We start from the raw sequence: 115,343 nt of genomic DNA, 5'->3' as shown, positions 1-115,343 counted from the left end.
CTGGGCCCGCGCCGTGGTGGACATCCCGGTGCCGACCACGGCGGACCTCAACGCCGTCAACGAACTGCTGCACGCGGTGTGCGTGAACGCCATGAAGAACCCGCAGATGAGCGATCTGCTGCTGGACCAGCCGCAGCTGATGGGGGTGGAGACCCTCGAGCTGGACACCGTCAACCTGCGGATGGTGGCCCGCACCCTGCCCGGTAAGCAGTTCGAGGTCGGCCGGCAGCTGCGGCTGATGGTGATCGCGGCGCTGGCCCGGGCCGGCATCGTCTCCAAGGCCGAGTCCACCTCGCTTGCGGCCAACTCCGAGGTCCGCGAATGAGGCTGATCTCGCGGCGGCCCAGCGACGCCGAGAAGCGCTGGCCCGCGTATGTGCTGGGCGGCCGGATGCGCGCGTCGACCCTCGTGCTGATCGTCGCGTTCTTCCTCACCGCCTGGCTGTACGACACCTACAAACCGCCGCCGCCGGAGCCTGCCCCGGCCACCCAGACGGTGCCGCCCGGCTTCGTGCCCGACCCCGAGTACACCTGGGTGCCGCGCACCCAGGTGCAGGAATGGACGCGCACGACGACGCCGACCACCACCACGCCGACGACGACCACCACTGTGGCGCCGCCGACGACCACCACGCCGACGACCCCGACGGAACCGACCGACACGCCGGTGCCCGGACAGGAGACCCCGGTCCCCGCGGAGGTGACTCCGCCCACCACGACGGTCATCGATCCGGACGGCCCGAACGGGTTGCTTCCACCGATCACGCTGCCGGTACTGCCCGGGGCGGCGCCCGCGCCGGCACCCCAGACGCCCGCGACACCGCCACCGCCTGCACGCAGCGCGTACTGACACGCGTCTACACTGGCGTGCCGTGATGATCACCCTCGACAAAGTGAGCAAGCAGTACAAATCCTCTGCTCGTCCGGCGCTGGATGACGTCTCACTCAAAATCGACAAGGGTGAGTTCGTCTTCCTGATCGGCCCCTCGGGTTCGGGCAAGTCGACGTTCATGCGTCTGCTGCTGGGCGCCGAGCACCCCTCCAAGGGCGATGTGCGGGTCTCGAAGTTCCACGTCAACAAGCTGTCCGGCCGGCACATCCCGCAGTTGCGCCAGGTCATCGGCTGCGTGTTCCAGGACTTCCGGCTGCTGCAGCAGAAGACCGTGTTCGAGAACGTCGCGTTCGCGCTGGAAGTGATCGGTAAGCGCGGTGACGTGATCAACCGGGTGGTGCCCGACGTGCTGGAGATGGTCGGCCTGTCCGGCAAGGCCAGCCGGCTGCCCAACGAGCTCTCCGGTGGCGAGCAGCAGCGGGTGGCGATCGCGCGGGCGTTCGTGAACCGGCCGCTGGTGCTGCTGGCCGACGAGCCCACCGGCAACCTGGACCCCGAGACCAGCAAGGACATCATGGATCTGCTCGAGCGGATCAACCGCACCGGAACCACGGTTCTGATGGCGACGCACGACCACCACATCGTGGACTCCATGCGTCAGCGCGTCATCGAACTCGAACTGGGCCGGCTCATCCGCGACGAGCAGCGCGGCGTCTACGGAATGGATCGCTAGTGCGTTTTGGCTTCCTGATCAACGAGGTCGTCACCGGACTTCGTCGCAACGTCACGATGACGGTGGCGATGATCCTGACGACCGCCATCTCCATCGGCCTGTTCGGCGGTGGTCTGCTGGTGATGCGCGTGGCCGACCAGTCCCGCGACATCTACCTGGACCGGGTTGAGAGCCAGGTCTTCCTCACCAACGACGTGTCGGTCAACGACCCGAACTGCGACGCGGACCCGTGCAAGGCGCTGCGCGCGCTGATCGACTCGCGCGACGACGTGAAGTCGGTGCGTTTCGTCGACAAGGACGCGGCTTATGAGGATGCGGTCAAGAAGATGCCCGCGTTCAGGGACGTCGCGAGCAAGGACGCGTTCCCGGCGTCATTCATCGTGAAGCTGGAGAATCCGGAGCAGCACCAGGATTTCGACGCCGCCATGCTGGGGCAGCCCGGTGTCTACGACGTGCTGAATCAGAAGGATCTGATCGACCGGCTGTTCGCGCTGCTCGACGGCATGTCGAACGCGGCGTTCGCGGTGGCGCTGGTGCAGGCGATCGGCGCGGTGTTGTTGATTGCCAACATGGTTCAGGTGGCGGCTTACACGCGGCGCACCGAGATCGGCATCATGCGGCTGGTCGGCGCGACCCGCTGGTACACCCAGCTGCCGTTCCTGGTGGAGGCGATGCTGGCCGCGTTCATCGGCGTGGTGCTGGCGCTGATCGGTCTGCTCTCGGTGCGCAGCCTGTTCCTGGAGAAGGCGCTGAGCCAGTTCACCCAGGCTAATTTGATTGCGCCGCTGGACTTCGCCGATATCCTCTACATCGCGCCGATCCTGCTGTTCGTGGGTGTGGCGATGGCCGGTGTCACGGCCTATGTGACGCTGCGCCTCTACGTACGAAGATGATGATGGCTACCAAGAGCAAGAAACCCGACAAGGCTGCCGAAAAGGCGAACAACCATGTGGTGGCGACCAACCGAAAGGCGCGCCACAACTACGCGATCCTGGACACCTATGAGGCCGGGATCGTGCTGGTTGGCACCGAGGTGAAGAGTCTGCGCGAAGGGCAGGCCTCCCTGGTCGACGCGTTCGCCACCGTCGACGACGGCGAGATCTGGCTGCGGAACCTGCACATCGCCGAGTACCACCACGGCACCTGGACCAACCACGCGCCGCGGCGCAACCGCAAACTGCTGTTGCACCGCAGCCAGATCGACAACCTGGTCGGCAAGATCCGCGACGGCAACCTCACCCTGGTGCCGCTGTCGCTGTACTTCAGCGACGGCAAGGTGAAGGTCGAGCTGGCGCTGGCCCGCGGTAAAGAGGCCCGCGACAAGCGCCAGGACCTGGCCAAGCGCGACGCCGACCGGGAGATCACCCGCGAACTTGGCCGGCGCGCCAAGGGCATGCGCTGATAGGCGTTCTGCTCGCGTTGGTTTCGGCCGCGGGCTATGGCGTCAGCGACTTTGTCGGCGGCATCGCGTCCCGCCGCGTCGCCGCGCTGCGGGTGGTGCTGGTGTCCTACCCGGTGGCGTTGGTGCTGCTGACCGCGCTGTCATTCGTTGTGGGCGGACAGATTTCGAGTCCCGCGGTGCTGTGGGGTGTGCTGTGCGGCATCAGCCAGGCATTCGGGGTGTGGTGGTTCTACGCTGCGCTCGGCGCCGGGCCCATCTCGGTGGTGTCACCGTTGACCGCGATCCTGGTGGCCGGAGTACCCGTCGGGGTCGGGATGGTGCTGGGGGAGCGGCCGGGTGCGCTGGCCCTGCTGGGCATCGCGGTGGCGTTGGTCGCTGTCGTGCTGGTGTCCCGCGGGGTGGCCGACCAGGACTCCTCGCCGCACCGGTTCACCAAGACGGTGGCCTGGCTGACGGTCGGGTCGGGTCTGGCGTTCGGCCTGAACTTCGTGCTGATCGACCAGGCGCCGGTGGACGCCGGCCTGTGGCCGCTGGTGTTCGCCCGGGCGTCGGCCACGGTGCTGGTGGTGCTGATCGCGCTGGCCGGCGGGCAATTACGCGCGCCGAGCGGGGTGCCGCTCAAGCTGGCACTGGCGGCCGGGGTGCTGGACACCGTCGCCAACGTGGCCATGCTGCTGGCGTTGCAGGCCTCGCTGCTGTCGCTGGCAGGGGTGCTGATTTCGCTGTATCCGGCGTCGACGGTCGCGTTGGCGCTGCTGGTGCTCAAGGAGAAGGTGACTCGTTGGCAGGTGGTGGGCATGGTGGCCGCCGCAGTCGCGGTCGCCATGATCGCCGCCGGATAGTTTTCTGAGTTTCGTCATGCGGGTATATGGCGTATTGACCCCTCGGTAACATCACGACCCATCGATCGATGACGCGAAGGGAGGCGTGTGTCGTTCAAGGGCCACCGGCGTCGCCTCTGGTTGTTGCTGCTCGTGGCGCTGTTGTTCGTCAACGCAATATCGCCCTGGCCCCACGAGATCTCGCGTTACATCGCCTTGACCGTCGGGTTGGGCACCGCGTTCGGATGGGGGCTGTGCGGCCTGATCGTCGCGCGCCGGGTGACCGGCTGGTCGCGGCGGTGGCGGCTGCTGATGTCGACCGGCCTGCTTTCCCTGTCCGTCGGTGAGGCGTTGTGGTGGGCGCACGGTTTCCGTGAACCGGTGCCGACGATCAGTCTGGTCGCCTACCTGCTGTGCCCGCTGTTCGCGTTGGTCGCCATCGCGGGGCTGGTCCGGGCCGGCGGCGGGCTGACCGGATCGGACGAGAGCTCGGCGCGGCCCACCCCGGCGACGACCGTCATCGACGGTGTAGTGGCCTGCCTGTCCTTCCTGATCCTGGTGGCGATGGGCGGTTTCGGCGCCGGATCGAGTGTTTCGCTGCCGCGGTCGGACAACGTGACCGTCGAGGTCCTCTTCGCGCTGGCCGAACTGCTGGTCGTGTTGTCGACGGTGCTGGTCGCCATGGCGTATCAGCCCGGCCGGCTGTACCGGACGAATCTGTTGCTGCTGTGTAGCGGTTTCCTGCTGACGATCACGTCCGACCGGGCCATCGCCTACTTCGACTCGGCGGGAGCGGCCGGCGCCACCCGTTGGGGTGGCATCGGATTCACCGTCGGACTGACGCTCATCGGCATGGCCATGCTGGAATTGCCGCACGATCAACGGCCCTCGAAACGCTCCGACGGATTCGACTGGGTGCAGCTGATCTTGCCCTACATCTCCTTCCTCGGCGTGGCGGTGCTGTACGCGTATCACTTCGGCCGCGGCGCGACGATGCACGCGGTCATCCTGTGGGTGACGGTGGTGATGGTGCTGCTGGTGGCGGTCCGTCAGGTGGTCGCCATCCGCGCGCAGTACCTGCTGACCGAGCGGCTGCTGACGACGCAGCGGCGGCTGGCGCACCAGGTGCACCACGACTCGTTGACCGGGCTGCCCAACCGGGTGCTGTTCGCCCGGCGCCTCGACGAGGCCATGCGGACCGGACGGTTCGTGCTCATCTTCGTCGACCTCGACGATTTCAAGGAGGTCAACGACCGGTACGGGCACGCCGCGGGGGACACGCTGCTGCGCGCGGTCGGGGAGCGGCTGGGCCGGTGCGTGGGCGAGGCCGACACGCTGGCCCGGATCGGTGGCGACGAGTTCGCGATCCTGATGGACGGCACGGTCGACGAACCCGAGGCGGTCGCCGAGCGGCTGCGGGTCGCGCTGCGGGAACCGTTCGCGGTCAACGGATCGTCGGTGCGGGTGCGGGCCAGCATGGGTCTGGTCCGGCCGGGTGAGGACGGTGTCCCGCAGTCCTCCGACGATCTGCTGCGCCAGGCCGATGTGTCGATGTACGCCGGGAAACGGCTCGGCAAGGACACCGCCGTCGTGTACCGGCCGTCCTCGGGCGTCAGCGTCGACTTCCCGACCGCGCTGCGCCGGGCCCGCGGCGCCGCACCGCCCGGATTCCAGCTGGTGTACCAGCCCATCGTGCGGCTCCCGCACCAGACGCCGGTGGCCGTCGAGGCGCTGGCGCGGTGGACGACCGCCGACGGGATCGCGATCTCGCCGGAGACGTTCGTCTCGGTCGCCGAGGCCGCCGGGATGGGTGCCGACCTCGACGCGCTGGTGCTCGACATGGCCTGCCGGGAGGTGTCCGGGGCCGGCATCGACCTCGACATCCACGTGAACGTCGGGGCGGCGCGGCTGGGAAATCCCACCTTCGAGCGGCGCATCATGCGGACACTGGAGCGCTACGGCATCGAACCGGATCGGCTGGTGCTGGAGATCACCGAGACCGTCCCGATCGTCGACCTCACCGACGCCGCCGACCAGATCGCCCGGCTCAACGCCCTGGGAATCAAGGTCGCCCTGGACGACTTCGGCGCCGGCTACAACTCGCTGACCTATCTGCACGTGCTGCCGGTGCAGATCGTCAAGCTGGATCGCAGCCTGGTCGCCGGCGCCGCGCGGGCCCGGGATGTGGCGCTGTACCGGTCGGTGATCCGGCTCTGTGACGCGCTCGGGTTGGCGGTGGTCGCCGAGGGTATCGAAATGGCCGCGCAGGCCGACACCGTCTACGACGCGGGCTGTGATCTGGCCCAGGGGCACCTGTTCGCCAAGCCGGTGCCGATCGGCGCGGTCCTGCCCAGCGTGCCGAGTGGCCCGTCCTGACGTTATTCGGTTGCCGGTGTCGGACCACCCGGTAGACTGGCTTTCTCGCCGAACGTCGGCGGGGGTGCGAGGGGCTGAACGGTTTCGACTTCGCGCATCGAATCAAGGGAAGCGTGCCGGTGCAGGCAAGAGACCACCGTAAGCGTCGTTGCAACCAATTAAGCGCCGATACCAATCAGCGCGACTACGCCCTCGCTGCCTAAGTAGCGACTGCGTGTCTGTCAGACCGGGAGCGCCCTCGGCCCGGATCCTGGCATCAGCTAGAGGGACCCACCCACGGGTTCGGTCGCGGGACCCGTGGGGACATCAAACAGCGACTGGGATCGTCATCTCGGCTTGTTCGCGTGACCGGGAGATCCGAGTAGAGGCATAGCGAACTGCGCACGGAGAAGTCTTGAGGGAATGCCGTAGGACCCGGGTTCAATTCCCGGCAGCTCCACCTCAGGAAAGGCCGCAGGTCAGCAGACCTGCGGCCTTTCCTTTTGGGCCGGTCGTCCCGCGAGTGTCGGCTTGTGGTCGAACGTGTCGTCCGTTCTCGACCACAGGCCGACGCTCGATGCGAGGCTCTGGGTTCGGCGTCGGTCAACGGCCTCGCCGGTGGAGTGCCAACGCTTCCACCGCAGTCGCGGCACGTTCGGCCGCGCTGGCGAGTTCCCGTAACTGGCCGGCGTCCATGTAGAGGCCCGCGACCGATTCGGTAGGCCCGCCGGCTCCGTCCGGGTACGGGGTGTCCCCGTTCAGGTCCACGTAGGCGTGCCCGTCGACATCGACGGTGATTCGAGCGCTTGGCGTCACACCGTCTTCAGCACGCCGGGGATCGTCGGGGTGCTCGGACCCCCAGATCAAATGATCCACGACATTCAATACACGTGCGTCCTGTGCCATTTCGTTTCCTTTCGATTTTCTTTCACTGCGTTTGTATCCCGGGCCATGGCCGGCCTGGTGGGGCAGAACCGTACATAGTCGATACAGGGTCGTCAACACATCAAACGTGTTGTGGCTCAACCACTTAACGCGAGTTAAGGGTTAAGGGCGTCAAGTCTTAGCTCTCGGTTGACGCTAAGGTCGGATTAAGCTCGCTTAAGCCCGGAATTAAGGCTCTTAGCCCCTTAAGGGTTAAGGCCTTAGCGCATTTAAGCGGCTTAGCTTGCTTAGCTTTGAGTGATTAAGCCACTGCATTAGGGCTTAATAACCGGCTGATCGACATTTGTAATCTGCGTCACATCGGTCGCCGAAGGGCGTCCAGGGCGACGCGGCCGATGTTTAGCGCCCGCCGCGGCGAGGGCACATCCCACCTGAGTGTGGCGCAGGGCACACCTGGGTGGACGGAGCGCGGGCATGACCAGTCAGAACCCCACCACGGCGACCGACGTCGACAAGGCGCTGCTCGGCAGCGCCACCTATCGCAGCCTCGGCGAGCAGAAACTGTCGGCCAAGGAGGAGCGTTTCGAGAAGGGCCGCCGCACCATCGGACTGTTCCTGGCGCCGGTGCTCACGATTGTCTTCCTGCTGCTGCCACTCGACATCCCGCGCGAGCAGCAGGTGCTGGCCGCCGTGCTGCTCGGGGTGATCGCGCTATGGATCAGCGAGGCGGTGCCGATCCCGATCGGCGGCCTGCTCGGGGTGGCGGTGGCGGTGTTCCTCGGCGTCGCCCCGGTCGACGACGTGCTCGGCCCGTTCGGGTCGTCGACGGTGTTCACCTTCATCGGGGCGTTCATCCTCGCCCAGGCAATGCTCAAACACGGTGTCGCGCGGCGGTTCGCGTTCCGCATCCTGGCCCTGCCCCGCGCCGGACGTTCCACCACCGGGGTGATCATCGCGTTCGGCGTGATCACCTGCGTGCTGTCGGCCTTCGTATCCAACACCGCCACGGTGGCCATGCTGCTACCGACCGCGCTCGGCATCCTCGGCGTCATCGCGAAACTGCTGCAGCAGCGCGGCGACGTCGAACCCGACTTCGATCCGCTGCGGCTGCGCGTCGGCACCGCACTCATGCTCATGCTCGCCTACGCCGCCAGCGTCGGCGGACTGCTCACCCCGGTGGGCAGCCCGCCCAACCTGATCGGGCGCGGGCTCATCGAGGAGGCGACCGGGGAACGGATCAGCTTCGGCCAATGGGTGGTGCTCGCGCTGCCGATCTGCGTCGCGATGTTCATCGCGCTCGCCTTCATCCTGTTGCGGCTCAACAAACCCGAGATCAACCGGATCGACGGCATCGCCGACTATGTGGCCCGAGAGCGGGAAAAGCTCGGCGGGTTGTCGCGGGCGGAGAAGAACACCCTCATCGCGTTCGGGGTGACGGTCTCCCTGTGGATCCTGCCGGGCGTGCTGGCGCTGCTGTTCGGCAACGAATCCGACATCTACACCGCCGTCAGCGACCGCCTCGACGAGGGCATGGTGGCGGTGTTCGGCGCGGCACTGCTGTACCTGCTGCCCACCGACTGGGAGAAACGCGAATTCACGCTGCGCTGGCGCGACGCCGCCGACATCGACTGGGGCACCATCGTTCTGTTCGGCACCGGCATCATCTTCGGTTCGCTGATCGCCGACACCGGGCTGGCCGAGACCATCGGCAGCTCGGTGAACAACGCCCTCGGGTTGGGCAGCGCGGTCGCCATCACCATCTTCGCGGTGCTGCTGGCGATCATCGTGTCGGAGACGACGAGCAACACCGCGTCCGCGGCGGTGGTGGTGCCGATCATCATCCCGGTGGCCGTGGCCGCCGGGGTGAATCCCTTCGTGCCGGCGCTGGCCGCCACCTTCGCGGCCTCGTTCGGCTTCATGCTGCCGGTGTCCACCCCGCAGAACGCGATCGTGTACGGCTCCGGCGTCGTGAAGATCACCTCGATGATCAAGTCCGGCATATCGTTTGACGTCATCGGCGCGCTGCTCATCATCCTGCTGCTACCGCTGATGGTCAGCGTGCTGGGGCTGGGCGCATGACCGGGGCGCGGATCGCGGTCATCGCCGGGGATGGTATAGGCCCGGAGGTCGTCGACTCGGCGCGGGCGGTGCTCGACGCGGTCACCGCGCGGCACGGAATCGAATTGTCCTACACCGACTTCGACTGGTCGTGTCAGCGCTACCAGCAGACCGGGGCGATGATGCCCGAGGACGGTATCGACACCCTGCGCGGGTTCGACGCGATCTTCCTCGGCGCGGTCGGCTGGCCGGGAGTGCCCGATCACGTGTCCCTGTGGGGACTGCTCATCCCGATCCGGCGGGCCTTCCGGCAATACGTCAACCTGCGGCCGATCAAGGTGTTCGACGGGGTGCAGAGCCCGTTACGCACTGCGGATGAGGTGGATTTCGTGGTGGTCCGGGAGAACGTCGAGGGTGAGTACAGCGAGATCGGCGGCCGGATGAACCGAGGATTCCCCGACGAGATGGCGGTGCAGGAGTCGGTGTTCACCCGTGTCGGGGTCAGCAGGATCGCCGACTACGCACTGGAACTCGCGCGCACCCGGCGCGGTTACGTCACCTCGGCCACCAAGTCCAACGGCATCGTGCACACGCTGCCGTTCTGGGACGAGGTGGTCGCCGAGCGGGCCGCGGCCTACCCGGATGTGAAGGTGGATAGCGAGCACATCGACGCGCTGGCCGCGAAGTTCGTGCTGCAGCCGCAACGCTTCGACGTGGTGGTGGGGTCGAACCTGTTCGGCGACATCCTGTCCGACCTCGCCGCCGCGGTGGCCGGGTCGATCGGGATCGCCCCGTCGGCGAACCTGGATCCGACCCGGGAGTTCCCGTCGATGTTCGAGCCGGTGCACGGGTCGGCCCCCGACATCGCCGGCCAAGGTGTCGCCAACCCGGTGGGAGCGGTGTGGTCGGCGGCGATGATGCTCGATCACCTCGGGTTCCCCGAGGCGGCCGCCGACGTGCTGGCCGCGATGGAGGCGACCCTGGCGCGGCCGCAGACCCGCACCGGGGACCTCGGCGGGACGGCGACCACCGCCGAGGTCACCGCGGCGCTGGTCGCGAAGCTGGGCTAAGGCACCGGCGCGCTTTGTAGCTATGTAGGGGATCACGAAAAGGCGGTGATGCCGCATGACATTCCGCCAGTATTGGGGTCTGACCGAGTGACCCAATGCAGAGAAGAGAACTGTGAGCGTTGAGGAGTTCTACAACAGAGACGACGACTACGTCGATTGGGTCCGCTCAAACCAGTCCGGGTTCGTGGTCAATGTCCACCGAAGTCGGAGCGGCACCGCCAAACTTCACAACGCTGCGTGCCACACGATTGTCAGAAGGCCACCTCTTACTGACCCATATATAAAGATCTGCGCCCGAGCCTCGGTAGATCTGGAGCGGTGGGTCGTGGAAGAACCTCTTGACATCGGTCTCTCACCCTGTGGAACGTGTCAGCCGCCTAGTCTTGGCGTTCGCAACAACCGTGGATTACAGAGCAATTCACAGTCGCTGGTCACGATCGGTGGAGTTCGATCGGGTCCAGGAGTATCTGACGCCTGGGAGATAGAAGGCCCGCGAGATGGACAGCGCAGGATTCGGTTGTGGAGCGATCGCTACATCCCATTTCAGAATCTGACCGAATCCATGCTGGTTGCCCGCAGGACGCTTCACTCATCGTTGCGCTCGCTGGATGCGACGGACGATCAAATCCTTCACGCCAGCTATGCCGGCTATAAGCCCGACAACATGGATGTCGAGAATCTGTTGCTCTACAACATCGACCAAACCATAGGCGGCTGTTTCAAGCCAAGTACGCGGCATGGCGTGCGCTTCGAGCTAGCCAGCTCTTTGCGAGGGACCGCCCCATCGGGACGACGGTATCCGTGTTCGTATAAGTACGAGCTGACGAGTCGGGACGGCTGGTTCGACCATTGGCAGCCCACTCGTGGCTTGGCTAGCTTCAGTGACGTCGACCTCGGCGGGTTCCCATCCGCCAAACGCCTGGAACAGGTCTGGCTTGCGATTCACGGCGCGGAAGCCGAGCGTGCCGAAAAACCGATCGCCGGCGCGGAACGGTATGCCGTACTTCTCACGATCGGCCAACCGTCATCAAAAATGACGTGCGCCCATCCCGGACTTGTAAAAGGCCTGATAGACGGAACCGTCGCCGCATTCCAGAGCCATCCGTCCAACAGTCCCCTCGACGAGGTTGCTGACCGCCTAGCCCGCATAACCGGTCGACCGGCGAACCGACTGATGCAACTCTTGCAAGACGACAGCCTCGCTGTCTTGGGTACGCAACCACTCATTCACTTGTTCGGTCGTGCTGGCGTGCAATGGAGTCCGGCCGATCACCTACTTACGGCCGGCCAAGTGCTTTGCCGGCCAGTGTCGGGGACCAATTGGACTCTCTCAGGAGAAATCCACGCCGTCGAGCCGGTGCCCTAGATCGTGTAACCAAGTCTCGTCATCACGAGCACACCTGGCCTGCAACTGCTGTCGAACGTCGGCTTGTGGTCGAACTCTTCTCCGGAAATCGACCACAAGCCCACATTCGGCGCCTCAGCCGTTGTCCTCGGCCGGAGCCTCGGGGGTCACGGTCTCGGTTTCGGTCTGCGTCTCGGTGACCGTGCTGACGCTGGTGCTGACCGACGGCGTCGTCTCGGTGGTCGTCGTGGTCGTGGTCGACGGTGTCGTGGTGGTGGTCGTCGTCGGCTCGGTCGTCGTGGTGGTCTCCGGGGGAGCGGTCACCGTCTCGGTGGGCACCGGCGCCGGGGCCACCGCGCTGGTGGTCGCCGTCTCCGAGGTCGTGGTGGTGGTCGTCGTGGTGCTGGTCGAGGGCGACGAGTCGCCGCTGAGCGCGGCGATGATGCCGTAGATCGCGGCCGCCAGCACCAGCGCCGCAATCGCCCCGATCGCCACCAGACCGGCGGGTTTGCGGTACCAGGGCTGCGGCGGCTCCGGCGGTTCGCCGCCGCCGTAGGGGTCGCCCGCGGGATACGGCTGGGTGTAGTCGCTGTAGTTCGCCGCGTACTGGGTGGGGTCGTCGTCGGAGTAGTAGCCCGGTTCTTCGGGAGGTCCGTTTCTCGCCATAGTGCTTCGACGGTACGACGTCGCGGCGCCGATGTGCGGTAACCCGGCGGGGCTTCAGCTTTTTTCGGGGCGTGACTTTTCGCGCTGCGCCTTGGCACGCCGTTTGCCCTCGTGCATGGCGGCCACCCGGGCGACCGGGATGGTGTGACCCTGGGCGATCAGATCGGCCGGCAGCCGCTGCGGCGCGGGCATCGACTCGGCCCACGGGTCACGCTCACCGAGGCGGTCCAGCGCGGTGTGCACGGTGAAGTCGGACGGGTGCACCTCGCGCAGTTCCTCCCAGGCCAGCGGGAACGACACCGGGGTGCCAGGCCGCAACCGCGGGCTGTAAACAGCAGCCACCGTCGCCCCACCGGAGCGGGTGGCGTCGACGAACACCTTGCCGGCCCGGTCCTCGACGATGAAAGCCGTTGTCGCGATGGCCGGGTCGAGCGCCTCGGCGCGGGCGGCCAGCGCCCGGGTCGCCGCGGCCACGTCGTCCCCGGGTGCGCTGTCGTCGATCGGGACGAAGATGTGCAGCCCGCGCGAACCGCTGGTCTTCACCGCCCCGGCCAGCCCGCAGTCCGACAACGCCTGGTGCACCATTTGCGCGACGGCGACCACCGCGCCGAAATCATCGGCGTCGGGCGGGTCGAGGTCCAGGATCAGGTGGGTGGGCCGGTAGATGTTGTCGGCCAAACCCAGCGCCGGGTGGTACTCGACGGCGCGCTGATTGGCCAGCCACAGCAGGGTGCGCCGGTCGTTGCACAGCGCGTAGCGGATCTCGCGGTGCGAGGCCTCGGCCCAGATCGGCACCGTCTGCACCCAGTCCGGGGTGTACTTGGGCACGTTCTTCTGCATGAACGGTGCCCGCCCGCGCAGCACCCGCAGCACCGTCAGCGGGCGGCCGGCCAGGCCGGGCAGGATCCGGTCGGCGACGGCGTCCAGGTAATCCACCAGATCGCGCTTGGAGGCCCCGGCCTCGGGCGTGAGCGGCTGATCCAGGTTCGTCAGGTCGACACCGGAGCGATGCTCGTCCGCGGGCATGAGACCACCATAGGATCGGGCCATGACCGTTGTCCTCGCGCTGCGGTGCGCGAATGGGATCGTGTTGGGCTCGGACTCCCAGATCACCGATCCCGGCCGAGGGCTGACCTATCCGGCGCAGAAGCTGCACCCGCTCGGCGGTGCCGCCGCCTGGGGCGGCAGCGGGTCACGGGCGGTGCTCTACGACGTCGAGAAGATCTTCACCGAAGAGGCCGACGCGATCATCGAGGCCAAGGACGTCGGGCACGCCATCCAGGCCCGGGTCCGGCCCGTCCTGGAATACCACTACGAGAACTTCATCCCCAGCGTGCCGGGGCAGGAGAAGGCCGGCACCCCGGCCACCTACATCCTGGCCGCGGGTTACGTGGGGGACCAGCCGTTCATCATCGATCTCGACCCGAACGCGCTGCTCGGGCACCACGAGGAGACGGGTTTCCAGGCGGTCGGCAGCGGGGCGCCGATGGCCCAGCAGGCCCACGCCCTGCTCACGCATTTCCAGATGCCCGAACGCGATGTCGACTACGGCCTGGTGGCGGCGCTGCGGGTGCTCGACGCGCTGGACGCCTCGTCGTCGAGCGTCGGCGGGCCGATGGATCTGTGCCGGATCACCCCCGAGGACGGTGCTCAGCACCTGACCCCCAAACAGGTCGATGGGGTGCGCAAGGACGTGGCCCGGTGGGTGAAGCTGGAGCAGAGCGCGCTCGACGGCCTCTTCGCCTGAGCCTGTGAGGTTACTGTCAATCCGGCAGACCCATTGCTGATGGTTAAACGGGCTACGTAAGTTACGCCGGATAACGACTCTGTCATCCGAATGGGCCCCACATGACCGTCACCGCCGGCCGATCCAAGATCGGGCAGTTCATCCGGGTGTTCGCCGTACCCATCGTGCTCGGCTGGTTGGTGCTCACCGTGGCCACCAATGTGCTCGTGCCGTCCCTGGAGAAGGTCGGCGAGGAGCACACCGTCGGGATGAGCGCCCAGAACGCTCCCTCGATGATCGCGATGAAGCGCATCGGCGCCAACTTCGCCGAGTTCGACTCGGACTCCAACGCCATGGTGGTGCTGGAGAGTGATCAGCCCCTGGGCGCGGAAGCCCATCACTACTACGACGGGCTGATCGACAAGTTCGAGGCCGACCCCGCGCACATCCAGCACGTCGCCGACTTCTGGGGTGACACCCTGACGGCCGCGGGTGCGCAGAGCGCCGACGGAAAGTCGGCCTATGTCCAGCTGTATCTGCACGGCAACCAGGGCGAGACGCTGGCCAACGAGTCGGTACAGGCCGTCCGCGACATCGTCGCGTCCACGCCGCCGCCGGCCGGTCTGCAGGTGTTCGTCACCGGTGGGGCGCCGCTGATCTCCGATCAGCACCACGCCGGGGACAAGAGCATCGCCCGGGTCACCCTGATCACCCTCGGCGTCATCCTGGCGATGCTGCTGATCGTGTACCGCTCGATCGGCACCACGATCCTGATTCTGTTGATGGTCTTCGTCGAACTCGGCGCCGCCCGCGGCGTGGTGGCGTTTCTGGCCAACGCGGGGATCATCGGGCTCTCCACGTTCGCGGTGAACCTGTTGACGCTGATGATCATCGCGGCCGGCACCGATTACGCCATCTTCGCGGTCGGCCGCTACCAGGAGGCGCGCGGTGCCGGCGAGGACCGGGAACGCGCGTACTACAGCATGTTCGGCGGCACCGCCCACGTGGTGTTGGGTTCGGGGTTGACGATTGCCGGCGCCATGTTGTGCCTGTCGGTCACCCGGCTGCCGTACTTCCAGACGATGGGTGTGCCGTGCGCGATCGGCACCCTGGTGGCGGTGCTGGCAGCGCTGACACTGGGCCCGGCGGTCATCACGATCGGCAGCCGGTTCGGCCGCTTCGAACCCAAACGGGCCATCCGCTCGCAGGGTTGGCGACGCATCGGGGTGACCGTGGTGCGCTGGCCTGGCCCGGTGTTGGTGGCCAGCCTCGCGCTGGCCGTCGTCGGACTGATCACGCTGCCCGGTTACATGACCAACTACGACTCCCGGCGCTATCTGCCGGAGGACTTGTCGGCCAACGTCGGATACGCCGCCGCAGAACGGCATTTCAGCGCGGCCCGGATGAACCCCGAACTGCTGATGGTGGAAAGCGACCGCGATCTGCGTAACCCGGCCGACTTCCTGGTGATCAACAAGATCGCCAAGGCCATCCTCGCGGTGCCCGGGGTGGCGCGGGTGCAGACCATCACCCGACCCAACGGAAAACCGATCGAGCACACCACGATTCCGTTCATGCTCAGCCAGCAGGGCGCCACCCAGACGATGAACGAGAAGTACCGCCAGGACCAGTTCGCCGACATGCTGCGCCAGGCCGACGATATGCAGACCAACATCGAGACCATGGAGTCGATGTCCTCGATCACCGAGCAGATGGCGGCCACCACCCACCAGATGGTGCTCAAGACCAACGATATGACCCTCGACATCGTCGAATTGCGGGACCACATCGCCGATTTCGACGACTTCCTGCGGCCGATCCGCAACTATTTCTACTGGGAACCACACTGTTATGACATCCCGGTCTGCTGGACCATGCGGTCGATCTTCGACACCCTCGACGGCATCGACACGATGACCACCGATGTGCAGAAGCTGGTACCGGATCTGCAGCACCTGGACACGCTGATGCCGCAGATGGTCGCACTGATGCCGGAGAACATTCGCGTCATGCGCAACATGCGCGAGTCGATGCTGACCATGTATCAGACCCAGAAGGGCATGCAGGACCAGGGCTCGGCGATGCAGGAGAACTCGACGGCCATGGGGGAGGCCTTCGACGACTCCCGCAACGACGACTCGTTCTACCTGCCGCCGGAGGCGTTCGAGAACGAGGACTTCAAGCGGGGTATGGAGAACTTCATCTCCCCGGACGGAAAGTCGGTGCGGTTCATCATCAGTCACGAGGGGGACCCGGCCACTCCGGACGGCATCGCGCACGTCGACCCGATCCGCACGGCGGCCAAGGAGGCCATCAAGGGCACCCCGCTGGAGGGATCGAAGATCTTCCTGGCCGGCACCGCCGCGACCTACAAGGACATGCACGACGGCGCCCAGTGGGATCTGATCATCGCCGGGATCGCCGCCGCCTCACTGATTTTCGTCATCATGCTGCTCATCACCCGCAGCCTCGTCGCGGCCGCGGTGATCGTCGGCACCGTGCTGCTCTCGCTGGGTGCCTCGTTCGGCATGTCGGTGTTGCTGTGGCAGCACCTGCTCGGGCTGGAGCTGCACTGGATGGTGCTGCCGATGTCGGTGATCCTGCTGCTGGCGGTCGGCTCGGACTACAACCTGCTGCTGGTGTCGCGGTTCAAGGAGGAACTGCCCGGCGGCCTGAAAACCGGCATCATCCGGGCCATGGCCGGCACCGGTTCGGTGGTCACCTCGGCCGGTCTGGTGTTCGCATTCACCATGGCGTCGTTCGCGTTCAGTGATCTGAAGGTGATGGCCCAGGTGGGCACCACCATCGCGCTGGGCCTGCTGTTCGACACCCTGGTGGTGCGGTCGTTCATGACGCCGGCGATCGCCGCGCTGCTGGGCAAATGGTTCTGGTGGCCGCAGATCGTGCGGACCGAGGCGTCTCGGCGGCGGTTGGCGGCGCTGGCCCGGTAGCGGACGGCATCTGCCGAAACCGGCGATTTGGCGGGCAGGACAATTATGCTCGGAGTTTGTGCCTGAAACCTCGTACGCTCCGTGCGGCGAGCTGAGCCTGGCCTACCAGCTGTTCGGTGACGGGCCGATCGACCTTGTCTTCGTCGGGCCGATGGTCAGCCATGTCGAGCTGTTCTGGACCCTGCCCGAGTTCAAGGCCTTCTTCGACCAACTGGCCACCTTCTGCCGGATCGCCCTGTTCGACAAGGCCGGTGTCGGATTGTCGGATCCGGTACCGCAGGTGCGCACCCTCGATGACCGGGTCACCGAGATCGAGGCCGTGCTGGACGCCGCCGGCTTCGGGCGGGCAGTGATCTTCGGGATGAGCGAGGGCGGAGCGCAGTCGGTCTACTTCGCGGCGAAGCGGCCCCAGCGGACACGGGCGTTGATCGCCTACGGTGCCTTCGCCTACCTGTCCGGCGGCGGGTGGGACGAGGTGCTCGGTGATCCGGCCGTGTTGCGGGCGCGGGTGTGCGACGAACTGGGTGAGCAGTACGCACCGTCACTCGAGCAGGTGGCCGATCTGCAGGAGTTCGCCCGGGCCGCCCGGACGACCTGGGGCAGCGGCGAGGCCGCCAAGGCGTTGTTCCCCTCGGTGCGCTCACAACGTCAGCTCGCCATGTTCGAGCGGATGTCGGCCAGCCCCGGAATGGCGCGCGCCACAATCGAATCGAACCTCTACATCGACATCCGGTCGGTGCTGCCGACGCTGGCGGTGCCGACGATGATCATGCACGCGCGTGGGGACGCGATGCCGGTGCAGTGCGGCCGGTTTCTGGCCGACCACATTCCCGGCGCGCGGTACCTCGAGGTCGGTGGGGTGGACCATGCGCCGTGGTTCACCGAACCCGCCACCATCCTGACCGGGATCGAGGAGTTCCTGACCGGTGGGCACGCCGTGCCGTCGCAGTCGCACCGTGCCCTGCGCACCGTGCTGTTCACCGACATCGTCTCCTCGACCCAACACGCTGCCTCCGCCGGCGATGAACGGTGGCGGGCGGTGATGATGCGGTTCGGGGAGATCAACGCCGATCTGGTGCGGCGGTTCGGCGGCGCGGTGGTCAAGAGCACCGGCGACGGTCATCTGGCCACCTTCGACGGGCCCACCCAGGCCATCCGCTGCGCCGAGGCGCTGCACACCGACGCCGAGACGCTGGGCTTCGAGATCCGGGCGGGCATCCACACCGGGGAGTGCGAGCTGCTCGACGACGACATCGCCGGGATCGCGGTGCACATCGCCGCGCGGATCCTCGGGCAGGCCGGGGCCGGCGAGATCCTGGTCTCGCGCACCGTCCGCGACCTGGTGGTCGGCTCGGGCACGAGCTTTCAGGACCGCGGCATCGTCACGTTGCGTGGGGTGCCCGGCAGTTGGCAGCTGCTTGCGGTCGACCGGCACGGGGATCAGGCGGGATCGGCGGAGGCCCGGCTGGCTTCGACACCGACGCCGGGTCCGCGGGCCGCGATGCACCGGACCGACCGGGCCGTGGGGGTGGTGGCCCGGCGCACCCCGTGGGTGTTGCGTGGGGTGGCGCGGCTGTCCCCGGCGACGGGGCGGCCCCCGAGATCGGCGTAGTCGCTGCGGTCAGTGGGCGGCCGCGGCACGGACGTGTTTGGCGACCGTCGCGTCCATGGTTTCGCGCAGCGCCGGGATCTCGACGAGCAGCCGGTCGAGATCGTCGCGGGCAATGTGCAGCACCTCGGCCTTGCCGGTGGTCGTCACCGTCGCATTGCGCAGGATCCCGCGGCGCAGCGCGGATTCGCCGATCACCTCGCCCGGCCCGACCACGGCCACCCGGTCGCGGCCGATGTACACCGCGACCTCCCCGCTGAGCAGGATGTAGCAGGAGTGCGAGGGGGTCTGCTCCAGGATCAGCGGCCACGGCCCGGAGGTGGAGGTGCGGTGCGCGGCGCGGACGAGTCGGCGCAGGTCGGCGTCGGAGAACTTGGCAAAGCTCGCGAATTCCCGCAGCCGGGCGGCGTCGACCTCGAGTTCCTGCTCGCGGGCCAGATCCGCAGCTCGGGTGTTCCTGTGCTTGTTCATGTCGGATCCCTTCCTCTGTGTGCACATCGAGGGTGGCTGACGGTCGGGGAGCCGGACCGAGTAGCCCGCTACCTGTTCTGTGCTGCCGGTTCGCTGAAGTCGGTTTGAGCAACACCGTTGCGGGGCATTGTGGGCGGATGACCGAGCCACCGGCCGGCGCCCCGGCCGCGGACGATTTCGCCCCGGAAGAGATCGCCCTGCGCCCCCGCAATGTCCAATTCGACTGGTCAAACGTCCCGCTGCAGTGGATCCCGGGCGATCCCTATGCCTCGCACGGGGTGACCGCGCTGAATTTGTTCCTGCCGGTCGCCGAACGATGGTTCAGCAAATTGCTCTCGGATTCTTTGGAATTCGTGCGCGATGAACATCTGCGCGAGGAGATCGTCGGATTCATCGGCCAGGAGGCGGTGCACGCCCGCACCCACGACCAGGTGTTGGCGCAGTACCTGCGCAGGCACGGGATCGACCCGGATCCGTTCACGACCCAACTGGAATGGGTGGTCGGCCAGTACGACCAACGTGTTGCGCGGGCGAGTGCGGATGACCGCCGCAAAGTCATCGCCTCCGGGACGCACGCGCTCAGCGCGGCCGAGCACTACACCGGGGTGCTGGGGCACTGGGCGCTCAACAACCGCTGGGACGAACTCGGCGCGGACCCGACGCTGACCGACCTGTACCGCTGGCACGGCGCCGAGGAGGTCGAGCACCGGCACGTCTCTTTCAACGTGGCGAAGTACTTCGGGATGGACTACTTCGCGCAGGCCGCGGCCGGGATGATGGTCACCGTGGTGTTCTTCGCGTTGATGCTGCGGGGCACCAAGTATCTGGTCAACCATGATCCGGCGCTTCCGAGAACGGGGTATCTGCGGCTGCTGTGGAAACTGCGACGCTCCGGGAAGACCGGCGGGTTGCCGTCGATGGCGTACTACGTCCGGTCCGGGCTGACGCTGCTGCGCCGCGATTACGATCCGGCCGACGAGGGCAGCACCGCGCAGGCGGTCGCCTACCTGGCCAGTTCGCCGGCGGCGCGCGCCAGCCATGGGTGAGCGGTGGTCGCGGCTGGTCCGGCCGTATGTCGGTGAGCCCCCGCCGGGGTTGTACGGACGGTCCTCTGATGCGCTCTTCCGTGCGGTCGGGACGGTGGTGCCGCATTTTCTGTCGGTGGTGATGCGCCTGGGTGGGGACGCGGAGCTGCCCGACCTGCCGCGGGTGCGCAACCGTCGGGAGATGGTGGTCGAGGAACGCCGGGTGGTGGCCCGCGATCCCGACGTCGTGGCGCTCACCCTGGTCGCCGCCGACGGTGCGGAACTGCGGCGCTGGCATCCCGGCGCGCACATCGACGTGCACCTACCGTCGGGCCGGACCCGGCAGTACTCGCTGTGCGGTGACCCGGACCGCCTCGATCAGTACCGGATCGCGGTGCGCCAGATCCCGGGCCACGGCGGGGCCTCGATCGAGGTGCACGACTTGACGGTGGGGCAGCGGGTGCAGGTCAGCGATCCGCGCAACGCGTTCATGATGCCGCTGCCCGGGTCCGGGTCGCGCTCGGAGCGGCTGCGGTTCATCGCCGGCGGTATCGGGATCACGCCGATCCTGCCGATGGTGCGGCTGGCGGACCGGGTGGGGATGGACTGGTCGCTGCGCTACACCGGCCGGCACCGCGACAGCTTGCCGTTCCTGGAGGAGCTGGAGGGCTTCGGTGACCGGGTGCGGGTGCTGACGGACGATGTGTCCGGATTGCCCACCGTGGCAGATCTTCTCGACGATGTGACGCCGTGGACGGCGGTGTATGCGTGCGGGCCCCCGCCGATGATGGACCTGGTGCGGGGCGGGGCCCCGCAGCGCTGCGAACTGCACATCGAACGGTTCTCCCCGGTGCCGGTGGTGGACGGGCGCCCGTTCGAGATGGTGTTGTCCTCCTCGGGTGACGTTGTCGCGGTCGGGGCCGGGCAGAGTGCGTTGGCGGCGCTGCGCGAGGCGCGTCCGGACGTGAGTTTCTCATGCCAGCAAGGGTTTTGCGGGACGTGCGTGCAGCGGGTGGTGTCCGGGAAGGTGGACCACCGCGACCACACGCTGACCGGTGAGCAGCGCGACCTCGGGCAGATGCTGGTGTGCGTGTCGCGGTCGGCGAACGGTCCGTTGGTGCTCGACCTCTAGCCGCTCTCGGTGAGGATGGTCCAGAGCCGGGTGATGCGGTCGCCGGCGATCAGTGCGACGTCGAAACCCGATGCGACAGCGATGTTGTCGGGGGTGTGCACCTCCCATGCGAGGAACCCGAGATCGCCGGTCTGGCGGACCGGGCCGGCCTTGACGAAGTGCAGGCCCTGCAGCGCGCCGTTCTGCAGGGCGGCGGCCTTGGTGTCGAGTGCTTCGTGACCGACGCTGACGCCGTCCTCGTCGGTCCACTCCACGTCGGAGGCGTAGGTCTTCGCGATGGCCGCGGCGCGGCGGCCCGGGTCGCGTTCGTCGAACACGGCCAGCAGGTTGGCTTCCATCAGGCGGGTGATGACGTCGCTCATGGGATTTGAGTATGCGGGACCGCGGGGTGGTGTGCTCGGTGTTGTGCAGGTCTCGCCAGGTCTATCACGTCGCGCACTGACAGGTCCCGGCGCTGCGCGCGGCCAGGAGCAACAGCAGCCGGTGCCGGGCCTCGGGATCCTCTGGGGCGTCGTAGACCTCGTCGCAGGCCCGCCTGATAAGGCGATGCCAGTCCAGCGGTTGCTCTACCTCGGCGCGGTTGTTCGTAGCCGCGGTCAGCAGCCGCTGCAAGCGGTCACATGCGGCTCCGTCGTCTGGGTCTCTGTGCACGGCATCGCATGCGGCCTGGATCTGTTGGCGCAGCATCGATTCCATGTATTCACCCCAAACGGCCATCAGTACCCCCTCACCGGTAGGCCAGGCGGTCTCGGACAGGGCCGCTCGAAGATAGTCCAGAGCTCGTCACTCCGACGAGCCAAACCATACACGCATATTGCAATACATCGCGCGCATATTGCAACTTTGAACACTTGTATGGGAATGGGTATTCGAATAGAGTCGCCGTGGTGACAGACACGGTGTTCCTCCGTCCGGCGACTCCCGTCGAGCCGACCAGTCGAGAGCGCATCGTTGACGCCGCAATCAAATCTTTTGCCCGGCAAGGCGTTTCCAACACGCCGTTGCGCGCGGTGGCCGAGGCTGCCGGGGTGAGCGTCGGGCTGGTGCAGCATTACTTCGGCAACAAGGCCGGCCTGACCGCCGCGGTCGACGAGTATGTGCTGCAGGTCTTCGGTGAAGTGCTCGAATCCGAGCCGCTCCCGGAGCCGCCGGCGGACCACTCGGTGGAGCTGCGCGGGCGGTTCGCCCGGCTCTTCCACACCTATCCCGAGGTCACCGATTACGTCGCCCATGCATTGAGTGAGGGTGACGAGATCGGAGCCGTCATCTTCGACGGGCTGTTGCGGATCAGCACCGAGCAGGGTGAGAAGTACGCCGAGCACGGGCTGGTCCGCGCCGACCTCGATCTGCTGTGGGGGACGATCAACCCGCTGATCCTGCGGGTCGGGGCCGCCATGCTCCGCAGCCACATCGAACGGCACATCCCCGGACCGTTCTACTCCGCCGACGAGCTGCAGCGGTGGGACTCCGCGGTCACCTCGCTCATCCGGCGAGGGCAGTTCACCGCGGAAGCCGCCGACACCTAGCGGTGGGGCCCGCCCGCGCTCGAGGGGTGCGTCGGGTGGGCCTGACCGGGTCGGTCGGCGGTGTAGCTGAGAACACACTCAGCGGAGCAGACAAGGCGCGCCGGCGCGGGAGTTGAGGTTCGGCGGGGTGTTCACGCTGGTCCTCGCCGAGGCTGTCGGTGGGGCCGTCGCACGCAGCAACGTCCTCGGCGCCGCCGGGTTGGGCGGCGCGCGGTCCTCGATTACCGATCGGTAGCCCGAGGCCATAAGCTGCGACCCGAATGTTCGCGGTGGCCCGGTTCGCCGCTCTCAACCGGACCCACCCGAGGAACACCCTGATGGCGATCGCCGATGTCCCCAGCTACCTGCATCTGACCGACGCGGACGTCGAAGAGATCGCCTATGAGCTGGACGTGATCCGCCGCGACATCGAGGACTCGCTCGGGGCCAAGGACGCGGCCTACATCCGGCGGGTGATCCATTTCCAGCGGGCCCTCGACGTCGCCGCGCGCCTGACGATCGCCTGCAGCAAGTCGCGCACCGGTTGGCTGGTGGGCACCTTGTCGCTGGCGTATGCGAAGTCCATCGAGAACATGGAACTCGGGCACAACATCTCCCACGGCCAATGGGACTGGATGAACGATCCGGAGATCCACTCCAACACCTGGGAGTGGGACATGGTCGGGGATTCGGCGCAGTGGCGCTACTCCCACAACTACCGGCATCACGTGTACAGCAACGTGCTCGGCATGGACGAGGACATCGGCTACCGGCTGCATCGGGTGACCACCGATCAGAAGTGGCGCCCGGTGCACCTGGCGACTCCGCTGCGAAACCTGGTGCTAGCGGCCATGTTCGAGTGGGGCATCGCGCTGCACGGCCTGCACTCGGAGAAGCTGCGCGGCGAGCCGGCCGTGTTGGCGGGGGAGAAGCGCAAGTTCCGCGCCAAGATCGGCCGGCAGCTGGCCAAGGATTACCTGTTCGTGCCGGCGCTGAGCCTGCGCCGGTGGCGGCGGACATTCGCGGCCAACTTCACGGCGAACGTGATCCGCAACCTGTGGGTGTACGTCAACATCATCTGCGGGCACATCCCCGACGGCGCCGAGACGTTCGACCCGGCGGTGGTCAAGGACGAGACCAAGGGCGAGTGGTACCTGCGCCAGATGCTCGGCACCGCGAACTTCAACGCGAGCCGGCCGCTGGCGATCTCGGGTGGGCACCTGTGCTACCAGATCGAGCACCACCTGTTCCCGGACCTGCCGAGCAACCGGCTGCCCGAGGTGAGCGTGCGGGTGCGGGAGCTGTGCGAGAAGTACGACCTGCCGTACAACACGGCTTCGCTTGGCCGCCAGTACTTCCGGACGCAACGGACCATTCATGGGTTGGCGTTCCCGGACTGGGTGGTGCGGTTGGCGCGGCGGGGCCGCGGGTAGAGCTTGGCGCTGCGGGTGCGGAAAGTGACTATGTCGCCGCCCACCCCGCAGCGACAGTCGAGCGACACGCGACGACCGGTTCGACAGCATCGATGCAGCCGGTGGCGGACCATGGGGGTGCCGTGGACGGAAGCGCGCCAGATTCAAGCCGCCGGTGACTCCGAACGCGCGTGGGCGTTTGACCACGCACAGCAGCTGGCCACCGACCGATACGCCCACGGCGCAGTGCTGGTGCAGTTGTCGCTCGCCGAGGACGATTTCGATGCGGCGTGGGAGGCTGCCGACCGTTACGGACCTGGCTGGGCGTGGCAGGAGTTGGCCCAGCGGGGCGCCGCGTCACGGCCCGTTGCCGCCGCCGACCTGTACCGTCCGCAGCTCGAAACCGACCTGAGGTATCCCAATTCCAAGGTGTATCCCGACATCGCGGCGACGCTGGCGAGGATGGCCGAGCTCTACGAGCAAGGCGGCGGGAGTGCGGATTTCGCGTCGTTCATGGCACAGGTCCGGCAGGCGCTGATGAAGGCCCTTGATGCCCAGAAGCTCTAAGCGCTTGTCGGTACCGGATGCGATGCTGTGCGGCTACTTCGAACAAGGAGATTGTCATGAAGAAGGTCGTACTGGCGGCGGTGCTGGTGGGTTCGGCGATCGCGGTGAGCCCGCCGGCCTCCGCGGAGCCGTCGTGGACGATGCCGAATCTGATCGGGATGGATCTACAGGGTGCCCAGGACGCAATTCAGTCCGTCAGTAGGGGTGCGGTTTGGTTCAGCAGCTCCACTGATTTGTCCGGGCAGGGGCGGGCGCAGATCAGTGACCGCAACTGGCAGGTGTGCAGCTCGACGCCGGCACCGGGTGCTTCGTTCGCCGCGGACACGGCCATCGACTTCGGGGTGGTGCGGATCGATTCGGAAGAGTGTCCGTGAGCGACGTCTTCGGACGATCCTGCGCGCATTTTGCGAGGTCAGGGTACTTTAGCTGCATGTCGTGATCGGGGGTGCGGGCGATGAGCAACGCGTGGAGCCAGACGGGTGGGCAGTCCGGAGGTGTGTTGTGCCCGCAGGGGCATGCGAACTCGCCGAGCTACCGGTTCTGCAGTGTGTGTGGGTCGCCGATCGGTGTGGTGCCGTTCCCGTCGGACGAGGACTCGGCGGGTTCCGAGCCGCCGACCAAACGGCGACTCGGGTTGATCCTCGGGAGTGTTGCCGCGGTTGTTGTGGTGGCCGCGGGCGCGACCACCGCGGTGCTGCTCTATCGGTCGTCGAGTGAAAACTCTGCCGAGGACTCCGCGGCCGGAGGGTTCGGAACCGGCACGCCCGCGGCGGTGGCCGCGCAGCCCGCCTGTACTGCACCTCCGATTCTGGAAACGGAGTCGTTCGACCTCAGGGACGAGGGCCTCGTGGTCGGGGCTGCGTTGTTCTCTGGTTGCCCGGGTGGCGACGTTGAGGCGGGAGAGGCGGTCCGGGTGACGGTCGCCGACGGGGAACGCGATATCGCGGCCGGGGAGTTCGACTTCTCCGCGTCCCCGGTTGAGATGAAGGCGGGTGTGCCGGAGCATCGCACGCTGGTGTTCCCGAAGGGCATGTACTGGCGGACACCCGACATGGTCAGCGGCAAGCCGACGCTCGTCGCGCATCGAGGCGAAACGCGTACGGCGACGCCGGTCGCGTCGACGTCTACTACCGACGAACTGGTGGCGGTCGGGCCTGCGGAGCCGGAACACGGCAGCGTGGACGGGGTCGCCAAGGCGGTGCTCAACGAGCTGCGGGATGCCGACTACCCAGTGGTGCTCGACGGCGGAGCCAATCGTTGGGTGCCGCAGGTCAGTTCGAAGCGCGCCGGGTTGGTTGCCGATGGCCGAACGCTCAGCAATGCCGACGTGCTGCGTGACCACCTCGATTTCCGGCAGCGATTCGATCAGGCTCGACTCGTGTACTCGGGCCAGTGGTCGACGTTCAACGACAGCGACTGGTGGGTGACGGTGGTCGGTCCGTCCTGGGTCTATCCCGAGGGTGCGAACGGATGGTGTGATCGCCAGGGCTTCGGCGTGGACGACTGCTTCGCGAAGTTCCTCAGCAACCTGTTCGGGCCGGAACGTACGACTGTGTACAGGAAGTGAGTAGGCGCAACCATGGGATTCTGTGTGTTCTGCGGTGCGGCACTGACCGACTACTCGCATTGTGGCTCGTGTGGAGCGGTGAAGGTCGGCGACACCTGGCATGAGTCGGCGGCGCCGGTGGTCGGCGCTACCGGGGATAGCGGCTGGCGTCCCGATCCGACAGGACGCCATGAGGGCCGGTACTTCGTGAGTGGCCAGGCGACGGATCTGGCGCGCGATGGCGACGTCGAAGTGCTCGATCCGGTGGGCAAGGTGCAGATGGAAGGTGCCGTTGCTCAGTCAGGTTCGTCGAGCCCGAAGGCCAAGCGACGTCACCGCAGGAGGAAGTGGGCGGCGGTGTCGGCGGCCGTGCTCGTTGTGGCTGTCGTCGGTGCGGGCATCGGGACGTACCTGTACGTCAATCGCGAGCAGGTCGATCCTGAAGTGGAGTACCTGAAGGCGCTGCAGCAGTCCGGATATGCGGGCGAGTTCAACTCCGACGCCAATGCGGTGGCGCGTGGTAGGCAGGTATGCCGGCAGTTGAGCGAGGGCGCCCCGCAGGAAGGTATGCCCGCCGACGAGGTTGCGGTGCAGTACTTCTGCCCGGAGTTCGCTGAGGGGTTTCACGTCCTGGAGACCGCGACGATCACCGGAACGTTCACCCTCAACGACGACTCACCGAGCGCGTACTCCCCGTCGATCGAGGTCGACGGATCCAGTTGTGAAGGGGCAGGCGGGTACAGCGATGTGAATCCGGGGACACCGGTGACCGTCAAGAACGGCAAGGGGGAGATCCTCACCACGACGTACCTGGAAGAGGGCAGGGGCGGTCGGTACATGTGCACGTTCGGGATCACGTTCGAGGTCACCGAGGGGCAGGACCGCTATGTGGTCAACGTGGGGCGTCGCGGTGAACTCAGCTTCTCGTTCGCCGAGCTGAAGGCGAACGGGGTGTCGTTGGTGTTGGGTGGAAGTTGAACGCTTGCGCCGGGTCGCTGTGGATAACTTTGCGCGGGCGCGCGCTGTGCGGCGGTAGTTGTCGGACCCCGGACATAGCTTCCGGCTCATGAACGAAGGACGGAAGCGGCGTAAGGCCAAGCAGGCCCGCCGAGACGCGCGACGGCGGGCTACGCGCCCGGTCACGGAACCCAGCAGGGTTGATTTCGTGAGACAAGCCCTTGATGCAGATCATCCACTCGACATGCTGCTCTTGGTGGGGCTGATGATCGAAGTGTTGCTGCCACACGAATTCTCGTACGCGGAGAGGTTAAATCGGGAGCGCCTCGATCCCGATCCACGCATCGATGACGCCGCCGCTGTGCCGGGGCCCGAGTACACCGCCGTGCTCACGTTGGTCGCCGAGATGGCGGTCGTTGATGAGCACGTCCGACAGCGGTGCCGAGACGCGGTCGCGGAGCGCACTGATGTGCTGCCGCGATGGATCTCCGATCTACCGAAATTGACGGTCGGTCGTGCTGTCCGATTGAGGGATACGTTCGGTGATCTGGATCAGGTCCTGTTCGAGGTGCGGTTGGCTGACGGCCGTCAGATCACGTGCGGTGTGATGATCGACCATCTGGAGTTCTCGACCGTCAAGGATGTCGGGGTCTGGGACAGGCCGCTCGATGCAGTACTTGTTCTCATCGACTCCATGGAACTTGCATTCCACCCCATGGAGATCACGACAGCTGATGCGCGCGCCTGGATCGAGCAGGCATGGGGCAGGGGGCTTGCTCGGCGCCTCGGAGACGAGCGTGCTGGTTTCCTGGCGGTGCTGAAGTGGTTGACGGACCGTCTTCCGGAGGGTGGGCAGCCGCACCAGCGCGGCGGCTCGGATCAGAGCGCAGCGGAGGTCGTGGCGGCTTTCTTCGCCTCTCCCGAGGGAAAACGATTCGACCGTGCCGAGTTCGGTGACGTGTTGGAGGATCTGATCGGTATGGGTAGCGGAGATGCGCTGCGCTGGAGCGGATTCCGGATCATCTACGCGATCGGGGACTTGCCTGACGGCAGGGCCGAACCGTTGGAGACGTTGTTGCGTCTCCCTGCCCTGCTGCGTGCCTATGTCCCGTTTGCACACGAACGCAGCGGGATTGGAGCTGAGCTGACAGCTCAAACCCTGGCAATGATCGATGAGGTGCAGCAAAGTGTGGAGGACCGGTTTCGCAGCGGGTTGCAGCAGTATTGGGACACCGCGGGGTAGGAGCACCAAGCGTAATCTTTTCCCGCGACCGCTTCAGTCAGTTCGACCGGAACCCGGTCGGCCCCGCGTGGCGGCCGTACTGTTCGCGATCAGCCAGGCGTCGCGGGCTGAGGAGATAAGCGCCGAGGTAGGCGATCAAGAAGATGCCCAGTGTGAAGGCCGATGCGAGAAAGAACTGAACGCGCTGGCCTGATGCGATTCCGACTCCGAGGAGTGCGTCACGGTGTCCGAAGGAAGACCCGGAAACGACGATCCCGAGGGTGGCAGCGATGGCGAACCACGGGCTGCCCTCACCGACGAAGTACGCGATGATCCCGATCGCCAAGACGGTCATCGCAGCCAGGAGGCGCCACCATGATCTACTCGCGGTGACCCCGGCGCCGTAGGGCTGCGGTGACCTACTGTAGAAGGAGATCCTGCGTCCTTTGATGCTCAGGAACGGCGTGTAGGTCGACGCAATGAACGCGGCAACGATGCCGGCAAAGACCAGTGCACCGACCGCTGATTTCCAGCCCTGCGGCTGCGCGACGAAATATGCCGAGACAGCGGTTACCGCGGAACCCGTCCAGTAGACGATTCGACCCGCGCGGACGTTCTTGCGGGGTGCGAGAGCCATCGCGGCCAGTCCTGCAACCGCTGAGACGAAAGCAATGTTGTCGATCATTTTCCGGTGATCCAGTCGTAGACGAATTGCGTTCCGTGTCGGTGGTCGGTGGTCGGTGGTCGGAGGTCGGTCGGTGGTCGGGGTTTGGGCTTGACGCGCTGCAACTTGCTGGCGGTGGGCCACACTTCTGATCAGCGGTAGGGCAGGTGGTAGAGGAGCACGTAGGTCGTCGCTTCCTCTGATTTGGGAACCAGGATGGTGACCTGACGGCCGCTGCTGTGCTTTTCGCACGATTGGTAGTTGGCCGGGTCTACCGTTACCTTCGCGCTTTCGAGCATGTCCTTGATTGGGTAGCCGGTCAGAACCGGAGGCACATTACGGAGGCTCGCACCGACGCTTCCGCATGTCTGGGCAATCACTTCGTCGCGCGGGGCGACGAAGCTGATCACCGTGGACGCCCGAAAGTCTTGCAGCGGTGGGTGGGCCACGTGCAGCTCTTGGAGGTCACCGGGAAGGCGGACATCCAGGTGGCCCTTGAAGTAGTCGAGGGCTGAGCGAGCGTCGTCGGCTAGACTCATGACCGCTGACGGGCTGGTGCTTGTTGAGGTCTGCGAGGTGGGAGCGGTGGGTCGCTCCGAACAGCCGACGGCGAGGCCTGCGACACATACCAAGGCTGCCACGGCCGCTGTTCCACCGGACACTCTCGGCGGCCGCCATTTGGCGCGCGGCCATGGTGGAGAGATCGATTGATCGGGTATCAGTAACCGCAAGGTTTTCCTCAACCCGGAACCCACCGGTCTCTTGCCCAAGATCAGCATCCGGATGCGGTAGCTGTGCGAGAAGTACGACCTGCCCGACAACACGGCTTCCCTTGGCCGGCAGTACTTCCGACGCGCAACGGATGATTCATGGGGTTGGCGTTCCCGGACCGAGTGGTGAGGGGTAGGCGCGGAGGGCGCGGGGCACGTCAGGCGGCCTTTTTGCCGTACTCGAAGTAGGCCATCTCAACGGCGTCGGCCCTGACATTGTTCGCAGCGGCGATCCGATTCGCGTGGTCGATCCAGCGCTCATATGTTTGGGCGCTCCAAGGACCGGTGCGCCCGATGTCCCACCCGTCGATCTTGTTTAAGGCGACGGCGACAAACTGATCGAGAATCAGCGCCCGTCCCGGGGCGCCGTTGACCGAATCTGCGGCGTAGAGAAACTTGGTATAGAACGAAGGACCGAGGTGCTTCAAATTACCTGGGTAGCCGCGCATTACAGCTTGGTAGGCATCAATAGTTTCGCCGCGTTGAAGGCTGTCCTTTGCGAGACGCAAGGACTCATCAATACGGGCAGTGTCGTTGTCGCGAAACGTCCGTGCGCGGCGGCCGACGAGGAAGGCTGAACTCCCGGTGCCCCATACGTATCCTGCGAGCAGTGCCTGAGGAAGGCCGATTTCAGGTGCTGCAAGCAGATCGGCGCGGGTGATGTGGTGGTACCCGCGTTCGGAGGCCGGTAGCTGAGTCAGGAAGTCGCCCCACCCAATCGGTACACGCGACGTCCACCAGATCGGCCGAAACCTAAAGCCATGGTCGAGGACAGTGGCTTCGTCCGGGAAGTCTAAGGTCTGCATTTGCAGGACTGTACGACCTAGAGCCGACAACAATTGTGTGCGCGGCCGCGATGTCATCCGAACGACCGACATTTACGGTGGTCGCGGGGCCGGAAAGCGACTATGTCGCGGTCCGCCTCGGAGCGACAACTGAAGCTACCGACCTCGATGTCGGGCGATCTCGATGAACGAGACGGCGGTCAAGCATCTTTAGCGTGGTTCAACCATCGCTGACGACTTGTCGGTGTCAGATGCCCCGTGATGCGTCGGCCTGGTCCGGGATGTCGGTGGCTCGCGATATCCTGAAGTCAGTTTCCAGACTGGCCCGCCGGGTTCTCCGGTGTGTGGCGATATCGGCATTCATCGATGAAGCGCTGCCTCTGCGGAGGCAGCTGAAGGGAGCACCGATGGCGAGGTTCGACGAGCCCGGCTACGACGTGATCGGCGATGTGCACGGCTGCGCCGACGAGCTCGAAGCTCTGCTGGGGCACATGGGTTACGAGGTGTGCGGTGGGGCGTACCGGCATCCGCGTCGTAAGGCGATCTTCGTCGGTGACCTGATCGACCGCGGGCCAGGCCAGCTCCGAGTGTTGCAGACCGTCAAAGCGATGGTCGATGCCGGCAGTGCGCGAATGGTGTTGGGCAATCACGAGTTCAACGCGATGGCGTACGCCACCGAATGGCCGGGCGGGTCGGGAAAGTTCCTGCGCGCCAACGGAGATCCCGACGATCCGTGGTCGGCCAAGAACGAGCACCAGCACGCGGAGTTCCTGCGGCAGGTGACCGGGGCTGCGCGTGCGGAGTACCTGGCCTGGTTCTGGACCCAGCCGCTGTGGCTGGACCTCGGAGACATCCGGGTCGTGCATGCCTGCTGGCACGAGGAATCGCTCGCCGTGCTGCAGAGCGCGCTCGGTGGTGCGTGCCTAACGGGTATCGCGGATCTGGTGCGGGCCTCGACCGAACGGGACCCGGTGTACGAAGCGGTGGAAACGTTGCTCAAGGGGCCGGAGATCAGCCTGGTCGATCATGGGCAGCAGCCCTATCTCGACAAGGATGGCCACTCCCGGGACAACGCCCGGATGCGGTGGTGGAACGACGCCGACACCACCCTGGCCGGCGTGGCCGAGATGAGCAGCACTTTCACCACCGCCGATGGTGCGACCTATCCGCCGCTGCCGGCCATCGAGGTGACCGGTGTGCACCGGTCCTACGTGTACGACGCGACAGTGCCGGTGTTCTACGGCCACTACTGGCGCCACGGCGAGCCGGAGCATCTGCACGACTGGACGGACTACACCGCCTGCGTGGACTTCAGCGCGGTCAAGGGCGGGGCGCTGACGGCGTACCGGTGGTCGGGGGAGAGCCGGATCGATCCCGAACATTACGTCCGGGTCGAGTAGGCGCTACCCCGCAGTCGGTCGTCGCACACCCAAGCCCGCTCGTGCACGGCTTGAAAGTCGCGGATGACGCGGCGAAGGTCGCCGGTCAGCTTGGTTGCCCGTCGTGATGTGGCCCGGGCGCGGACTGTTTGTTCGTCATCTTCCCCAACCCGCCTTGCAGGGTCCTGTTCCCGTGGAAACTGGTGCAACCCTGCTCGATCGTTGTAGGAGACAATGGACATCGACATATGCATTCGGGGAAGGTGGATGATGCTGGTCGATCCTGCGGTCCTGAGAACCTTGGCCAGTCAGACCGATACCGCGAGTTCGACGATTTCGTCTGCAGACGTCGGTACCAAGACAACATCGGCGGCAGATGGCCTTCCAGGTTCCACTACACAGTGGGCCGCAGGAACCGTCGGTGAACACTTTTCGCAGATGGCCACCAAGCTGGCCGATAACGTCACCAAGATGGGACAGGCCGTCCGCGGCGCAGGGGATGCTTTCGAGGTGACAGATGACGCACTCGCCGGCGACTTCGACGGATTGTTCTGACCAATGCTGCCTGCCCGCTCCACGTTGTTGGGTTGGAATCCGGACTCATTGAGCACGTCGGCAGCTGCGATCAAGTCGGCTGCAGAATCTGTTTCGGGTGCAGTGACTGGAATCAATCATGCGTGCCAGGAGCTGCCTGCGACGAAGTCCTGGGAGGGTCGGTCCCATGACGCGGCCGCGGTGATGTTCACTCGTGCAGAGCGCGATGCCCTTAAATTTTCTGGGTACGCCGACGCGGTCGCGGTGGCGCTCAGCGGTGGCGCGGAGTCGATCGGTAGTGCACGTCGAACGCTGCTGGCGAAGGCTGATGAGGTCGATGCCGGACCGCTGAATGTGACTGATCAGTGGGTGGTACTCGTCGATCCGGCATTCATGTCAGAGGAGGAGATGGCGAAGCTGCAAGCGCTGGCGCTAGAGGAACAGGGGACTATCAACCGCATGCTCGTCGCCGTCGGCGACGCTGACGATGCGACGGCAAACGCGGTGGTGGCGGCGGGTCACCAGTTCGGGTACATCGAGCCGGGGCCGGCGACTGATCTCGGTGGCTTGCTGCTGCCGGCGGCGCAGCGTCCTGCTGATCAGGTGCCTGATCCGACGACGCCGATGGGTGTGGTGGGCCAGGAGGCGATCCGATCTGCCGATGAGCAGCTCAAGGTCCGGGAGGTGATCGAATCGACCAACAAATACGGCGAGGAGACACTGACGGTCATCAAGCAGGATGGCAGCAAAGCCGTTACCACGCGGATGGACCCTTTCGACTGGCCGAGCAAACAGAACTTCTACCAGGTCCAGGAGTTCGACAAGAACGGAGAGCTGGTGGCGACGACGAGCTCCTGGCACAGCGCGGATTCCGGCACCGACTACACGTCGATCACCTATGCAAATCAATCGAACCTCTCGATGTCCAGGGATGCCTCCGGGCACAGGAGTGCCACCTTCACCCCGCCGGCGGGGCAACCGAGTGCCGTGCCTGTCGCATTGATCGATGACATCTCGACGAGTACCACGGCTGGAATGTCAGGCCTGGAGAAGCACATCGCGCACGGTAACTCGCTGCCGATGGTTGCTGCGGAATCAGTCGAGAACATCGGTAAGACGATGAAGTACGGTGGTCCCGCGCTCACTGCGGCAACCACAGTGTTCGACTATGTGATGGCGGAATCGGACAAAGACCGGTGTATCGCACTGGTCGCGGGTGCGGCCGGTGGTGGCGGTGGTTGGGCTTTGGCAGAAGGCGGTGCTGCGTTGGGTCTCGCGACGGGTCCGTTCGCGCCAGCTGCTGTCCCGGTGTTCGCCGTTGTAGGTGGCCTTGCTGGAGGTTTCGGGGGCATAGAAATGGGCGAATTTGTCGGGGAGGCGTTGTGCCCGAACTGAATCTCCCCGAACCAACGAACTGGGCCGAAGCCGGCAAGTACGCGTTGTGGGCGGGACTCGTCGTGTCTGTGGGGATGGCCTACTTCGTCGTCCGAGGGATCCTTGCCGGGCTGCGGGGCAACTATCTGACGACAGTTTTGATTTTCGGGTTCATCACGTTTCCGGTCCTGATGACGGCTGCGCTTCTGCTGGCGGCAGCCGGCAGGACGCAGGCGCGGACCTCCAGCAACGCAAGCGGATTCACTGTGTGGCCGGATAAGCGATTTACCATGCTGTATTTGATCGGACTCGTGGTGATCGTCCCTTCGGCACTGCTTCTCGCGGTCTTCATACCGCGCGGGGCGATCGACATTCCCATGACTCGAGGGCTCCAAATCTTCTCGCCCCCACTGTTCCTGGCTGCCGCCGTGGTCGCGGGCATCGGACTGATCAGCTGGGTGCGGCGCGGAGGAGTCGGATACATCAGGCTCAGTCCGGCAATGGTTGAGATCGCCGATGTGATCAAGACCAGGGCGGTGGAATGGGACGACATTGTCGACATCAAGGATCAATCGGAGACCAAGGACGGCAAGAAGGCCGGCAGATCGGTCGTGCTGTGCCTACGCGATGGCAGCGAGATGGGCATCGGCGGCCTCAATTTGTACGTACCCCGCGGTGTGGCCCTGTACTGGTTGGTTCGGCACTACTGGCGACATCCGGAAGATCGGGTGGAGTTGGTGGATTCACGGGTAGATGAGCGGTTCCGCGACGGACGATTCGATCTCACGTAGTACTGGGATCGGTTGTGTATCGGGTTGTCAGGTCGTCAAAATCAGTTGATGGTGCAGTGACGCATCGTAGCTTGTCGGCGATGCGGACAAGTTTCGGTGACCGTTCGCGGCGACGGGACCGGACTGCTTACGAACCTCGGTGACCACCGAGGTCGTTCAACAGTGTTTCGACGCGCTTCCATCCGCTGCTCTGCCGGGCGGGATCGTCTGCGTCGAGGTTGACCAGAGGCATCAGCAGATCGCGTAGACGAGAGGTCGCCTCGTCATCGACGAAAAGGTCGTCGTAATTCGGATCGAGAAGGTGTGCGTGTGAACGTGCGTCTGCGCGTGCAGCCGACCACGCGACCCGGTCGAGAGATTTCGAGGAGGCGGGCCGCAGCGCGAGTATCTGGGGGATCCAGCATCGTGATGGTCGTGAGGCCAGGTTGCGGCCTGACCGCATCCGGGTGCAGCGCGAGCACGGTGGCGAAGTCATCGGCTTCACTGTTTTTCGCGTGCGCGCGGATGTGGCGTACCCGGCTGGCTGCGGCGGTGAAGTCGTCGTCAGCGAGACTGTATCCAACAAACATAAGATGACTTGTCGAAAGCAAGGTTTCGACAATGGCTAGGACCGCTCGGTCCTCGGACTCCAGGCGCGCGAGTCGTCGGTGGTCAGCACGATGCTCTCGGGGCGACGAGCGTCGCCGTGCATCTTGAGCAGCCACGGCTTGGACTGGGTGACCAGTTCGCGCGACATGGTGCGGAAGCCATTAATAGTGAATGTGCCCGCCAGCGCCGTCTCGTAGGCAAGGTCATAGTTGGTGGTGACGTTCTGGCGGACTCGAAGGCCGGCCAGCAAGAGGTGCGCCGGCGATACGTCCGAGATCGCCGTCCGCGCGGCAACCTTGGCATGAAGCTGGTCAACGCCGATCTTCTCGCTGATACGCTGCGCGATTTCGGGGGCGTCGGCCGGGGAGTAGTCCACCAACGGTTCGCCGTTGAGTTCGGTCAGCAGGCCGTGCCAATCTGGGAGACCGAGCGGCAGGCTCACCCCGGACCCGAGGAACAAGGACAGTTCCCGGTTGGCGGCCCGCTGGCCGAGGGAGTCGGCGGTAGCCAGGTGCGCGGGGATGAATTCGTCCCAGTCGGTGTCGGCCCTCAGGTTCTGGACGGCCGCGTGGTCGCGTTCGTAATACAGCACCAGTGCCACATCGACGTCGGTGTCGCGAGCCACCTTCTGCAAGGCGGGCAGCAGCGTCCTGATTAGGGCTCCGCGCCGGTGCCGAAATCCGCCGGCGCCCGTTCCCACGATCGGCAGGGCCACCAACGGCTTGATTCGCCCGATCGATGTATCGAGATCGCGCGCGAAGTCGGTTATCGCGTCAACTACTCCTTCCGCTACCCAATGCGGATCGGGTTCGTGCCCTCCGGCGGTTGCTACCAGTCGGACGCGCCGGCCGCTGTGCGGTGTCAGATCCGTAAACCGTGCGATATCGGGACCCGCTATGAGTCTGTGTCCTTAGTAAGACTTCTCGAACTGATCGAGGTGCAGGAGATCGCCCCAGTGTTCGGTGACGACCTCCCAGTTGGTGTCACAAGGGATGAGTATCGCGTTGCACTTGAGTCGCTTCAGATCGCCACGAAGCACGAAAAGATGTCCCGCCACGGCGCCATTCAACAGGCGGAAGAGACGTTCCGCTGGCACGACACGGCTGGAAAGCACGTGAGGTGTCGCCGCTGCTCGCTAGCATCCGGTCAGAGTTCGGGGAGGAACCATGACGACCGACGCCGCGAAGCCACGGCTGGCCAATGCCGCCGAACGCCGGGTGTACCAACTGTTGGTCGAACAGCTCGGCGACGACGGTGTGGTCATCGCGGGCAAGCGGGTCACCGACCACCTCAAGGACCACGAGGTCGACTTCTTGGTCGCCATCGAGGGCGCCGGCATCGTCTGCGTCGAGGTCAAGGGCGGCGACGTCTGGCATGACGGGCAGAGTTGGCGCCAGATCCGAGGCGGCAAGGAGTGCGCGATAGAACCGGTCCGGCAGGCCCGCGATGCCTGCTACGCGCTGCGCAGTTTCGTAGAGCACGATCCGCGGTGGAGTCAGGGCCGGTTGCGGTGGGACCACGTCATCGTCCTGCCCAACACCGAACTGCCCGAAGGCTTCGGGCTGGCGGACTGCCCCCGCTGGAAAGCCTTCGATCGCAACGACCTTGGTGATCTGGTGGGGCGGATGCGGAAGAACCTGCACAGCCAGGAACTCGACCGGCCGGTGCTGACCGCCGGTGGCATCGACCAGTTGGTGGTGTCACTGAGTGGCCGCGGTCTGCCGCAGCGCGATGTGGTGGCCCGCGCACTGGAGCACGAAGACGCCGCCGACGTGCTCACCGAGCACCAGTCGGTGATACTCGACGCGATCCGGCTGCTGCACCGCGTCGAGGTCCGCGGTGGCGCCGGAAGCGGGAAGACGTTTCTGGCGATGGAGCAGGCCCGCCGATCGGCGCGCAGCGGACAGCGGGTCGCGCTGGTCTGTTACTCGCACGGTCTGGCGTCCTACCTGAAACGGATCACCGGTGCGTGGCCTCGTCGTCAGCGGCCGGCCTACGTCGGAGAGTTCCACGACCTCGGCAAGCAGTGGGGCGCGCCCGCGGGCCCGGACGAGTCGTTGCGTACCGAGGAAACGGTGCAGTTCTGGGAGCGTGACCTGCCGGCGCAGATGGCCGATCTCGCCGCCGCGCTGGAACCCGGGCAGCGGTTCGACGCCATCGTCGTCGACGAGGCGCAGGACTTCGCCGACGCCTGGTGGGACCCGCTGCTCGGTGCGCTCAAGGATGATGTGACCGGCGGGCTGTACGTCTTCACCGACGAGGGGCAGCGGGTGTTCAATCGGCACGGTTCGCCGCCGGTGCCGCTGGTCCCGTTGGTGCTCGATCACAACCTGCGCAATACCCGGCAGATCGCGACGGCGTTCCAGCCGTTGGTCGATCACCCGATGCGCTTCCTCGGCGGGGACGGCCCGGCGGTGAAGTTCGTGGCTTGTGCGGCCGAGGACGCGATGGACCTCGGCGACGACGAGGTCGAGTTGCTGCTGGACGAGGGCTGGCGCCCCGAGGACGTCGCGCTGTTGACCACCGGCACAAGGCATCCCGAGCAGCGGGAACGCCAGGCCGCCGGCAACGCCGCGTACTGGGACAGCTTCTGGGACGCCGAGCAGGTGTTCTACGGGCACGTGCTCGGGTTCAAGGGACTGGAGCGCCGCGCGGTGGTGCTGGTGGTCAACGAGCAGGCGGCGTTCGAACGGTCCCGGGAGCGGTTGTATGTCGGGTTGTCGCGGGCGCGGGATCAGCTGGTGGTGTACGGGGATCCGGAGTTCGTACGCGAGGTAGGTGGCGCGGATTTGGCGCGGCGGTTGGGGGTAATGGACCATTCATGAATCCGCCTGAATTGCAGCCTTAGATCTTCGCGGCGATACCTAATGGCTATGCTCGGCGCTGGAGCCAGCTTGTCGAGTAGCGGCCACACGGTACTCGTTATCCGTGGCTCCCGAAGTTCTCGTCTGTCCGGTGTCGCGCTTGGAATCCCTCAAGAACTTTTCGATCCGAAAGGTTGAATCGCTGATGCCATCCGGCTCGCACGTGCCGTCGATCAGTCTCACCAGGAAGGCGCTGGAGGATGTGCCACACGCGCTGCGCTATGACGATCCGTCGACGGATGCGCGGAGTTCAGGCGCTGATCCCGCCATAGTGGTGTGGATATCGGACCCCGGCCGGGAAGGCAGTGCCCGGGAAACGCTGGACCCAGGTGGCGAAGGTGGACAAGGCACGGATACGAGTTCCGTCGAAACGACAGCCGACGAGCCTACCGTCGTTTTTGAGATTCCGCCGAAGCTCACCGAGGCCGATGTGCGGAATGCCTTGGGCGAGGAACTGACGAATATTCAGCAGCTATCACAGCTCCGGGCGCTCGATGCCTACGGGTGGTACACGACATTTCACCAGAAGCGCTACCAGTACGGCGTATACATTCCAAGCGAAGGGATCTTGGCTCTCGCTTTGGATGCGTTCGGCGAGCTTGACCTACCACTGGCGCGCAAGGCACAGCTCGCATTCCACGCAATTCTTCGACATGAGCTGTTCCACTTCAACGTGGACTGCATGACTGCTAACTGGGAGTTGATCACCGGCGCGCCAGTCTTCTGGAAGGCCAAGGAGCGATACCGCAACCCGAGCGGTTTCGTTCCGCTCGAAGAGGGGCTCGCAAACGCCTACATGCTGCGTGGCTTCCAACGTCCATCGCAGAAGTTGGGCAACTCAGCTGGGGTCTACCGGGCGTTGAAGAATTTCTGCGAGCGGCAGCCAGAGGGGTACCGAGACGCTGCAAGCTACCTGAGAACTCGAGGCGCTTACGGTCGGATCGACTCATATTTCGATGCCTGTTCAGAGCTGTCCGTGAGGTACCAGCAAACGTCAGAACCTGTCTGGAGTCCGCCGGAAAGCGCGTTGGACACACTGATGGTTTACCCGGACCTGATCCGCATCGATTGGACAAGATGTCCGATCATGGTCCTCGATGATCACGACATACTTGATGCTCTCGGCATCAACGTAACGTTCTTCCGCTCAATCATCGGCATCGAAGAGACGGCGAAGTTTGAACGTTCGCTCAGCAGGCTTGACCGGAGCATCCAAAAGCGTTGGCACGAAAGCAAGAACAAGCTGGCGCTATCCACTTCGCTGAGCAGTCTGGACTTCAAGCAGTGGAAGAAGGATGGCACGGACTTCTTTTCTGTGCGAGTGGGTGGGAACTACCGGGCCCATCTCCGGCGCGACCGCGAGCAGTCGAAGTGGTTCGCTGAGGCGATCGGCAATCACAAGGAGATGAGGCATGGGTGACGGCTAAAGGCTCGCTCAGACGGCTGAGATCGAGCGGTCTGCAGTGGTTTCCATCTGCTGACCAGAGACCGTCGCCGTTAGCCGCTCAGCTGATCGCTACACCACCCCGCGAACCGTTCGACAGTCTGTCGCTGTTCTTTATCGTTCTGTTTTCGATGTACGTGCACGAAGATCCGATTCTCGGCCAGGCAGTAGTAAACGCGTCCCATGTCTGACGACTTGCCCTCATCACCGATGTGAATATGCTTATCGACCTCTTTGATCCGCAGGCTGCCGGCCGACGCGCCCTTGAAAGGTGTAGCCGCCACTTGTTCATTTCGGTCAAGCGAGTACAAGACCGTAAAGACCTTCGACGGATCCTTCAGCGAAATGAGTGTGTCCAACGCGTCGGGCGACAACGTCAGCCGCGGTAGGACTTGTTCTGCAAAGCGGTCGGCACTCGTTCGTCCGCTCGACTGCTTGCGTGCCCGACTCGCGGCCTTGAGTCGGGTTTGTTCCTCCTCAGCGCTGGTCATCTCGGAGACATACGATTCCAAGTACTGCTTCTGCTCGGTCACCTCGGCGAGCGCGGCATCTTTGGCGGCCAGGGATGCCTCAAGCTCCAGGATCCGTGCTCGGTGTTTGGTCGCGTTATCTTCGGCTTCTTCGCCAAGCTGCTCTGCAGCGCGACGGTCGTCGTCCGCTTCCTGGATTCGCGCGGCAGCTTGCGCCTCGACTTGTTTGATGGCCTGGGCGAGTTCCGTCTCAGTCTCTAGTTGTTTGGACCGGCGCACGGAATGGGCTGCAGCGAGTGCGTTCTCGGCCCGGGCACGCCAACGTTGTTCATCGAGCGTTCGCTGACGCTGATCTCGCAGCGCTTTCAATGCCTCAGCGAGGTTCTGCTCAAGCTGGGCGGCTTTGGTGGTTACCTCTGCATGTGCGGCGCGCCATTCCTCAGTTCCGGCGAACAGGCCTTGAACGATTCCCATCAATCGGGTGTGTTCGTCCGCCGAGACCGTCGACTGGATCTGCTGGCCCGCATTGTGACCGTTAACGGTCCGAGGTGCGTGACGCACGGCGCTCGTCAACGCGTCGGCGACCCGATCACGAGCGGCATCGCCGGTGCCTGCGAACTTCAGCCGGATGAACCAGTCGTAGTGGTAGCCGTCGTCAGCGGGGCGACTGCTCGCGTCCCACCGGACGACTCCTAGACCGGCGTTGTCCATCAGTTCGGCGACAGCTTCGGCGGTGTCTTCGTCAGCATCGAATACGAGGTAGTTTCCGAAGCGGTTGTGTTCGATGCTCCAACGGCCGACGTCCAGTCTGGCAGCGGGCATAGCGGGACGGACCGGTGCATAGGGTATGGGTCGCCCAGATGCTACGAACTCGTTGCAGTCGTACTTGTCGTACGGCCGGTCCGCCAAGTCGATGACGTCTCCGAGGTACAGCGGGAAGACCTCGCCCCCGTAGACGACACCTGCGTCACCAGTCGGCAGGACTCTGACAGGGCGGCGGCGCAGTACCTCGATTACGGTGCCGTCACTTCGGACGTTCACATCGACTTTTTGGGACGGCACGTTCTCCCTTTCTTGCAGCAACAAATAGTTTTCCCTGCGGGATGTGTTCTTTACGAGGATTGCGGAGTTTGTGGTTGTCGGTCAACGGTCCGAGGTCCCATTGCATCAGACGGATTACTGACAGTGACGATGTCTCGCTCTTCTTCGACCTCAAATCGTTCCCTCTATCTGCAATAACAGCGAAACGCGCCGATGTGTCGGTGGTGACATATATCTTTGTTGACCGATCGGCTGTGGCAGTTGATCTGCGGGCATGGGGCAGTTGCTGTCGTACGGACATGTTTACCGAAAGAGCGTCTGATGGGTTTCTGGCATACCGGGTACGAGGGGTTTCATGAACCGGAAGACACGCACGTCTGGGCTCCGCAGGCTCCGAAACCACCGGTTTTCAACTGTCCACGTTGCGACCGAAAGTTCGCGTCACGTGACGATCTCGCTGTCCACGAGTTCGATGGACATGCGACCGTACGTCCGGTGCTCACGCTCCATGGGCGGGAGTGCGGCCGGTCCCGACTTGCGGTCATCGCGCCGACGGTTGAGACGGATTGGACAATTGAGAACGCGCGCGCCGTGCATATCAATGGACGTGTGTGCGATGAAGCAGAAGCGAGACGTGTGTTGGCCTCTGCTACGTCGGGCGTTGTATCGCTGGTCCTCGATGGTGACGTCGCTGACCAACGATTCGAGTTCAAGTTCGATATCGCCGACGGCGATGACCTCGCAGGCGTGGACGACGGGCTTTATGACCTTATCGGAGGTAAGTCGCTATCGTTCAGTGCGATCGACGGATTCATCCGTGCGACCAATCGGTTCACCACCGCACGGAGCTACAGAGACAGCTACGCGAACTACTTCTACGGTGTTCTCGCGAGAGAGCGCTCGACAGAGGCGCGCGCCGTGGAATCAGACGCTGACCGTACTCGATATGTTCGGCAGTTCGATGAAGCCGTCGCCGAACTCGGTCGGTACGAACGACCGCCGGCTGAGGCAATTTCAGGCTTGGTGGCTTTTCACTACAATCAGTTCGATCTGGCGTTACGGAAGACTCGGAGTCCGCGCATCGCGCAGGTCGCGCTCAGGTTCGCGCGGTTGCTTGCCGGCGAAACTGGCACCGCCACAATCGAGCTCGCACACGATGCTGGGAGTCTCGATTACGTCCTCAGCGACAACGAGATCGAACAGGTCATTCACTGGAGTTCCATCCCGCTCGACGGTGCGATACGCACCGAGATAGCCGAGATGGAGCAGGCATTGAGTAGGGTCGAGCCGACCGACGGGATGAAACTTCGGGTTGTTCTCGCCGAACACCACCTGGCTGCGGGAGAACCGGATCGCGCGGAGACCCACATCGGGGCGTTGCGCCATTCCGAAGATCTCGACAAATGGACCAAGAGCTACCAACAGCGGCGTAGGAGACAATTCGCGTGAGTCACCCCAACGGGTCGGGCGGTACCGACAAGCAAAACATGGGTGCGGGGATGAAGGGCAATCGCAAAAACCGTCAGAAAAGAACTGGCAGCCCGCAGCAGCGGAGTGCAGCGGCCAAAGCTCCACGTCTGAAGAGTGTGCGCGACCTACTTGAGTACGCATATGCGCTCAACGGCAAGCAACTCAGGGTTCCACAGAAGGTGGTGCAGGAGATCGCCGACGCGAGTCTGGCGGAACGGCCTGGAGGGGATGACCTTCCTGGACGCTTGGAACGACTGATCGCGTCCGACCCACTGCTCGGCGTGCCTCCTCGGTTGATGGTCGGTCTGGAAGAGGCACAGGCGCCAACGCTCTTGAAGATTCGCATCGCGAAGATGCTGGACTTTGGTCTCCGGCGTCATCCACTCCTGGTCCCACCGACCGAGAGAGTCGAGACAACTGAGGCCTTCGCCGTCGTCGGTGGCCAGGCGGACCTGGATGCGGTGTTTACACGGATTCGACTACGCACGCCCGAAGTCTCGGCTGCAGGTCTGGGGCTTGAGGGCAACACGTTGACACCGGCGGAGCGTGATCGGCTGCGCATCAATGCGACTACATCCGTCGCGCTGCTGGCGGCAACCATCGATCAGTGGAGTCTGGACCGCCTCGTGGAATGCTTGGAGCGGCATCTATGGAGAGGTGCCTTGACGAAACCTCGAGCACTGCGTCCGCTCGTCGCGATTGTAGAGTCTTCAAGTTCCGAGGCGCTCGGTGCAGTCGCCAGTGTTTTCCAAGTCCGTTCGGAGAGCGCCGATCGTGCGGCGGAGGCTGCGGTGCATAGCGCTCTGGAAGCGGAAGAACGGGCGAAGAACGTGTTGGCCCGTGCGAATGCCGTCAATGAGGAAGCGGCCCGATTGCGGTCGATCATCGACTGTCAACGCGAAGATATTGAGGCTCTGCAGCGACAGATCGGGACAATGCAAGGTCAGATCGATGAGCAGAAGCGTGATCGGGTCATCGATCAAAGCCACCACATAGATGAATTCGAAGATCTCCGTACGCGAATCATTCGGTCTCTGGGCAAGCAGGTCGATCTGCTCTCCGACGGCCTGCACGCGATACGAAATCAAAGCTATGCCGTGACAGAGGAATTCATAGAGCGCTCTTTGGAATCACTGTCCAAAGAGCTACGACAACTCAACGACGAGGGAGACTCCTGATGACGGTCGGGTTTGATTTCGGGACGACGAACAGTCTGATCTCAGTCATCCTGCGAGGCCGGGCAGTCGACATAATGGCCGCGGACGGCCTGCCGTTTCCCTCGGTGGTGCGCTATCAAGGTGAACAGGTGATGGTCGGCCGGAAAGCGAAGGAGTCCCTGGATTCAGCGGGCCTTGGAGTCCATGGCAACGTCGTGAGATCTCCCAAGTTTCTCCTGGGCGACGAGTCAGTTCACGTCGGTGGAGTAGAGCGCAGCCCTGTGGACATTGTCCATGATGTGGTCAGCCATGTGAAAGCCGAATCGTTACGAGGTAAGCAGAGAAACGTCCTCGACGGTGTAAAGCGGGCGGTCGTGACGATTCCGGTTACGATGACAGGCCCTCGGCGGGCGGCGCTGCGGGATGCCTTCGGCCGTGCCGATATCGGCATTGCTCAGTTCGTCCACGAACCGTTCGCGGCTCTTTACGGCTATATCCGAGCCCAGCGTGATCCAGCCGCCACGCTCCGATCGCTAAACCGCCGCAACGTGCTGGTCGTGGATTGGGGTGGCGGCACTCTTGATCTGACGCTGTGTCGCATCTCCGATGACCGCGTCGTTCAGCTCCGAAACGGTGGCAGCGACGAGGTTGGCGGCGACCTCTTCGACCAGGCGATTCGTGACGAGGTGATAGCCAGGTTCGCCAATTCGGCCGGCGTTCCGGCGGGTGCCACGATTCACCCCGATGCGCGGTTGCGGCTGCTGCAGGACGCAGAGAACACAAAGATCGCGCTTTCGGAACGCTCTTCGGCAACCCTATATCGGCCGGACTTCTTCGCCGAACCGAGTGCCACGCTTGAGTATCGACTGACCCGAGAAGAACTTGATGAAATAACTCGCCCGCTGTTGATGTCCGGCATCAAGCACGTCGAAGCTCTTCTCGACACTGTCGGTTTTGGCCCTAGTCAGGTAACTACCTGTTTGGTGGTCGGCGGGATGGCGTCCATGCCGGCCGTGCGCGGCCGACTGAACGAACTTTTCGGACCTCACCGAGTCGAGATTCCTGAAAACAGCGCCACTTTGGTGGCGCAGGGTGCCGCTTGGATCGCACACGATCAACAACGATTGCAGCTCGCCAAACCCATTGAGCTGAAGCTAGCGAGAGGTTCGTTTCTGCCGCTGGTGAAGGCAGGTACGAGTATGCCCGCAGAACACGAGGTCAAGAGTCAGCGGACACACTTGTTCTGTACAGATCCTACCGATGGTGTTGCCAAGTTCGATCTCTGTGCCCCGAAAGCCCTGTCGACGAATCCACAAGTTAGTGAACCACGTTCCGCGCTAGGCGTTCTCACCGTCGATGTGGATTCGGGAGCGAGGCCATTCAAAGAACGTCTCGAGCTTGATGTAACTATCAACGACGACCTTATTCTCACCGCGTCCGCGTGGAGCGCGATGGCAAAGGATAGAGATACGCTGGTTGTTCACGATCTCGAGTTCGGTCTGCCTGTCCCGGCATTTGACCACGGGGACGAGGATTCCGACGAACCCGTGGAGGACGCGTTCGAGCATTTGCCCGAACGCGGTGGTCTGGAGGTCCGTGCGAACATCGCCACCGAAGCGCACGACGATCTGATACCAGGCGATGTTCTGTACACGCATAACCGGAATGCTTTCCGAAGCGGAATCCTAAGGGCTGCGACAAACGACCAGCTGGATGAACATCTCTACTACCAGCCGTGCTCAGTCTGTAAGCGGGATTCCAACGATCCGGCCTGCAAGTGTTCATCCTCGCGGTAGGGCCTTCACTCCGTGAGTTCGGTAAGTAAGGGGAGTATGAAGCCCTACAGAGCCATTGGCCGACAGGGCGCGGGCGTCGTGCGGTTGTTCGACTCGCCGATGACACATGCGGTGGACGTCGACGGATCCATCGAGAGATATTTCACATCAGAGTCCGAAGCAAGGGACTTTGCTTTTGAAATGAGTCTCGACGGCCGCGATGCGGTTGTCGTGGCAGCAACGCCCTGTGACAGGGTGCCGACGGACGCGCTGACCCTGCAGGGATTGTTTTCAGAAAGGTTGGGGCGACTGTTCGAAACGGTTACCTCGCCGGACGGAAAGCCGTACGAACATGATGATTTGGCGAATGCGCTCCATGAAGAGGGCATCCCGCTGGCATCGAGGGTTGTCGATAGGCTCCTGTCAGGCATAGGCGGCCAACCTCCGGAGAAGACGATCGCCGCTGTTGCCCGCTTCTTCGGGATCGCCCCGGAAGCGTTGGGCGGTCGGTCAACTGGGGCAGGACCTACCGAATCCGATAATGAAGCCTTGGTCACTGAAACAACGGTGTCCGCTGTAGGTGTCTACGCAAAGGCGAGAAACAACGACCCTGCGGTCCCGTTCAACGCACGAAAGAAGCCTTTCAAATCGGGCAGGGGTTACGCAGTCGACTTGAGAGTACGCGACTACAACGGTGCGGCTGCCAAGCGGTACGCCGAGGGCGTGATCATCGGCTTCTGGGAGTCGGAGCAGCAAGCTCGACGAGTCGCCGATGAGGTGAATTCGGGAAAGCGTTTCGAGCCAGGTCATCATCTGCATTCGCGTGCGCATAGCGCCATCGTCGTGCCAGCGTGGAATGTCTCCGATACTGCGGTATTTCCCTGGGAGACCGCTGAAGGCAGTGCGGAGATGGCTGCTGCATATGAGGCAGCTGGTGTACCCCTCCCGCAGTGGCTGTCGGAAATACTCTCCCGGATCGAAGTACCTTCCCGCAGTTTGGGTCTAGCCCAATCCAACACCAGTCCAGAACATGACGCGGTAGTGTGCGGATCCGTCCCGAAGACCTCTGGACCACGTCCAGTGTCTATGAGGAAAGACCTGCTCGAAGCTATTCGCCGAGCGGTCGAAGTAGGCGAGATTGTTTCGACACTGGGCACCTCTTGCCCGAACCGCGTCGTTTCCATTGATGAATCCGGAATACGCGTCGCTACCGAGAAATCCGAGCGCAAGGGAAGCGAACCTCAGCTCGTACCGGCTTGGATGATCCAAACAGCCTGGGATCACCTGATACAGCACGGTGACCTGACGCAGAAGCAGCTGGTCGATGAGCTCAATGTCAAACGATCTGCATTCATCTGCGCCCTGTTGTCACGTCTGCCGGATGTGGAGTACGAATCCGTTCCCCGAGTTTCATTGAGGCTGGCCCGAGACGAAGACGCTATAGAGATCGGTGCTTGGGGTGAAGTGGGAGGCGGCGCAGCACTTCGTCCGCAATATATCGCGGAGGAACCAGAAGGGGATCTTCGCAATTTGGAGCCCGACGACGGGCGGCCCGACGGATATGCGGATCGATTGAACCGATTGTTCGAGACTGTTCACCCGGACGATCGGGGCTCGTTCAGCAGTGAAGAGGTCGCCGCAGCATTACAGGCGGATGGCATTTCGTTGCATGCGAATTCGATATCACGACTGCGAGAAGGGATCGGTGCACCGCCACAGGAGACGGCGACTCACGCCCTTGCCTATTTCTTCAACGTCGATCCCGACTACCTCTTCAGCGCCAGTACTGCGAGTTTCGACGCAGCGAGCAGGCCGCCCACCCGGCAGGGTGGACCGCCCAATTCGCGATCGAGTCTTGATCGGGAGGGCGACTCCGCTGCATCGAGGTCACACGGAGACGGTGCCGGCGCGATCGAAGACGTTTGGACCGATAAGGTCCACAGTGCGTCGGCCATCGATAATGAACAGGTTTCCGCTGGGCTACGGCTGTCTACGGCAGACTTGCTGCGGCTGAGTGCCGGGCTGAGCCAAGCAGCGCACGCCGCGAGCAGGCGCCCACACACCGATCTCGGGTTGATTCGGCGCTTCGTCACACTGATCGCTGAAGCGGCTGACTTCTTGCAGAAGTCTATTGGCGGTGACGTAGCAATACCGGTTCGATACCTCGAACATGCACTCGTCGAATGGGACCAGACTGAACCGGAAGACAATGGCACTGACGTGGCGTTCAGATGGCTGGCGGAACTGTTGAACAGCCATATCGACAGCTGAGATCCGCCTGGGGGTGCTTGCTTCGTCGCATGATTCACACTGTGTGACTGCCTGGCAATTGTCATACCCTGTTATCAGCACTGCTACCTGGAGGTTGATGCAGGTGAGACCACCAGCCTCGTCGCCGTCCGTTCGTGCTCGAATGAGTCGGCAACAACGGCGCGACACCAAGCCGGAACTGCTTGTCAGGCAGACCCTGCATTCGCGCGGAATCCGCTACCGCGTCGACGCTGCGCCCGTAGCTGGTGTGCGGTGCAAAGCCGACCTGCTGTGGCGAGGGCTGCGTCTGGCCGTGTTCATCGACGGTTGCTTCTGGCACGGCTGTCCAGAACACGCAACCCGACCGATGGCAAACGAAATGTGGTGGGCGGAGAAGCTCGACGGGAACGTCCAGCGAGATCGTCGCACAGACCTACAACTCACAAACCTGGGCTGGACGGTGCTGCGATTCTGGGAGCACGAGCCGGCAGACGCCGTAGCCGATGCCATCTGTGCTGTGCTGGCCGAGCTCCGTGGCGGATCAAATCAGCCTGCTCAGTCAGACACGACCGAAATCTGATTAGTGAGGCGCGTTCCAAGGGGCACCGGCCGGCCAGCCGTCCAAGTCGAGTCCACCGTCCGGTCCAGCTCCTCGAGGTCAATATCGATTTTGAGTGCTTCAGCAAGTATGTGCACGGCCAAACGCGGCGGGATCGCGTTTCCGATCTGCTGGCCGATGTCATTGCCGGACCAGGGATAATCCAGCGGAAACGTCTGCAAACGTCCGGCCTCTTGGAGCGAGAAGCGATCCTCGGCCCCGCCCGCCAGCCGGAGCCGGTTTCGAGTTACTTTGCCGGTTATCGTCGCCGACGGTTCATCGGAATGGCGTTGTCCTCGGTTCCGAGGATTGCCTCCGCTGCCGTAATTCGAAATCACGGTGAACTTTCGTTTTCGATTGAGCGCTTGCCCCATCGACACCCAAGGGCGGAGATCCAGAGCACCTTGGTCGGCTGCACCGCGCCGAAATGCTTGATGAGTTGGTGACGGCAGCGAGACAGTCTCGTCTGCATATCGTGCGATCAGGATTGCTCGCCGCCGCGTCTGCGGCACGCCGAACTGTTCCGTCCGGAGCACGCCGGTATCGACGCCGTAGCCGATTCGTTCGAGGATCTCGCGGTATGTCTCCCAGATGGGTAGCACCGCGGGTACCTGCTCCAGCACGATCGCTTGGTACGGACTGCCCGATTCCACGGCGAGCAGGGCCCACCTCAGCGGCTCGAGGACAAGTCCTGTCCGGACATCCTCGAACCCACCTCTCGGGATTCCGTCCCCGAGGTGCCGCTCCATGTCTTTGGCCTGCTCGATAACGTGGTCGAGTGCCTGCCGGCCTGACCCGGTGCCTGCGACTGTGAACGTCTGGCATGGTGGTCCGCCGGTCAAAACGTTCGCATCAGAAAAGTGGCCCGGTCCGTAGTTCCTGACGTCGTCCTGGATCGTGGGAAGTCCGGCTCTGCGCCGAGTGGCGCAAGCGTTCGCATCCCATTCGATGCCCGTCGTCGGGATGTCCAGCCATGTCGCCCCTACGTCGAGGCCTCCCGGGCCCGCGAAAAGGTCGATGATCTGAGGCGGGGAGTCCATCGAGACATCCTCCCGCGTCATGCCACTGATGCTAGCCGGCGACCGTGCCTTCGCCTAACCGCGCAACTTAGTTTCACAGGCTGCGATCCGCAGTACGTATGTGTCACACGTTCCAACTCTTGAAATAGCCGTCGAAGTGGCCAGGGACCCCGATCAGCGTCGCCCGATCCAACAGGAGGTTCATCTCCTCGCAGCTCGTCTCTGGTAACAACGCGCAGCAGTGACAAGCTGCAAGGTTCAGGGCGTCAGTTCCACCTGGATCCGATTCGATACACAGCGGATCAGATGAACACCACATGGCGGAAGCGAGCGCGTTGCGAATAGACGGTTCCAGCCGGTCGGGGTTCGCCTGACTGATCAGTCCCCCCAGAGAACCGGCCGAATCGCTGGTAGCTGTGTATATCAGCAACCCGGCGTGGTCGTCATTCACGTAAAGCCGCTCACGAAGGGATGCGGAGGGGTAGCCGCATTCCAACGACCATTGGTTGATCAACAGGTGTGCGAGGCTGTGCGTAAGGAGCAGTCGTGGCGAGATGCGGCTGGACAATGTGGGAGCTCGACCATCCTCCTTCCGCACTGCGTTGTCACGAAGGATCGCGGCTCTGTCCAGCAGTCGTTCCTGCTGCTCCCACTCCGAAAGAAGGTCCGAAGAGAGTTCAAGGAAGATGCCCTCACCGATGACCTCGATCGCCGGCAGCCACGGCAACTCTTGCGTGGAGAGGGGCGAGATCCTGTCTTCGACATCGGATAGCTCCGGTTCGCGGACCCGGGTGAACGATCGCAGGACGCGAACCTCGCGGAGGCGCTTAACGACCATCACATTGCTGAACGCCGCCTGGACCTGGGCGGTCAGATCAGTGGCCGGCACGCATACGAAGTCCTGACCGGCAGACCGTTGCGGCTTGCCGTGGCTGAGTGCGTTGTATTCCTGATCCTTGATGAGCGCGTCGTCGACATCGGACTCGGGGTCCTCCGCTTCGCGGCGCTCACGAACCGCCTCGATCAGTTCATCGAGGCTGTATCCCGTTTTGCCTCCGACGAGGCCCATTCCAGTAAGGACGCTTGGCAAGGCCTCGGCCGGTATGTGCCGGACCGCCTCCCAGTAGCGATTCAAAGCCTTGTACGCGTCTTCGGACCACGGCGGGATCGAGATTGCCGAATCGACCATCGAGAACCAGACGTTCGAGGCACCACGCTGGAGCACCCTGGGTGACTGCGTGCATCCATCCGGGTCGCGCCTGGCCAACCACGGTTGATTGGCCGAGCAATAGGCCACGTCTTTGAGCGCCGTTCGTCGAAAAGCACCATCCATCGAGCGTTGCAGGCCGCAGGAGCAGGCGATGACGACATCGCGTAGCGACGCAGTCGTTCCCAAGGTTCTGACCTTGAGATGGTGTCCGCGGTCCGGCTTTTCGCCGCGACCGTGAACCCAGGCGTAATAGGGGAAGTCGTCGATGTGTCCGCCCTCGCAGACCATCACGAACCGCGAAGGCACAAGGCGCGCTCCGCAATCCCCACATTCACTCTCGTCGGTACTGGTCGACAGCCGTCGGTGCTGGTCGAGCTCACCGCATTCCGAACACGAGTACCAGCGGGGAAAGCGGCTGACCGGGATGTCTTGGCGCTTATCGTCGCCGGAAGCAGCGGGCAGGACGAAGTGCCTGACTCGACGGAGTCGCTCGAGCCGTGGTTCGTGAATCCACAGGTCCTGGTCGTCGCTGACCCACTGGTCCAGTCCCGAGACCATGAACGACTCGTCTTCGATGGCGATTATCGAGCCCACGCCGTACGTAGTCACCAATTGGCTTCGGCGCGCATCCCCGAGGATCCTTGACATCATGACCTCGCCAGGTAGAGGTTCGAAGTACGGTCGACGTCACGAAGGCTCCACAGGGTCGGCATCACGTTCGGAAGATCGCCGGTGTCCTCTGCCGCCTCGATCAGCAGCGCATGCCTGGGCTCGCCGCGGTCGGCGTAGACCAGCTTCTTGTCTTCTTCCGCTCGTCTTTGCCACGTGTCTATGAATCCGTCGAGCTCAGAACGTGCGGGAACGACTTCCGCAGGATCGATGGTGTGGATCCGAGCGAGGATAAGATCGCGAAGGTCGTCGACCGCTGCGCGGTTCGCTGCAATATTCACGGCATCGCTGTTGCCGCGCAGAGGTTTCACTGTATGCCGGGCAAGTGCGACGAGCACTGCATGTAGGCCTCGATCTCTTGCACGTGGGCTGAACGGTGTCACGCTGGTGGATTCGACTTCGCGATACAGCGCAGAGTGATAGGGCACGAAAGATTCGTAGTGCGACCTGTCGCGCGACCGAGCGCCGTTGTAGATCGTCACGACGAGTCCAGGATGCTGGCGCCCCACGCGGCTGGTGGACTGGATGTACTCGGAAGTGGACTGTGGCTGGCCCATCACCGCCATCAGACCCAGCCTGTCGATGTCGACTCCGACCGAGATCATGTTGGTGGCAAGAATAACGCTGAGGGTGGAAGGGTCCGGAAGGGTGACCTTCATCTGCTTAAGGTAGCCAGGAATGTCCACCGAGCTCGCACGGCTGGTGAGTTCTATCGGGTCGGTTAGTTCGCGGCGAACCCGTCCTTGCTCTGCGAGCAGATCGATTCGTTCCTCGACGTCATCTTGAACCTGCATACGCGCACCCGCGAGGACCCTGAGGCTGTTGAAGTATCCGACGAGCGTCCAGTATGGGTCCTTGTCGTCAGGCTCACCCTCGATCTGTTCGGCGAACTGGAGCAAGGCCGCATAGACCCGCACAAGCAAGGTGGTCTGACTCTTACCGGGTGACATCACACCGACATAGCGGCGGTTGCCCTTCGTCCTCGGATCCGACTCAACCGCGAAATAGGAGTCACGAGAGTCGATCCCGGGTGGGGGAAATTGCATCATTGGTCGGTCGAATAAGGCATTTCCCTGCGCCTGCGCACGGCGGATGGTCGCCGTGGACGCGATGACCTTGGGCTTGATGCCGTTTCGACTCGCCAAGTGATCGACCACCGTCTCGTAGAGGCCGGTCAGCGTTCCCAGCGGGCCCGAAATCAGGTGAAGCTCATCCTGGATGATCAGATCCACACCGGCCAGAGTCGCCCGGTCCCGGTTGAACAGGGCGCTCGCCTTGTCTCGCCACGGCAAACCTGCGAACTTGTCGACAGTGCCGATCACCAGTGCGGGATGGAAATCGTAGACGTCCTCGTCCACCAGATACGCGGGAAGGTGATCGGCGAACTCGCAGTTTTTGTTCTTGCAGTTGATGTTCAGTCGTGCCGGGGCTTTGCCGATCCAGTAGTTGTTCGGACCCATAGGTACCCCGCACCACGGGCAGCTCTGAAACTGTACTGGGTTACCTTCTTTGGGAATCGCAGTGGGAGTATCTCGCAGCTTCTTGATCGCAGTGCCGGCTGCGGCCCGAGTGAGTGGTGTTGCGCTTCTTCCCACGTAGAGGCCGATCGAGATCTCTTCAGTGCCGAGGTCTTTTCGTTGCCGACGTATCGACTCACAGCAGCAGATCAACAGCGTCGCTCGTTCGAACTGTTGGATGGTGAGCAGTCGGAGCGTATAGCGCATGAGTGCGGTGACGCCCGCTCCGCGGCCCGTCAGTCTCCGTAGGAAAACCGTGAAGGCGATCAGGCCGAGGTACGCCTCGGTTTTTCCGCCGCCGGTGGGGAACCACAACAGATCTGCCGTCGTCCGGTCGTCGCTGGTTTCATCGGCGATACCCTCCAGGCAAAGAAGTACGAACGCGAGCTGGAACGGGCGCCATCGCGCAGGAATTTCATCCGGCGACTTTTCGAGGCGTCCGTTGAGTATTCGTTCGCTACGAATTCGCTGGTCGACCATCGCCAAGTTGGTCAGACGAAAGGCCTGGAAGGCGTCAGCGGATTGCTCGAGCAACGTGATGCCTGCTTCGATGCGGTCAGCTGCATCTCGGCACTGCCGGACATGCCGCGTGGCAGTATCGCGGCGACGTCCTTCAAGCGATTGAGCTGCGGACTCCGTCTCTGCGATCCATTCGCGATAGCCGGCCGCGAGCTGGCGCAGTCCCAGAACGATTTCGTTGCGACCCGAGGTCGCCAGTTTTCGCATGTCCAACATGGGAAGGTCGATCTTGGGATTCGAGTCAGCGAGCGGCAAATCGTAACTCGGGGTGAACGTTGTCACGAGGCGAGGCGAGTGACCGTCCGGGTCGGTGGGCGCCCAGGTAACTGAACAGCCGTGTCCAACAGCCAGGTTCGGCACATGGCTGAACAAAAGCTCATTCGATAGGATTTCGTCGTCGTCGACACCAGAATCTAGTGCAACCAGGCGCTCGACGAAGGCAGCTCCACCGTCTAGGGCCTCAATGCGTAGGCATGGCTGGAACACTGCGTCGGCGTCTCGCTCGTCGAACGCCTTCGTCGGCTTACGGTTGTTGATCAGGACGACGGTAACTGCGATCACGCCCGATGCATCCACCGGTCTGATTCTGGTGAACAGGGCTAAATCGTCAGACAACGGCAGGCGCTCACCATGGACAGCGCTACTGATGTCGACTGCGACCGGTTCAATCGCAAGCGCTACACGCTTCCAACGAGGTTCCGACTCACCCTGCTCCAGGGGGAGCGGCGTATAGCGGGCGCCCTCCACGTCGATACGGATGGACTGCGCACGAGCCGAGTCCACTGCAAAACTCAAGCCCATCGACGCAGGATTTCGCACGTTGGCCATCGCCACCGCAGGGTCCGGAATCGCCGACTCGTCGTAACCCTCGTCCTCGTCAATGTCTTCGGCCGCATCTGCCTTGCCTGCGGCGCTCCATCCACCACCGGACGGATACAGGATTCCTGCCACGTATCGGGTGATCGGTGGGTCGGCGATCACCTCAAGGGGTCCGTCGGCGGGCCCGACCAGGTCGGCGACCATCGCGCGTGTGAGCGCGTTCCGAAACTCGTATTTGCCCGTCAAACTCGGCACAATGCCCCCTGACCTTTGCAACTCATCACCAAGTACCTACACCTTGTATCCGACAAGTCGGTACGAGTTGCGTCCCTATTCCCAGTAGCTCCGCCACAGGCCCGGGCAGTGCGGTCGTGGCGATGGCCTCGACGCGGCACCCCTCGATCACGGCCGGTAGCGGTTTCTCATCCAACTCCGACTGCAGTATTTCGCTGAATCGCGGCCTTGTGGAGGCGACCCAACGGCCCGCGTGCAGGACGTCATAGATCGTTCCGGCATCACCGTCGTCACGACGGGCTAGCGTGACTGGATCGCCGCTTACAACCGAGCCGAGTAGGTAATCACTGACCGCAGAAGGATCGTCGTTCGGTTTTATCGCCCCGACGGGGTCGAAAGTCACGGTGTCGACGCCCATGACTTCTATGCCGGTCGTGTACCGGCGTTTGCCTGCGAAACCGATTCGCTTCCATCGTTGACCTCGCTTACTGAAGCTCCAGCGTCCGTCGTCGACCTTGTTCAGGGTCAGCAGATTCAGCCGGGCTCGAGTCATCCCGACGTATAGAACTCGCGCCTCGAACAGCCAATCGTCATCATCGATGTCGAAGGGAACGAGTAGCACCGTGTCGAATTCGAGGCCCTTCGAACGGTGGATGCTTGAGATGAGTACTCCCTCTGCGCCCACCTCGAGCAGCTCGTCCGGCGGGATTCCGCCCGCCAAAGCCTCACCCAACTGCGACAAGTTCAGTACGCCCTTTCTTGGGCGGAAGGCTCTGGATAGTGCATTCCAGGTGACATCGGCGGGCCACGGCAGTATCGGCGCTGCGTTTTCGAGGTCGTTGAGTGTGAGCCGATTCAATTCCGCTGACCGGGTCAATTCACTAAGCCATGAACCGATGACCGGATCGTCGGCACGTCTACGTAAGCGGTGTCGAATACCCTTGTTGTGGAGGACTTCTGAAATAGTCAATGCTTCGCTGTTTCGCCGCGTCAGTATCGCGACGTTGGAGCTGCTGCCGAGCAATGGTGCCGCGTCGTCGATCGAGCCAGCAGCAGGAAGACCACGTGTCGCCCGCACCAAAGCATCGATCGTCGCCCGCGGGTCTGCGCTGTTGTCTCGAAGAGACATTCCTAGGCCGGCGATGCCCAACAGCTGACGGTCCTCCGTCCGATGGTTGGTCGTCAGGTGAATGATGTGGATCTGGCTCCCACACAGGTCGATTACACGATCGACGAAAGAAGGCCCAGCCGCCGAATCGCCGGTGAAGTCGTAGATCGCCTGTGCTTGGTCGGCGAACACGGTGAATCCACAGTCGGTTGTTGTCAGTAACTTCAGGACGAAATCGGCGCGGACGCCGATGAGATCCTGAGCCTCGTCCACGAAAATATGTCGAGTATCGCGTAGCTCATCGATTGACCCTGGCGACAGGAGTTCGGTGGCGCGTGCGATCCGAGCGTCGTAGTCGACTCCGTCTAGATCGGACTGACCGTGGAGTTTCAGCAATTTTGTCGCGAAAGAGTCGAACGTCGTGCTTCTCGCTCGGGAACCGCGGGATGTCAGGGCGGATACCCGGCGTCTGAGAACCCCCACTGCAGCCCTAGAGAAGCTGAGCGACAGAATCTCCTGGCCGGCGACATCCGAGTCGCCGGCTATCAGGAACTCGAGCCGTGAAACCAGAGTGTGGGTTTTTCCGGTGCCTGGTCCTGCGGTGACGATGAGCTTGTCTGCGACCGGTCTCTCAACAACATTGAGTTGTTCGGCGGTCAGGCCGGGGCTATCGAGCACTTACCTGGTCCCATAGGAACTCGAAGTCTGTGAAGGCAAGCCGCCCACCGTATCGTTGCACGTTGTCCTTGACGTCGACGATAAGACACTCTTCGGTGCCACCGTTCTCCGGACCGCGGAGGCCGCGGCCGATCATCTGGAGGTAGAGGTTGGGGCTGTATGTGGGCCGTGCCACGTAAAGTGCGCGTACCTCGGGCGCATCGAATCCTGTTGTAAGAGTGCCGTAGTTTGTCAGGACCCGAACCTTGCGGTCCTTGAACTGCTGGACGTAATGGCGGCGCACGCCCGGTCTGGTCTCGGCTGTGATCGCTGCCGAAGTGATGCCTGCCAACCGTAGTAGTGCCGCCAGCGTCTGGGCGTGCTCGACCGATGCTGCGAACACCAGAATTTGCCAGTCGGTGGGTTGGCTCTTGATGGATTCGACCAATTCGGCATTCCGGTTGGCGTTCGACCCAAGCTCAGCTTCGATCGCACTCGGAAGTTTCTGAAAGCGTTCGAGCTTCGCCATCTGCTCATCGTCGAGGTCGATATCGACACCGTTTATCTGGGCGTGACGAGCACGCGCAAGAATTCGCCGCTCCTGAAGAAGGGTGATCAACTGTTCGGTGTCGTCCTGCGGGAACAGCCCGATGTCGAGGCGCTTCTTCCCATACCGATTCACCAGAATGTTCGTCTGCTGTTCGTTCGCGCCGATGAATGGCGTTGCAGTCAGACCGACCAGAGGGCACCTGTCGTTGCCCTTGGCCTCCAATCCCAGCCACTTCAATAGCCTCGTGGTGGTCCGTGTCGTGGCTCCGCGGTGCGCCTCATCGACCACAACGACAGCGGCTTTCGCGAGCCAGTCGTATGGCTCTTCATCGATTACGGAGACTGTCAACTTCTGAATATTGGCGACGACAACGTGCGGTCTGCCGGGAACCGGCTCCGCACTATTTGCGTCCCAGAGTCTTCCGATAGTAAGCGTTTCGGGCGGTCCCATGGCTCGCCACACTTCGGCAAACGCCTGTACGGCTTGTTCACACAGTTCCTCACTCTGTGCAATCCAGAGCACCGGTCCGTCGATCTCACCATCCCGGAAGTGTTCGACGAGACTCTGCACGGCGACTCTGGTTTTTCCCGCTCCGGTGGGCAGTGACAACATTGCGCGCTTGGTCTTCCCGCGCGAACGCAGAGTTTCACGAAACCGTCCGCTCACCGTTTCTTGAAAGTCGTGCAACGGCTTCAGGTCGATAGGTCCGACGGCTTCGTGTGTCTGTGCCAGCCGGTCTTCGGGAAAGCCAGCGTACTCGCGCGAAAACCCCAGATCGCGGACGAGCTCTTGCGCCGCGCGACCGCCGGCCCACTGAACAGGCGGCATTAAGCCGCGGATCTCCAAGTCCCCCTTTGCCTCACGTAGGATGTCCACGCCGTGCACGGCCAAGGCCATCTCCGCGATCATGTGTTCGTCGGCACGGTGGCCCTGCTGCTCGACGGCCTCGATCAACGCAGCTGGAACGTATCGCCGGAGTGTCTCCGCCCCGAGGCATGCAAGGATGCGGCTGACATCGTCGGGTTGCTCACGGATGTGCTCGAGTTGCTTGCGCTGCTGCTCATCTCGTTGATTCTGCAGTAGCGCTGCGATTTGAGGATCAGTCAATCCGAGTCCGAGTTGGTGCGAGACGAATTCGAGAAGGCCACTGTCATGTGTGGTGGGATCACCGACATCGTCCACCAGCCAGTACACCCTGCCATCGGACAATGCCTTCTCGATCGATTTCGATGTCTGGCCGCCGGCCGCACGGACGGTCCTGGTCAGTTCGCTGCATCGCAGTAGAGTGAGATGGCGGTGCTCGCCCATATTCGGCAACAGTCGCAGACCCGGAAACTCCTCGATCAGTGGTACTTCGGCGGCGCAGAGTGAGTATCCGATTTCGGTGGTGATGAGGTCGCCCTCCGTGCGAAGGCCCCACACCTTGGCGAGTCGATCGACATCTGCCTGATCGGGAACATGGATGATGGGGCTTTCGATCGCGCGAAGTTGTTGATAGACATCGGGATTGGCGATCGCCGTAACCTCCGACGGTGGGCGACTGTCGTGATCCGACCCGATGCGGCATCGTATCTCTTGCGGCGGCGGCACTAGCGTCGCGACGGCGGCGACGAAGCGACCGATGATGTCGTCGTCGGTTTCGGATTCGAGCATCCCCAGCGCAGATTCGATGATGTCTACGGCGCAGTCGTCGATGCAGCTCGGTAGCTCCAGCGCCCTGGTCGCCTCAGCGGACAGCCGACAGTGCGGGAGCAATCGCTCGAAACGCTTCAAGTCAGGCCCGCCGACAGCCGCTGCCACCGGCCGCGGGCCGAGGGATGTAGCGACAAGCCCGAATCTCTGCAGCATCCATATGGTCGGCGATGCCGTCGAGACCGGTGGATTTGTCGCACCGGTGTGTCGCCACGCCCAGCGGCTCTGATCAGGGTTCAGGCGAAGCAGCTCGTCTGTCAACCGAGCGCGGGCGTCGTCGCTGAGTTGCATCAACAGCCCGATGTGGCTGGGAATCGACGTTTGGTCCGAGTCGAGAGTGGCGTCTTTGCCCATGGTTACGCCTGTAGCACGAACCTCGGCTCGGACGTACTCGAGATAGTCCACAAACCAGGTCTGTCGGTTGTCCTCGGTTGCGGTGCCGTCTGAATGAGGATGATCGGTGGCCCCAAGCGCTCGCAGGAGATCCAGGGTGTCGGCATGCCGCTGTTCGTCGATCGTGAATTCAGGATCGGATCCTGCGGCGTCGACGATTGCGCCCGGGAGAAAGGCCGAACCGAGCGGCGTCATGGTCCCCGCCAGAGTGTGGACAGGAATGTCGCCCGGTGAGTGGTGGCGAAGCAACACCTCCACCGCCTGTTCGACGGACATATCGCCGATCCTCGACCAGATGGTGGCCCAATAGCCGCCCTCGCCTGCGTGTGCCGCGAGATAGGCAGCCAGGTCCGCCGTGCGGTCGACGTCAGCGATGCCGAACGTCTCGCGTAGCACTCTCTCTGTGAAGGATCCGTCGACCAGGCGGTCGTCTACCTGGGCGGTGCCGGGGACGTCCGGTCGACCACCGACGAAGAGGCGGTCCCGGTCGGGCGCAGCCAACTCGCCGGTCTGGGTCAGGACAATTCGGGCGGTTTTGACCTCAGCGAAGTCGTAAGGCGACAACTGTGGTTTCAACAACTCGGCTACGGCCAGCGCAGCAGCCGACGTGTCCGGTGTTCCCGCACCGGCGAGCGCTTCGAGCCACTCCGTATATGTGGCCACGGGTGTTTGGTCGGAGCCTTCGTAGGCGGCCTCCAACAGTCGTTCAACCCTGGGACGTCGCTCCCTGGTGTCGGCAGACGAGTGGACCCAGCCGTGTGGTCGGAAGTCATAGGAGCACCATTGCTCGAGTGCATCGGCCGGAATGCGCTCGGGATGCAGACGAAGGTTGCGCGGAACCGCTAGGAGGCCTCTTTGGTCCGGCAGTGATTCGCGCATCGCCGCCAGCTCGTAGACGCGTTCAGTGATTCGTCGGTCTGCCCAGCCGCGCGCCTCCCGTCCACGCGCGGGCATGCGGTCGAGGTGTTTCGCGGGGTCTGTGTTGGAGGTGACATTGTGCAGGTTGTCGACGACCAACTCGGCTGCAACGTCCAGAAGGTATTCGTTAAATGGACCTTTGAGCAGATTCTCGCGGTCGGGGTTGGTCTTCCACGGGGCGTTCAAGATGCCCGACAATGTGGTCTCGAAAGTTGTCGGAAAGAACGCCCAGAACTTTCCGATTACCGATGGTCCCGAAGTGGGTACTGCCCAATCGATCGGCAATCGGTCGCGTTCGGCCCGTTTGCCCGCGTCCTTCCGGGCTTCGTGCGTCGGCTCCACGACACGGCGGAATACCCGCCAAAGTTGATCGTTCGCGCCTTCGATGAGCCGAACTTCCTGACCACCTCGCTGGACCTCGATGGAACGTCGGCGTCCGCTGACCCGGTCGTCGAGTACGAGTTCGGTTACGTGCCGAGTGAACAGCAGAAACTGGGCGGGAAAGTTCTCCAGATCGTCGGCGAGCCAGGTGGTGTCGATCGCAGGTTCGCGCTTCAAGCGGATGACGGTCGCTGCCCACGACATCAGTTCTGCGAGGACCGGGTCGGTCTCCGCCTCCACGGCTGGGTTGACGGGTTGTCCGAGCCGCAGGATCGGGATCGCGATATCGGTGGCCGTGGGCACCGCCTGATCGATCATCGCGCGTGAATAGTCGCCGCTGAATCGGAGGCTGACGGATTTGGAGAAGAATTCCGGCTCGCCGGTCACAGCAAGCACGGACTTGAATCCGAGACCGAAGCGCCCGATCTCATCACCGCGCTTTCTGGACATGTTCGAGCCGAGTAGCGCCTCCAAGCCCGATCTGTCGATCGGGTCGCCCTCGTTGGCACAGTAAAGGTGCGTAGCGGTCAGGATAACTTCGATTCGTCCACCGGCTCGATGCACCATTGCGTCGGCACCGTTCTGGACCAGTTCGTACACCTGCCGGTGGCCGTAGCCCCCTTCGGCTATGCCTTCCTCGATATGGGCGTGCTCTTCGAGCCACTCGGGCCTGCTGGCGTAGGACTGGAGACTGCGATGGTTCGAGTCGATCAAATAGCTCGCCAGCTCGGAATCGATGTCCTGCCAACCACCTGAATGCACTGCCAAGTCCCCAACCTCACCAATTTGTCGTACCTAGCCGGCATCGTATAAGAACGCGGCAGCAATTATCGGTCAGGTTGCGCGCGCTTCTTATAGATGGGAGTTTTCGTCGGTGCAGGATTCGGAACTGTTCGACGCGACTGCGGCACATTCGGCAGACAGCGATCGAAGCTCGTTAGAGCAGCGCCTCGATGAACTCGCAGTGCTCGCCAAGGAGGCGACACAGCTGGCCACGAAGGTCCGCACGGGTTTGAATTCTCTCGCTGAGAACGCTCTCAGCGGACGAACCGGAACAGCATCAGGGCAACTGAAGAGAGTGTCCGATTCGATCAGGGAGCTCACCGACCGCGTCGAACGATTGAGCGCCGTAGAACGAAAGGCCTCCGCCGTTGACATCCGCGATGCCGGTGACAAGTTGGCCCGCGAGGTCATTGAGTTGCTGGATGCGCGGGGTATCACCGTGACAAGAGGGCCGGAGCCGTACTGGCTGGCGTACCCGTCTTGGTTCACCGTCGCGCAGGGCTCGAAGGGGCAGCTGGAAGTGGTGCTCAACGGTGACAAACTGGACTCTGTGCGCCCATCGGTGGTCGCTGACGCGGTCGCCGGAGCCGTGAACGAAAAGTTCAACGTGAAGCAATTTGCGGCCGTGCTCACCAAGATCCGCCAGGTCTTACGCCGTGCAGGAGTCACGACGAGTTCCATCGGCCTCGACGATATCTACGAAATTCTGTCGGAGGACGGCAGCGGTAAGGGACCGCAACGCGGGGGCCTCACCAAGGGTGAGTTCTACTACTCGGTCCATCGCCTCGCAGAGGAGATGGACCGAGCCTCCGCACCGTCGTTACGGTTTCCCCCTGCAAACCGCACTGACATGGTGTTCTTTAGCAAGGAATCTGAAAGCCGCAAGTACCTGTCTGTCGAGTTCTTGGATAGGGGTGTGTGATGATCCCTCTGCACCCTGAGGACTGGGCAGCGGTGATAGGACAGGATCTCGCCGAATTCGTCGGTGCGGGCGGCGCGCTCGTACGCTTCGCGATCGGTGAATCACCCATCGACATTGGCCGAACCAGAACAGCTCTCCGCGGGCTCGCAGACGAATCGAGACTACATTTCTTCGACGTCGATGGAAGCCAGACCAAGCTGCACTACCCGAATGAAATCCTCAAGGCAGTCGCCGAGCAGATCGACTTCAGAGAAGTCATGGCGTCGTTCCTGCTACAAGCCGTTGTCGACGAAGGCTACGAAGTACCCTCCGGTGCAGACGGATTTGTGCTCCGCGAGATCGCGGAGATGAACGGCATCGCAGCAGGCGTCGTCCACGAAATTGTGAATGACCGAATCCGCACGGGCATAATGCGCGATCGCCGATTGGTGCGTGACGTGCGGTATGCCCTGTGGAGCATCGCCCGGGACGTACTACAGGGGAAAGACGTCGGTAGTGCAGGTGGCGTGCCTGAACGGTGGCTTCGTGGAACAGTGTCGGGCGTCCGGGAGCTTCGAGACTTCGGCATCGTGCAGAAAGTCACCCGCTACAACGCACGGGGAATCCTCAGGTCCGTACTGACCTGGCTGCCGCAATCGCAGTGGCGTGGTGCGGTGCTGTACGTCAATGCGCTCTGCCTCGCCCAGTCGCGAAATCCACACGACGGCACAGTCTTCTACACACGAACGACACTGTCGGACGTGTACGAGGTCATGCGGGAGTTCATCGATGAGACCGACGACATGAGTCATGTCTTGTTGGTCTTCGCCATGCCCCGAGAGTTCCTGTCGATCGATCCGCGAGGTCGTGGCATGGGCATGTATCAGGCATTGCAGTTTCGGGTCAGCGGTTTTCCGGAGTCTACTGTGCCGAACCCACTGTCGAACTCGGTGCTCCTCAGCGGTGCAGCCGAGAGGAGGTCCTTCTCGGCATGAACAGACAGACCATTTCGGAACGTCGTGCGATCGAAGCTCTTCGCGCTGGCGTCCCGAACGGCGATGCGGTCCGAGCACTCAGTTCGGCTCAGTCAGAGATCATTAACGCGTTCGATCGGAAGCTTGGTAACGCAGCCGAATTTCACGCCAAAGACGCTACTGGCTTCGTCATATCCGGGACGTTCGGTTCCGGAAAATCCCACCTCGTCGAGGAACTCCACCAGCGGGCGCTGGAAAGCAACTTCGTTTCGAGCAAGATTGCGATCAGCAAAGAGACTCCGTTGCACCTGCCTGCCCGGGTCGTTCAAGCTGCGATCGGGGCCATGCAGGCGCGCGAGAAGCCGGCAGGGTTCCTGCTGGACACGATATTGGGATTTCAGTCGAGTCGTCCGGCTGCGAAGGACCTGAAGAAGTGGTGTGGCACAGCAGAGTCCGGCGTGTCCTCTACGTTCAGAGCTCTATTGGAGCTTCGCGACGAAGGCATCGAGGATCCCGAGGTTATCGACCTCGTGTTGAAGTACTTCAGCGGCGAGACCGTTCAGATTACATCGATCCGGCGCCGGATGGCCGAGTACGGGGTTTCATCGCCCATAGAGGCCGTAACTTCACTAGATCGACCGTGGCAGACGATCCGATTTCTATCGAGATTCTGTCAGGTCAGCGGCTACCGAGGCTGGGTGATCTTCCTTGACGAGACGGAACTGATCTCGAAGTACGGACCAATTTCCAGGGCGCGGGCGTATGCACAGTTGGGTCGTTGGTTGGGGCTGCGCCGTGATCACCGTGTCGACGGATTGGCGGTTCTCGCCACGGTCATCGACGACTTTATGTTCACAGTCCTCGGGTCGAAAGGTGACCGCTGGCAGGTGCCCGAGTTGCTCGAACGAAAGCAGCGTCCTGCGGATACTGCAGCCATCCCGTTCGCCACGGCTGCAATCGCGGCCATTGACGACGCGGTTCACCTCGCACCGATGACAGTTTCGCAGCTTCGGAAGGCGCACAGCATCCTTCGAGAGGCGCACAGTCGTGCCTACGGATGGGACGCCCCCGAGTTGGATATCGAATTCCGCCGTCAGAATCCGATGCGGCTATATGTCCGTCGCTGGATCAACGAGTGGGATCTTCGTCGCTTGTACGGTGTCGAGGCGCCGGCCGACTTCGAAGACGAGGATCTCTCGGTGGATCTCTCGGAGGACGACGAGGTATTCGAGGCGCCTGCTTGGGAGGATGAGACCGACTGACGCACCCTGGGACAGGTTGCTATGCGAGTCGCATCATCTGTTAATCGCGCGAGCCACTTTGACCGCGACGTTCCAAACCTCTTCGGCGTCAAGTCCTTTCACAGGCACGTTTTGTGCCGGTCCGAGTTCGTCCTGTCCAAGTAGCCGCGCGAGATCACCGAAACCGAAGTGACCGGTCACTTTCGGGAATCCGCGCCAGCAGCCTCTGATGGTGAGCTGGCCTTCGGAGTTGATGCCGAGACGGAACGGCGGGTGTCGTAGCCCGAACGGGTACACGAACACTGCACCATACGGGCGTGTGCCGAAGTGCAGGGGAGCGCGAGAACCGAGAGGAGGGAGATTGAAGTTCGCGTCGAGCAGCTCGAGAATGCGTAACAGAAAGGCGCGATCAGACTGGTCGTGGACAGAGTCGATGAAAGTTTGGCGCGTCCAGTCTCCCTCGCTCTTTTGCGGTGAGGTGGATTGCTTCGAGGTTCGCTCGGGAAGCCTGTGTGAGGTTGGTCTGGCCGGCGCGGGCTGTTCTGACGTGGGTGCCGACGATTTTGAAATGCGCAGCGTACCGTGGCCGGGTCCGGACTCTTCGATTATGCGCCGAACCAGGCTGAGGCTGAGCGACGTTGTATCGCTCGCTGAATCGATCGAGGTGGACAAGTCACCGATCCAAGAGGCCAGGCGACGGGCCCGCTCGAGGTCAGGTCGATCAGCGCCGAGGCACTCCATGATCGATTCTGAGATATGTCGAATCACCTGGCCTAACGCAGCCCGATCGACGTGCTGGGCCTTCAGTTCGAGGGGGTGGTCGACATCTTCTTCGCGGCCTTCCCGCACATGGGAATTGGTCAGATTCGATGCCTGGCTGTGCGGCGGTGGTGTATCGGCGGTATGGCCGCTGAGGAAGTAAGCGGTCTCGACATTGAAGTAGTAGGCGATCGCTTCGATGGTGCCGATGTTGGGCAAGGGGCCGGAACCCGTTCGTAGTCTTGCGATGACGCCCTCGGATACCGCCAGGCCATCTTCCTGAAGTGATGCAGCAATCTGCGCGTTGGCGTCCGGGCCGAGCTCACTTCGTGTATCTATCAACTTGTTCAAGCGATCGGCGACGACCATGGCCTGTGGCTCGGCCATTGGCTCGCGATGACCAATGGGCGGCGGGTTATCGCCGATGTCGGGAGCCCGATGCCTACCGCTGGTCGACGGCGGCTCGCCAATCCTCAGTGCGTCACGGCTTACTGCCTTAAGGCCAGTAGCGTGGGCATATCTCGCTAGCTCTTTCTCCGCTTCTGCAGCAGTGTATTCAGTTCCCTGCTGGTCCGTGAGATACAAGTGATCGGGGTTGCAGCAACGACGAGTGGAGCAGCGCTTCCAAACCTGAAATTGGCTACCAGGCAGGGGACGTCGAGCGCACTCGTTGGCAACTTTCCACGCCCAACGGTGGGTGGTGAAGCGTGGGAGCTCTTCGACAGGCCGTTCGTCACCTGACAGACGACATGGAAGTGCGGACGTCGTCGGCGAGATCCAACAGCCCGACGCACTGATGGTGCAGAGCTCGGCCAACTCGGACAGATTTTCTGTGAGAACCGTCGTCTTCGCGGAAAACGCTGTTCGTTCGCCCGCACCCTCATGGATTTTCAATGCTCGAGTGGAGTTGGGGGAGGATCTATCGAGTATCGAGTCGACCTGTTGCTGCGTTAGTTCGGTCCCACCCGGGGCGGCTGGGTAGAGGTGTTCCGGGTTGCAGCAAGTCGTCACATTGCAGCTTCGGTGGATCTGTAGGAGGTGTGGTGGAACAGCCTGGTGGGATCGACCGTTGTCCACCATCCACGCCCAACGGTGCAGCGGGATTCTCGGCAGGTCGATTGGGTTGCTTGCGTCCATTAGGTGCCGACACCGGACAGGTCCGTTGGAAGGAGCGACCCAGCAACCGTCAGGACGGATCTCACAGAGCGCAGCGATCTCTCGGAGACCAGCACCTACGACAAGACCCCAATCTCGAACACCGGTAGTGCACTGTTCGTGGGATTGGACGACCGCTGTGGTCGGGAGGCCTTCGCGTGCCGGTAACGACGAGTTTTGGGAACTTGGCGGTTCGGCCTGTCCGGCCAACGGACGCTGCACCATATCGCCGCTGTGCGCACCGAAGAGATGGTTGGCGACGGGCTCTCTCAGATCTGGCATCAGTTTGTTGAAGCGAATCACGTCATCGACCCAGATACTACGGATCAGAGGCTGCAGCCTAGGTCGAAGTTCTGACAGACCGGCAGCTATTCCGACGTGCAGCTTGATCGCGTTGTTGTGCTTTGTAAGGTCGTGTCTCGTCACGTTGTCGTGAAGAAACGAATCATCGAACAGCAAGTTCAGGCTCCGCGCGGCCCCTGGAACCCGTTGCAACCGTGGCAGGGGATGTTGAGCCAACACCAGGGCGACGTTGTCGATCGCGCGCCGGTAGATCTGTGGGGCACGCTCTATCGCCTCGGGCAGAGCAGTATTCGGGTGGCTGCGCGATGCTGTCCGCACACTTTCGATGGAATCGAAGATTCGGGAAGCCGCCTGAGTCGACTGTCGAAGTCGGATCTCGCGGAACGGTTCCGTCTGCGGCCAGTACATCGCGAAAACCCGCCGAGCTAGATCCTCGAGCGGGACTTCGAGCGTGTTATTCGGCGACAGTTGTTGGGAAACGCAGAAGTCGATCAATGCAGACAAAGTCGCGAGTTTGTACGTCGACGTCCGCATGCCTTGCTGGAGAAGATGCCCGACTTTTTGGTAAAGCGTCGGCGCATCGACGGTTGTCGGCGGCATGAGATCTTCCAATTGTGACGAAGGGGCGGCTACAGCTTCCCACGAGTCTTAAGTCGCATGATCGGCGAGCGCAGGAAAACTCATTCGCGACAATCTCACGCTGCCGTGATGCGCTTATGCAGTGCACGGTCAACGATCGACTCAGGGTGTGGATCAGGCCACTCACAACGGAGGCGATTGCACAGGTCGATTGGTATGGCTACTAGTTCGTGATCTGATGAGGCCGCCAGGACACTTAGTTCGGAGGCAAGCACGAGCAGTCTGCGTGCTCGGGCAGGGGTCACGAGGCCGTTCTTCGATGCAGCGGATCGACGAATCAGCCAACGCCGATACGCAACGGCTCACGTCATCCAGCCGAATGCGAACTGCCGATAGACGCGAGTCGACCGTTATTGGAGGAGTTGGCTGCCCGCTTGAGGCGACCGTCCGGCCCGGGGGCGGCACCGAGGTCGATCGATCTTGAAAATATTCCTTGCCGACATTGAAGAAGAACGCGAGAGCATCGAGAGTCGTGTCACTCGGGCGGCCGGCAATACCAGCGCGGAGCTGCGATATGAGCCTACTTGTAACGGCAAGTCCATCGCTCTGGAGTAGGGACGCAACCTCCTCCGAGGAGTACGGTTCCCCGGTTGGGCTGACCGTCGTCTCGAAAAGTTCATTGAGTTTCTCAGCGAGCTCTTCATTGTCGAAGTCGTCGTTGGCAAGGATTTGGGTCGGTGCTCGGGTTTGGGAAGAGAGCCTTGTACCAGCGGCTCCGTAAGCTTCGCCGGCGGGGCCGGTGACCGTAATTCGATCAGTTTCGCGGCGGAAGCGAGCTAAAGCTTCAAGCTCTCCGTCGAGACGGCCGGCGTAATCGCCGTCGGAGAAGTAGGCAACATCGACCCCGAAGAAGGTTGCGAGCGCTTCCATAGTCGCGGTCGACGGGTTGTCGCGCTTGCCCGAACGCAACTGAGACAAATATGGCGCTGACATCGGGGTCCCGGCGGCCCGAACGCTGGCCACCGCCTCTGCCGAGGTGTACGGGCGCCGCTTTCCAGGTGGATAGACCGTATCGAACAGACGATTGAGTCGCTGAGCGAAAGTCATACTCATACGAACACCCTCCAGATATAACTCGTTTGCTGGGACCACCCCGGACTCACTCTGACGATTGCCGGCATCAGCTTCCTGACTGCTAACGGTATCGAATCGAAGCATGTGTTGACGGGGAGACTTCGACAAACGTCTGTGGCGATGCGAGAGGCCCCGAACGTCAATCCGCGTTGCTTCTGGCGCGGCTGTACCATGTCACGCCCTGGAGTGCCGGTGACGGGCACAAGACGGTGGAGCCAGTCGCGGCGTGACTGTTTGTCCTGTTGCATCGAAGTCGGGCGCGCCCAAGACAAACGGCTCGGCCGGTGGTGCGATTGGCCTGACCAGTATCTGCAACAGCGTCAATATTTGCTCATTGTCGAGCTGATCCCCTGCGAACTGCAGATGTCGTGATTTAAAGTGCTTACGAGTCGTCGATTGGGTCGTCGCGTTATCGGAGTGCCGACTGCGTCCGACGGTGCGGAGCGATGGCAGTGGGATCCGAATAACGAAATGAACGATCTGGGGGCAGTGTTGAGGGACAGGGATTTTCCGCTTCGCGCGGAGATCGTGACATTGCTGCGGCGCGCAGACTGCCACTACGGCAATGCGCTGCGCGACGAGGAGGCTGGTCGGGGTGTGGACCAGGCGGCAGATGAACGCAGTGTGCGGACTGACCGCATCGTTGCGCTCCGGGCGGCAGTGCACAGGGTGGCGAACGGGAAAGCCTCAGTGTCCAAGACACAAGCCGGCCACGAGGACGGCGTTTTGCGTGCGCTGTTGCATTTCAGAAACGAGATGTCTGGAGAACTGCAACAGCATATTGACACGGGGCTAGCGCGATTGAAGGCGGAGTACATCCCAGACCTCAAACCGATCCCGCTCCAGTGCAAGCACGGTCGCACTGAAAGTCGCCCGACCCGCACCGCTTCGCGTGAGCGTCCCTGCTCCTGCGGACTCACCCATGCCGGCGAATGCTGGTAGGCGATCCGTGGAAGTTGCCGTTTTTAGGCAGGGCTCAACGATGAAATTCGGTCAGCAATGGTCTGCGTGGTGTTCTCTTCCACGAATGAACCGCCACACACCCGCCCTGAGCTCCCTGGTCGGGCATTTCGGGCCGCTTCTGGTGCCCCCGTGGATGCACGACGCAAGTAGGACGATCTAGCGGTGTCTGCGGCCCAGTTCCCTTGGGAGCATGTTCTCCCGTACCTGGCTCGGAACAGTACGATCTGTCGTGGCGTACTTGGCCCCTTGGTGGCCACTCAGGGCGACGGGCCATATCAGGAGTCCGAGTTCGACGGCTTTCTCCTTGCATGCGATATCAAGGTCCGCGTCGTAATCGACGACGGCGAACCCCGCCGCCCGTCGTGGTCTTTGGTCGCGAGCGCTGGGAGCAAGAGGACGTCGATTGCCTGTGGGATCAAACGTCCGGAGAGAGTTCGTCTGAGCAAGCGTTGGGGCGTGCAGGCCGGCCCGGGGACTTCGTTGAGTACCACGCGTGCGCAGTGCTATTCGTTGCCTTGAGGTCGGCCCACACCCAGCCCTCATCGGACAGAAGCAGTTTCACCAGATTGAGGCAGTCGCGCAGAAGAGTCAGCTACACGTCGATGTCGAGACGGTCTCCATAGCAGGGGCGCTGACAACCGGCGTTAAAGGGCGGATCGATGTAGGCGAGATTGATCCGCCTCCGGTGGGAATGAGCGGGGTTCGGGCTCTTCGTCGATGCATTCGGCGCATGCCGTGCTTGCCTCGCCATGAATGGTGACGTTCTCTGACTCACAGGGAGGCAGACGCGCGCCTTTTGTACTGCCAGAGCAACTCTGGGGTCGCACTAGAAGGATTGGTCAACGACGCTTGTCACTGCTTTTTCTGCGAAGCCGTCCCAAGAATCGCCGTCGGCCCCGTGCAGGCTCCGGAGGCGAGGCATGGTGTGTGGAGGGCGTCGGCCCCAGCATGCGAAGGGTCGCGAGGTCCCTGCCGCCCTGGTGGTACTTGCGTAAAACCTTGACGAATTCGCTGTTGTCCTCGGAAGCGGCCGCGAACAATGTCATCGACGACTGCAGCTTTGTCGCGTCAACTCCGCTGCCCATGAGCAGGTGGATGTCGCGGACGCTGGACTGCGCGAGGCAGCTGAGTGCAGTGCCGGAGGCGCGGGCCCAACACCGCATGATCGAGATAGGCGATTGCCTCGGCCCTGTCCTCGATGCCGAAATAGTCTGCTGCTCCCATTCCTCCCAAGCCACGCAACTGCGGAAAAACGAACCAAATCCAGTGCGACTTTTTTCGCCCGGCCCGCAGCTCGCGGACGGCCGAGTCGAACCTTCCTTCTGCATTTTGCGCAGATACGAAGCGCTCAAGATCGTCGGGGTCATGCTTCATGAGTTGATGTCCTGCCGAACACCCGTCGCGACGGGGTTGATGGATGAAACACAGTTTGCCAGACGCGCATACTGCGTCAACGCTGGTTACGAGAGACCTGGCAGATCGCTCCTGGACGGATGCGCGGCTGGCCGCCCGGAGTGCTGAGAACGCGGGTAAGAAGCAGTGTTGGTCGGTAGCGAATCGGACCAGGCAAGCTGAAGTCGCATATGTGTATCGGGAAGTCGTTCGTCACGTACGTCGCAGAACGGCTGCGTGAAGGATGGACCCTGACACGGCCGGTCGGGGGAGCTGCCGCGCCGCTGATGGTGTGGCGCGGAGCGCGTGGCGATTCGATGACTTGGATCAGCTTGTCGCCGCCTTGGCCTCTGACAGCAGTACACGTGTTGATCGTCGCCCACGTTCGACAGCGACCTGAGCGTAGACCGAAGTTGCTGCGGGTGTCGGTGATGCCCGCTACCGTCGTCCCCAGTATCAATTCGGGGGAGGAGCCCAGTGGACCCGCTGTACGGAGTGTTCGCCGAGTATGCGCGAAAGCACGGACTCGATCATGCAATGGACAGCTTCGCAACGCTACCTGGTGAGCAGGTGGCGTCGTTTCGTATCCAGTTCGAAAGTGATCTCGCGAGGGTGGAGGAAGGCGGCCCGCCGATCATCACCGCGGGCCGCGACGATTGGTACAGCGGTCCCAGCATGCATGACGCGTTCTGGCCGGCGCTGAAGCAGCACTTCGAGGCCGAAGAGTGGCCGCAAGACCGCATCGACGATGTCGATGCCGCCTCGAGCACGGTCGTCGGACACACGCCACGGCCCAACCGTTCGGGATGGGATTCCAAGGGACTGGTCGTCGGATACGTGCAGAGCGGCAAGACGACCAACTTCATCTCGGTGATGGCGAAGATGGCAGACGTCGACTATCGGATGATCATCGTATTGTCGGGCATCCACAACGGGTTGCGGAGACAGACCCAGGAGCGCATCGACGAAACCCTCAGCGATCTCCATCCGGACAAATTCTTCAAGTTGACCGATGACAATCGAGATTTCCTCACACCCACGCAGACGGCAGCAGCCGTCCTCAGCTCGAACAAGGTTGCGGTCGCAGTCGCAAAGAAGAACCAAGCGGTGCTGCTGAAGATCATCGACTGGCTCGACAACACGTCCGGCCGGCGGGCGCTGCAATCTGCCCCGGTGTTGATCATCGATGATGAGGCAGACCAGGCATCGGTCGCCACGAAGACGATCAACCCGCTCATTCGCCGCATCCTCTCGATGATGCCGAAGTCCACATACATCGGATACACCGCGACGCCGTTCGCGAACGTGTTCATCGATCCTGCGGACGCCGATCTGTATCCGAAGTCGTTCATCTTGAATCTGCCGCGTCCCAAGGGATACTTCGGCCCCGAGAAAATCTTCGGGCGCGACGGAGTCGAGGGTGAAGACGGCGACGGCGAGACCGGGCCCGCCGACGGCTACGACATGGTCCGGCATGTGCCGGAGAGGGACGTGACACTGCTTCGACCGGGTAGCAGAGAACCTGCTGACGAGTTCATGCCGAAGATGACGAAAGAACTGAAAGACGCCGTGCATTGGTTCTGGCTGGCCACTGCGGTCCGGCGTGCGCGCGACGACTTCGGTCACAGCACGATGCTGATTCACACATCAGTCAAGACCCTGGTCCACGAATCGTTCCGAGCCCCTCTGGAATCCATGCGGACCAAGGCGACACATGCACTCGAGGTGGGAGACCCTGACGCACTCGACCGATGGCGAGAACTCTGGGACCGCGAAGCAAGCGTGGTGCCGGCTTCCGACTTCGGGCTGACCGAGTTCTCTTTCGACGAGGTACTTCCGCTGCTCATCGGTGTCGTACGGGACACCACCGTCGTACTTGACAATTATCGCAGTGAGGACCGCCTCGACTATTCGGGTGATCCCGTCGTGGCTATCGCCGTTGGCGGGAACACGCTGTCGCGCGGCTTGACGCTTTCCGGTCTGGTGGTCAGCTTCTTCGTCAGGGCGGCCACCGCGTACGACACTCTGCTTCAGATGGGTAGATGGTTCGGCTATCGAACCGGTTACGAAGACCTGCCGCGAATCTGGATGACGCCGTCCTTGGAATCCGCATTTCGCCATCTCGCCACCGTCGAACACGAGATGAGGGACGATATCGACCGCTACCAGCGGGAAAATCTCACGCCCAGCGATGTTGCGGTCCGTATCAAAACGCACCCCTCCCTGCGCATCACGGCCAAGATGGGTGCTGCGCAGCCCGCGTACATTTCGTATGCGGGCAGGCGGCTACAGACGCGTTACTTCCTCCGTGAAGACCCGGACTGGTTGCAGACGAACTTCGACGCTGCGGCGCATCTGGTGGAGCAGGTGAACTCACGCAGCGACGCCGAACAGCTGAATGCTGCCGACGCCGCCACGAAGCATCTGTTTCGCGACGTGCCGGTCGGCCTGATCAAGGACTTTCTGGGCAGGTACCAGATTCATGCCGATTCTCCGGATCTCGATCCGCAGCTGATGATTCGCTATATCGACGAACAGCTCGCCGCTGACCCTCCGTCGCTCGACGTCTGGTCGGTTGCGATCGTCACCGGCGAAGGCCAACCGCTGAAATTTGGCGGGATCGAGCTGAGGGCAGTGAGTCGATCACGGATGAATGACGGAGACGACGAACGCGCCGATATCAAGACCCTCATGAGTAAGGAAGACCGGGCGTTGGACCTCCCTGGCATCGAGATCACCCGTGCAGAGTCCGAGGACTGGTTGATGAAGCGGCGCAACGAGGACCCGATCTATCGCAGGCGCGGACTCCTCGTGTTGTACCCGATCGACTCGACAAGCCCTCCGCAGAAGGAGTACTCGAAAGTTCCCCCGCCACGTGTTCCGCTGTCGGCAGCTGGGACCGTGGCCGGTTTCGGCATCGTCTTCCCCGGCGATGTGAAGACCAAGAGCGTCCAGGCGTCGTATGTCGCCGTCGACCTCAGTGACGTCGAAACCGACGAATTGGACGAGGCGCTCACGGTCGATACCGAGGCACCGCAGTGACCGAGGCAGGTGACGATCTGCTGGAGCGGGCCTGGTCGGTGCTTTCGTCACCGAAAGACGGCGAACTTGCGTCGTTCCCGCTGGACATCAGCTTCGCCGGGATCGCTTGCCGGGTAGCACGAGACAGCAACCGAGTCCGGCATTTTCTCGTCCCCTGCATCAATGAGACGCCGCCGATCGACAATCGTCCCGCAGTGCTGAGTTCGAGGGTGCGACCTCTGGCATTCGGCGGCCAAGTCTCCGACTATCTCGATGTATCGTGTGCCGATTCCTCGTTGCACCCGGAATTCGACGATGTCATCAGCGACGTACTCGAAGAAATCGATGGCTCGGATCGGCCTGCGACAGATGCAGCGAGGGTTCTTACGCGGTGGCGAAGGCTCTTCAGTAGCCGGTTCGCTCGTGGGCTGTCGCCTGAGGCAAAGCGGGGGCTCTTCGCTGAACTCAGCGTTTTGTCGGCGTTGCTCGACATCGATCCAGACTTTCCGGCGGAGAGTTGGAGGGGACCATTACGAGAACCTCACGACTTCGAAATGCCTACGCGCTGTATCGAAGTCAAGGCCTTGGGGGAGAGCAGTGACAGCTTCATCGTCCACGGCTGGGAGCAACTTGCGCAGCACGGGGGCAGAGAACTGGATCTGGTGCTAGCCACGGTGATAACGGACCCGGACGGGACCACATTGTCCGACCTCGTCGCCGCGGTCAAGCAACGCATAAAGGGGCGAGCAACGATCGCATCGCGTCTCATCGCAGCCGGATGGGACACTGCCGGTTCGGTAGATGACACCGATAGCTTCTCGTTGGGCCCGGTCTTCGTCCTGCACGTGGACGACACGGTGCCACGGCTCGTTCCGGCTTCCCTGCCCGACGGCCAAGTACCGGTGGGATTGTCAGCTCTTCGCTACGAGGTCGATGTGGCTTTCGTGGCTCCGCTGGCCTATGGATCTTCGCTCGAAGCGGCCGCCCAGGGTGCCAGGGAATGATCCAAACCAGTTGGTGGTCACAGCGGTTCGCCCCCGAAGGCTCGGTTGCTGCCGAAGGTATCGTCAAACAGCTCGGACGTCCGGAGATGGATCCTCTCACCGTGCTGGTTCGAGAGGCTGCGCAGAACAGTTGGGACGCACGGTGTGGTAACGGGCCGGTTGATTTCCGAATCAGCCTCTATCGACTGGCTGGAACGGCGGCAAAGTGGCGCCAGACGATCCTGCCTCCCCCGGCCCCGGAATCTCGAAATGGACTGGATGAGGTCCTGAACGCGGACTGCATCATGTTGGTGGTCTCGGATCGCAATACCGTGGGGTTGGGCGGGCCGATCAGGGCGGGAACACGACCGGACCACGGTGAGAGGGCCGATTTCGTCCAGTTCATTCGGAACGTCGGCGAACCACGAGACCAGAAGTTCGGAGGAGGAACGTACGGGTTCGGGAAGGGGATCTTCTACCAGCTGAGTCGGGTGGGTGCGATTCTCGTCGATACTCGGACAGCGCAGGCGACCCCGAGCAGGCGATTGATGGGCGCTGCCCTTGGTGAGAGCTACTACGTGGGAGATCAGCGTTACACCGGACGGCACTGGTGGGGCGCCGACGGTGACGTAGCAGATCCACTGTTGGACTCCGACGCCGAGGCTACGTCACACACGCTCGGTCTACCCGGATTCAGAGCAGACGAGAGTGGCACCGACATCGTAATCATCGCAGCGGATCTGGGACTGACCGGTGGTGAGCCCGACAGTCCACCGCGAACGCTGGAACAGGCAGCAGAGTACTTGGGCTCGTCGATGCTCTGGCATCTATGGCCCAAGTTTGTCGCGAACGAGGACGATCGATACATGAGATTTGTTGTCTCTGTAAATGGCCGCGATATCGAGTTACCTTCACCCGAGTCGCTGGATGAGTTCAAGCCGTTCGTCGAGTCGCTCCGCGAAGTTCGCGCACAAGGTGGGGCCGCATATGCCAGGACCGTCGCGCCGCGGGTGGCCGGCTACTTCTCGTTGAGACAGACGACGGCGAAAGCGCCTGCAGGCCCTCTGGTTGTCGACGCGGCACGGCCATTCGAGGGTCCTCCGCATCACGTCGCGCGGATGCGGGCTCCGGAGCTGGTTGTCGATTACTTCCCGACCGACACGCACTCAGATGCCCGGCTGGCGTACGGGGCGGTGTTCAAAGCATCGCCGGAAGCTGACGAGGCATTCGCCCTGTCGGAGCCTCCGACCCACGATGCGTGGATCTCCCGCGGCCTCGCTGGAACTGACAGAGGAGTTGTGCAGGGCTTGGCAAAATTCCTCAATCGTGAGGTGCGGAGCATTGTTTCACCGCACACTACGGCAGCCGGGGACCATGCTAACGGTCTCGGGGAACTGTCCTCGCGACTAGGAACCCTGATACCGACATTTGAAGTATGGTCCGATGAACACGCAGTTTCTTCAGGTGAAGCCCGATCGCCAGGCAATCCGATCAATGGAAAGCAATCTGGCGTGAAATCGGGTTCGGAGACGGGCTCAGGCAGGCGGAAGCCGTTGCGCAAACCGCGGATTGTTGGCATTCCTCGGGTCGAAGTCCACGGTGAGGTGCCACTTTTTGTTGCAACGGTCGATCTTCCCCCGTCCGACGGTCAGCGTAGGGTGCGCGCAGGTATCGACATCGTCATCGAAGGAGGAAAGGTCGAAGCCGAACCGCCAGAGGGCGCGGACATGCCGAAGATCATCGAATGGCGTTCTGTGTCTACAGCAGAGTCGACTTCGGGACCTGTTCTCACCGTTGAGCCCGATGGACAAACCGAATGGAAGGTCTACGCGAGCTACGTGGCGGACGCTGTGGTCCGGTTCAGATTGAATGAGCTGACGTCGGACGGAGGCCGGCATGCGCAATGATGTGCGTCCATATTTCGTTCCCTCGGATGAATCGGTGGCGTGGGGCGAATGGACGTTGGTTGACGGTGAGGGACATCTGCCGCTGCCCGGATATGTCGAAGGTTGGGAGCCCGGGACCAATCTCCGCATTCGCCGAGATATCGCGATCGACAGAGAGCGGTTCGAATCGGAAACGCAGTGCGCCTTGGAACATTGCCACGTATACCTCGCGTGGCTCAGTTCGACGACAGGCATGGTTGCTTCGGCTCGACCGGCGAGGATATCGGGCGCCGGGCGTGGAACCATCGACGTCGAACTGATCGGGGAAAGAATAGCGGGAACTCTCAGTCTCTTCTCCCGGATCGTCTTTGCGTCGCGACCGGCAGGAGAGGCCCCGATCGGTGCCGCCCGTTTCCCGGGATCGATTCTTGCAGAGGACAGGCAGCTGCTGACGCTTGAGCAACCGTCACCCATGTTTCCGACCCAGATGGTGGACTTTGCCCGGACGTACCATTCCGCCGATGCGAGTTGGCACCTGGACATTGAAGGGGACCTCGAGTCGCCGTTCATAGGAGCGGTGCTGTTGCAGATCAACAGCAGAGATACTGCATTGCGAGAAGCGATTTCGCGCAGCGGGCCGATAGACGACGTGCAGCGGATTCTGATAGATGAACTCGAGTCGGGAGTTTCCGCACTGCTGATCGACGTGGCGATTGCGAACCGGGACGAACTGACCGGGAAGGATTGGCCGATCGGCAGCGTAGGCGACGTCCTCAAGAACACCCTGCTCAGGGCCAACCTTGCGGACACCATGACCCCCTCTCCGCGGGAGCTGAACGACTTTCGGACGCAAATCGCAGGGGCAGTCCGAAAGATGGGTCACGGGAGGCTGTTCCGGTGAGCAACTGGCCACAGATCTCAGCCGGCGTCGCCGAGTTGGAGTACCGGGGCTTCGTCGAGTCGGTGGACGAGCCGAAACCTCGTAGCCGCCATTCCGACCAGATCTACTCGCCGGTTGGGGCACGGGCGACAGACGCTTCCGTGCAGCAACTGATCGACGAACTGGAAGTGATCGCTCGCGGCTATGGCTATCCCGAGTCTTCGTCTCCGGAATCACGGACCCAGTTCGATCGAGATGCAGCTATCGTGTTGCGTGAGCATATGAACATCAGCTGGGCCGATGCGGGTAACACCCGACTCTGGTCGTTCATCTCACTGATCGCCCTACCACACCTGACGAAGTGGAGATTTGGCTTCGACAACCGAGAACGTTGGATCGCCAGTGACCTGACCCGGCACACTTGGGCGCGGTTATGGTGGCAGGCTGTAATTTTCGAGAACCACTACGGTCTGTACAAGCGACTCAATGAAAGCGAGCTCAATCAGCTTCAGGAGCGACGCGTCATCGGTGGCGACCCTCGACTCATTTCTGCCTTCGCGTATTCCATCTTGGAAGCAAGCCCGAATGGTTCACGCCGCCGGTTGATACGGGATGCGACCAAAAGAATGAATCGAATACTCGCCTTTGTGGATCCACTTGCACTGGACGACAAGCAGATTCGTGCGATGTGTGATGGGCTGGTGGTGGAGTCGATGGAGCAGATCGCGCGAGCCGGTGGGTAGTAGACATTGTGTATCTTGGGCTCATCTGGCGCGCTGCTAGCGATGGATTCCACGGCGCGGAGAATCGATACTACAGTGCACGGCACCTGAGTATTGCCGAGACCTCACCGCGCATAGCGCATCTCTTGCTCCAGGCCCGAGTAGTGAACGGTTGCCGGTCGATCACGCCATTGGATGTTGTCATCGACATCGATGATCAAGCACTTGTCAGTTCCCCCGAACGCAGGGCCCCGCAATCCTCGACCGATCATCTGCTCGTAAAGGACGTGACTGACGGTCGGCCTTGCGACCACCACGCACCGGACAGAGGGGGCGTCGAAGCCCGTCGTGAGCACTCCGTAGTTACAGAGCACGGACAGTTCGCCCTTGCAGAACTGCTCGATGATCACTCCTATGGATCGCTGACCACCGCCCAAGCGTTCCACGAGCTCGGCCAGACCGGAGTCATCGACGATGCCGCCTTCTACGGCTTGCCCGGACTGGGCCACACCGACGACACGATGACCCGATTCGGGGCTCACGGAGTTCCGATCGAGCTGATGCGGCCGATCGGCGATGAGGTCGATATGAATCTCGCCGACGGCCACGCCTACGTCATGACCGCCCCCGGCGATTGGATATCCGGCGACCCGAGGCTGGGGCCGTTCGAGCTACCGTCGGCCGGCGACCTCGGTCAGTTCGGGTCCAACCCGACGACGCTGCCACTGGAACAACTGTCGTCAAACGCCGCAGTGAGCCCGACTGACAATCTGCCGCGCACCGGCGCCGAAAGCCATGCGGACTATCCGCGCTCTGACGACAACAACCGTTTACGTACCACCGGGTACAACCTTGCGATCATCGCTGGGGGACTCGCGGACGTACCGTTGGACGACGATGGCGGAGAGAGGTTGATCCGATGACAGCGACGTGGATCGTGGGCCGCTCGTTGACGGCCACTATTGCCGTCGGAGTATTGGCCTTGACGGGATGCAGTGCCGACGCTGACCGACCAGGCTCCGTTGAGAGCTACGACTCGCCCATCATCAACGAGGACGTTCCGAAGATGGATATCAAGAACTTGCCTGACATCGAGGCCACCCGCGCTCAGATGCTGGATCTGTTTGAGGCGGTACGCGCCGAGGTCAGCGAGCTTGTTCCCAACAGTGTGCCGTGGCAATGGCGCCGCGAGGAAATGCGGGGAGGCTGCGATAATCACGGTCAGCGCGGGGTGTCACTGTACTTCGCCAAGCTGACGTCGACTCATTCATTCAGCGACCAGGAATGGGCGCTCGTGCTGCCCGCCGTCGAGCGCCAGGCCGCTGAAGCGGGCCTGACGAACAGTTCCGCGATGCAGAATTCGGCCGGCGCCCACGATGTGAGCATCACCAGCGATGATGGTCGAGAGCTGAGGTTCGGCTCCATCGAGGCGTCGCTGATCACCGGAACCATCGCCTGCCGGCTGTCCGCCGGGGGGAGTGGCACGCCATGAGTCACGAGAACATCGTTGTGTCGACAGCCCAGGTGCGGCTATCCGCTTATCAGATGGCCGTCGTCGCCGGTGAGGCCTCCTCCAGTCGCGCGGCGGTCGCCGACAGTGTCTCGACCCAAGGCGCGGCCTGGAAGGAGAAAGGCACACCTGGGTTCGGGAAGTTCATCGATGTGCTGGAAGCGCAGGCGGCGCGGTTGCGTTCCGACCTTACGACACTGGGAGATTCGTTGCGCGCAGCCGCCGACGTCTATGACCAACAGGACCACGAGGCCGGCGGGGCGATCGACACTGCGATGCGGTACGAGTAGGTCGGTACCTCGGCTATCCGGATACAGCGTGATGGCCCAAGCGCCTTCCTTTGGGGGCAATTTGACGTGTCCGTAGCGAAAAGGTGTCGCTATGGACTTGGCGGCTGTGCGTCGGACCGCTCGTCGCGATGAGGCCGCCGCGCGGTTGCGCCGTATTGATACGTTTGATCTTCGGATAGGCCGGTAATTCGTTGGCGCACAGGTTGGCTCAACCTTTGATCGCTGATCTAGGCGGATCCCGTCCGAGTACTGTTGGGCGCCGGAGAGGCGGTGACACTGGCGGGTCTCTGCACGCTCGGCTTCATCGGCGACATCCGCAGACAGCGTCGGGCACGGGATCGGCCTCGGTCACCACACGGTACGCACTCCGGCGAGGCCGTCGAATACTGCGTCGCCGGTGATGAGGGTCAGGGATTCGATCATCGCCTGGGCTGCCAGCATGCGGTCGAATGGGTCGCGGTGCTGCCAGTCGAGCCGTCCGGCCAGCAGCGCGTGATCCTCGGTGATCGGCATTCTGGTGGCGCCCAACCGCTCTAGGTGTTCTGAGTACGCGCCGAGGATGGCATCGGCTTGGGGAAGTTTGCCCACCCGCTGCTTGCTGGACAACTCCCACGCCGAGACCGCCGAAACGACGATCGGGCGGAACCGATCGGTGAGCACCGCGCGCGCCTTGCGTCCAAGGCGCGTCGGGTTGGTGAGCGCCCACAGCACGGTATGCGTGTCCAGCAGGTGTGTCACTCCCACGCGGCGAGTTCTTCGTCGGGCAATTCGTCGAAGAACTCTTCGGGCACCGTATAGGCGACGAAGCCGAGTTCGCGTGCCTCTGTTCTGATGACCGGGACCAGACGGGCAGCCGGCTGGTCCCCACGCGCAATGACGAACTCCTCGCCCGCTTCGACGGCGGCGATCAGGGCGGAGAGGTGCGTCTTGGCGTACTGGACCTTGATCTTCCTCATGGGCCGATTCTAGGTAGCTGGTCAATGCTGGTTAACCGGGTTGGTCAACTATCGCGCCACCTCCATCACTCCTCCGCCAACCCCGCCCGCTGATCCGCACTGAACCCCGGCATCGCCGCGTCCACATCCGTCATCTTCGCCGTCCAATACCCGCGCACATTCGCCGACACCATCTCCATCGCCTGCCGGGACTTGCCCCGCGCGTAGGTGACCGACTGCTCGGCCCGCACCCCGAGATCGCGACCGACCTCGACGGCGTCCTGGTCGGCGCCCATGTAGAGGAATTCCCAACCGAAGTCGTTGGTCTGCTGCTCGACGAGAGCCTTGATGGCCGGCCGAGTCCACTCGTGGCTCGAGTTCTCGTGCCCGTCGGTCATGATCGCGACGATGACGGTGCCCGGCTTGGCCTCCTCGGGCAGCGCGTCGATCTCCGCGACGGTCTCGGTGATCAGCTTGCCCATCGAATCCAGCAGCGCGGTGCTGTTGCGTGGGTGCAGTTCCAGCGGCGGCACCTCGGCCAAAGGTTTGGCGCTGTAGACCACTTCGTACTGGTTGTCGAACTGCGCGAGTGTTACCCGGCAGTCGCCCTCCCCGGTGCGCTGTTCGGTGAGGAACGCGTCGAACCCGCCGATCACGTCGGACTTGATGGACTGCATCGACCCGGACCGGTCGAGCAGGAAGGCGATGAGGGTGAGATCGGCGTTGGACATGAGCTCATCCTTTCGTTGAAGCCTAGCGAGGCTTGCTGTTTCGTCGGGGCTTGAACCGCATCGGTTCGGCGGGCGGCGCGGGTGGCAGGGGAGTGCCGGCATGCTTGTCGTTACGGGCGCGTCGGACGTCTTCGGCGGTGATGCGTTCTCCGGCCGACACGTACGGGCCCAGCCGGGGCGTGCTGGCCAGCCGGGGTCCGACCGCGTTCTCGGTGAGGCCGGCACTTTTGCCGGCCGCGGCGATCGACATCTCGTCGTCGACGACGGCGCGGGCCAGTTGCTCGTCGAGAAGTTGGCCGGTCTCCGTCAATACCGCTCGGAGGTGTCGTAACGCCTCGTCGGCGGTCTGAGCGGCTTCGGCTTGGGTGAGGTCGGAGCGGATGCGGTCGTACCGGTTGGACATGAACCACCACAGCGCACAAACTGCGGAGCCCGCAATAACTGCGGATAATCATGTCGCCACCGCCACGAGGGCAGAATGGTCGGTCTCGCCGAACAGCCGCGGTGCATGGTCGAACTCGCACCACCGGATGCGCTCCGCCAGATCCGGTGCCGCGTAGACGTAGTCGAGCCGGAACCCGTTGTCCCCGGGCCGGCTGAACCACGAGTACTCACGCACTTCGAGGTGCAGCGACCGCCACACGTCGGTGTACCCGGTGGCGATCAGCTTGCCCGGCGTCCCCGGCCCGATGAACTTCGTCCCGCGTGGATCCTTGTCTAAATCGTTGGTGCCGGTGTTGAAGTCGCCGACCAGCAGATCGAGGTCGGCCCGGCGGGCACCGGTGATCAGCGCCTCCCAGTAGGGAAGTTTCGCTGCGCCCTGCGGCATGTACACCCCGCATACGTACGCGCCGTCGATCTCGGCGCACCACAGGTGCCGCGGGTCGAGCGCCTCGCTGAACGGCCAGGGCCGTTCGATGCCCCCGCGCGCGGCGAGGAGCACGGTGTTGTCCGCCGGTCCGACGCCGGGATGGGAAGTGTCGTAGCCGGCCTCGGCGAGGCGGGTGATCAGCCGTGTGCCGGCGGCATTGGCGCGGAACTCGGTGACCACCAGGATGTCGGCCCGGTAGCCGAGCAGCCGAGCCGCCAGCGCGTCCGCGGACTTACTGCCACCGTGGCGGATATTGAGCGTCACGAGCCGCGTGCTCATCGGGAGATCCTCTCGCTCGGCGTGGAATCTCCAGCGAGCCGCTCAGTATGAGGGTGGCCACCGACAAGTACGACTCAGCGAGTCATCCAGCCGGGCTCGAACTCGATATCCAGTCGCACGCTTGCCTTGTACCCCGACCACGTGGCGATGCCGGGTGGTTGGCTGGCGTAGGTCCCGCGGGCCGCAACGACCACCCGGCGTAATGCCCGCGGCAGTAGAAGCATTCGGCTCCGAATGTGTCCTTTGCCCTCATCGGGTCACGGTCTCGGATACCGCCGCTCCATTTCGTTCGGTACGTGCAGGCCGAATCCAGTCGCTGAACCATCCTGCCCGAACGTGGACGAAGCGGGAGATGAACTTTCGGGTGCTGGGACTCGTTGCCTGGCGGCGACGCCTGTCGGGCTGAACCCTCGGCTAACCTTGGCGGCGATCGTGATCGGGCCGATACGGGGGTGCGTTGATGATAGACAGGTCATCTCTTTCATGATTGTGAGAGATGCGCTGAGCCGCGTGGCGGCTGCATTGGGAGTGGTTCTCGTGGTCGGCTGCTCGAATCCGAGCGACGGAACGTCAAAGTCCGACACCAGCAAGCCATCGGCTGAATCAACGAACAATCAGGTGCGGGAGCCGTATGCCTGGTTGACGTCGGTGCTGCCGACTGATTCCGAGCTTTCTGACGCACTGGGCTATCCGGTGGTGGTCAACGGCCTGCCGAAGGTTCGCGACGGTGCAAGGCTCCGAAACACGTTTATCGGAAGCCGCGATATAGCGGAACGCGATTGTATCGGCGTGGTGTCCCCCCTGGAGACGGATGCTTACGTTTCGGCTCCCCTGGTCGCCGTCACCTTCGCATCGGAATCGGCTGCCACGTACAGCGCAGCCCTGTTCGACTCACCCCGCAGTGCAGAGGAAACCTTCAACCGATTCGCCGAGCAGTGGCGAGCGTGTGACGGCAGGACGGTTGTGAAATCCGGCGAGGAGTTGGTCATGCGGTATGCACTCTCAGATGTCCGACTAGCCGACCGTGTTACTTCCGCTGTCGTCACGGCGTTGAGCGACGAGGGCTCCCCAGTTGTGACTGGACGCGCGCTCGGGGTCGCGCAGGATTGCCTGGTCGAAGTCGAGCTGGGTGGCCTCGTAGGAAGTCTCGGAGGTGGCTTTGGCGGCGGGGTTGCCGGTGGAGTTGCGGGCGGCGCGGTTCTGGGTCCAGGAGGAGCCTTCGTCGGAGCCCTCACAGGTGGTCTCTTTGGGGGCGAGGTCCTGAGATTCATCGGTGGCGCCGTTGGTTCGAATTTTGACCGCTAAGACATGATCGACTTGCACAAGATTGCGGAGCCTTATGTCGGCGTCGCCTAATTGTTGGATCCTGACCGGATTCGTTATAAGCGCCGTCGGCGCGCTGGCACTTGGCTTCGTCGATAACGTGCGTCTTGAACGCCGGATCTATTGGTCGACCTGGTTGGTGAGTCTGGGCGTGATGACACTTGGAGTGACGCATCGCGGTTGGCGGACAGCGCTGGTGATCTACGGGGTGGCGGCGGCAACGGGCGTGCTGGTCGCCTACTTCCGGACCTCGTATCTGAAGATCGGCGGGCGGATCTACTCCTATTCGATTGCCCGTACCCGACCCGACCCACCGCGGGACGGCAGCCCTGCGCCTCCTGTGGTCCCGCCGCCCGACTCGTATCGCGGAAGGGTTACCGCCACAGCGCACTGGTGTCTGCTGGTCGTGTTCAGCGTTGTCGCGGGAGCGAGCGCGCTGATGTTCGGCGTCGGCCCGGAGACGCTCGGGGCCGGCGTTCTCGCCGTCACGATGCTCGCCTTCACCGGCTACATCGATTCGTATGACGGGTTTCCCATCGCTCGGTGCCGGTGGGTGCAACTCGCATTGATCGTCGTGAGTTCCATCCCCGTCTTCCTGCTTCCACCGATCGCGTACCTGATTGCGTACTACATCGACCGTCCGACACGCGGCCCCTGACGCTCGGCGGCGCCGCACTTGTCAGAGCCCCCTGTCATTCTGATCGGCTGGCCTGAGCACACCCGGTGCGGCCGAAGACGAATGGGGACAACTGCAATGAGTGACCGTCAGCCCAGTGTCGGCGCCGCCTTTTTCTGGCTGATCTTCGGCATATTCTTTCTGATCTCCTTGATCCCCAAAGAAGTGTGGATCGCACTCGGCATCTGCGCGGGCGCCGTGGCTGTGATCTGGATTGTCTACGCCATCGTGAAGGCCGCCGAAGAGAGCCGCATCGAGGCGCAGAGGCGAGCACACGAAGAGAACTCGGCCCGGGCCGCCGCCGCCAAACGCGAACGGGAGGAGCGGGCCCGCAAGGAGAAACAACACCGCATCGACACGCTCGGTACGTCGAACGCTTCACTGGTGGAGGAGGCGCTTGCGGCGGCCCAGCAGGTCGCCGCCTCCGAGGCCGCCCGCGCCGGCTGGCTGGGTGACGTGGACTTCAGCCCCGACATCAAGGCGATCACCGACGGCTTCGCTAAAGCGCACGCCTTGGGTGCGGTGACCGGCAAGCTGGCCGCCTTGGACAAGCCCAGTGCCGATGATCGCCGGATTCTGGCCGAGGCGCGGACGACCGTCGCGAACCTGGAATGCGCCGCGATCGAGCGGGTGGAGTTGATCGCCAGTTGTGCCGTCGAGGCCCGGCACATCGACGCGTCGCTGTGCGCCGAGCGCGCGGACGCCAAGGTCGCCGAACAGCGCGCCGAACTGCACGCGAAGCTCAGCGCCATGCTCTACGGCATCGAGGCCACACCGGACACCACGCCGACGAACTCCGCAGTCGACGCGGTCCTGGCGCGCGTGCAGGCCTACCGGGAGATCAAGCAGCAGATCGACCAGGCCCGGTCCGGTGGACGTTGATTGGTGCCGCCGGACCCCGACCCGGCGTCGTACGGTGTTCTTCATGTCGAACTCCAGGCGACAACGCGGCCGCGCGTCAGCCGAATCCGATTTGATGCTCGCGGTGCGGACGGCGATGACCGACCCGGATCCGCTGCATCTGCTCAGCTATGTCAGCACGCTGCTGACCGCGGTGGATCCGCGCGGCAAGGTACACCCGTTCGCCGGGCCCACCCCAGACCAGCCGAGCCGCGACGACCTTGTGGCGATGTTCGCCGACGTGGTGGCGCCGGAGACCACCGCCCTGCTCGCGACCATCGCCGCGCTCACCGGGGACGAGGTCCTGCAGGCGCGCATCTGGCGGGAACTGGCCACCCGGGAACCCGTCGCACCGGACTGGGTGGGTCGGTTGGAGCAGCCCTTGGCCCATCGCGCGGTGCGGATGAACCACATCCTGGGCGACGGCGACAACATCATCGTGGGAGTGCGGCTCGCGGACGGCCGCGAAGCCACCTGCATAGCTTATGTCGACCACAACCTCGGACAACTCGTCAAGGACGCGTTCGTCATTCCCGAACCCATCGACGTCATCGTTGCTCAATACCAGCGCATCAACGACGACCCGGACACCACCTGGGAGGAGCTGTCCCTGGCCGACGCGCGCGCCTGGATCGACTCGGCCGTCGAGGTCGGCGCCATGACCTTCCCGCCGCTGGAATCCGAATCGTGGCCGGCGTGCCGTCCGTTGGTGGAGTGGATTACCCGGAGCCTGCCGCAGGGCGGAACCGGATATCAACGCCCGCAATGGAATCCCACACAGGTTGATCACCTTGCCGACCGGTTCTTCAACTCCGAGGAGGGCCGCGGATTCGACGACGCCGATCATCGCGGGCTGCTGGGCTCCGTGCTCTGGTTCGCCACCGACTATGGATCCGGTGACCCGGTGCGGTGGAGCGACGTGCGCGTCGAGATGCTGCTCGCCGATTGGCTCCCGCGCAAGGTCATCGCGCCCGTTGAGTACCTCGCGGCCGCGCCCGAACTGCTGTGGGCCTTCATCCGGTTTGCCCACCACGACTCGGGTGTGCGTGCCGATCTCACCGAGCAGACCTTGAACGCGATCGACGCCTGGACTCCCGAGTACCTGCGGGCGATCCGTACACCCCGACCAGGACCGGACATGTTCGACGGGCTACCGGGCTCCTATGAACCCAACTGGTTCGAGGAGGGGGAATTGCACACCCTGGCACAAGAAGTCGGCGGACCCGAAAAGCTGGACGCACTCGATACCCGGCCTCTGCCCGATGAGGCGTTCGACTGGTCGGGTATTGCCGATGACGTGGCCGCGCGGGTGGATGAGGTGCTGGCCTTGACCGATCGCTGCTGCGACGCGCTGCTCGATGTCGAGTACCGCACGGTGTGTCGACGGATCCTGGCGCGCGTTGCCTCCCACGCTCCAAAGGTGTTCCGGCGCAACGCCCGGGCGGAAACCGCCGCGGCCGGGGTGGTGTGGATTGCAGGCAAGGCGAACAACTTGTTCGACGGGAAATCCGGTGTGCGGGCCATGGACATCGCGAAGTTCTTCGGCGTCAGCAGCAGCCCTTCGGGGCGGGGTGAAGTCATGCGGCGGGCCGGCTTCTCCGGCAATGGATACGACACCGACCTCGGCTCACCCGATTACCTGGTGGCGAAGCGGCGACAGTGGATCATCGAACGGCGCGACGAGATGCGGAAGCGGATCGCTGCGGCGGATTGACCAAACCCCCGAGCCGGCGTCACTCCGTGGCTTCGAACCCCGGCCCGCGCAACGGTTCCCCGAACCGCGCCCACAACGCCAACAGCGGGTCGATCGTCCGCACCGCCACGTCGACCCGCTCATCAAGGGTCCCCGTCAGCAGTACCCAGGAGTGTCCGGCGGCGGTCAACGCCTCCGCGAACCACCCGGTCATGGCCGCCCGCACCGCCAGATCGCCCTCACGCATCCCGTCGTCCTGCCACGGCACCCCCTCATGATCGGTGAGCAGATACACCGCCCGCGGCGGCACCCGCGTCCACGGCCCCCCGGTCGCGTCACCAAGGTAGCTGCGCTTCCACACACCGGTCGCGAGCGCATCGGTATCACAGATCAACAGCGGTGAACCGGCCCGCGCCGCGGCCTCCTCGCGTCGCGTCTGCTCCGGTCCAATTGCATCGAAATCCGCTGCATTCCACACCAGTTGATCGAGTCTCACATCTGACGGCGCCTCATCCCACTTCAGCTGGGTGTACTCCCGCCCGTACTCCGGCACGCACTGCGTCGATGCCCACACCCCACCGCGACCGCGATACAGCGCGGCCAACCGCTGCGCCACCGTCGTCGTCCCGGTCGACTCGGCGCCCACCACTACAACCCGCGTCGCCAATCCGGCGCGGGTGGCCGGAGCCAACTCCCACCAGCGGCCCGCGAGGTCGCGGCGCACCGCCGTGCTGCTGCCGCAACGGTCGGTCATGACCGGAGCGGCGTCGAACCAGCGCGCAAGTTCGGTGCAGTAGTCGTCCGCACTGAAGACGGCATCCACCTCGACCGCCGCATTTGCCGCGTGCAACCCGGCCCGCATCGCGGCGACCTGGGCCGCCCACACCCGCTGATCGGTCACGTCGACCGGTGCATCACAGCGGATCCCGGCCACCCGGACATTCGACTCGCTCGCATGCTCGGACCGCAACCAGCCCATCCGATCGGCCAGCGACACCGTCTCCACGGCTGCGGACATCACCAGCACCGTGAACTCCCGATATTTGCGCACTATTGCGCTAAATGCGGATGACTGTACGCTGAGGCACTGACATGGACAAGAACACGCACCGAGACAACAGCGGGAAGAGTCTGACCGACTACCCGCGACCCTCGGTTGCCGTCGACACGGCGGTCCTCACCCTCGGTTCCGAGCGGCAGCTACTGGTGCTGCAGGTGCCCCGCCCCGCTGTCCGGGGCTGGGCGCTGCCCGGAACGTTTATGCGGCCGGGGGAGATCCTCGCCGACGCGGTCAACCGGTCGCTTGCCGAGAAGGCCGGCGTCCGCGAACTGCGTCCACGCCAACTGCACGTGTTCGACGCGTTGGATCGTGACGACCGGGGTTGGGTGCTCTCGGTGGCGCACGTCGCGGTCGTCGGACCCGAAATCCTCGCCGAGCGGTTCGACGCGACCCGACTGGTGCCGGTGACCGCGCCCGGTCGGCTCGTCTATGACCACCGCGAGATCATCGCGCTCGCCGTCGACGATGTGTGCGCCCGGTACGCCGCTGCGCCGGACCCCGATCGGCTGCTGGGGGAGAGCTTCACGCTCCGTGACCTCCGGCTGGTACACGAGGCGATAGTGGGACAGGAGTTGCAACGCGACACCTTTCGACGTGCCATGGAGCCCCATCTGGAGTCCACCGGGGAGCGGGTGGCAGCGGGGCGGGGGCGTCCGGCGGAGCTGTTCCGACGGGCGTGAAGAGGCGCGCTCAGCAACTTCGACGATCGCTGAATTGTCTTACCCTGCTGGGATAATTCAGCCATGGAGCGAACAGTTCACCACCGTCTTCACCTCGTGGAAGCAGCCGACTGGAAGGACGGGGTGATCACGCTGCTTGAGCCGGATTCGCCGTGGCGCGGCTGGCGTCACGGCATCGGTGAGGGGACGCTGACCTCACCCTCGCCGAGTACGGTCGCCGCGCGCAGGGCATCGCCGAGGGATTCGCCGCGGAATTCCGCCGAGTCGGTGACGTGCCGGCGTAAAGGGTCGGGACGTGACGACCTGGACGGTTCTACCCGAGAAGGGTAGATTTCTACCATGAGTCTGAACATCAAGAATGAGCAGACGGTGGAACTCGTCCGGGAGCTCGCCCGACGAACCGGCCTGAGCCAGACGAGCGCCGTAGAAGAGGCAGTGCGCGCAAAACTCGCTGAAGTCGACGCCGATCAGGGACGTGACGCCCGACGCGCCAAAGTGAACGCACTTCTTTCCGACCTCGACCGATCGATCACGCGACAACAGCGCCAGCAGATCCGTCGGGACCAGGACAAGCTGTATGACGAGAACGGGCTGCCCGTGTGATCGTCGATACCTCGGCGATCGTGGCCATTGCTCTCCACCAACCGCAACGGGCCGCGTTGCTCGATATTCTATTCGATGCCGCACATCCGAAGATGTCCGCGGCAACTCTCGTCGAAATTGGTGCCGCGTTGACCCGGCGGTTGGCGCCCGAGGACTTTCGTCGAGTCGAGCGCTTGATCGCGCAACTCAGGATCGAAACGGTCCCCTTCGACGCGGAGCAGGCTGCGAGCGCAACGCGGGCCTACCGGGACTTCGGGCGCGGCAGCGGACATCCCGCCGGACTGAATCTCGGCGACTGCTACTCGTATGCGTTGGCCGACGTCACCGGTGAGCCACTGCTGTTCGTGGGTGACGACTTCGCCCACACCGATATCGCCACGGCACTGCCTTCGTGAGCACCGCGTACGACACCGTTGTCGCTCATTTGTCGCTCATAGCCGGGCACGGACCACCCCTCCTCCCGCCCTCCCGCACGAGCCACCAGCAAGCAACGACCCCAGATTGACCCCACCAACACATGGGTACGGTCAAAACATGGATGTGTACAACGCTGCCTTCGAATGGACCGACACCAACAAGCACTGGCTGGTCGAAGTCCCCATCAGAGTCGCCGCGTACGTCGTCATCGCCCTGATCGCGCGCTACCTGATCCACCGGGCCATCGACCGCGCCACCACCGGCCGGCGCCCCAAGATCGTCGACGAAGCCCAACCCACCGCCGACGAAAGCCAGACCAAGAAGCCCCCGCTGCTGCGTAACCTGCGCGAACGCGCCGGCTCCAACACCGCCAAGATCGCCGCCCGCCGCCAGCAACGCGCCCAGACCATCGGCTCGGTACTCAAATCCACCGTCTCGATCGTGCTGCTGGTCTGGGTGGTGCTCACCATCCTCAACGTGTTCGGCGTCAACATCGCCCCGTTCATCGCCTCCGCCGGCGTCGTCGGCCTGGCCATCGGCTTCGGCGCCCAGAACCTGGTCCGCGACTTCGTCACCGGCGTCTTCATGCTGCTCGAAGACCAGTACGGCGTCGGCGACACCGTCGACCTGGGCGAGGCCACCGGCGAGGTGGAGTCCGTCGGCCTGCGCATCACCACCGTCCGCGACATCGACGGCACCCTCTGGTACGTCCGCAACGGCGAGATCGCCCGCGTCGGCAACATGAGCCAGGACTACGCCGTCGCCCGCGTCGAGGTCCCCGTCGCCCTCAGCGTCGACCTCTCCCGCGCCGAACGGGTTGCCCTGGAAGCCGCCGAGCAGACCATCAAGGACCCCGCCGTCGCGGCCAAGGTGATCGGTGAACCGGAAATGCTGGGTGTACAGGAACTTTCACCCGACCGCGTCACCCTGCGGATGACGATCAAGACCCGGCCCAACGCCCAGTGGTCGGTGCAGCGCCGACTGCGCCGCGAAATCCTGAAGGCCTACGACGAACACGACATCGACCTGCCCTACCCGACCGGCCGGGTGCCCGTCGCCGTCGGCGAGCAGGCAGGGGAGTAGCGCGCACAAGCGCATACTGGCCCCATGCCGGACATCACCGCCGTCCACGGCGACATCACCAGGCAGACCGTCGACGCCATCGTCAACGCCGCGAACAACCGGATGCGCGGCGGCGGTGGCGTCGACGGGGCCATCCACCGCGCCGGCGGCCCGGCGGTCCTCGAAGACTGCATCCGGCGCTTCCCCGACGGCCTGGCCACCGGCGACGCCGGTTGGACCACCGCGGGCAACCTGCCCGCCCGCTGGGTCGTGCACACCGTGGGACCGAACTACACCGCCGGACAGCGCGACCGCGCCCTGCTGGAATCCTGCTACCGCCGATCCCTGCAGGTCGCCGACGAACTCGACGCCACCAGCATGGCGTTCCCGCTGATCAGCGCCGGTATCTACGGATGGCCCCGAGACGACGCCATCGCCGCGGCGATCGACACGATCAGGGCCACGGACACCCGGGTCGAACAGGTCCGCATCGTCGCCTTCGACGCCTCCGCATTCGAGGCGGTTCGTACCTATCTGAGTAGGTAGACGCCCCGCTGGGTAGTCTCGAACGCAAGTGTCAATAAGTCGAGGGGGTCATCCATGAACCTCGTACTGGGTCTCTCGGTCACCTCGAGAGACATCCACGGGGAACTGGTCGACGGGGTGACCGGCGAAGGCGAACACCTCGACCGTGCCGTGCTCGACGTCGACCACATCGAGGCCTACCTGGCCGAACTTCCCGCCGACGCCGACCTGCACGCCATCGGCCTGACCTGGTCGCACGACGCCGAAACCGAGGCCATCAAGGTCCGCGAGGCCCTCGACGCCTACGCCGGCGGGGCACCCGTCGTCCCGGTCCGCGACGTCGACGCCGCCGAAGCGCTGGCCCGCGGCATCGCCGAGAAGGCCGGCCACGACTTTCTCATCGTGGTCGTCGTCGAACCCGACAACGCCGTCGTCGCCACCGTCGACGGCTTCCACATCGCCGTGGAGAGCATCGACCACGCCGATACCGCCACCCTGACCGACCGGGTCCGCGCGCTCGTGCGCGCCGCCCGGCCCAGCCCCGACGCGGTGTACGTGCTGGGGTCGCAGCATTCCGACGAGCTGGTCGCCGCGATCCAAGAGGAAACCGACCGACCCGTCCTCACCGCCACCGAGGCCGACTTCGCGCTCACCCGCGGCGCGGCGCTGGCTTCCGCGCACACCGCCAACGTCCCCGACCTCCCCGCCCCGCACCGACACCACTCTCGCGTCCGCGTTCTGGCCGCCGTGCTCGGTGTTGCGGCGGTGGCGTTCGTCGTCTCCGTGTCGCTGGCGCTGACCGCGTCCGGGGCACCGCCCGAGCAGCAGCCGGTCCGTCCCGTCGCGGTCGAATCCGCCCCGGCTCCGCAGAAACCGGCCGCCGAGACACCACGCCCGAAAACCCCACCGGTGGAGGCGAAAACCATCAACATCGTTCCGGCCGCGCCCGCCCCGCCGCCGCAGGCGCCCCCACCGCCGCCGCGGCTGCGTGACCGCATCCTGGACAAGGTCCCGTTCGCCGACCGGTTCCGGTAGCGCGAGCTACCCGGCGGCCGCCAGCAACCGGCCCAACTCGGTCTCAATCCCGGCGGTGATGACGGCCGCATCGCAGGCATGCCGGGAATCCGCGGTCACCGACAGGCACAGATTGTCCTCCCAGGACATCGCGATCACACTGGGCCCCATCCCGTGATACAGCGGTCCGGCCGGATAGAACTGCAACGCAGGAAGATTCAGGAACACCGGGTCCTCGACGGTGATGCCGCTGGCATTGGACACGATCACATTGCACGGCCACGAGATCCGCTCGGCCAGCCCGAACCGCTCGATCCCGCGGAACAGCAGGTTCACCGCGCGCCCCGGCAGGTACTCATTCCACTGCCGGAACAGGTTGACCCCACGCTGTTCCTGGACGTCCTTCACCGCGCGGGCGTGCTCGGCGATACCCAGTAGCCGCTGCACGGGATCCGAGGTGGTGGTGAACAGGTCGACCCGCAGCACCGTGGTGGTGCCCACCCCGTCGGTGATGTAGTCGGACTGATCGGCCCCGCGCATCGCGTAGGGGACCGCCGCCACCAGTGGCGCGCCCGGCCGCTCACCGCGGGAGGCCAGCACCTCGTCCAACGCCGCCCCCACACAGGCCAGCAGGATGTGGTTGACGGTCACGCCGAAGGTCTTGGCCACCATCTGCAGATCGGGCATCGCCAGCTTGGCCAGCGCCGCCGTCGACGTCCCCGACAGCGAGCAGTTCAGCGACGTCCGGGGCGCCTTCACCTCCAGATGCCGGGCCGCCCACTTGCTGCGCATCACCCGCGCCGAGGTGCCCAGCAACTTCGGCAACCGGCGCAGCCGTAAGGCCTTGCGCTTCAGCGCATCCCGCACGATCGCCGACGGCCGGGCCGGAAACGTCGACGCCACCGGGACGTCGCGGGCCGGTTTGGCGCTCAGATCACCCGGCGTCATCAGGCAGCCGATCACGTCCACCGCCGAATCGCCGTCGACCAGCAGATGGTGGATCACCGAGATCAGGTAGGCCTGATCGCTGCCGGGCTGCTCCAGCACGTAGATGTGCCACAACGGAACACGGCGATCCAGATGCTTGGCCCGGACCTCGGCCAGCGCCTTGCCCGCCCCCACCGCCCCGCCCGGGGCGGGCATCGGCATCGCCGTGACATGCGCGTCGATGTCGACGTCGTCGCGGGCCACCAGCATCGGGCGATCCGGGTTGAACCACGGATCGAAGAGCACCTGGCGGTAGGCCGGCATCAGATGCACCCGGTGCCTGAGCAACTCGACCACATGATCGCGCAGGTTCCCCGGCACCGCCGAGCGGTCCACCAGCACCAGGGACATGCCGTTGCCGACCTGCAGCACCGTCTCCTGGTACAGCTGCCAGGCGTCCATCCCGCTGACCCGCTGAGCACGGGGGATCGCGGTGCTCATGCGGTGTAGAACTGTCGGACCCAGTGCCGGTACTTGCCGATCGGCCCGTCCCCGGGCGTCAGCTTCGGATGCTCCAGATACACCTTGTCGTCCCAGATGAGCTGATCCTGTTGCACCTCGTAGGCGACAACCTGCAGCACGATCCAGCCGATCAGTCTCTCGATCGGGGCCGCCAGCGCCCGCAGGGCCCTGTTGCGGAACCGCTTCTTCGCCGCGATACCGATGTAGATGTCCACGTGCCGCTCGGCCACCGGCGTCGGCAGCACCATCTGGCGCACCGTGAGCCCGCCCTGGATGGCGATCTCCACCAGCGAGAAGCCCAGGCCGGCCAGCATGGAGGTGAAGTGGAAACCGATTCCGCCGATCACCGGGATCGGTTTGGTGCCACCGTATTCGGTGTAGATGCGCGGGCCGTCGATCTCCATCGGCTTGGGCACCACGAAGTCGCGGAACTTGTGGATGGTCGCGAAATGCGCGTGGTCCGGCCCGTTTTCGTTGACTTCCTGCGGGTGGGTCTTGAAGTGCAGCTTCTTGGTGGCGATCGGGTGATAGTCCGGGTCGGATTCGGGCAGGTCCAGATCGAAGGCTGGCTGCGCCCCGGGCGGGCCGTGATAGACCATGATCATGCCCAGGTGATTGCGCACCGGCAGTGTCTTGAGTGCCGCCCCGCGCGGCGGCTCCCCGGTCGGGGTCGACACGCAATTGCCCGACGGGGCGAACTTGAACTCGTGGAACGGGCACACCACCGTTTCGCCCTCCACCCAGCCGCGTTTACCGATGTGCGCGCCCAGGTGCGGGCAGTACGGCTCGGCGGCCGACAAGGCCCCCGACTCGGTGCGGAAGATGATGACCTCGCCGTCCAGGAACCGGCGGGTCAACACCTTGCCGGGCGTCAGTTCGTGGGCGAACGCGACCGCGTACCAGCTGTACGGAAACGGCGGGAAGGCGTCCCCGGCGCGGCTCAGGCTGGTCGATTCGGTTGCTGAGGTCATCCACGCACTCCCGTCCGGTGGGCTGCGTCCACGGATGGTGCATCGACATATGCCGGGGATGCAACCCCCGAAAACCCCCGGCATACCGCTGGAATTCGAACGCGCGCCAGCTGCGAACTAGAACGTGTTCTAGTTGCCAAGTAGATCATTGAAACTGCGCGGGACGCAAGGCGGGGCGGTTCTTCGAATCGACTCCGAGCAGAGCGCATGCCGTTACCAACACCGGCCGGAACCCGGGCTACCATGGACGCAGCGATCGGAGTCCCGATCAAACCGGCCCTCGCCGAACCATAGTGGAGTTGTGTTGACGTCTGTTCGTCGTGCCTGTTTGGCGATCGTTTTTGCTGTGCTGGCCGTGGCGGGCGGGGTCGTGCTGACCGTGCTGCCCGAACGCGCCGACCATGGCCAGACGTTGACCGCGACGACGCAGGAGTTGCCCCAGGCCTCACCGATCGAGCCGCCCCGGATCACCATCAGCCCCGGCCCCCGCGCCGAGGTGGAGCCGGTGGGCCAGGTCTCGGTCACCGCCCAGACCGGCACGCTGGCGGCCGTCACGCTGGTCAACGATGCGGGCAAGGAGATTCCCGGCGTGCTCGCCGAGGGCAGCACCCGCTGGACGCCGGCGGTGCCGCTGGGCTACGGCCGGCAGTACACCCTGACGGTGCACGGGCGCGGCCCCGGCGGCATGCCGACCCGGGAGAGTTCGACCTTCACCACCGTGGACCCGAGCTATCAGGCCCGGGTGTACCTCAACAGCACCGCCTACGCCCCGCTGCAGGACGGCGCCACCTACGGCGTCGGCATGGTGGTCGTCGCCCGCTTCGACCAGACCGTCACCGACAAGGCCAACGCCGAACGGCGGATGACGGTGACCACCGAACCCAAGACCGTCGGCTCCTGGAACTGGATTGACGATCAGACCGCGCACTGGCGCCCGGAGAAGTACTACGCGCCCGGCACCAAGGTCACCGTCGACGCCGGCATCTACGGCGCCCGGCTCGGCGAGGATCTCTACGGTGCGCAGGACGAGAAGGTGTCCTTCACCATCGGCGACGCGCACGTCTCGATCGCCGACGACACCGACAAACAGGTCCGGGTCTACGAGAACGGCAAGCTGGTCCGCACCATGCCGACCTCGATGGGCATGGGCGGCACCGAGACCATCGGCAACACCACGCTGAGCTTCTGGACCCCGCGCGGGGTCTACACCGTGATGGACAAGGCCAACCCGGTGGTCATGGATTCCTCCACCTACGGCCTGCCGGTCGGCTCGCGGCTCGGCTACCGCAACACCATCCCGTGGGCCACCCGCATCAGCCTGGACGGCATCTACCTGCACCAGCTCAACGACACCATCTGGGCCCAGGGCAACACCAACGTCAGCCACGGGTGCCTGAACCTCAGCGGCGAGAACGCCGAATGGTTCTACAACTTCTCGCGCCCCGGCGACATCGTCGAGATCCGCAACACCGGCGGGGATCCGTTGGCCCCCAGCAACAACGGGGACTGGAGCGTGCCCTGGGCGCAGTGGCGCCAGGGCAGCGCGCTCAAATAACGGCCCGGATCGTGCCGCGCCTCAGTCGGCGGTGGCCACCAGCGAGCGCAGCTTGATCTCCGGGTTGTCGCGCTGGAAGCCCTGCAGCCGCCACGGCGTGGAGAACAGCACCAGCATCACCCCGTCGCTGCGGGTCAGCACCTCGGCGGACACCTGCTTGTTCATGAACTCCGCGTCCTCGGGCTCCACGATCCGCGCGACCTGATAGGGCAGCGGCTCCAGGGTGATCGCCGCGCCGATCTCGGTCTCCATCCGGTGCGCGGCCACCTCGAACTGCATCGGCCCGACGGCGGCGAACACCGGGGCCTGCTCACCGCGCTTGTCCGAGCGCAGCACCTGCACCACGCCCTCCTGGTCCAGCTGCTCGATGCCCTTGCGGAACTGCTTGTGCTTGCTCGGATCCTTGCCGCGCACCACCGAGAAGTGCTCGGGGGAGAAGCTCGGGATCGGCGGAAAGGTCACCGGCACATCGCGATACAGGGTGTCGCCGGGGCGCAGCGCGGCCGCGTTGGCCAGGCCGATCACATCGCCGGGCCAGGCGTCGTCCAGGGTGGAGCGCTCGCGGCCGAACACCGACTGCGCGTACTTGGTGACGAACGGCTTACCGGTGCCGGCGTGGGTGAGCACGTCACCACGCTCGAAGGTGCCCGAGCACACCCGGGCGTAGGCGATCCGGTCGCGGTGCGAGGTGTCCATCCCGGCCTGCACCTTGAACACGAACGCGCTGAACGGCGAATCGACCGGCCGCGGGTTGCCCGCCACGTCGACGATGGCGCCCGGCGAGGGTGCCAGCTCCACCAGCACATCGAGCAACTGGTTGACGCCGAAGTTCAGCGCGGCCGAGGTGAACAGCACCGGGGAGGTCTCGCCGGTGCGGAACGTCTCGGGATCGAAGTCCGAGCCGTCCATGGACAGCAGCTCGGACTCCTCGACGGCGGTCTCCCAGTCGATGCCGGCGGCGGCCTCGGCCTCGTCGGCGGGGATGTGCTCCTCGGGGGCGGCGGTGGCGCCGCCGGCGGTGCGGGTGAACCGGATGTAGTGGCCCTTGCGGCGGTCCATCACCCCCTTGAAATCCCCGGCGATGCCGACCGGCCAGGTCAGCGGGGTGGTGCGCAGCCCGATCCGCTCGTGGATCTCGTCCATCAGTTCCAGCGCATGCCGGCCCGGGCGGTCCCACTTGTTGATCACGGTGATGATGGGGATGCCGCGGTGCTTACACACCTGGAACAGCTTGAGTGTCTGCGGCTCAAGGCCTTTCGCCGCGTCGATGAGCATCACCGCGGCGTCCACCGCGGTCAGCACCCGGTAGGTGTCCTCGGAGAAGTCGGCGTGACCGGGGGTGTCGAGCAGGTTGATGACGCAGTCGCGGTAGGGGAACTGCAGCGCGGTCGAGGTGATCGAGATGCCGCGGGCCTTCTCCATCTCCATCCAGTCCGACACGGTGGACTTGCGGCCCGCCTTGCCGTGGATGGCGCCGGCCTCGTTGATCACCCGGGCGTGCAGCGCCAGCGCCTCGGTCAACGTCGACTTACCGGCGTCGGGGTGGCTGATCACGGCGAAGGTACGGCGGCGGGTCGCCTCCGCGGCGACGCGGCCGGCGGTGCGGGTGTCGAGGGCATTCTCGGTCATATCAACAGCGATGGTATTTGCCCTGGCCGGGAATCAATAATCGCAACCCCGACCCGGGTTAGCTGCGTCACCGCAATACCGGCCGACGACGACCGGTTCTGTCAGGATGATGCCCGTGAACCGGAAGCGTTGGCTGGTGGTGGTCGGGTTGCTGGCAGTGCTGACCCTCGGCGCGGTGGCCGCTGCGCCGTGGGCGTACATGACGTTCGTCGCCGACCCGCCGCAACCGGCCTGGGCGCTGCCGCCGGACAGTCACCCCGCAGGCACCGCCGTCGACGGGACGTGGACGGTGCAGCCGGGCTCCCAGGCCGGCTACCGGGTGCAGCAGAAACTGTTGTGGGAGCGCGTCGATGTCAACGGCCGCACCGACGCCGTCACCGGTAGCGCGGAGATCACCGGATCCCAGCTGACGTCGATCGAGGTCACCGTCGACCCGGCGGCCATGCAATCGGGCAGCCCCGGCCGTGACGAGAAGTTCCGCAGCGCCGACGCGCTGGAGACGGCGACGTTTCCCAGCGCGACACTGACCGGCGCCGCTCCGGTGGACGTGTCCGCCGTGCCCGCCGACGGCAGCCCGCTGCGGCTGGAGATTCCGGTGACGCTGACGCTCAAGGGCGTCACCCGGCCCGCCACCGCGCAGGCCGAGATCCAGCGCAACGGGGAGCGGGTGGACGTCGCCGGCACCATCGCGATCCGGCTGCCCGACTTCAACGTCGTCCCGCCGAAGCCGGCCGCCGGCCTGCTGGAGGTACAGCCGGACGCCACCATCGAATTCCTGGTGCACCTGGCGAAGTAGCTCAGCCGCGCAGCCGGCCCAGTACCCGCGCAAAGAACCCTTCCGGCGGCTCCGGAGCCTGGCGGCGCACATACGGCCACGGGTTGTTGCGTTCCGGCACTGCGGCCGCACGCACCTGCTTGAGCTGGGTGCGCAGCTGCGCCCGCAGCTCGTGCAGCGCCGGGTCCTCCCAGCGGTTGACCGCCTCGGCCGGGTCACCGGTCAGGTCGTAGAGCTCCCACTGATCGTCGAGCACATCGCTGCGGTAGCGCTGCGCGCCGCGCCCGGTGTAGGCGAGCTGGCGCACGCCCGGCTCGGTCCAGGTGCCTGGATCGTCGAAGGTGCGCACCAGCTTCCACAACCGGTCGTCGACGCGGGCCACCAGGCCCTCGAAGTTCCCGGCGACGTGCGCGGGCACCCGGATGCGCAGCGGCGCGGGCGGATTGACGTCACGGCCGAGTTGGCGGGCCAGGCCGGACGCCCCGGTGTCGCCTTCGAGCACATTGTCGCGGGTCAACAGGTACACCGCCCGCTCGTCGTCGGCCGGGCCGCCGTCGACCACCGGCATCAGGTCCACCCCGGGCAGCGGGTGCACCTCGGAGAAGCTTCCCGCCAACTCGGCGGCCACCGCCGGCACGTCGATACCGGCCGCGCCGAGCAGCGTCGGCACCAGATCCACGTGGCTGGTCGGCGCCGACACGGTGCGCGCCTGCGTGGCGTGGGCACCGATGCGGGCGATGACGAACGGCACCCGGGTCGCCTCGTCATACAGGTTGAACCACTTCTGATGCAGCCCACCGTGCGCGCCCAGCAACTCACCGTGATCCGACGTGCGTACCAGCACCGCCTCGGTCGACCCGTCGGTGACCGCCCGACGCACCCGGTCCAGCGGTCCGTCCACCTCGGCGTGCAGCCGGTAGTACAGGTCGCGGTAGGCCTGCGCCTTGCGCCGGTAGGTGCGCGATACCGCCGCGGTCGGCCCGTACCCGGAGTAGTAGGCGTCCCGGAACGCGGCCTGGGCCGCCGGTTTACTGCTCAGGTCCTCGTCCGCGGTGGGCGCGGCGGGCACATGCGGGGGATCGGCCGGCGAGGCCGAGAGCGGGTTGCGTCGCGACCACGCCGGAAACAGCACGATGTCATGGGGATTGACGAAGCTGGCCACCAGCAGGAACGGCCGCAGCGCCGCCGGGTCACCGGCGCGCCGTCGCGCGTAGCGGTCCTGGAGCCAGGCCACGATCCGCTCCGCGAACAGCGGGTCCCGACGAAAACCGCTGTTGGCCAACGACGCTCCGTGCGGTTCGGGCCCGACCCAGCCGGAGAACCCGTACGGGCCCAGCGGGTCGGCATCCAGGTAGGCCTGCACCGCGGCCGCGTCCACCACACCGTCGTCGTCGTTGGTGGCCAGGATCTTCCCGGTCACCGGGTCCTCCAGGTCGGCGTGCGAGATGTGCCACTTGCCGTCGTAGTGGGTGTCGTAACCTGCTGCGCGGAACCAGTTTCCGAGAGTGGGCACCTCACCGCGGCGCAGCCAGCGCAGCCGCGAGTCGTCGTAACGCTTGCCGAGCCCGTCGGTCTGGGTGACCCCGTGCAGATCCGGGTACTGGCCGGTGAACAGCGTCGGCCGGCTCGGGACACAGGCCAGCGACCCGGTGTAGTGACGGGTGAAGCTGACGCCGTGCTCGTCGAACCAGCGCCGCCCGGTCAGCGTCCGTCGCCGCCAGTCCGACACCTCGGGGGATTCGTAGGGCGGGATCGCGCGTTCCTCGTCGGTCATCAGGATGACGATGTCGGGCCTGTCCATGGGTGCCATCCAACACCGGATTGTTGGGATCGGTAGCGATTGCGCGCCGCTGTACTCGTGCCATGACGACGCCACCGTGGCGGCGCACCGTGAAAGGAATCCCGATGAACGTCATCCCCGCCCAGATCCAGGACCTGACCAAGCGCGTCGACAAGACCCCGGCCCTGGTCATCGCCCTCTTCAGCGGCCTGACCGCGCTGTGGTCGGCCTACCGGGTGCTGTGGCTGGCCTACGCGGGCTTCGCCCTGTCCACCTACGGGCTGTCCCCGATCTCGCTGATCATCTCGGTGGTCGTCTGGGTGGCCGTCGCGGCGGTCTCCGGCCTGCTCGCGTTCGCCTTCTGGACCCGCTACAGCAGCGACGACACCGCCGAGCAGTCCGAGCAGTAAGGCCACGTCAACGGCGCCGGCGCGGAAACCTCGATTCCGCGCCGGCAGCGTTTTGGCACACTGGGCAGATGCCGATGCAGCCGCCAGAACCGCCGCGCGACCCGGCTACCCGGCGGATACCTCGGCCGGACCTGCCGACCGAGCGCATGCCGCGGCGTCCCGAGCCGGCCACCGAGCGCCTGCGTGCACCGGACCCGGCCACCGAGCGGCTGCGTGCACCGGATCCGGCCACCCACAGGATCCCGGCGTCGCCGCCGCCCCCGATCCCACCGCCGCCGCTGGGCAAACCCGGCATGGACGTGCCGGCGCCCCCGGCGGCCCGCAACAAGCAGAGCATCGTCCTGATCGCGGTCATCGTGGTGGCGGTGCTGGTCGGCGGACTCGCCGGCGCCGAACTGTTCGCCCGCAACCGCGCCGCGGCCGTGCTGTCCGGGATCACCGACTGCCTGGTCGAGGACACCGCGGACGTCTCCTACTCGGTCAGCCCGCCGTTCCTGTGGCAGTACCTCACCGACCGCTACAGCGACATCTCGGTGATCACCACCGGCGACCGGGTGCAGGAGGCCAAGGGCATGACCGCCGACGTCACGCTCAGCGACATCCACCTGCAGGATTCGGCGGACGGCGCGGGCACCATCGGCTCGATCCGGGCCACCCTGGACTGGACCGCCGAGGGCATCAAGAGCACCGTCGCCGACAACCTGCCCGTCGTCGGCGATCTCGTCACCGCGGTGCGCACCGACGCCGCGGCGGGCACCCTGATCCTGGAGGCGACCGGCGACACCACCATCACCGCCAAGCCGGTGGTCACCGACGGCAACCTCGAACTCCAGGTCCTCGACGTCACGGGCCCGTTCGGCAAGGACGCCGTGCAGACCGCGCTCAACGAGCTGACCGCCACGCTCAACGACAACTACCCGCTGGGCATCAAGGCCGACAGCATCAAGGTCACCGACACCGGCGTGATCGGCGAGTTCTCCTCCACCGACGCGACCATCCCCACCGGCGACAGCGACCCCTGCTTCGCCGACCTCTAACGCCGCCTGAGCCGCGACCACACCGCATTCCGAACGCGGTGGCTGATCACGCTGTCGGCGTGCTGCGGCAGCACCGGCACGTACAGCCAGCCCTGGCTGCGCAGGAACTCCGACGTGGCGACGATGTATGTCGTGGGTGCGTCGGCGAGATCGCAGTCGACGCCGATCTTCAGTGCGGGCCAGCCCATGGCCAGCAGGACCTCTTTGAAGCCGTCGGTGACCCGGATCTGACTGTGCGTAGGTCGGAATCCATTGTCCGACAGCAGCAGCCGAACGCGGGTCTGCTCCGGTGTCCGGGCGCCGGGATCGATGTCCAGAATCGCCGCATCCGCCGTCCTGACGTCCCGCATCCCCCGATAGCGCTTGGCCAGCTGCCAGATGTCCTCCCTGCTGATGCCGGTGGCCGCCACGAGCGGGTCGAGCAAGGTGACGGCCTCGTCGCGTGGCAGGTGCCGGGCCAGGTCGAGCGCGGTACGCACGGGTGTCGTGATCGGCAGCCCGTGCCGATAGGTGATCTCGTCGACGCAGATGCGCTCGTTGTGCAGGACGATCCCCGGCGGATGTCTGCTGTTGCGGGCGATCAGGTCGACGGGGTCGGAGCTGATCTGCCATGGATCCCGGTAGAACCCCGCGGCGGTGCGGCCGGCGATGATTCCGCTCTTCTTGCTCCACAGCCAGGCGGCCTTCGCGCGGTCCAGCAGGGTGGGCTCGGTGTCCTTCGGCAGGTAGATGTTGGGCAGGTCTGCGGTATAGCGCGCCCGCAGCACACCCCGGGTCATGGTGCCGCGCGCCAGGGCCTCGCTGCCGAGGAAGGGTTCCATACCGCCATGGTGGTGACGGGTGCCGACACATCGCGGGGTGTCGGTCGCCGGGCTGTGGATAACCGCCGGAGTTTCAGCTGGGTTGCGGTTGAAAACCCTAGGGCGAGATCGAGCTGAGGGTTGCTGATCTACGTACGGTGGGCCGGGTAGACCGCCGTACGGTCGAACTCGGGCCGAGTTCGAGCCGAGGGTCGTCGATAAGGCCGGTGTAACCGGAATCGGCGACCGTGAGTGCGATCTCGCCCTAGGGGTTTGAGCGGGGTATCACCGGACGCAGCGGACCCGCAGTGAACACTTTCTCGAAACTGCCTAGTCCGGTCCGGCGGTCGTGTTAGACACGAGGCACAGCGCGGGCCGAGGGAGTGCACATGTTCGATCTGTTGATCACCGGCGGCACCGTCGTCGACGGCACCGGAGCCGACCGGTTCACCGCGGACGTCGGTATCACCGACGGCCGGATCGTGGAGGTCCGCCGGCGCGGCCCGAACGATCCGCCGCTGACCGCGCCGGCCGCCGAGACCATCGATGCCGCAGGCAAAATCGTCGCGCCCGGTTTCGTCGACATCCACACCCACTACGACGGCCAGGTCAGCTGGGACGACCTGCTGGAACCGTCCAGCAGCCACGGCGTCACCACCATCGTCGCGGGCAACTGCGGGGTGGGTTTCGCGCCGGTGCGGCCCGGCCAGGAGCAGTGGCTGATCGAGCTGATGGAAGGGGTGGAGGACATCCCGGGCACGGCGCTGACCGAGGGCATCACCTGGGGCTGGGAAAGCTACGCCGAGTACCTCGACGTGATCGGGCGCCGGGAACTGGCCGTCGACATGGGCAGCCAGATCGCGCACGGCACCGTGCGCGCCTACGCGATGGGGGAGCGTGGCGCCCGCAACGAGCCGGCGAACCCCGACGACATCGCCGCGATGAGCCGCCTGGTGCAGGAGGCCATCGAGGCTGGGGCGCTGGGCTTCTCGTCCTCCCGTACGCTGGCGCACCGCGCCATGGACGGCGAACCGGTGCCGGGCACCTTCGCCGCCGAGGACGAACTCTTCGCGCTCGGGCGGGCCACCGCGGCCGGCGGCGGCGCGGTCTTCGAACTCGCCCCGCAGGGTGCGGCCGGGGAGGACATCGTCGCGCCCCGAAAGGAACTGGAGTGGATGCGCCGCCTCGGGGAGGAGATCGACTGTGCGCTGAGCTTTGCGCTCATCCAGGTCGACGCCGACCCGGACCTGTGGCGCGAACAGCTCGACCTGTCCGCGGCCGCGCATCAGGCCGGGAGCCGGCTCTATCCGCAGGTGGCGGCCCGGCCGTTCGGCATGCTGCTCGGATTCCCCGGCCACCACGCCTTCACCCACCGGCCCACCTACCGCCGGCTCAAGGCCGAGTGCAGCCGCGAGGAACTCGCCGCCCGCCTCGCCGAACCGGCTGTGCGCCAGGCGATCCTGTCCGAACAGGATCTGCCCGTCGATCCGAACGTGCTCTTCGACGGCATGTTCGCCTTCGCGCAGTACTCCACCGAACGGCTGTACTCACTGGGGGAGCCGCCGGACTACGAGCCCACCCCGGACCGTACGGTGGCCGCCATCGCCAAGGCCCGCAACCAGGATCCGTTGGCGACCATGTACGACCTGATGCTCGAATCGGACGCCGCGAACATGCTGATGCTGCCGATGTTCAACTACGCCAACGGCAACCACGATGCGATCCGGGAGATGATGACGCACCCCGCCGGCGTGCTGGGGCTCTCCGACGGCGGCGCGCACTGCAGCATGATCTGCGACGCCTCGTATCCGACCTTCCTGCTCACGCACTGGGCGCGTGACCGGCACCGCGGCGAGAAACTGCCGCTGGAGTACGTGATCCGCAAGCAATCCCACGACACCGCACAGCTGTTCGGGCTCACCGACCGCGGCGTCATCGCGGTCGGCAAGAAGGCCGACCTCAACGTGATCGACCTGGACGCGTTGACGCTGCACGCCCCGCGGATGGCCTACGACCTACCGGCCGGCGGGCACCGGCTGGTGCAGGGTGCCTCCGGCTACACCGCGACTATCGTCAACGGGGTGATCACTCGACGCGACGGCGTGGACACCGGCGCCCGCCCGGGCCGACTCGTCCGCGGCGGTCGCTGATGCGCGGCCTGGCCATCACCTTTGCGGCGCTGGCTGTCGCGGGCGCGCCGGTGGCCGGTGCCGATGTGCTGAGCCCGCTACACCCGCTCGTCGACGCCGCCGCGCAACGCCTGCTCACCGCCGAACCCGTTGCGGCGAGCAAGTACCTGACCGGCGGCGCCATCGAGGACCCGCAACGGGAACAGCAGGTCCTCGATACCGTCGCGGCCGCCGCGCAGGCACAGGGGGTGGACCCGGGCTTCGTCCGCGAGGTGTTCCGCGACCAGATCGATGCGACGGTGTCGTTGCAGTACAGCCTGTTCGGCGACTGGAAGGTGGACCCGGTCGCGGCGCCGGATACCGCACCCGACCTGGCCGCGACCCGTGCCACCATCGACGGCCTGAACCAGATCATGGTCAGCGAGATCGCGCGGGGGTGGCCCGAACTTCAGGCGCCGACCTGCCGCGCCGAACTCGCGGCGTCGGTCAATGAAGTGACGATCAACCGCGGGCTGGACCCGGTGTACCGGCGGGCACTGGAGTACGCCACCGGCGACTACTGCCGCTAGAGCGCGCCGAGGATGTCGTTCTTCAACGCCTCGGCCTCGGTACCGAACACCGCCTGCACACTGTTGCCCACCTCGATCACCCCGGCCGCGCCCAGGCTCTTCAGCCGGGTCTGATCCACCCTGGCCGGGTCGGCCACCTCCATCCGCAACCGGGTGATGCAGGCATCCACATTGACCAGGTTCTCCCGCCCACCGAAGGCCGCGATGACCTGCTCGGCGCGGGTGTTCTCGGCGGACTCCGCGGCCTCGGGCTCCGCCTCGGGTTCCCGGCCCGGGGTGAGCATGTTCCACCGGGTGATGGCGAACCGGAACAACAGGTAATAGATGACGAAGAACACCACACCCATGCCGATCAACAGCGGGATGTTCTTGGCCGCCGGGGCGGTGCCGTACAGCAGCAGGTCGATCAGGCCGGCCGAGAACGAGAAGCCCAGATGGATGTCGAGCAGATACGCGACCGCCAGCGACAACCCGGTCAGTACCGCGTGAATGACGTACAGCGGGAATGCCACGAACATGAACGCGAACTCCAGCGGCTCGGTGACCCCGGTGAGGAACGCCGTCAGCGCCGCAGCGGCCAGGATGCCCACCGCCACCTTGCGCTGTTTCTTGTTGGCCACGTGGATCATCGCCAACGCGGCGGCGGGCAGGCCGAACATCAGGATCGGGTAGAAGCCGGCCGTCAGATGCCCGCCGGTCGGGTCTCCGGCCGCGAACCGGGTCAGCTCACCGGTGACGATGTTGCCGTCCGGGGTCTGGTAGTCCCCGTACAGGAACCACACATACGAGTTCGGGATGTGGTGCAGCCCGAACGGGATCAGCATGCGGTTGGCGAACCCGTACACGAACGCCCCGAAAGCCCCGGCGCCACCGATGAACTGGCCGAGGGCGGTCAGGCCGACATCGAAGATCGGGTAGAAGTAGCTCATCGCGAACGCCAGGAACAGCGAGGCCAGCGACACCACGATCGGTACGAACCGCCGGCCCCCGAAGAAGCCGAGATAGGACGGCAGTTCGATGGTGTGATAGCGGTCGAACAGCCACGCGGTCAGCAGGCCCACCACGATGCCGGCGAACACGCTGTAGTTGATCAGCGCCTGATCACCGTTCTTGTCGACCTCGCCGGCCAGCACGATCGGCGACATCGTCTCGAACACCGCCTCGACCACCAGGTAGCCGACCACCGCGGCCAGCGCGGTGGAACCGTCGGCCTTGCGCGCGAAACCGATGGCCACACCGACGGCGAACAACAACGGCAGATTGGCGAACACCGCATCGCCGGCCGCGCTCATCGCCTTGAAGAACGCGCCGATCACCGGAGCCTCGATCCGGCCCAGCAGATCCGGCTGGCCCAGCCGCAGCAGGATGCCCGCGGCCGGCAACACCGCGATCGGCAGCATCAAACTCTTGCCGAGGCGCTGCAACTGCGCGAACCCCGGAATGCGGGTACTGCTATGACGATTCGTCGGCCCCCTCATTCGGGGCAGCCTAAACGAGAAGAGGCGAACCCGAGACCGTCTTCGGCAACGCTCGTACTGTGGACGAAATGACGACGAAGGTTCTCGCTCCGGTGCCCGGGCGGGTGGTCGCGCTCGGCGATGTACCCGACCCGGTCTTTGCCCAGGGCATGGTCGGGCACGGCGCCGCGGTCGACCCGCCGCGGGAGGTCGTCACCGCCGTCGCCCCGGTCGACGGCACCCTGCTCAAGCTGATGCCGCACGCCTATGTCGTGTTGACCGAGGCGAAGGTGGGGGTGCTGGTGCACCTCGGGTTGGACACCGTCGCGCTGGAAGGCCACGGCTTCACCACCCTGCTGCAGCAGGGCGACCGGGTCACCGCCGGGCAACCCGTGATCAGCTACGACGTCCCCGCGATCGTCGCCAAGGGTCTGAATCCGATCGTGCCGGTGGTGGTGATGGATGAACGCGAGGCCGCCAACATCGCGGTGACCGCCGCCCCGGATGCAGCCATCGCCCCGGGGACCGAGTTGTTCACGGCCAACCGCTGATGGAAGTCATCATCACCGCGGGACCCGCCGAGATCGGGGTGCTGGCCGCCGACGCGATCGGCGCGCTGCTGCAGCGCAAACCCGACGCGGTGCTGGGCCTGGCCACCGGGTCGTCCCCGCTGGCCATCTACGACGAACTGGCGAACCGCTGTGCGGCAGGGCGTATCTCGTTCGCCGGGGCCCGCGGGTTCACCCTGGACGAGTACGTCGGGTTGCCCGCCGACCATCCCGAGCGCTACCGCAATGTCATCGACGAGGTGTTGGTGTCGCGGGTGGACTTCGCAGACGGCGCGGTGGCCGGACCGGACGGGCTCGCCGCCGATATCCCGGCGGCCTGCGCGGCCTACGAGGACGCCATCCGCGCGGCGGGCGGCATCGACCTGCAGATCCTCGGCATCGGCACCGACGGGCACATCGGGTTCAACGAGCCCGGGTCCTCCCTGGCATCGCGCACCCGCATCAAAACCCTGACCACCCAGACCCGATCGGACAACGCCCGGTTCTTCGGCGGCGACATCGACGCGGTGCCCACCCACTGCCTGACCCAGGGGTTGGGCACCATCCTCGACGCCCGGCACGTGATCCTGGTGGCCATCGGCGCGCAGAAAGCCGAGGCGGTGCACCATCTGGTGGAGGGCGCGGTGAGTGCCATGTGGCCGGCCAGTGTGCTGCAGCACCATCGGCATGTGTCGGTGCTGCTGGACGAGGCCGCGGCCGGCCGGTTGCAGCTGATCGACCATTACCGGCAGACCTACCGCGCCAAGCCGGACTGGCAGGGCCTGTAGATGCTGCTGACCGCCGACACCCTGCTCACCGGCACGGAACTGTTGCGCCCCGGCTGGATTGACGTCGACGGGCCCACCATCCGGGCGGTCGGCGACGGTGTGCCCGCCGCGCAGGCCGACCTGGCCCTCGGCGCGGTGACCGTGGTGCCCGGCTTCGTCGACACCCACCTGCACGGCGGAGGCGGCGCCAACTTCTCGGCGGCCGCACCCGAGGAGACCGCCACGGCCGCCGCGCTGCACCGCCGGCACGGCACCACCACGCTGATCGCATCCCTGGTGACCGCCGCTCCCGACGAATTGCTGTCCCAGGTGCGCGGTTTGGCCGTCGACGTGCGTACCGGGCTGCTGGCCGGTATCCATCTGGAGGGACCGTGGCTGTCCGCGCGCCGCTGCGGTGCGCACGAACCGGCGCTGATGCGCGACCCCGACCGTACCGAGATCGACCGGGTGCTGGCCGCCGGCGACGGCGCGGTGCGGATGGTGACGCTGGCGCCCGAACGCGACGGGGCGCTCGCGGCCATCGGCCAGCTCACCGCGGCCGGGGTGGTGGCCGCGGTGGGGCACACCGACGCCGGCTACGCGCAGACCCGCGCGGCCATCGACGCCGGCGCCACCGTCGGCACCCACCTGTTCAACGCGATGCGGCCGATCGGCCAGCGTGAACCCGGACCCGTCATCGCCCTGATGGAGGACCCCCGGGTCACCGTCGAACTGATCACCGACGGCGTGCACATCGACCCGGCGATCTACCGTCATGTCACCCAAAGTGTTGGGGTGCAGCGAGTCTCGCTGATCACCGATGCGATGGCGGCCACCGGCATGGCCGACGGACACTACGAGCTGGGTCCGCTCGGGGTCGACGTGGTGGACGGGGTGGCCCGCGTCGCGACCACCGACACCATCGCCGGCAGCACCGCGACCATGGATCAGGTGTTCCGGTTCGCCGTGGAGCACTGCGGACGCGACTGCGACGATGACGACGCCCTGCTGCACGCGGTGGCGCAGTCCTCGATCAACCCGGCCCGCGCGCTCGGGTTAGCGGCGGCGGCAGGGCTGGTGCCGGGCGCCACCGCAGACCTGGTGGTGCTGGACGAGGACCTGGCCGTGGCCGGGGTCTTGCACCGCGGCGAGTGGGTCGTCGATCCGGCGGACTGAGACCCGGCCGACTGAGTCAGGGCCGGCAGCTACCGCCCAGCGCGCACGGCAGCACCGCGTCCATCCAGCCGTGATCGTTCTGCATGGTGGCCAGCAGCCAGGCTCCCCCCGCCACCACCGCGAACGTCCCGCTCGCGAACAGCGCGACCACCAGCACCAGCAGCGCGATACCGGCGGGGGAGCCGCCGGCCATCAGTCGGACGGCGCGCACCACCACGTCGATGATGCGCACCACGAGCATCAACACCATGAGCGCCACTGTATCGGGGCAGAGCCGTCGAAACCGGGAGTAGAGCATGATGGGCCCATGCCCGAGGAAACCGAACTCAATGTGCTGGGCGGACCACTGGAACCGTGCGGCACCGACCCGCTGACCGGGTTCTACCGCGACGGCTGCTGCTCGACGGGGCCCGAGGACGCCGGCCTGCACACCATCTGCGCGGTGGTGACTGCCGAATTCCTGGAGCACCAACGCGCCATCGGCAACGACCTGAGCACCCCGATGCCGCAGTACCGGTTTCCCGGTCTGACGCCGGGGGACCGCTGGTGCGTGACCGCGGTGAACTGGTTGCGCGCCTACCAGGACGGGTTCGCGGCCCCCGTGGTGCTGGCGTCCACCCATGAACGCACGCTGGAAGTGGTGCCGCTAGAGGCGTTGGCCGAGCACGCCGTCGACGTGCCCGACGACGCCAGCGACCTCTAGGTGATGTAGCGGTTGCGCCAGCGCTCGAACCTGTTGCGCGGCGGCGCAACCGCGGAGAGCACCGCACTCATCGGGGAGGCCGCCGACGCGGCCGCCGTCCGGGCCGGCGTCGCGGTCGAGGTGTCTTCGTCCCACCAGACCGGTTGCAGCAGAGCCGATGTGATCGGGATGGCCTTGTCGACACGCTTGTGTCCCCAGCTGCAGGCCCGGTCGATCGAGGCGCGCGAGGGGGCCAGGTTCACCGGGGACAGGGTGGGCGAGAACCGGACGATGTGATCGGAATACGGCAGGTTGCGCACCATCTGCAGCTGGATGGCCTGCGCGATGGGTGCCAGCCAGAGATGGCGCGGATCCCACTGCGGGTGGAAACAGTCGAACGCCAGGTAGCACGCGTTGCGGGTGCCCAGCCGGCCGTCGCGGATGCGCTTCCAGGCCAGCTCGACCGGCACATTGCTGGCGGTGCCGCCGTCGACGATGGCCGCCACATCGTTGGCCGCCATCAGCTCGTCGAGGATCGGCAGCATCCGCGGGTCGCGGGTCTCGTGGTGCAGCACGCCGGGGATGGCCGAGGAGAACGACGCGGCGTCAACGACATTGACGTTTCGGGTCAGGTCGTCACCGCCGACGACGATGGCCTTGACCACCCGGGAATCGATGAACGCCGCGGCCTGCCACAGCCGGGCCGCCACCTCGGGGCCGACCCCGATGGGCAGGAACGGCAGGGTGCGCAGCTTGAGCACCGCCAGTTCCTGATGCCGGAATTTGGCGGGCAGGGCGGCGAAGGACTGCCGGCGCACCCCGGCGACCACCGCGTCGAACGGGATGGCGAGATCGGCCATCCGCATCTGCTCCCCATCCGGCCGGGTGAACAGCGCCTCGGCGAACAGATCGAACCGCAGCGAGAACACCCCGGTCAGGCCGTGCCGGCGGCGCAACTGCTCGGGGCCCAGAATCGAGCGGTAGGACACCGTCTTGGCCCAGGCCACATACTCCTCGATCGGCACCGGCAGCGAACGGGCCATCACCGATCCGATGACCGATCCGATCGACGAACCGACCATATAGTCGGGCACCTGCCCGGCCTCCAGCAGCCGCTGCATACCGCCGATGTAGACGAAGCCCGCGCCACCGCCACCGCCGAGCACGGTGACCAGCTTCTTGTGCCCGACCTCGGCGTCCAGTTCGGCGGGCGAGAAATCTCCCGCGTGCCGCTCGGCGAGCGCACGTCTCTGCACGTCCTGATCCTCGACCAGAGCACCCAGCACCGCGGCCGCCGCCCGCAGCGCGGTCACCCCGTGCTTCTCCTCGCGCAGCGGTCTGTGCAGGGCGTCGGCGACCCGCAGCTGCCAGGCGGCCTGCTCGGCGCCGACGGAGACGTCGCCGCGGCCGCGGGTCCCGCCCGGCCCGGCCGCGCCCGGCTCGAAGTCGGAGAGCTTGGCGAAGTTGATCAGGTACCGCAGCTTGCGCAGCTGCTCGGCGCTGAGCACCCCCGCGTGGGCCAGGTCCAACCGGACCAGCCGGTTCTCCATCTTCTGCAAGGCCAGAGCCGGGTCGGCGGAGGGCAGCTCGGCTTGGAGTGCCTCGGCGTTCTCCAGTTCCTCGGCGGAATCGGCCGTTTCGGCGTCGGCGAACGGGGGCTGCAGCACAGACGACACTCTAGGTGGGGCGCCCTACTCGTCGGAGCGGTCCCGGGATCCCACGTACGCCAGCAGCGCCGCGTCCGACGAACTGAAGCGTTCCACCTCCTCACCGCCGTCGCAGCGCAGCAACGCAATGGTCAGCCGGTCCGGTGTGCGGGCCACCACCTGCCAGTGCGCGCCGGAGTCCTCCCACCTGCGCAATTCCTCGATCCGGTCCCGGTTCATGTACCTACCATCGCACCTGTGACGCAGTCCCACATGCGTAGCGGACTCTCGGATCGGACGGTTAGGTAGGGTCGGGGCAAATGATCGAGACCGACGATGAGCTGCCGATCCTGCCGCGCGAGCTGACGGACATTCCCGATGAGGTCCGCCGGGTCGGTCCGCCGCAGATCCCGGCGATCGAAGAGCCCTACGGCGCCCGGCTGGTCGACCCGGACGCGCACGCCGAGCTGATCTCGGAGTGGATGAACATGCCGCACCTGGTGGAGTCCTGGGAGTCGGCGTGGCCGGCGGAACGCTGGCGGCTCTACCTCAAAGCGCAACTGGCCGGGACCTTCTCACGCCCGTACCTGACCAGCCGCAAGGGTGAGGACATCGGTTACATCGAGCTGTACCGGGCGGCAAAGGATTCCATCGCCACCCGCTACGATGCGCACCCGCACGACCTCGGTATTCATGCCGCCATCGCGGACACCAAACTGGTCAACCGGGGCATCGCACCGCGGATGCTGCCCAAGCTGATGCGGGACCTGTTCGAACTGGAGCCCGAGTGCCGGCGCATCATGTTCGACCCGGATCACCGCAACACCGGGGCGCGCCGGCTCGTCGAATACGTGGGCGCCACGTTCCTGGGCGAGCATCAGATGGCGAACCGCAAGATGGCGCTGTACGTCTTCCCGCGCACCCCCGAGGACATCCCGGCGCACAAGTAGCCACCTGTGCGCCGTGGCGATGATCAGCCCTCGAGGCCCATCATTTCCTCGTAGCCGTCGTAATCGGGCTTCATCGCGGCGGCCACCAGTTCCCACAGCACCTCATCGGTGCCGCCGCCGACGCGGGCCAGCTTCATATCGCGCCACCACTGGCCCAGCGGTGTCTCGTCCACCAGATAGCCTGTGCCGCCGAAGATGTGCATGCACTCGGAGACGACCTCTTCACCGAGCCGGGCCGCGCACACCTTCATCGCGGCCGCGGTGCGCAGATCCAGCTTGCCGCCCACCCCGATCCCGGTGAGCGCGTGGCGCAGCATGTCGGCGCGGGCCTGCAGATCGGCCATCCGCATCCGCAACGCCTGGTGCTCGTAGAGGGTGTGGCCGAACTGGCGCCGGTTCATCATGCGGGCCAACGTGATTCCGAGGATCCGCTGGCAGCTGCCGGAGATCTGCCCGGCGACCGACATCCGCTCATGGGCCAGGCCCCAGGAGATGGCGGCCAGCCCGATCCCGGCGCGGGCCACCAACGCATCGGCCGGCACCCAGGTGTCGATGTGCACGGCGGCGGTGTCCAGCGGGCCGTTGCCGACCTTGGTGTAGGGCTTCTGTACCTGCACACCCGGATCGTCCAGCGGGACCGCGATGACCACGACGTTGCCGTGCTTGCTGTCCGGGTCGTTGTCCACGTTGCGAGCGACCGCCAGCACGTAATCGGCGATCGGCGAGAGGGAGACGAACTTCTTGATGCCCTTGACCTCGAAACCGTCACGCACCGAACGGACTTTGGTCTCGACGATCTGCAGGTCCGACCCGCCGGACTCCTCGGAGGCCCCGACACACAGCACCGCGTCCCCGTGGATGGCCCGCTCGGCGATATCGCGCAGGTGATCGGTGCGGGCGAAGCGGCGCAGCAGCGCGATGGCCGAGTCGTGCAGGCTCACCCCGACGGCGATACCCCCGGAACCGAGCCGGCCCAGCCGCTCGGCCAGGGCGATCACCTTGGCCACGTCAGGCTGGGTGTCCTGACCCCACTTGGCGGTGAAAACGCCTTCCTTGGCCAGGTATTCGAGAAGTTCGCGGGGGAACTTCTCGGTCCGTTCGGCTTCGGCGGTCCATTCCTTGACCCGGTCGTCGAAGACCCGGTCCAGCAACTCGTTGAACTCGTCGAGTGAAGCCGACTGAGGTGGTGCTGCAGTCACTGTCCGGTGCCTTCCAAATTCCTTTTGACTTCCAGCCGGCGCAACTTGCCCGATGAGGTTCTGGGCAGCGATCCGGGCCGCATGAACACGACTTCGGCTGGGACGACGCCGCAAACGGATGCGACCAGTTCGACGAGTGCGGTGCGGGCGGCGGGCTCGTCGGCACCCTTGAACTCGGCGGCGATCACCAGGCCCGGACGGGTGGCGGGCCCGTCGGTGCCCACGGCGACCACGGCGCCGGCCCGCACCCCGTCGACCTGGGCTGCCACGTTCTCGATCTCGGTCGGAAAGATGTTGCGTCCGGCGACGGTGATGATCTCCTTGGCGCGGCCGCAGATGACCAGGCTGCCGTCCAGGAAATAGCCGATATCCCCGGTGGGGAACCAGGTTTCGGAGTCGATCGGTTGCTCACCGAGATAACCGGTCATCATCGAGCTACCACGAATCTCCACCTCGCCGACCTCACGGTCGGAGACATCCGAGCCGAACCGGTCGTGGGCGGTGATCCGGATCTCCATACCCGGAATCGCGGTGCCGAGGACGGCGTGCTTGCGGGTGTAGCCGCCCCGGTCGGTGACGATGTGCAGCTCGTCGACCTGCAGACCCGCCCCGGGGGTGGGAACGGCCACCGCACAGTTGGATTCGGCCAGACCGTAGGAGGGGGCCAGCGCACCGGGGCGCAGCCCGAACTTCGCCATCGCCTCGGCGAACATCCGGCTGCCGTCACAGTCCACGGGTTCCCCGCCGTTGAGCGCGAAACGCAGGTTCGAGAAATCGGCGTCGCCGACCAGCCCGGCGTACTTGCCGACGATGTTGTAGGCCATGTTCGGGGCCGCGGTGAGCGACGCGCGGCTCTCGGTCAGCCACTTGGTCCAGCCGAACGGCTGCGCGGAGAACGCCGATGTCGGCGCCTGCCACAGTTCGGCGCCGGCCAGCGCCATCGTCAACACGAAGGACAGCCCCATGTCGTGGTAGAGCGGCAGCCAGGAGTGGCCGCAGTCGGCCTCGGTGACCCCGACCCGTTCGACCAGGGCGCCGATATTGGCCAGCACGGCCTGCGGTGACAACTGCGCGGTCCGCGGTGTCCCGGTGGATCCCGCGGTGCCCTGCAGCACCGCCGCGCCGCTGCCGGCCACGGTGCCGGAGTGCGTGACCGAGCGCTGCGGGTGTGCCACCGTGCCGATGTCGTAGACGGTGACGGCACTCCCGGCGGCTGTCAGTTCGCGCAGGTGCGAGCCGTGGCTGAACACGGTGCGCACCCCGATGCGCTCGAACCGCTCCAGGGTGGCCCGCGCCCAGCGTTTGGGGTCGGCGCCGCGCACCGGCCCGGGCAGGATCGAGACGGCGGCCCCGGCCAGGAACGCGCCGGGGATGGCGGCGAGGAACTCGGCGGTCGGATCGCCGACGAGCCCGATGGCGGGCGCGTCGTCCTCGCAGATGCGTGCGGCGACGTTCTCGGCGCGCGCGTGAATCTCCCCCCACGGGTGGCGGTTCCAGCTACCGGTATCGGTATCGAGCACCGCCAGTGCCCGATCGGTGGATGTCATCGCATCCGTCAATGCCTGCGCCAGCCCCCATGGCGCGGTGGTCACGAGTTGGCCTGATCCACAGGCAGTTTGGCCAGCACGATGGTCTCCAGC

At 64.6% G+C, this 115,343-nt stretch carries 103 protein-coding genes, 1 other RNA gene and 2 pseudogenes (2 of these 106 cut by a window edge); 67 read left to right on the top strand and 39 right to left on the bottom strand.

Annotated elements, in window-relative coordinates:
• The 8 genes from V4U86_RS19400 to ssrA all read left to right on the top strand — a co-directional run.
• Positions 1–325: the 3' portion of a mechanosensitive ion channel family protein gene (locus V4U86_RS19400; RefSeq protein ID WP_395307560.1), read on the top strand. The gene continues 602 nt to the left of window position 1, outside the view; the window shows 325 of its 927 coding nt (coding positions 603–927); its start codon lies beyond the left edge, outside the window; it ends in the stop codon at positions 323–325.
• Complete coding sequence (locus V4U86_RS19395; RefSeq protein ID WP_395307559.1) at positions 322–849, top strand: hypothetical protein; 528 nt, start codon at positions 322–324, stop codon at positions 847–849. The genes V4U86_RS19400 and V4U86_RS19395 overlap by 4 nt, the downstream gene beginning before the upstream one ends.
• A 25-nt stretch (positions 850–874) precedes the next feature.
• Positions 875–1,564: a cell division ATP-binding protein FtsE gene (ftsE, locus tag V4U86_RS19390; RefSeq protein WP_395312120.1), complete on the top strand. Its 690-nt coding sequence runs from the start codon at positions 875–877 to the stop codon at positions 1,562–1,564.
• Positions 1,564–2,457 carry a permease-like cell division protein FtsX gene (gene ftsX / locus V4U86_RS19385; protein WP_395307558.1) on the top strand — a complete coding sequence of 298 codons (894 nt, stop codon included), beginning with the start codon at positions 1,564–1,566 and terminating at the stop codon, positions 2,455–2,457. Before ftsE ends, ftsX begins: the two co-directional genes overlap by 1 nt.
• 2 nt (positions 2,458–2,459) lie before the next feature.
• On the top strand, positions 2,460–2,966 hold the full coding sequence (gene smpB, locus V4U86_RS19380; RefSeq protein ID WP_395307557.1) for an SsrA-binding protein SmpB: 507 nt from the start codon (positions 2,460–2,462) through the stop codon (positions 2,964–2,966).
• A gap of 17 nt (positions 2,967–2,983) precedes the next feature.
• Complete coding sequence (locus V4U86_RS19375; RefSeq protein ID WP_395307556.1) at positions 2,984–3,808, top strand: EamA family transporter; 825 nt, start codon at positions 2,984–2,986, stop codon at positions 3,806–3,808.
• Positions 3,809–3,895: 87 nt separating this feature from the next.
• Positions 3,896–6,163, top strand: coding sequence for a putative bifunctional diguanylate cyclase/phosphodiesterase (locus V4U86_RS19370; RefSeq protein WP_395307555.1), 2,268 nt, complete (start codon positions 3,896–3,898; stop codon positions 6,161–6,163).
• Between the two features lie 70 nt (positions 6,164–6,233).
• Positions 6,234–6,605, top strand: a transfer-messenger RNA (tmRNA) gene (gene ssrA, locus V4U86_RS19365).
• A 140-nt stretch (positions 6,606–6,745) separates the two neighbouring features.
• On the opposite strand, the gene V4U86_RS19360 is transcribed toward ssrA, so the two are convergent.
• Entirely contained in the window at positions 6,746–7,048 is a 303-nt protein-coding gene (locus V4U86_RS19360) for a hypothetical protein (RefSeq protein ID WP_395307554.1), read from the bottom strand.
• 453 nt (positions 7,049–7,501) lie between these two features.
• On the opposite strand from V4U86_RS19360, the gene V4U86_RS19355 reads away from it, so the two are divergent.
• From V4U86_RS19355 to V4U86_RS19345, 3 genes are all read left to right on the top strand, one after another.
• Positions 7,502–9,106: an SLC13 family permease gene (locus tag V4U86_RS19355; RefSeq protein WP_395307553.1), complete on the top strand. Its 1,605-nt coding sequence runs from the start codon at positions 7,502–7,504 to the stop codon at positions 9,104–9,106.
• The gene (locus V4U86_RS19350; protein WP_395307552.1) at positions 9,103–10,155 is read left to right on the top strand and encodes a tartrate dehydrogenase; all 1,053 of its coding nucleotides are present in this window, start codon (positions 9,103–9,105) and stop codon (positions 10,153–10,155) included. The genes V4U86_RS19355 and V4U86_RS19350 overlap by 4 nt, the downstream gene beginning before the upstream one ends.
• 517 nt (positions 10,156–10,672) lie before the next feature.
• Positions 10,673–11,521 (top strand): hypothetical protein, encoded by an 849-nt coding sequence (locus V4U86_RS19345; protein ID WP_395307551.1) that lies wholly within the window; start codon positions 10,673–10,675, stop codon positions 11,519–11,521.
• A gap of 114 nt (positions 11,522–11,635) precedes the next feature.
• Here V4U86_RS19345 and V4U86_RS19340 read toward each other — a convergent pair whose 3' ends face one another.
• Both V4U86_RS19340 and V4U86_RS19335 read right to left on the bottom strand, forming a co-directional pair.
• Positions 11,636–12,166, bottom strand: coding sequence for a hypothetical protein (locus V4U86_RS19340; RefSeq protein WP_395307550.1), 531 nt, complete (start codon positions 12,164–12,166; stop codon positions 11,636–11,638).
• Between the two features lie 54 nt (positions 12,167–12,220).
• The gene (locus V4U86_RS19335) at positions 12,221–13,192 is read right to left on the bottom strand and encodes a DNA polymerase domain-containing protein (protein ID WP_395307549.1); all 972 of its coding nucleotides are present in this window, start codon (positions 13,190–13,192) and stop codon (positions 12,221–12,223) included.
• Positions 13,193–13,214: 22 nt separating this feature from the next.
• Between V4U86_RS19335 and V4U86_RS19330 the strand changes: the two genes are divergently transcribed.
• The 3 genes from V4U86_RS19330 (at position 13,215) to V4U86_RS19320 (ending at position 18,455) form a co-directional block, all read left to right on the top strand.
• Positions 13,215–13,913, top strand: coding sequence for a proteasome protein (locus tag V4U86_RS19330; protein ID WP_395307548.1), 699 nt, complete (start codon positions 13,215–13,217; stop codon positions 13,911–13,913).
• A gap of 101 nt (positions 13,914–14,014) precedes the next feature.
• Positions 14,015–16,843 carry an RND family transporter gene (locus V4U86_RS19325; RefSeq protein ID WP_395307547.1) on the top strand — a complete coding sequence of 943 codons (2,829 nt, stop codon included), beginning with the start codon at positions 14,015–14,017 and terminating at the stop codon, positions 16,841–16,843.
• A 58-nt stretch (positions 16,844–16,901) separates the two neighbouring features.
• Complete coding sequence (locus V4U86_RS19320; RefSeq protein ID WP_395307546.1) at positions 16,902–18,455, top strand: adenylate/guanylate cyclase domain-containing protein; 1,554 nt, start codon at positions 16,902–16,904, stop codon at positions 18,453–18,455.
• Positions 18,456–18,464: 9 nt separating this feature from the next.
• Here V4U86_RS19320 and V4U86_RS19315 read toward each other — a convergent pair whose 3' ends face one another.
• Positions 18,465–18,923, bottom strand: a complete 459-nt coding sequence (locus V4U86_RS19315; RefSeq protein WP_395307545.1) for a cyclic nucleotide-binding domain-containing protein — start codon at positions 18,921–18,923, stop codon at positions 18,465–18,467.
• A gap of 137 nt (positions 18,924–19,060) precedes the next feature.
• On the opposite strand from V4U86_RS19315, the gene V4U86_RS19310 reads away from it, so the two are divergent.
• Both V4U86_RS19310 and V4U86_RS19305 read left to right on the top strand, forming a co-directional pair.
• Positions 19,061–19,969, top strand: a complete 909-nt coding sequence (locus tag V4U86_RS19310; RefSeq protein ID WP_395307544.1) for a metal-dependent hydrolase — start codon at positions 19,061–19,063, stop codon at positions 19,967–19,969.
• The gene (locus tag V4U86_RS19305; RefSeq protein ID WP_395307543.1) at positions 19,962–21,080 is read left to right on the top strand and encodes a PDR/VanB family oxidoreductase; all 1,119 of its coding nucleotides are present in this window, start codon (positions 19,962–19,964) and stop codon (positions 21,078–21,080) included. Before V4U86_RS19310 ends, V4U86_RS19305 begins: the two co-directional genes overlap by 8 nt.
• Here the strand turns inward: V4U86_RS19305 and V4U86_RS19300 are convergent.
• Both V4U86_RS19300 and V4U86_RS19295 read right to left on the bottom strand, forming a co-directional pair.
• Complete coding sequence (locus V4U86_RS19300) at positions 21,077–21,442, bottom strand: nuclear transport factor 2 family protein (protein WP_395307542.1); 366 nt, start codon at positions 21,440–21,442, stop codon at positions 21,077–21,079. The genes V4U86_RS19305 and V4U86_RS19300 overlap by 4 nt on opposite strands.
• A gap of 64 nt (positions 21,443–21,506) precedes the next feature.
• Positions 21,507–21,776, bottom strand: coding sequence for a hypothetical protein (locus V4U86_RS19295; RefSeq protein WP_395307541.1), 270 nt, complete (start codon positions 21,774–21,776; stop codon positions 21,507–21,509).
• A 191-nt stretch (positions 21,777–21,967) separates the two neighbouring features.
• On the opposite strand from V4U86_RS19295, the gene V4U86_RS19290 reads away from it, so the two are divergent.
• The 7 genes from V4U86_RS19290 to V4U86_RS19260 all read left to right on the top strand — a co-directional run bounded on the left by V4U86_RS19290 (position 21,968) and on the right by V4U86_RS19260 (position 28,310).
• Complete coding sequence (locus tag V4U86_RS19290; RefSeq protein WP_395307540.1) at positions 21,968–22,606, top strand: TetR/AcrR family transcriptional regulator; 639 nt, start codon at positions 21,968–21,970, stop codon at positions 22,604–22,606.
• A gap of 317 nt (positions 22,607–22,923) precedes the next feature.
• Complete coding sequence (locus V4U86_RS19285; RefSeq protein ID WP_395312119.1) at positions 22,924–24,018, top strand: fatty acid desaturase family protein; 1,095 nt, start codon at positions 22,924–22,926, stop codon at positions 24,016–24,018.
• A 111-nt stretch (positions 24,019–24,129) separates the two neighbouring features.
• Positions 24,130–24,564, top strand: coding sequence for a hypothetical protein (locus tag V4U86_RS19280; protein ID WP_395307539.1), 435 nt, complete (start codon positions 24,130–24,132; stop codon positions 24,562–24,564).
• A 56-nt stretch (positions 24,565–24,620) separates the two neighbouring features.
• Positions 24,621–24,938, top strand: coding sequence for a hypothetical protein (locus tag V4U86_RS19275; RefSeq protein ID WP_395307538.1), 318 nt, complete (start codon positions 24,621–24,623; stop codon positions 24,936–24,938).
• Between the two features lie 194 nt (positions 24,939–25,132).
• Positions 25,133–26,131: a hypothetical protein gene (locus V4U86_RS19270; protein ID WP_395307537.1), complete on the top strand. Its 999-nt coding sequence runs from the start codon at positions 25,133–25,135 to the stop codon at positions 26,129–26,131.
• 12 nt (positions 26,132–26,143) lie between these two features.
• Positions 26,144–27,088, top strand: a complete 945-nt coding sequence (locus V4U86_RS19265; RefSeq protein ID WP_395307536.1) for a DUF732 domain-containing protein — start codon at positions 26,144–26,146, stop codon at positions 27,086–27,088.
• A 187-nt stretch (positions 27,089–27,275) separates the two neighbouring features.
• Complete coding sequence (locus V4U86_RS19260) at positions 27,276–28,310, top strand: hypothetical protein (protein WP_395307535.1); 1,035 nt, start codon at positions 27,276–27,278, stop codon at positions 28,308–28,310.
• Between the two features lie 37 nt (positions 28,311–28,347).
• Here V4U86_RS19260 and V4U86_RS19255 read toward each other — a convergent pair whose 3' ends face one another.
• The 3 genes from V4U86_RS19255 to V4U86_RS19245 all read right to left on the bottom strand — a co-directional run bounded on the left by V4U86_RS19255 (position 28,348) and on the right by V4U86_RS19245 (position 30,529).
• Positions 28,348–28,974 carry a hypothetical protein gene (locus V4U86_RS19255; RefSeq protein ID WP_395307534.1) on the bottom strand — a complete coding sequence of 209 codons (627 nt, stop codon included), beginning with the start codon at positions 28,972–28,974 and terminating at the stop codon, positions 28,348–28,350.
• A gap of 131 nt (positions 28,975–29,105) precedes the next feature.
• The gene (locus V4U86_RS19250) at positions 29,106–29,492 is read right to left on the bottom strand and encodes a hypothetical protein (RefSeq protein ID WP_395307533.1); all 387 of its coding nucleotides are present in this window, start codon (positions 29,490–29,492) and stop codon (positions 29,106–29,108) included.
• 389 nt (positions 29,493–29,881) lie between these two features.
• Positions 29,882–30,529 (bottom strand): hypothetical protein, encoded by a 648-nt coding sequence (locus V4U86_RS19245; protein ID WP_395307532.1) that lies wholly within the window; start codon positions 30,527–30,529, stop codon positions 29,882–29,884.
• A gap of 386 nt (positions 30,530–30,915) precedes the next feature.
• Here V4U86_RS19245 and V4U86_RS19240 point away from each other — a divergent pair, with 386 nt between their 5' ends.
• From V4U86_RS19240 to V4U86_RS19225, 4 genes are all read left to right on the top strand, one after another.
• The gene (locus V4U86_RS19240) at positions 30,916–31,908 is read left to right on the top strand and encodes a metallophosphoesterase (RefSeq protein WP_395307531.1); all 993 of its coding nucleotides are present in this window, start codon (positions 30,916–30,918) and stop codon (positions 31,906–31,908) included.
• Positions 31,909–32,157: 249 nt separating this feature from the next.
• A complete protein-coding gene (locus V4U86_RS19235; RefSeq protein ID WP_395312118.1) occupies positions 32,158–32,442 on the top strand; it encodes a type VII secretion target in 285 nt (94 codons plus the stop codon).
• Positions 32,443–32,445: 3 nt separating this feature from the next.
• Entirely contained in the window at positions 32,446–33,816 is a 1,371-nt protein-coding gene (locus V4U86_RS19230) for a hypothetical protein (RefSeq protein ID WP_395307530.1), read from the top strand.
• Positions 33,804–34,586: a hypothetical protein gene (locus V4U86_RS19225; protein WP_395307529.1), complete on the top strand. Its 783-nt coding sequence runs from the start codon at positions 33,804–33,806 to the stop codon at positions 34,584–34,586. The genes V4U86_RS19230 and V4U86_RS19225 overlap by 13 nt, the downstream gene beginning before the upstream one ends.
• Before the next feature lie 263 nt (positions 34,587–34,849).
• Here the strand turns inward: V4U86_RS19225 and V4U86_RS19220 are convergent, their stop codons facing one another.
• Both V4U86_RS19220 and V4U86_RS19215 read right to left on the bottom strand, forming a co-directional pair.
• Entirely contained in the window at positions 34,850–35,155 is a 306-nt protein-coding gene (locus V4U86_RS19220) for a hypothetical protein (protein WP_395312117.1), read from the bottom strand.
• 35 nt (positions 35,156–35,190) lie between these two features.
• Positions 35,191–35,889 (bottom strand): SIR2 family protein, encoded by a 699-nt coding sequence (locus tag V4U86_RS19215; RefSeq protein WP_395307528.1) that lies wholly within the window; start codon positions 35,887–35,889, stop codon positions 35,191–35,193.
• 451 nt (positions 35,890–36,340) lie between these two features.
• On the opposite strand from V4U86_RS19215, the gene V4U86_RS19210 reads away from it, so the two are divergent.
• The gene (locus V4U86_RS19210; protein ID WP_395307527.1) at positions 36,341–37,999 is read left to right on the top strand and encodes a nuclease-related domain-containing DEAD/DEAH box helicase; all 1,659 of its coding nucleotides are present in this window, start codon (positions 36,341–36,343) and stop codon (positions 37,997–37,999) included.
• 139 nt (positions 38,000–38,138) lie between these two features.
• Positions 38,139–39,458, top strand: a complete 1,320-nt coding sequence (locus tag V4U86_RS19205) for a hypothetical protein (protein WP_395307526.1) — start codon at positions 38,139–38,141, stop codon at positions 39,456–39,458.
• A gap of 77 nt (positions 39,459–39,535) precedes the next feature.
• On the opposite strand, the gene V4U86_RS19200 is transcribed toward V4U86_RS19205, so the two are convergent.
• A complete protein-coding gene (locus V4U86_RS19200; protein WP_395307525.1) occupies positions 39,536–41,038 on the bottom strand; it encodes a hypothetical protein in 1,503 nt (500 codons plus the stop codon).
• A 276-nt stretch (positions 41,039–41,314) separates the two neighbouring features.
• Between V4U86_RS19200 and V4U86_RS19195 the strand changes: the two genes are divergently transcribed.
• From V4U86_RS19195 to V4U86_RS19175, 5 genes are all read left to right on the top strand, one after another.
• The gene (locus V4U86_RS19195) at positions 41,315–42,442 is read left to right on the top strand and encodes a hypothetical protein (protein WP_395307524.1); all 1,128 of its coding nucleotides are present in this window, start codon (positions 41,315–41,317) and stop codon (positions 42,440–42,442) included.
• The gene (locus V4U86_RS19190) at positions 42,439–43,641 is read left to right on the top strand and encodes a hypothetical protein (RefSeq protein ID WP_395307523.1); all 1,203 of its coding nucleotides are present in this window, start codon (positions 42,439–42,441) and stop codon (positions 43,639–43,641) included. The genes V4U86_RS19195 and V4U86_RS19190 overlap by 4 nt, the downstream gene beginning before the upstream one ends.
• The gene (locus V4U86_RS19185; RefSeq protein ID WP_395307522.1) at positions 43,641–45,416 is read left to right on the top strand and encodes an Hsp70 family protein; all 1,776 of its coding nucleotides are present in this window, start codon (positions 43,641–43,643) and stop codon (positions 45,414–45,416) included. The genes V4U86_RS19190 and V4U86_RS19185 overlap by 1 nt, the downstream gene beginning before the upstream one ends.
• A gap of 36 nt (positions 45,417–45,452) precedes the next feature.
• Positions 45,453–47,666: a hypothetical protein gene (locus V4U86_RS19180; RefSeq protein WP_395307521.1), complete on the top strand. Its 2,214-nt coding sequence runs from the start codon at positions 45,453–45,455 to the stop codon at positions 47,664–47,666.
• Between the two features lie 142 nt (positions 47,667–47,808).
• Complete coding sequence (locus tag V4U86_RS19175; protein ID WP_395307520.1) at positions 47,809–48,225, top strand: very short patch repair endonuclease; 417 nt, start codon at positions 47,809–47,811, stop codon at positions 48,223–48,225.
• Here the strand turns inward: V4U86_RS19175 and V4U86_RS19170 are convergent.
• The 5 genes from V4U86_RS19170 to V4U86_RS19150 all read right to left on the bottom strand — a co-directional run bounded on the left by V4U86_RS19170 (position 48,201) and on the right by V4U86_RS19150 (position 60,691).
• Entirely contained in the window at positions 48,201–49,304 is a 1,104-nt protein-coding gene (locus tag V4U86_RS19170) for a DNA cytosine methyltransferase (RefSeq protein ID WP_395307519.1), read from the bottom strand. The two genes, V4U86_RS19175 and V4U86_RS19170, sit on opposite strands and share 25 nt — an antisense overlap.
• Before the next feature lie 82 nt (positions 49,305–49,386).
• On the bottom strand, positions 49,387–51,066 hold the full coding sequence (gene drmB / locus V4U86_RS19165) for a DrmB family protein (protein ID WP_395307518.1): 1,680 nt from the start codon (positions 51,064–51,066) through the stop codon (positions 49,387–49,389).
• Positions 51,067–51,119: 53 nt separating this feature from the next.
• Entirely contained in the window at positions 51,120–54,242 is a 3,123-nt protein-coding gene (locus V4U86_RS19160) for a helicase-related protein (protein ID WP_395307517.1), read from the bottom strand.
• A gap of 34 nt (positions 54,243–54,276) precedes the next feature.
• Positions 54,277–56,016, bottom strand: coding sequence for a UvrD-helicase domain-containing protein (locus V4U86_RS19155; RefSeq protein ID WP_395307516.1), 1,740 nt, complete (start codon positions 56,014–56,016; stop codon positions 54,277–54,279).
• Complete coding sequence (locus V4U86_RS19150) at positions 56,006–60,691, bottom strand: DEAD/DEAH box helicase (RefSeq protein ID WP_395312116.1); 4,686 nt, start codon at positions 60,689–60,691, stop codon at positions 56,006–56,008. The genes V4U86_RS19155 and V4U86_RS19150 overlap by 11 nt, the downstream gene beginning before the upstream one ends.
• A gap of 112 nt (positions 60,692–60,803) precedes the next feature.
• Between V4U86_RS19150 and V4U86_RS19145 the strand changes: the two genes are divergently transcribed.
• From V4U86_RS19145 to V4U86_RS19135, 3 genes are read left to right on the top strand one after another with little or no spacing between them, the layout of a single operon-like run.
• A complete protein-coding gene (locus tag V4U86_RS19145) occupies positions 60,804–61,634 on the top strand; it encodes a hypothetical protein (protein WP_395307515.1) in 831 nt (276 codons plus the stop codon).
• Entirely contained in the window at positions 61,634–62,608 is a 975-nt protein-coding gene (locus V4U86_RS19140; RefSeq protein WP_395307514.1) for a hypothetical protein, read from the top strand. The genes V4U86_RS19145 and V4U86_RS19140 overlap by 1 nt, the downstream gene beginning before the upstream one ends.
• Positions 62,605–63,849, top strand: a complete 1,245-nt coding sequence (locus V4U86_RS19135) for a BREX system ATP-binding domain-containing protein (protein ID WP_395307513.1) — start codon at positions 62,605–62,607, stop codon at positions 63,847–63,849. The genes V4U86_RS19140 and V4U86_RS19135 overlap by 4 nt, the downstream gene beginning before the upstream one ends.
• A gap of 33 nt (positions 63,850–63,882) precedes the next feature.
• Here the strand turns inward: V4U86_RS19135 and V4U86_RS19130 are convergent, their stop codons facing one another.
• Positions 63,883–66,645 (bottom strand): hypothetical protein, encoded by a 2,763-nt coding sequence (locus V4U86_RS19130; protein ID WP_395307512.1) that lies wholly within the window; start codon positions 66,643–66,645, stop codon positions 63,883–63,885.
• Between the two features lie 798 nt (positions 66,646–67,443).
• Positions 67,444–67,737: pseudogene (locus tag V4U86_RS19125) on the bottom strand (transcriptional regulator); the annotation flags it as partial.
• Positions 67,738–68,229: 492 nt separating this feature from the next.
• Here V4U86_RS19125 and V4U86_RS19120 point away from each other — a divergent pair.
• Positions 68,230–68,700, top strand: a complete 471-nt coding sequence (locus V4U86_RS19120) for a hypothetical protein (RefSeq protein WP_395307511.1) — start codon at positions 68,230–68,232, stop codon at positions 68,698–68,700.
• A gap of 965 nt (positions 68,701–69,665) precedes the next feature.
• Here the strand turns inward: V4U86_RS19120 and V4U86_RS19115 are convergent.
• Positions 69,666–70,095 (bottom strand): annotated as a pseudogene (locus V4U86_RS19115) (DUF1810 domain-containing protein); the annotation flags it as partial.
• Between the two features lie 495 nt (positions 70,096–70,590).
• Between V4U86_RS19115 and V4U86_RS19110 the strand changes: the two are divergent.
• Genes V4U86_RS19110 through V4U86_RS19090 form a run of 5 tightly spaced genes read left to right on the top strand, consistent with a single transcriptional unit; the run spans position 70,591 to position 77,626 of the window.
• Positions 70,591–73,155, top strand: a complete 2,565-nt coding sequence (locus V4U86_RS19110; protein ID WP_395307510.1) for a Z1 domain-containing protein — start codon at positions 70,591–70,593, stop codon at positions 73,153–73,155.
• Positions 73,152–74,138, top strand: a complete 987-nt coding sequence (locus tag V4U86_RS19105; protein WP_395307509.1) for a PD-(D/E)XK motif protein — start codon at positions 73,152–73,154, stop codon at positions 74,136–74,138. Before V4U86_RS19110 ends, V4U86_RS19105 begins: the two co-directional genes overlap by 4 nt.
• Entirely contained in the window at positions 74,135–76,024 is a 1,890-nt protein-coding gene (locus V4U86_RS19100; RefSeq protein ID WP_395307508.1) for a hypothetical protein, read from the top strand. Before V4U86_RS19105 ends, V4U86_RS19100 begins: the two co-directional genes overlap by 4 nt.
• A complete protein-coding gene (locus V4U86_RS19095; protein ID WP_395307507.1) occupies positions 76,014–76,904 on the top strand; it encodes a hypothetical protein in 891 nt (296 codons plus the stop codon). The genes V4U86_RS19100 and V4U86_RS19095 overlap by 11 nt, the downstream gene beginning before the upstream one ends.
• The gene (locus V4U86_RS19090) at positions 76,901–77,626 is read left to right on the top strand and encodes a DUF6339 family protein (protein WP_395307506.1); all 726 of its coding nucleotides are present in this window, start codon (positions 76,901–76,903) and stop codon (positions 77,624–77,626) included. Before V4U86_RS19095 ends, V4U86_RS19090 begins: the two co-directional genes overlap by 4 nt.
• 104 nt (positions 77,627–77,730) lie before the next feature.
• Here V4U86_RS19090 and V4U86_RS19085 read toward each other — a convergent pair whose 3' ends face one another.
• Positions 77,731–77,961, bottom strand: a complete 231-nt coding sequence (locus tag V4U86_RS19085; protein ID WP_395312115.1) for a hypothetical protein — start codon at positions 77,959–77,961, stop codon at positions 77,731–77,733.
• A 231-nt stretch (positions 77,962–78,192) separates the two neighbouring features.
• Between V4U86_RS19085 and V4U86_RS19080 the strand changes: the two genes are divergently transcribed.
• From V4U86_RS19080 to V4U86_RS19070, 3 genes are read left to right on the top strand one after another with little or no spacing between them, the layout of a single operon-like run.
• Positions 78,193–78,528: a hypothetical protein gene (locus V4U86_RS19080; RefSeq protein WP_395307505.1), complete on the top strand. Its 336-nt coding sequence runs from the start codon at positions 78,193–78,195 to the stop codon at positions 78,526–78,528.
• The gene (locus V4U86_RS19075; protein ID WP_395307504.1) at positions 78,525–79,097 is read left to right on the top strand and encodes an LppA family lipoprotein; all 573 of its coding nucleotides are present in this window, start codon (positions 78,525–78,527) and stop codon (positions 79,095–79,097) included. Before V4U86_RS19080 ends, V4U86_RS19075 begins: the two co-directional genes overlap by 4 nt.
• Positions 79,094–79,405 carry a type VII secretion target gene (locus V4U86_RS19070; RefSeq protein ID WP_395307503.1) on the top strand — a complete coding sequence of 104 codons (312 nt, stop codon included), beginning with the start codon at positions 79,094–79,096 and terminating at the stop codon, positions 79,403–79,405. The genes V4U86_RS19075 and V4U86_RS19070 overlap by 4 nt, the downstream gene beginning before the upstream one ends.
• Positions 79,406–79,753: 348 nt before the next feature.
• On the opposite strand, the gene V4U86_RS19065 is transcribed toward V4U86_RS19070, so the two are convergent.
• The 5 genes from V4U86_RS19065 to V4U86_RS19045 form a co-directional block, all read right to left on the bottom strand.
• Positions 79,754–80,149 carry a type II toxin-antitoxin system VapC family toxin gene (locus V4U86_RS19065; protein ID WP_395307502.1) on the bottom strand — a complete coding sequence of 132 codons (396 nt, stop codon included), beginning with the start codon at positions 80,147–80,149 and terminating at the stop codon, positions 79,754–79,756.
• Positions 80,140–80,361 (bottom strand): type II toxin-antitoxin system Phd/YefM family antitoxin, encoded by a 222-nt coding sequence (locus V4U86_RS19060; protein WP_395307501.1) that lies wholly within the window; start codon positions 80,359–80,361, stop codon positions 80,140–80,142. The genes V4U86_RS19065 and V4U86_RS19060 overlap by 10 nt, the downstream gene beginning before the upstream one ends.
• A gap of 65 nt (positions 80,362–80,426) precedes the next feature.
• Complete coding sequence (locus tag V4U86_RS19055; protein WP_395307500.1) at positions 80,427–81,071, bottom strand: VWA domain-containing protein; 645 nt, start codon at positions 81,069–81,071, stop codon at positions 80,427–80,429.
• Between the two features lie 22 nt (positions 81,072–81,093).
• Complete coding sequence (locus V4U86_RS19050) at positions 81,094–81,474, bottom strand: hypothetical protein (RefSeq protein WP_395307499.1); 381 nt, start codon at positions 81,472–81,474, stop codon at positions 81,094–81,096.
• A gap of 48 nt (positions 81,475–81,522) precedes the next feature.
• Complete coding sequence (locus V4U86_RS19045; protein ID WP_395307498.1) at positions 81,523–82,221, bottom strand: endonuclease/exonuclease/phosphatase family protein; 699 nt, start codon at positions 82,219–82,221, stop codon at positions 81,523–81,525.
• A 336-nt stretch (positions 82,222–82,557) separates the two neighbouring features.
• On the opposite strand from V4U86_RS19045, the gene V4U86_RS19040 reads away from it, so the two are divergent.
• From V4U86_RS19040 to V4U86_RS19025, 4 genes are all read left to right on the top strand, one after another.
• Positions 82,558–83,526, top strand: a complete 969-nt coding sequence (locus tag V4U86_RS19040) for a sensor domain-containing protein (RefSeq protein ID WP_395307497.1) — start codon at positions 82,558–82,560, stop codon at positions 83,524–83,526.
• 34 nt (positions 83,527–83,560) lie between these two features.
• Positions 83,561–84,202 (top strand): hypothetical protein, encoded by a 642-nt coding sequence (locus tag V4U86_RS19035; RefSeq protein WP_395307496.1) that lies wholly within the window; start codon positions 83,561–83,563, stop codon positions 84,200–84,202.
• A gap of 96 nt (positions 84,203–84,298) precedes the next feature.
• The gene (locus V4U86_RS19030; protein ID WP_395307495.1) at positions 84,299–85,102 is read left to right on the top strand and encodes a hypothetical protein; all 804 of its coding nucleotides are present in this window, start codon (positions 84,299–84,301) and stop codon (positions 85,100–85,102) included.
• 43 nt (positions 85,103–85,145) lie between these two features.
• Positions 85,146–86,834 carry a DUF6398 domain-containing protein gene (locus V4U86_RS19025; protein ID WP_395307494.1) on the top strand — a complete coding sequence of 563 codons (1,689 nt, stop codon included), beginning with the start codon at positions 85,146–85,148 and terminating at the stop codon, positions 86,832–86,834.
• A 19-nt stretch (positions 86,835–86,853) separates the two neighbouring features.
• Here the strand turns inward: V4U86_RS19025 and V4U86_RS19020 are convergent, their stop codons facing one another.
• A complete protein-coding gene (locus V4U86_RS19020; protein WP_395307493.1) occupies positions 86,854–87,831 on the bottom strand; it encodes an AAA family ATPase in 978 nt (325 codons plus the stop codon).
• Positions 87,832–87,905: 74 nt separating this feature from the next.
• Here V4U86_RS19020 and V4U86_RS19015 point away from each other — a divergent pair, with 74 nt between their 5' ends.
• From V4U86_RS19015 to V4U86_RS18990, 6 genes are all read left to right on the top strand, one after another.
• Complete coding sequence (locus V4U86_RS19015; protein ID WP_395307492.1) at positions 87,906–88,553, top strand: NUDIX hydrolase; 648 nt, start codon at positions 87,906–87,908, stop codon at positions 88,551–88,553.
• A 339-nt stretch (positions 88,554–88,892) separates the two neighbouring features.
• On the top strand, positions 88,893–89,156 hold the full coding sequence (locus V4U86_RS19010) for a type II toxin-antitoxin system VapB family antitoxin (RefSeq protein ID WP_395307491.1): 264 nt from the start codon (positions 88,893–88,895) through the stop codon (positions 89,154–89,156).
• The gene (locus V4U86_RS19005) at positions 89,153–89,551 is read left to right on the top strand and encodes a type II toxin-antitoxin system VapC family toxin (protein WP_395307490.1); all 399 of its coding nucleotides are present in this window, start codon (positions 89,153–89,155) and stop codon (positions 89,549–89,551) included. The genes V4U86_RS19010 and V4U86_RS19005 overlap by 4 nt, the downstream gene beginning before the upstream one ends.
• A 139-nt stretch (positions 89,552–89,690) precedes the next feature.
• Complete coding sequence (locus tag V4U86_RS19000; RefSeq protein WP_395307489.1) at positions 89,691–90,656, top strand: mechanosensitive ion channel family protein; 966 nt, start codon at positions 89,691–89,693, stop codon at positions 90,654–90,656.
• A 24-nt stretch (positions 90,657–90,680) separates the two neighbouring features.
• Positions 90,681–91,181 carry an O-acetyl-ADP-ribose deacetylase gene (locus V4U86_RS18995; protein WP_395307488.1) on the top strand — a complete coding sequence of 167 codons (501 nt, stop codon included), beginning with the start codon at positions 90,681–90,683 and terminating at the stop codon, positions 91,179–91,181.
• Between the two features lie 54 nt (positions 91,182–91,235).
• On the top strand, positions 91,236–92,195 hold the full coding sequence (locus V4U86_RS18990; RefSeq protein WP_395307487.1) for a DUF7159 family protein: 960 nt from the start codon (positions 91,236–91,238) through the stop codon (positions 92,193–92,195).
• A gap of 6 nt (positions 92,196–92,201) precedes the next feature.
• On the opposite strand, the gene V4U86_RS18985 is transcribed toward V4U86_RS18990, so the two are convergent.
• Both V4U86_RS18985 and V4U86_RS18980 read right to left on the bottom strand, forming a co-directional pair.
• A complete protein-coding gene (locus V4U86_RS18985; protein ID WP_395307486.1) occupies positions 92,202–93,602 on the bottom strand; it encodes a wax ester/triacylglycerol synthase domain-containing protein in 1,401 nt (466 codons plus the stop codon).
• Complete coding sequence (locus V4U86_RS18980) at positions 93,599–94,594, bottom strand: aromatic ring-hydroxylating oxygenase subunit alpha (RefSeq protein ID WP_395307485.1); 996 nt, start codon at positions 94,592–94,594, stop codon at positions 93,599–93,601. Before V4U86_RS18980 ends, V4U86_RS18985 begins: the two co-directional genes overlap by 4 nt.
• A 346-nt stretch (positions 94,595–94,940) precedes the next feature.
• Here V4U86_RS18980 and V4U86_RS18975 point away from each other — a divergent pair, with 346 nt between their 5' ends.
• Positions 94,941–96,149 carry a L,D-transpeptidase gene (locus V4U86_RS18975; protein ID WP_395307484.1) on the top strand — a complete coding sequence of 403 codons (1,209 nt, stop codon included), beginning with the start codon at positions 94,941–94,943 and terminating at the stop codon, positions 96,147–96,149.
• A 21-nt stretch (positions 96,150–96,170) separates the two neighbouring features.
• Here the strand turns inward: V4U86_RS18975 and V4U86_RS18970 are convergent, their stop codons facing one another.
• Positions 96,171–97,778, bottom strand: coding sequence for a peptide chain release factor 3 (locus V4U86_RS18970; protein ID WP_395307483.1), 1,608 nt, complete (start codon positions 97,776–97,778; stop codon positions 96,171–96,173).
• Positions 97,779–97,893: 115 nt separating this feature from the next.
• Between V4U86_RS18970 and V4U86_RS18965 the strand changes: the two genes are divergently transcribed.
• The gene (locus V4U86_RS18965; protein WP_395307482.1) at positions 97,894–98,574 is read left to right on the top strand and encodes a YceI family protein; all 681 of its coding nucleotides are present in this window, start codon (positions 97,894–97,896) and stop codon (positions 98,572–98,574) included.
• A 1-nt stretch (position 98,575) separates the two neighbouring features.
• On the opposite strand, the gene V4U86_RS18960 is transcribed toward V4U86_RS18965, so the two are convergent.
• A complete protein-coding gene (locus V4U86_RS18960; protein WP_395307481.1) occupies positions 98,576–100,354 on the bottom strand; it encodes a sulfatase-like hydrolase/transferase in 1,779 nt (592 codons plus the stop codon).
• Between the two features lie 62 nt (positions 100,355–100,416).
• On the opposite strand from V4U86_RS18960, the gene V4U86_RS18955 reads away from it, so the two are divergent.
• Both V4U86_RS18955 and V4U86_RS18950 read left to right on the top strand, forming a co-directional pair.
• The gene (locus tag V4U86_RS18955; RefSeq protein ID WP_395307480.1) at positions 100,417–100,743 is read left to right on the top strand and encodes a hypothetical protein; all 327 of its coding nucleotides are present in this window, start codon (positions 100,417–100,419) and stop codon (positions 100,741–100,743) included.
• 68 nt (positions 100,744–100,811) lie between these two features.
• Entirely contained in the window at positions 100,812–101,780 is a 969-nt protein-coding gene (locus tag V4U86_RS18950; protein WP_395307479.1) for an LmeA family phospholipid-binding protein, read from the top strand.
• On the opposite strand, the gene V4U86_RS18945 is transcribed toward V4U86_RS18950, so the two are convergent.
• Complete coding sequence (locus V4U86_RS18945) at positions 101,777–102,601, bottom strand: hypothetical protein (protein WP_395307478.1); 825 nt, start codon at positions 102,599–102,601, stop codon at positions 101,777–101,779. The two genes, V4U86_RS18950 and V4U86_RS18945, sit on opposite strands and share 4 nt — an antisense overlap.
• A gap of 368 nt (positions 102,602–102,969) precedes the next feature.
• Between V4U86_RS18945 and V4U86_RS18940 the strand changes: the two genes are divergently transcribed.
• Complete coding sequence (locus V4U86_RS18940) at positions 102,970–104,730, top strand: N-acyl-D-amino-acid deacylase family protein (protein WP_395307477.1); 1,761 nt, start codon at positions 102,970–102,972, stop codon at positions 104,728–104,730.
• Positions 104,730–105,278: a chorismate mutase gene (locus tag V4U86_RS18935; protein WP_395307476.1), complete on the top strand. Its 549-nt coding sequence runs from the start codon at positions 104,730–104,732 to the stop codon at positions 105,276–105,278. The genes V4U86_RS18940 and V4U86_RS18935 overlap by 1 nt, the downstream gene beginning before the upstream one ends.
• On the opposite strand, the gene V4U86_RS18930 is transcribed toward V4U86_RS18935, so the two are convergent.
• The gene (locus V4U86_RS18930) at positions 105,275–106,756 is read right to left on the bottom strand and encodes a PTS transporter subunit EIIC (protein WP_395307475.1); all 1,482 of its coding nucleotides are present in this window, start codon (positions 106,754–106,756) and stop codon (positions 105,275–105,277) included. The genes V4U86_RS18935 and V4U86_RS18930 overlap by 4 nt on opposite strands.
• Before the next feature lie 68 nt (positions 106,757–106,824).
• On the opposite strand from V4U86_RS18930, the gene V4U86_RS18925 reads away from it, so the two are divergent.
• From V4U86_RS18925 to nagA, 3 genes are read left to right on the top strand one after another with little or no spacing between them, the layout of a single operon-like run.
• Complete coding sequence (locus V4U86_RS18925; protein WP_395307474.1) at positions 106,825–107,286, top strand: PTS sugar transporter subunit IIA; 462 nt, start codon at positions 106,825–106,827, stop codon at positions 107,284–107,286.
• On the top strand, positions 107,286–108,071 hold the full coding sequence (gene nagB, locus V4U86_RS18920) for a glucosamine-6-phosphate deaminase (RefSeq protein WP_395307473.1): 786 nt from the start codon (positions 107,286–107,288) through the stop codon (positions 108,069–108,071). The genes V4U86_RS18925 and nagB overlap by 1 nt, the downstream gene beginning before the upstream one ends.
• On the top strand, positions 108,072–109,226 hold the full coding sequence (nagA, locus tag V4U86_RS18915; RefSeq protein WP_395307472.1) for an N-acetylglucosamine-6-phosphate deacetylase: 1,155 nt from the start codon (positions 108,072–108,074) through the stop codon (positions 109,224–109,226).
• Between the two features lie 16 nt (positions 109,227–109,242).
• On the opposite strand, the gene V4U86_RS18910 is transcribed toward nagA, so the two are convergent.
• Entirely contained in the window at positions 109,243–109,476 is a 234-nt protein-coding gene (locus tag V4U86_RS18910) for a hypothetical protein (RefSeq protein ID WP_395307471.1), read from the bottom strand.
• 57 nt (positions 109,477–109,533) lie between these two features.
• Here V4U86_RS18910 and V4U86_RS18905 point away from each other — a divergent pair, with 57 nt between their 5' ends.
• Positions 109,534–109,929 (top strand): DUF2237 family protein, encoded by a 396-nt coding sequence (locus V4U86_RS18905; protein ID WP_395307470.1) that lies wholly within the window; start codon positions 109,534–109,536, stop codon positions 109,927–109,929.
• Here the strand turns inward: V4U86_RS18905 and V4U86_RS18900 are convergent.
• Both V4U86_RS18900 and V4U86_RS18895 read right to left on the bottom strand, forming a co-directional pair.
• A complete protein-coding gene (locus tag V4U86_RS18900) occupies positions 109,926–111,572 on the bottom strand; it encodes a patatin-like phospholipase family protein (RefSeq protein ID WP_395312114.1) in 1,647 nt (548 codons plus the stop codon). The two genes, V4U86_RS18905 and V4U86_RS18900, sit on opposite strands and share 4 nt — an antisense overlap.
• A gap of 27 nt (positions 111,573–111,599) precedes the next feature.
• The gene (locus V4U86_RS18895; RefSeq protein WP_395307469.1) at positions 111,600–111,794 is read right to left on the bottom strand and encodes a hypothetical protein; all 195 of its coding nucleotides are present in this window, start codon (positions 111,792–111,794) and stop codon (positions 111,600–111,602) included.
• Positions 111,795–111,874: 80 nt separating this feature from the next.
• Here V4U86_RS18895 and V4U86_RS18890 point away from each other — a divergent pair, with 80 nt between their 5' ends.
• Positions 111,875–112,504 carry a GNAT family N-acetyltransferase gene (locus tag V4U86_RS18890; protein ID WP_395307468.1) on the top strand — a complete coding sequence of 210 codons (630 nt, stop codon included), beginning with the start codon at positions 111,875–111,877 and terminating at the stop codon, positions 112,502–112,504.
• Between the two features lie 23 nt (positions 112,505–112,527).
• On the opposite strand, the gene mbtN is transcribed toward V4U86_RS18890, so the two are convergent.
• The 3 genes in view from mbtN to V4U86_RS18875 are tightly spaced (at most 17 nt apart) and all read right to left on the bottom strand, a layout consistent with a single transcriptional unit that may run on beyond the window.
• Positions 112,528–113,703: a mycobactin biosynthesis acyl-ACP dehydrogenase MbtN gene (gene mbtN / locus V4U86_RS18885; protein WP_395307467.1), complete on the bottom strand. Its 1,176-nt coding sequence runs from the start codon at positions 113,701–113,703 to the stop codon at positions 112,528–112,530.
• Complete coding sequence (gene mbtM / locus V4U86_RS18880) at positions 113,700–115,274, bottom strand: long-chain-fatty acid--ACP ligase MbtM (protein ID WP_395312113.1); 1,575 nt, start codon at positions 115,272–115,274, stop codon at positions 113,700–113,702. Before mbtM ends, mbtN begins: the two co-directional genes overlap by 4 nt.
• Before the next feature lie 17 nt (positions 115,275–115,291).
• Positions 115,292–115,343, bottom strand: partial view of an acyl carrier protein gene (locus V4U86_RS18875; RefSeq protein ID WP_395312112.1) — the 3' portion only. It continues 242 nt past the right edge of the window; only the last 52 of its 294 coding nucleotides appear in the window; the start codon falls outside the window, past its right edge; the stop codon is at positions 115,292–115,294.

The sequence above is a fragment of the Mycobacterium sp. AMU20-3851 genome, from assembly GCF_043974665.1.
Taxonomy (GTDB): Bacteria; Actinomycetota; Actinomycetes; order Mycobacteriales; family Mycobacteriaceae; genus Mycobacterium.
The sequence above is the reverse complement of the archived record's forward strand: the minus strand, read 5'-3'. Positions and strand labels throughout refer to the sequence as shown.

Coding starts and splice junctions, on each gene's coding strand:
- V4U86_RS19095 (WP_395307507.1), top strand. CDS start 76,014: ATGCGCAATGATGTGCGTCCATATTTCGTTCCCTCGGATGAATCGGTG.
- V4U86_RS19020 (WP_395307493.1), bottom strand. CDS start 87,831: ATGTCCGCAGCCGTGGAGACGGTGTCGCTGGCCGATCGGATGGGCTGG.
- nagA (WP_395307472.1), top strand. CDS start 108,072: ATGCTGCTGACCGCCGACACCCTGCTCACCGGCACGGAACTGTTGCGC.
- smpB (WP_395307557.1), top strand. CDS start 2,460: ATGGCTACCAAGAGCAAGAAACCCGACAAGGCTGCCGAAAAGGCGAAC.
- V4U86_RS19310 (WP_395307544.1), top strand. CDS start 19,061: ATGACCGAGCCACCGGCCGGCGCCCCGGCCGCGGACGATTTCGCCCCG.
- V4U86_RS19330 (WP_395307548.1), top strand. CDS start 13,215: ATGACCGTTGTCCTCGCGCTGCGGTGCGCGAATGGGATCGTGTTGGGC.
- nagB (WP_395307473.1), top strand. CDS start 107,286: ATGGAAGTCATCATCACCGCGGGACCCGCCGAGATCGGGGTGCTGGCC.
- V4U86_RS19010 (WP_395307491.1), top strand. CDS start 88,893: ATGAGTCTGAACATCAAGAATGAGCAGACGGTGGAACTCGTCCGGGAG.
- V4U86_RS19280 (WP_395307539.1), top strand. CDS start 24,130: ATGGGGGTGCCGTGGACGGAAGCGCGCCAGATTCAAGCCGCCGGTGAC.
- V4U86_RS18950 (WP_395307479.1), top strand. CDS start 100,812: ATGCCGATGCAGCCGCCAGAACCGCCGCGCGACCCGGCTACCCGGCGG.
- V4U86_RS18980 (WP_395307485.1), bottom strand. CDS start 94,594: ATGACCTCAGCAACCGAATCGACCAGCCTGAGCCGCGCCGGGGACGCC.
- V4U86_RS19195 (WP_395307524.1), top strand. CDS start 41,315: ATGGGTTTCTGGCATACCGGGTACGAGGGGTTTCATGAACCGGAAGAC.
- V4U86_RS19025 (WP_395307494.1), top strand. CDS start 85,146: ATGTCGAACTCCAGGCGACAACGCGGCCGCGCGTCAGCCGAATCCGAT.
- V4U86_RS19175 (WP_395307520.1), top strand. CDS start 47,809: ATGAGTCGGCAACAACGGCGCGACACCAAGCCGGAACTGCTTGTCAGG.
- V4U86_RS19100 (WP_395307508.1), top strand. CDS start 74,135: ATGATCCAAACCAGTTGGTGGTCACAGCGGTTCGCCCCCGAAGGCTCG.
- V4U86_RS18955 (WP_395307480.1), top strand. CDS start 100,417: ATGACGACGCCACCGTGGCGGCGCACCGTGAAAGGAATCCCGATGAAC.
- V4U86_RS18970 (WP_395307483.1), bottom strand. CDS start 97,778: ATGACCGAGAATGCCCTCGACACCCGCACCGCCGGCCGCGTCGCCGCG.
- V4U86_RS19335 (WP_395307549.1), bottom strand. CDS start 13,192: ATGCCCGCGGACGAGCATCGCTCCGGTGTCGACCTGACGAACCTGGAT.
- V4U86_RS19275 (WP_395307538.1), top strand. CDS start 24,621: ATGAAGAAGGTCGTACTGGCGGCGGTGCTGGTGGGTTCGGCGATCGCG.
- V4U86_RS19140 (WP_395307514.1), top strand. CDS start 61,634: ATGATCCCTCTGCACCCTGAGGACTGGGCAGCGGTGATAGGACAGGAT.
- V4U86_RS19325 (WP_395307547.1), top strand. CDS start 14,015: ATGACCGTCACCGCCGGCCGATCCAAGATCGGGCAGTTCATCCGGGTG.
- V4U86_RS19220 (WP_395312117.1), bottom strand. CDS start 35,155: ATGTTTGTTGGATACAGTCTCGCTGACGACGACTTCACCGCCGCAGCC.
- V4U86_RS19185 (WP_395307522.1), top strand. CDS start 43,641: ATGACGGTCGGGTTTGATTTCGGGACGACGAACAGTCTGATCTCAGTC.
- V4U86_RS19050 (WP_395307499.1), bottom strand. CDS start 81,474: ATGTCCAACCGGTACGACCGCATCCGCTCCGACCTCACCCAAGCCGAA.
- V4U86_RS19360 (WP_395307554.1), bottom strand. CDS start 7,048: ATGGCACAGGACGCACGTGTATTGAATGTCGTGGATCATTTGATCTGG.
- V4U86_RS18945 (WP_395307478.1), bottom strand. CDS start 102,601: ATGGAACCCTTCCTCGGCAGCGAGGCCCTGGCGCGCGGCACCATGACC.
- V4U86_RS19255 (WP_395307534.1), bottom strand. CDS start 28,974: ATGATCGACAACATTGCTTTCGTCTCAGCGGTTGCAGGACTGGCCGCG.
- V4U86_RS18895 (WP_395307469.1), bottom strand. CDS start 111,794: ATGAACCGGGACCGGATCGAGGAATTGCGCAGGTGGGAGGACTCCGGC.
- V4U86_RS18925 (WP_395307474.1), top strand. CDS start 106,825: ATGACGACGAAGGTTCTCGCTCCGGTGCCCGGGCGGGTGGTCGCGCTC.
- V4U86_RS19170 (WP_395307519.1), bottom strand. CDS start 49,304: ATGACGCGGGAGGATGTCTCGATGGACTCCCCGCCTCAGATCATCGAC.
- V4U86_RS18905 (WP_395307470.1), top strand. CDS start 109,534: ATGCCCGAGGAAACCGAACTCAATGTGCTGGGCGGACCACTGGAACCG.
- V4U86_RS18990 (WP_395307487.1), top strand. CDS start 91,236: ATGAACCTCGTACTGGGTCTCTCGGTCACCTCGAGAGACATCCACGGG.
- V4U86_RS19015 (WP_395307492.1), top strand. CDS start 87,906: ATGGACAAGAACACGCACCGAGACAACAGCGGGAAGAGTCTGACCGAC.
- V4U86_RS19250 (WP_395307533.1), bottom strand. CDS start 29,492: ATGAGTCTAGCCGACGACGCTCGCTCAGCCCTCGACTACTTCAAGGGC.
- V4U86_RS19295 (WP_395307541.1), bottom strand. CDS start 21,776: ATGGAATCGATGCTGCGCCAACAGATCCAGGCCGCATGCGATGCCGTG.
- V4U86_RS19265 (WP_395307536.1), top strand. CDS start 26,144: ATGGGATTCTGTGTGTTCTGCGGTGCGGCACTGACCGACTACTCGCAT.
- V4U86_RS19120 (WP_395307511.1), top strand. CDS start 68,230: ATGAACGATCTGGGGGCAGTGTTGAGGGACAGGGATTTTCCGCTTCGC.
- V4U86_RS19285 (WP_395312119.1), top strand. CDS start 22,924: ATGGCGATCGCCGATGTCCCCAGCTACCTGCATCTGACCGACGCGGAC.
- V4U86_RS19060 (WP_395307501.1), bottom strand. CDS start 80,361: ATGAGGAAGATCAAGGTCCAGTACGCCAAGACGCACCTCTCCGCCCTG.
- V4U86_RS18940 (WP_395307477.1), top strand. CDS start 102,970: ATGTTCGATCTGTTGATCACCGGCGGCACCGTCGTCGACGGCACCGGA.
- V4U86_RS19235 (WP_395312118.1), top strand. CDS start 32,158: ATGCTGGTCGATCCTGCGGTCCTGAGAACCTTGGCCAGTCAGACCGAT.
- V4U86_RS18930 (WP_395307475.1), bottom strand. CDS start 106,756: ATGAGGGGGCCGACGAATCGTCATAGCAGTACCCGCATTCCGGGGTTC.
- V4U86_RS19210 (WP_395307527.1), top strand. CDS start 36,341: ATGACGACCGACGCCGCGAAGCCACGGCTGGCCAATGCCGCCGAACGC.
- V4U86_RS19080 (WP_395307505.1), top strand. CDS start 78,193: ATGAATCTCGCCGACGGCCACGCCTACGTCATGACCGCCCCCGGCGAT.
- V4U86_RS19355 (WP_395307553.1), top strand. CDS start 7,502: ATGACCAGTCAGAACCCCACCACGGCGACCGACGTCGACAAGGCGCTG.
- V4U86_RS18985 (WP_395307486.1), bottom strand. CDS start 93,602: ATGAGCACCGCGATCCCCCGTGCTCAGCGGGTCAGCGGGATGGACGCC.
- V4U86_RS19350 (WP_395307552.1), top strand. CDS start 9,103: ATGACCGGGGCGCGGATCGCGGTCATCGCCGGGGATGGTATAGGCCCG.
- ftsE (WP_395312120.1), top strand. CDS start 875: ATGATCACCCTCGACAAAGTGAGCAAGCAGTACAAATCCTCTGCTCGT.
- V4U86_RS19395 (WP_395307559.1), top strand. CDS start 322: ATGAGGCTGATCTCGCGGCGGCCCAGCGACGCCGAGAAGCGCTGGCCC.
- V4U86_RS19135 (WP_395307513.1), top strand. CDS start 62,605: ATGAACAGACAGACCATTTCGGAACGTCGTGCGATCGAAGCTCTTCGC.
- V4U86_RS19305 (WP_395307543.1), top strand. CDS start 19,962: ATGGGTGAGCGGTGGTCGCGGCTGGTCCGGCCGTATGTCGGTGAGCCC.
- V4U86_RS19340 (WP_395307550.1), bottom strand. CDS start 12,166: ATGGCGAGAAACGGACCTCCCGAAGAACCGGGCTACTACTCCGACGAC.
- V4U86_RS19000 (WP_395307489.1), top strand. CDS start 89,691: ATGGATGTGTACAACGCTGCCTTCGAATGGACCGACACCAACAAGCAC.
- V4U86_RS19075 (WP_395307504.1), top strand. CDS start 78,525: ATGACAGCGACGTGGATCGTGGGCCGCTCGTTGACGGCCACTATTGCC.
- V4U86_RS19315 (WP_395307545.1), bottom strand. CDS start 18,923: ATGAACAAGCACAGGAACACCCGAGCTGCGGATCTGGCCCGCGAGCAG.
- V4U86_RS18960 (WP_395307481.1), bottom strand. CDS start 100,354: ATGGACAGGCCCGACATCGTCATCCTGATGACCGACGAGGAACGCGCG.
- V4U86_RS19055 (WP_395307500.1), bottom strand. CDS start 81,071: ATGTCCAACGCCGATCTCACCCTCATCGCCTTCCTGCTCGACCGGTCC.
- V4U86_RS18890 (WP_395307468.1), top strand. CDS start 111,875: ATGATCGAGACCGACGATGAGCTGCCGATCCTGCCGCGCGAGCTGACG.
- V4U86_RS18910 (WP_395307471.1), bottom strand. CDS start 109,476: ATGGTGTTGATGCTCGTGGTGCGCATCATCGACGTGGTGGTGCGCGCC.
- V4U86_RS19030 (WP_395307495.1), top strand. CDS start 84,299: ATGAGTGACCGTCAGCCCAGTGTCGGCGCCGCCTTTTTCTGGCTGATC.
- V4U86_RS18935 (WP_395307476.1), top strand. CDS start 104,730: ATGCGCGGCCTGGCCATCACCTTTGCGGCGCTGGCTGTCGCGGGCGCG.
- V4U86_RS19045 (WP_395307498.1), bottom strand. CDS start 82,221: ATGAGCACGCGGCTCGTGACGCTCAATATCCGCCACGGTGGCAGTAAG.
- V4U86_RS19245 (WP_395307532.1), bottom strand. CDS start 30,529: ATGCAGACCTTAGACTTCCCGGACGAAGCCACTGTCCTCGACCATGGC.
- V4U86_RS19035 (WP_395307496.1), top strand. CDS start 83,561: ATGTCGGCGTCGCCTAATTGTTGGATCCTGACCGGATTCGTTATAAGC.
- V4U86_RS19130 (WP_395307512.1), bottom strand. CDS start 66,645: ATGCCGCCGACAACCGTCGATGCGCCGACGCTTTACCAAAAAGTCGGG.
- V4U86_RS19230 (WP_395307530.1), top strand. CDS start 32,446: ATGCTGCCTGCCCGCTCCACGTTGTTGGGTTGGAATCCGGACTCATTG.
- V4U86_RS19300 (WP_395307542.1), bottom strand. CDS start 21,442: ATGAGCGACGTCATCACCCGCCTGATGGAAGCCAACCTGCTGGCCGTG.
- V4U86_RS19240 (WP_395307531.1), top strand. CDS start 30,916: ATGGCGAGGTTCGACGAGCCCGGCTACGACGTGATCGGCGATGTGCAC.
- V4U86_RS19070 (WP_395307503.1), top strand. CDS start 79,094: ATGAGTCACGAGAACATCGTTGTGTCGACAGCCCAGGTGCGGCTATCC.
- V4U86_RS19180 (WP_395307521.1), top strand. CDS start 45,453: ATGAAGCCCTACAGAGCCATTGGCCGACAGGGCGCGGGCGTCGTGCGG.
- V4U86_RS18995 (WP_395307488.1), top strand. CDS start 90,681: ATGCCGGACATCACCGCCGTCCACGGCGACATCACCAGGCAGACCGTC.